At 67.0% G+C, this 112,436-nt stretch carries 111 protein-coding genes (2 of these 111 cut by a window edge); 65 read left to right on the top strand and 46 right to left on the bottom strand.

Translation table 11 applies throughout. The features are described from left to right. The 3 genes from WI26_RS28035 to WI26_RS28045 form a co-directional block, all read left to right on the top strand. Positions 1-59: the 3' portion of a hypothetical protein gene (locus WI26_RS28035; RefSeq protein ID WP_069228343.1), read on the top strand. It extends 397 nt beyond the left edge of the window; 59 of the gene's 456 nt are visible here — the last part of the coding sequence; its start codon lies off the left edge, out of view; it ends in the stop codon at positions 57-59. A gap of 79 nt (positions 60-138) precedes the next feature. Then, positions 139-1,515, top strand: coding sequence for a nicotinate phosphoribosyltransferase (locus WI26_RS28040; protein WP_069228344.1), 1,377 nt, complete (start codon positions 139-141; stop codon positions 1,513-1,515). Continuing rightward, the gene (locus WI26_RS28045) at positions 1,512-2,588 is read left to right on the top strand and encodes a hypothetical protein (RefSeq protein ID WP_069228018.1); all 1,077 of its coding nucleotides are present in this window, start codon (positions 1,512-1,514) and stop codon (positions 2,586-2,588) included. Before WI26_RS28040 ends, WI26_RS28045 begins: the two co-directional genes overlap by 4 nt. On the opposite strand, the gene WI26_RS28050 is transcribed toward WI26_RS28045, so the two are convergent. After that, complete coding sequence (locus tag WI26_RS28050; protein WP_196480954.1) at positions 2,566-3,552, bottom strand: ribose-phosphate diphosphokinase; 987 nt, start codon at positions 3,550-3,552, stop codon at positions 2,566-2,568. The genes WI26_RS28045 and WI26_RS28050 overlap by 23 nt on opposite strands. Positions 3,553-3,596: 44 nt before the next feature. On the opposite strand from WI26_RS28050, the gene WI26_RS28055 reads away from it, so the two are divergent. The 4 genes from WI26_RS28055 to WI26_RS28070 all read left to right on the top strand — a co-directional run bounded on the left by WI26_RS28055 (position 3,597) and on the right by WI26_RS28070 (position 8,486). Next, positions 3,597-4,556, top strand: a complete 960-nt coding sequence (locus tag WI26_RS28055; RefSeq protein WP_069228019.1) for an acetyltransferase — start codon at positions 3,597-3,599, stop codon at positions 4,554-4,556. 199 nt (positions 4,557-4,755) lie between these two features. Beyond that, positions 4,756-6,489, top strand: coding sequence for an ABC transporter permease (locus tag WI26_RS28060; protein ID WP_069228020.1), 1,734 nt, complete (start codon positions 4,756-4,758; stop codon positions 6,487-6,489). Between the two features lie 119 nt (positions 6,490-6,608). Next, entirely contained in the window at positions 6,609-7,868 is a 1,260-nt protein-coding gene (locus tag WI26_RS28065; protein WP_069228345.1) for a nitrate/sulfonate/bicarbonate ABC transporter ATP-binding protein, read from the top strand. A gap of 153 nt (positions 7,869-8,021) precedes the next feature. Then, entirely contained in the window at positions 8,022-8,486 is a 465-nt protein-coding gene (locus tag WI26_RS28070; protein ID WP_059504998.1) for a hypothetical protein, read from the top strand. 34 nt (positions 8,487-8,520) lie between these two features. Here WI26_RS28070 and WI26_RS28075 read toward each other — a convergent pair whose 3' ends face one another. After that, positions 8,521-9,114, bottom strand: coding sequence for a rhomboid family intramembrane serine protease (locus WI26_RS28075; RefSeq protein WP_069228346.1), 594 nt, complete (start codon positions 9,112-9,114; stop codon positions 8,521-8,523). 309 nt (positions 9,115-9,423) lie between these two features. Between WI26_RS28075 and WI26_RS28080 the strand changes: the two genes are divergently transcribed. Then, positions 9,424-9,873 carry a CBS domain-containing protein gene (locus WI26_RS28080; RefSeq protein WP_009690614.1) on the top strand — a complete coding sequence of 150 codons (450 nt, stop codon included), beginning with the start codon at positions 9,424-9,426 and terminating at the stop codon, positions 9,871-9,873. Positions 9,874-9,943: 70 nt separating this feature from the next. Here the strand turns inward: WI26_RS28080 and WI26_RS28085 are convergent, their stop codons facing one another. Further along, positions 9,944-11,548, bottom strand: a complete 1,605-nt coding sequence (locus WI26_RS28085; protein ID WP_069228021.1) for an AAA family ATPase — start codon at positions 11,546-11,548, stop codon at positions 9,944-9,946. A gap of 315 nt (positions 11,549-11,863) precedes the next feature. On the opposite strand from WI26_RS28085, the gene WI26_RS28090 reads away from it, so the two are divergent. The 4 genes from WI26_RS28090 (at position 11,864) to WI26_RS28105 (ending at position 13,861) form a co-directional block, all read left to right on the top strand. Beyond that, positions 11,864-12,304 carry a hypothetical protein gene (locus WI26_RS28090; protein ID WP_059504994.1) on the top strand — a complete coding sequence of 147 codons (441 nt, stop codon included), beginning with the start codon at positions 11,864-11,866 and terminating at the stop codon, positions 12,302-12,304. 154 nt (positions 12,305-12,458) lie between these two features. Further along, complete coding sequence (locus WI26_RS28095) at positions 12,459-12,932, top strand: universal stress protein (protein ID WP_069228022.1); 474 nt, start codon at positions 12,459-12,461, stop codon at positions 12,930-12,932. Between the two features lie 41 nt (positions 12,933-12,973). Beyond that, entirely contained in the window at positions 12,974-13,249 is a 276-nt protein-coding gene (locus WI26_RS28100; protein ID WP_059511410.1) for a DUF1488 domain-containing protein, read from the top strand. 177 nt (positions 13,250-13,426) lie between these two features. After that, on the top strand, positions 13,427-13,861 hold the full coding sequence (locus WI26_RS28105) for an Hsp20/alpha crystallin family protein (protein ID WP_059504988.1): 435 nt from the start codon (positions 13,427-13,429) through the stop codon (positions 13,859-13,861). 104 nt (positions 13,862-13,965) lie between these two features. Here WI26_RS28105 and WI26_RS28110 read toward each other — a convergent pair whose 3' ends face one another. Further along, a complete protein-coding gene (locus tag WI26_RS28110; RefSeq protein ID WP_059504986.1) occupies positions 13,966-14,631 on the bottom strand; it encodes a nitroreductase family protein in 666 nt (221 codons plus the stop codon). 230 nt (positions 14,632-14,861) lie between these two features. Between WI26_RS28110 and WI26_RS28115 the strand changes: the two genes are divergently transcribed. Further along, a complete protein-coding gene (locus tag WI26_RS28115; RefSeq protein ID WP_059504984.1) occupies positions 14,862-15,512 on the top strand; it encodes a BON domain-containing protein in 651 nt (216 codons plus the stop codon). Positions 15,513-15,560: 48 nt separating this feature from the next. Further along, positions 15,561-15,800: a hypothetical protein gene (locus WI26_RS28120; RefSeq protein ID WP_059504981.1), complete on the top strand. Its 240-nt coding sequence runs from the start codon at positions 15,561-15,563 to the stop codon at positions 15,798-15,800. 96 nt (positions 15,801-15,896) lie between these two features. Here WI26_RS28120 and WI26_RS28125 read toward each other — a convergent pair whose 3' ends face one another. The 5 genes from WI26_RS28125 to WI26_RS28145 all read right to left on the bottom strand — a co-directional run bounded on the left by WI26_RS28125 (position 15,897) and on the right by WI26_RS28145 (position 20,613). After that, positions 15,897-17,654 (bottom strand): SulP family inorganic anion transporter, encoded by a 1,758-nt coding sequence (locus WI26_RS28125; protein WP_069228023.1) that lies wholly within the window; start codon positions 17,652-17,654, stop codon positions 15,897-15,899. 162 nt (positions 17,655-17,816) lie between these two features. Next, entirely contained in the window at positions 17,817-18,059 is a 243-nt protein-coding gene (locus WI26_RS28130) for a hypothetical protein (protein WP_069228024.1), read from the bottom strand. Positions 18,060-18,199: 140 nt separating this feature from the next. Then, positions 18,200-19,228 carry an LOG family protein gene (locus tag WI26_RS28135; RefSeq protein ID WP_060245347.1) on the bottom strand — a complete coding sequence of 343 codons (1,029 nt, stop codon included), beginning with the start codon at positions 19,226-19,228 and terminating at the stop codon, positions 18,200-18,202. A 22-nt stretch (positions 19,229-19,250) separates the two neighbouring features. Then, positions 19,251-19,586, bottom strand: coding sequence for a c-type cytochrome (locus WI26_RS28140; RefSeq protein ID WP_059504972.1), 336 nt, complete (start codon positions 19,584-19,586; stop codon positions 19,251-19,253). A 19-nt stretch (positions 19,587-19,605) separates the two neighbouring features. Further along, entirely contained in the window at positions 19,606-20,613 is a 1,008-nt protein-coding gene (locus WI26_RS28145; protein ID WP_069228025.1) for an Acg family FMN-binding oxidoreductase, read from the bottom strand. A 173-nt stretch (positions 20,614-20,786) separates the two neighbouring features. Here WI26_RS28145 and WI26_RS28150 point away from each other — a divergent pair, with 173 nt between their 5' ends. Next, positions 20,787-21,776, top strand: a complete 990-nt coding sequence (locus tag WI26_RS28150; protein WP_069228026.1) for a zinc-dependent alcohol dehydrogenase family protein — start codon at positions 20,787-20,789, stop codon at positions 21,774-21,776. Positions 21,777-21,801: 25 nt separating this feature from the next. Here the strand turns inward: WI26_RS28150 and fnr are convergent, their stop codons facing one another. The 3 genes from fnr to WI26_RS28165 all read right to left on the bottom strand — a co-directional run bounded on the left by fnr (position 21,802) and on the right by WI26_RS28165 (position 25,638). Next, positions 21,802-22,575 (bottom strand): fumarate/nitrate reduction transcriptional regulator Fnr, encoded by a 774-nt coding sequence (gene fnr / locus WI26_RS28155; protein ID WP_059504965.1) that lies wholly within the window; start codon positions 22,573-22,575, stop codon positions 21,802-21,804. Positions 22,576-22,999: 424 nt separating this feature from the next. After that, a complete protein-coding gene (locus WI26_RS28160; protein WP_059504963.1) occupies positions 23,000-23,647 on the bottom strand; it encodes a response regulator transcription factor in 648 nt (215 codons plus the stop codon). Beyond that, positions 23,644-25,638: a PAS domain S-box protein gene (locus WI26_RS28165; protein ID WP_069228027.1), complete on the bottom strand. Its 1,995-nt coding sequence runs from the start codon at positions 25,636-25,638 to the stop codon at positions 23,644-23,646. The genes WI26_RS28160 and WI26_RS28165 overlap by 4 nt, the downstream gene beginning before the upstream one ends. A 248-nt stretch (positions 25,639-25,886) precedes the next feature. Here WI26_RS28165 and WI26_RS28170 point away from each other — a divergent pair, with 248 nt between their 5' ends. After that, a complete protein-coding gene (locus WI26_RS28170) occupies positions 25,887-26,357 on the top strand; it encodes a universal stress protein (protein WP_059540648.1) in 471 nt (156 codons plus the stop codon). Between the two features lie 48 nt (positions 26,358-26,405). Here the strand turns inward: WI26_RS28170 and WI26_RS28175 are convergent, their stop codons facing one another. From WI26_RS28175 to WI26_RS28190, 4 genes are all read right to left on the bottom strand, one after another. Beyond that, positions 26,406-27,239 (bottom strand): universal stress protein, encoded by an 834-nt coding sequence (locus tag WI26_RS28175; RefSeq protein ID WP_069228028.1) that lies wholly within the window; start codon positions 27,237-27,239, stop codon positions 26,406-26,408. After that, positions 27,236-27,739: a universal stress protein gene (locus WI26_RS28180; RefSeq protein WP_069228029.1), complete on the bottom strand. Its 504-nt coding sequence runs from the start codon at positions 27,737-27,739 to the stop codon at positions 27,236-27,238. The genes WI26_RS28175 and WI26_RS28180 overlap by 4 nt, the downstream gene beginning before the upstream one ends. 69 nt (positions 27,740-27,808) lie before the next feature. Further along, positions 27,809-29,008 carry an acetate/propionate family kinase gene (locus WI26_RS28185; protein ID WP_069228030.1) on the bottom strand — a complete coding sequence of 400 codons (1,200 nt, stop codon included), beginning with the start codon at positions 29,006-29,008 and terminating at the stop codon, positions 27,809-27,811. A gap of 8 nt (positions 29,009-29,016) precedes the next feature. After that, positions 29,017-29,856 (bottom strand): universal stress protein, encoded by an 840-nt coding sequence (locus tag WI26_RS28190; protein ID WP_059540642.1) that lies wholly within the window; start codon positions 29,854-29,856, stop codon positions 29,017-29,019. A gap of 190 nt (positions 29,857-30,046) precedes the next feature. On the opposite strand from WI26_RS28190, the gene WI26_RS28195 reads away from it, so the two are divergent. The 5 genes from WI26_RS28195 to WI26_RS28215 are packed head-to-tail and all read left to right on the top strand — an operon-like array spanning position 30,047 to position 35,195. Further along, a complete protein-coding gene (locus WI26_RS28195) occupies positions 30,047-30,577 on the top strand; it encodes a hypothetical protein (protein ID WP_059593831.1) in 531 nt (176 codons plus the stop codon). Then, positions 30,567-31,313 carry a beta-ketoacyl-ACP reductase gene (locus WI26_RS28200; RefSeq protein WP_059505354.1) on the top strand — a complete coding sequence of 249 codons (747 nt, stop codon included), beginning with the start codon at positions 30,567-30,569 and terminating at the stop codon, positions 31,311-31,313. The genes WI26_RS28195 and WI26_RS28200 overlap by 11 nt, the downstream gene beginning before the upstream one ends. Further along, positions 31,310-33,130, top strand: a complete 1,821-nt coding sequence (locus WI26_RS28205) for a PHA/PHB synthase family protein (protein WP_069228031.1) — start codon at positions 31,310-31,312, stop codon at positions 33,128-33,130. Before WI26_RS28200 ends, WI26_RS28205 begins: the two co-directional genes overlap by 4 nt. Next, entirely contained in the window at positions 33,127-34,158 is a 1,032-nt protein-coding gene (locus tag WI26_RS28210; RefSeq protein ID WP_069228032.1) for a bifunctional enoyl-CoA hydratase/phosphate acetyltransferase, read from the top strand. Before WI26_RS28205 ends, WI26_RS28210 begins: the two co-directional genes overlap by 4 nt. Further along, positions 34,155-35,195, top strand: coding sequence for a zinc-dependent alcohol dehydrogenase family protein (locus WI26_RS28215; RefSeq protein WP_069228033.1), 1,041 nt, complete (start codon positions 34,155-34,157; stop codon positions 35,193-35,195). Before WI26_RS28210 ends, WI26_RS28215 begins: the two co-directional genes overlap by 4 nt. 95 nt (positions 35,196-35,290) lie before the next feature. On the opposite strand, the gene WI26_RS28220 is transcribed toward WI26_RS28215, so the two are convergent. Beyond that, on the bottom strand, positions 35,291-36,694 hold the full coding sequence (locus WI26_RS28220; protein WP_069228034.1) for an MBL fold metallo-hydrolase RNA specificity domain-containing protein: 1,404 nt from the start codon (positions 36,692-36,694) through the stop codon (positions 35,291-35,293). 230 nt (positions 36,695-36,924) lie between these two features. Here WI26_RS28220 and WI26_RS28225 point away from each other — a divergent pair, with 230 nt between their 5' ends. Then, entirely contained in the window at positions 36,925-37,374 is a 450-nt protein-coding gene (locus WI26_RS28225; protein WP_069228035.1) for a hypothetical protein, read from the top strand. 50 nt (positions 37,375-37,424) lie between these two features. Here the strand turns inward: WI26_RS28225 and WI26_RS28230 are convergent, their stop codons facing one another. From WI26_RS28230 to WI26_RS28275, 10 genes are all read right to left on the bottom strand, one after another. After that, positions 37,425-38,915 (bottom strand): efflux transporter outer membrane subunit, encoded by a 1,491-nt coding sequence (locus WI26_RS28230; protein ID WP_069228036.1) that lies wholly within the window; start codon positions 38,913-38,915, stop codon positions 37,425-37,427. Then, a complete protein-coding gene (locus WI26_RS28235; protein ID WP_059511390.1) occupies positions 38,893-39,978 on the bottom strand; it encodes an HlyD family secretion protein in 1,086 nt (361 codons plus the stop codon). Before WI26_RS28235 ends, WI26_RS28230 begins: the two co-directional genes overlap by 23 nt. Next, on the bottom strand, positions 39,975-40,679 hold the full coding sequence (locus WI26_RS28240; protein WP_069228037.1) for an ABC transporter ATP-binding protein: 705 nt from the start codon (positions 40,677-40,679) through the stop codon (positions 39,975-39,977). The genes WI26_RS28235 and WI26_RS28240 overlap by 4 nt, the downstream gene beginning before the upstream one ends. Then, a complete protein-coding gene (locus WI26_RS28245; protein WP_054315773.1) occupies positions 40,676-41,812 on the bottom strand; it encodes an ABC transporter permease in 1,137 nt (378 codons plus the stop codon). Before WI26_RS28245 ends, WI26_RS28240 begins: the two co-directional genes overlap by 4 nt. Positions 41,813-41,844: 32 nt before the next feature. Beyond that, positions 41,845-42,030: a DUF2964 family protein gene (locus WI26_RS28250; protein ID WP_034202928.1), complete on the bottom strand. Its 186-nt coding sequence runs from the start codon at positions 42,028-42,030 to the stop codon at positions 41,845-41,847. A 156-nt stretch (positions 42,031-42,186) separates the two neighbouring features. Then, a complete protein-coding gene (locus WI26_RS28255; protein WP_059511389.1) occupies positions 42,187-43,311 on the bottom strand; it encodes an ABC transporter permease in 1,125 nt (374 codons plus the stop codon). Between the two features lie 2 nt (positions 43,312-43,313). After that, positions 43,314-46,142 (bottom strand): ribosome-associated ATPase/putative transporter RbbA, encoded by a 2,829-nt coding sequence (gene rbbA, locus WI26_RS28260; RefSeq protein ID WP_069228038.1) that lies wholly within the window; start codon positions 46,140-46,142, stop codon positions 43,314-43,316. Then, complete coding sequence (locus WI26_RS28265) at positions 46,139-47,212, bottom strand: HlyD family secretion protein (RefSeq protein ID WP_059799274.1); 1,074 nt, start codon at positions 47,210-47,212, stop codon at positions 46,139-46,141. The genes rbbA and WI26_RS28265 overlap by 4 nt, the downstream gene beginning before the upstream one ends. Continuing rightward, on the bottom strand, positions 47,209-48,711 hold the full coding sequence (locus WI26_RS28270; protein ID WP_069228039.1) for an efflux transporter outer membrane subunit: 1,503 nt from the start codon (positions 48,709-48,711) through the stop codon (positions 47,209-47,211). The genes WI26_RS28265 and WI26_RS28270 overlap by 4 nt, the downstream gene beginning before the upstream one ends. A gap of 222 nt (positions 48,712-48,933) precedes the next feature. After that, entirely contained in the window at positions 48,934-49,122 is a 189-nt protein-coding gene (locus tag WI26_RS28275) for a DUF2964 family protein (protein ID WP_059505352.1), read from the bottom strand. A gap of 290 nt (positions 49,123-49,412) precedes the next feature. On the opposite strand from WI26_RS28275, the gene WI26_RS28280 reads away from it, so the two are divergent. The 3 genes from WI26_RS28280 to ftsH are packed head-to-tail and all read left to right on the top strand — an operon-like array spanning position 49,413 to position 52,550. Further along, positions 49,413-50,060 carry a BON domain-containing protein gene (locus WI26_RS28280; protein ID WP_059504923.1) on the top strand — a complete coding sequence of 216 codons (648 nt, stop codon included), beginning with the start codon at positions 49,413-49,415 and terminating at the stop codon, positions 50,058-50,060. A 39-nt stretch (positions 50,061-50,099) separates the two neighbouring features. Then, positions 50,100-50,609, top strand: coding sequence for a BCAM0308 family protein (locus tag WI26_RS28285; RefSeq protein ID WP_059540617.1), 510 nt, complete (start codon positions 50,100-50,102; stop codon positions 50,607-50,609). A 33-nt stretch (positions 50,610-50,642) separates the two neighbouring features. Further along, a complete protein-coding gene (ftsH, locus tag WI26_RS28290; protein ID WP_069228040.1) occupies positions 50,643-52,550 on the top strand; it encodes an ATP-dependent zinc metalloprotease FtsH in 1,908 nt (635 codons plus the stop codon). A 52-nt stretch (positions 52,551-52,602) separates the two neighbouring features. Here the strand turns inward: ftsH and WI26_RS28295 are convergent, their stop codons facing one another. Beyond that, entirely contained in the window at positions 52,603-54,399 is a 1,797-nt protein-coding gene (locus tag WI26_RS28295) for an adenosylcobalamin-dependent ribonucleoside-diphosphate reductase (protein ID WP_069228041.1), read from the bottom strand. Between the two features lie 201 nt (positions 54,400-54,600). On the opposite strand from WI26_RS28295, the gene WI26_RS28300 reads away from it, so the two are divergent. The 4 genes from WI26_RS28300 (at position 54,601) to WI26_RS28315 (ending at position 57,950) form a co-directional block, all read left to right on the top strand. Then, a complete protein-coding gene (locus WI26_RS28300; protein WP_059541553.1) occupies positions 54,601-55,536 on the top strand; it encodes a 1-phosphofructokinase family hexose kinase in 936 nt (311 codons plus the stop codon). A 118-nt stretch (positions 55,537-55,654) separates the two neighbouring features. Next, positions 55,655-56,446: a polysaccharide deacetylase family protein gene (locus tag WI26_RS28305; RefSeq protein WP_069228042.1), complete on the top strand. Its 792-nt coding sequence runs from the start codon at positions 55,655-55,657 to the stop codon at positions 56,444-56,446. After that, positions 56,443-57,699 (top strand): putative glycoside hydrolase, encoded by a 1,257-nt coding sequence (locus WI26_RS28310; RefSeq protein WP_069228043.1) that lies wholly within the window; start codon positions 56,443-56,445, stop codon positions 57,697-57,699. Before WI26_RS28305 ends, WI26_RS28310 begins: the two co-directional genes overlap by 4 nt. A gap of 35 nt (positions 57,700-57,734) precedes the next feature. Continuing rightward, positions 57,735-57,950: a hypothetical protein gene (locus WI26_RS28315; RefSeq protein WP_069228044.1), complete on the top strand. Its 216-nt coding sequence runs from the start codon at positions 57,735-57,737 to the stop codon at positions 57,948-57,950. 49 nt (positions 57,951-57,999) lie between these two features. Here the strand turns inward: WI26_RS28315 and WI26_RS33475 are convergent, their stop codons facing one another. Continuing rightward, complete coding sequence (locus tag WI26_RS33475; RefSeq protein WP_236849382.1) at positions 58,000-58,803, bottom strand: lecithin retinol acyltransferase family protein; 804 nt, start codon at positions 58,801-58,803, stop codon at positions 58,000-58,002. A gap of 80 nt (positions 58,804-58,883) precedes the next feature. On the opposite strand from WI26_RS33475, the gene WI26_RS28325 reads away from it, so the two are divergent. The 8 genes from WI26_RS28325 to WI26_RS28355 all read left to right on the top strand — a co-directional run bounded on the left by WI26_RS28325 (position 58,884) and on the right by WI26_RS28355 (position 68,141). Then, positions 58,884-59,357, top strand: coding sequence for a hypothetical protein (locus tag WI26_RS28325; protein WP_059504904.1), 474 nt, complete (start codon positions 58,884-58,886; stop codon positions 59,355-59,357). Between the two features lie 130 nt (positions 59,358-59,487). Further along, positions 59,488-61,866, top strand: a complete 2,379-nt coding sequence (locus WI26_RS28330; RefSeq protein ID WP_208604157.1) for an exo-beta-N-acetylmuramidase NamZ domain-containing protein — start codon at positions 59,488-59,490, stop codon at positions 61,864-61,866. A 440-nt stretch (positions 61,867-62,306) separates the two neighbouring features. Next, positions 62,307-62,447 carry a hypothetical protein gene (locus WI26_RS32480; protein ID WP_155768840.1) on the top strand — a complete coding sequence of 47 codons (141 nt, stop codon included), beginning with the start codon at positions 62,307-62,309 and terminating at the stop codon, positions 62,445-62,447. Between the two features lie 346 nt (positions 62,448-62,793). Then, complete coding sequence (locus tag WI26_RS28335) at positions 62,794-63,168, top strand: archease (protein WP_236849383.1); 375 nt, start codon at positions 62,794-62,796, stop codon at positions 63,166-63,168. 13 nt (positions 63,169-63,181) lie between these two features. Continuing rightward, positions 63,182-64,615 carry an RtcB family protein gene (locus tag WI26_RS28340; protein WP_069228048.1) on the top strand — a complete coding sequence of 478 codons (1,434 nt, stop codon included), beginning with the start codon at positions 63,182-63,184 and terminating at the stop codon, positions 64,613-64,615. A gap of 631 nt (positions 64,616-65,246) precedes the next feature. Next, positions 65,247-65,900: a dienelactone hydrolase family protein gene (locus tag WI26_RS28345; RefSeq protein ID WP_069228049.1), complete on the top strand. Its 654-nt coding sequence runs from the start codon at positions 65,247-65,249 to the stop codon at positions 65,898-65,900. 114 nt (positions 65,901-66,014) lie between these two features. After that, positions 66,015-66,728 (top strand): phosphoribosyltransferase, encoded by a 714-nt coding sequence (locus tag WI26_RS28350; RefSeq protein WP_069228347.1) that lies wholly within the window; start codon positions 66,015-66,017, stop codon positions 66,726-66,728. A gap of 96 nt (positions 66,729-66,824) precedes the next feature. Next, the gene (locus WI26_RS28355; RefSeq protein ID WP_069228050.1) at positions 66,825-68,141 is read left to right on the top strand and encodes an erythromycin esterase family protein; all 1,317 of its coding nucleotides are present in this window, start codon (positions 66,825-66,827) and stop codon (positions 68,139-68,141) included. A 179-nt stretch (positions 68,142-68,320) separates the two neighbouring features. Here the strand turns inward: WI26_RS28355 and WI26_RS28360 are convergent, their stop codons facing one another. The 3 genes from WI26_RS28360 to groL form a co-directional block, all read right to left on the bottom strand. Beyond that, positions 68,321-68,692, bottom strand: coding sequence for an HPF/RaiA family ribosome-associated protein (locus tag WI26_RS28360; RefSeq protein WP_069228051.1), 372 nt, complete (start codon positions 68,690-68,692; stop codon positions 68,321-68,323). Positions 68,693-68,761: 69 nt separating this feature from the next. After that, complete coding sequence (locus WI26_RS28365; RefSeq protein ID WP_420480797.1) at positions 68,762-69,067, bottom strand: hypothetical protein; 306 nt, start codon at positions 69,065-69,067, stop codon at positions 68,762-68,764. Between the two features lie 383 nt (positions 69,068-69,450). Further along, a complete protein-coding gene (groL, locus tag WI26_RS28370) occupies positions 69,451-71,085 on the bottom strand; it encodes a chaperonin GroEL (protein ID WP_069228052.1) in 1,635 nt (544 codons plus the stop codon). Positions 71,086-71,327: 242 nt separating this feature from the next. Between groL and WI26_RS28375 the strand changes: the two genes are divergently transcribed. Both WI26_RS28375 and WI26_RS28380 read left to right on the top strand, forming a co-directional pair. After that, the gene (locus WI26_RS28375; RefSeq protein WP_059504884.1) at positions 71,328-71,873 is read left to right on the top strand and encodes an Hsp20/alpha crystallin family protein; all 546 of its coding nucleotides are present in this window, start codon (positions 71,328-71,330) and stop codon (positions 71,871-71,873) included. Between the two features lie 302 nt (positions 71,874-72,175). Then, the gene (locus tag WI26_RS28380) at positions 72,176-72,706 is read left to right on the top strand and encodes a flavodoxin family protein (RefSeq protein ID WP_236849384.1); all 531 of its coding nucleotides are present in this window, start codon (positions 72,176-72,178) and stop codon (positions 72,704-72,706) included. Between the two features lie 128 nt (positions 72,707-72,834). Here the strand turns inward: WI26_RS28380 and WI26_RS28385 are convergent, their stop codons facing one another. From WI26_RS28385 to acsA, 5 genes are read right to left on the bottom strand one after another with little or no spacing between them, the layout of a single operon-like run. Further along, complete coding sequence (locus WI26_RS28385) at positions 72,835-73,095, bottom strand: acyl carrier protein (RefSeq protein ID WP_059504882.1); 261 nt, start codon at positions 73,093-73,095, stop codon at positions 72,835-72,837. Further along, positions 73,092-74,228 (bottom strand): dihydrolipoamide acetyltransferase family protein, encoded by a 1,137-nt coding sequence (locus WI26_RS28390; protein ID WP_059799266.1) that lies wholly within the window; start codon positions 74,226-74,228, stop codon positions 73,092-73,094. The genes WI26_RS28385 and WI26_RS28390 overlap by 4 nt, the downstream gene beginning before the upstream one ends. 27 nt (positions 74,229-74,255) lie before the next feature. After that, positions 74,256-75,230, bottom strand: coding sequence for an alpha-ketoacid dehydrogenase subunit beta (locus WI26_RS28395; RefSeq protein WP_069228053.1), 975 nt, complete (start codon positions 75,228-75,230; stop codon positions 74,256-74,258). After that, positions 75,227-76,249, bottom strand: coding sequence for a pyruvate dehydrogenase (acetyl-transferring) E1 component subunit alpha (gene pdhA / locus WI26_RS28400; protein WP_069228054.1), 1,023 nt, complete (start codon positions 76,247-76,249; stop codon positions 75,227-75,229). The genes WI26_RS28395 and pdhA overlap by 4 nt, the downstream gene beginning before the upstream one ends. Continuing rightward, positions 76,246-78,015, bottom strand: coding sequence for an acetate--CoA ligase (gene acsA / locus WI26_RS28405; protein WP_059593785.1), 1,770 nt, complete (start codon positions 78,013-78,015; stop codon positions 76,246-76,248). Before acsA ends, pdhA begins: the two co-directional genes overlap by 4 nt. 350 nt (positions 78,016-78,365) lie before the next feature. On the opposite strand from acsA, the gene WI26_RS28410 reads away from it, so the two are divergent. The 6 genes from WI26_RS28410 (at position 78,366) to WI26_RS28435 (ending at position 83,020) form a co-directional block, all read left to right on the top strand. Continuing rightward, a complete protein-coding gene (locus WI26_RS28410; RefSeq protein WP_059540580.1) occupies positions 78,366-79,058 on the top strand; it encodes a CBS domain-containing protein in 693 nt (230 codons plus the stop codon). Between the two features lie 287 nt (positions 79,059-79,345). Next, the gene (locus tag WI26_RS28415; RefSeq protein ID WP_059511376.1) at positions 79,346-79,708 is read left to right on the top strand and encodes a DUF1924 domain-containing protein; all 363 of its coding nucleotides are present in this window, start codon (positions 79,346-79,348) and stop codon (positions 79,706-79,708) included. A 12-nt stretch (positions 79,709-79,720) separates the two neighbouring features. Then, positions 79,721-80,242 carry a diheme cytochrome c gene (locus WI26_RS28420; protein ID WP_069228055.1) on the top strand — a complete coding sequence of 174 codons (522 nt, stop codon included), beginning with the start codon at positions 79,721-79,723 and terminating at the stop codon, positions 80,240-80,242. After that, a complete protein-coding gene (locus tag WI26_RS28425) occupies positions 80,208-80,945 on the top strand; it encodes a cytochrome b/b6 domain-containing protein (RefSeq protein WP_069228056.1) in 738 nt (245 codons plus the stop codon). The genes WI26_RS28420 and WI26_RS28425 overlap by 35 nt, the downstream gene beginning before the upstream one ends. 24 nt (positions 80,946-80,969) lie before the next feature. Continuing rightward, positions 80,970-81,635: a response regulator gene (locus WI26_RS28430; RefSeq protein ID WP_059540575.1), complete on the top strand. Its 666-nt coding sequence runs from the start codon at positions 80,970-80,972 to the stop codon at positions 81,633-81,635. After that, positions 81,632-83,020, top strand: coding sequence for an ATP-binding protein (locus tag WI26_RS28435; RefSeq protein WP_069228057.1), 1,389 nt, complete (start codon positions 81,632-81,634; stop codon positions 83,018-83,020). The genes WI26_RS28430 and WI26_RS28435 overlap by 4 nt, the downstream gene beginning before the upstream one ends. A 99-nt stretch (positions 83,021-83,119) precedes the next feature. Here WI26_RS28435 and WI26_RS28440 read toward each other — a convergent pair whose 3' ends face one another. Then, on the bottom strand, positions 83,120-83,512 hold the full coding sequence (locus WI26_RS28440; RefSeq protein ID WP_059541607.1) for a hypothetical protein: 393 nt from the start codon (positions 83,510-83,512) through the stop codon (positions 83,120-83,122). Positions 83,513-83,773: 261 nt separating this feature from the next. On the opposite strand from WI26_RS28440, the gene WI26_RS28445 reads away from it, so the two are divergent. After that, positions 83,774-84,727 carry a cation diffusion facilitator family transporter gene (locus WI26_RS28445; RefSeq protein WP_069228058.1) on the top strand — a complete coding sequence of 318 codons (954 nt, stop codon included), beginning with the start codon at positions 83,774-83,776 and terminating at the stop codon, positions 84,725-84,727. 50 nt (positions 84,728-84,777) lie between these two features. On the opposite strand, the gene WI26_RS28450 is transcribed toward WI26_RS28445, so the two are convergent. Beyond that, on the bottom strand, positions 84,778-85,395 hold the full coding sequence (locus WI26_RS28450; RefSeq protein ID WP_059593773.1) for a VTT domain-containing protein: 618 nt from the start codon (positions 85,393-85,395) through the stop codon (positions 84,778-84,780). Positions 85,396-85,634: 239 nt separating this feature from the next. On the opposite strand from WI26_RS28450, the gene WI26_RS28455 reads away from it, so the two are divergent. Beyond that, positions 85,635-87,926 carry a heavy metal translocating P-type ATPase gene (locus tag WI26_RS28455; protein ID WP_069228059.1) on the top strand — a complete coding sequence of 764 codons (2,292 nt, stop codon included), beginning with the start codon at positions 85,635-85,637 and terminating at the stop codon, positions 87,924-87,926. Between the two features lie 12 nt (positions 87,927-87,938). Here the strand turns inward: WI26_RS28455 and WI26_RS28460 are convergent, their stop codons facing one another. Beyond that, positions 87,939-88,892, bottom strand: a complete 954-nt coding sequence (locus tag WI26_RS28460; RefSeq protein ID WP_069228060.1) for a universal stress protein — start codon at positions 88,890-88,892, stop codon at positions 87,939-87,941. A gap of 276 nt (positions 88,893-89,168) precedes the next feature. Here WI26_RS28460 and WI26_RS28465 point away from each other — a divergent pair, with 276 nt between their 5' ends. Continuing rightward, on the top strand, positions 89,169-89,645 hold the full coding sequence (locus tag WI26_RS28465) for a hypothetical protein (RefSeq protein WP_155768841.1): 477 nt from the start codon (positions 89,169-89,171) through the stop codon (positions 89,643-89,645). Between the two features lie 137 nt (positions 89,646-89,782). Here WI26_RS28465 and WI26_RS28470 read toward each other — a convergent pair whose 3' ends face one another. Together WI26_RS28470 and WI26_RS28475 are read right to left on the bottom strand one after the other, a co-directional pair. After that, on the bottom strand, positions 89,783-90,349 hold the full coding sequence (locus tag WI26_RS28470; RefSeq protein ID WP_081334389.1) for a cytochrome b: 567 nt from the start codon (positions 90,347-90,349) through the stop codon (positions 89,783-89,785). Between the two features lie 43 nt (positions 90,350-90,392). Further along, the gene (locus WI26_RS28475) at positions 90,393-90,767 is read right to left on the bottom strand and encodes a cytochrome b562 (protein ID WP_059504851.1); all 375 of its coding nucleotides are present in this window, start codon (positions 90,765-90,767) and stop codon (positions 90,393-90,395) included. Between the two features lie 162 nt (positions 90,768-90,929). Between WI26_RS28475 and WI26_RS28480 the strand changes: the two genes are divergently transcribed. From WI26_RS28480 to WI26_RS28515, 8 genes are all read left to right on the top strand, one after another. Further along, positions 90,930-91,592 carry a response regulator transcription factor gene (locus WI26_RS28480; RefSeq protein ID WP_069228063.1) on the top strand — a complete coding sequence of 221 codons (663 nt, stop codon included), beginning with the start codon at positions 90,930-90,932 and terminating at the stop codon, positions 91,590-91,592. Continuing rightward, positions 91,592-92,941, top strand: a complete 1,350-nt coding sequence (locus WI26_RS28485) for an ATP-binding protein (protein ID WP_069228064.1) — start codon at positions 91,592-91,594, stop codon at positions 92,939-92,941. Before WI26_RS28480 ends, WI26_RS28485 begins: the two co-directional genes overlap by 1 nt. 154 nt (positions 92,942-93,095) lie before the next feature. Continuing rightward, a complete protein-coding gene (locus WI26_RS28490; RefSeq protein WP_059539225.1) occupies positions 93,096-93,416 on the top strand; it encodes a DUF4148 domain-containing protein in 321 nt (106 codons plus the stop codon). Between the two features lie 378 nt (positions 93,417-93,794). Continuing rightward, complete coding sequence (locus WI26_RS28495) at positions 93,795-94,601, top strand: transporter substrate-binding domain-containing protein (RefSeq protein WP_069228065.1); 807 nt, start codon at positions 93,795-93,797, stop codon at positions 94,599-94,601. A gap of 89 nt (positions 94,602-94,690) precedes the next feature. Next, positions 94,691-95,377 carry an amino acid ABC transporter permease gene (locus WI26_RS28500; protein ID WP_069228066.1) on the top strand — a complete coding sequence of 229 codons (687 nt, stop codon included), beginning with the start codon at positions 94,691-94,693 and terminating at the stop codon, positions 95,375-95,377. Continuing rightward, positions 95,374-96,024 (top strand): amino acid ABC transporter permease, encoded by a 651-nt coding sequence (locus tag WI26_RS28505; RefSeq protein WP_059504842.1) that lies wholly within the window; start codon positions 95,374-95,376, stop codon positions 96,022-96,024. Before WI26_RS28500 ends, WI26_RS28505 begins: the two co-directional genes overlap by 4 nt. Beyond that, positions 96,011-96,760 carry an amino acid ABC transporter ATP-binding protein gene (locus WI26_RS28510; RefSeq protein WP_059511362.1) on the top strand — a complete coding sequence of 250 codons (750 nt, stop codon included), beginning with the start codon at positions 96,011-96,013 and terminating at the stop codon, positions 96,758-96,760. The genes WI26_RS28505 and WI26_RS28510 overlap by 14 nt, the downstream gene beginning before the upstream one ends. A gap of 96 nt (positions 96,761-96,856) precedes the next feature. Continuing rightward, complete coding sequence (locus WI26_RS28515; protein ID WP_059542001.1) at positions 96,857-97,387, top strand: GNAT family N-acetyltransferase; 531 nt, start codon at positions 96,857-96,859, stop codon at positions 97,385-97,387. A gap of 31 nt (positions 97,388-97,418) precedes the next feature. Here the strand turns inward: WI26_RS28515 and gcvA are convergent, their stop codons facing one another. Then, complete coding sequence (gene gcvA / locus WI26_RS28520; protein WP_069228067.1) at positions 97,419-98,297, bottom strand: transcriptional regulator GcvA; 879 nt, start codon at positions 98,295-98,297, stop codon at positions 97,419-97,421. Between the two features lie 126 nt (positions 98,298-98,423). On the opposite strand from gcvA, the gene argH reads away from it, so the two are divergent. The 9 genes from argH to WI26_RS28565 all read left to right on the top strand — a co-directional run bounded on the left by argH (position 98,424) and on the right by WI26_RS28565 (position 108,561). After that, a complete protein-coding gene (argH, locus tag WI26_RS28525; RefSeq protein ID WP_059504833.1) occupies positions 98,424-99,857 on the top strand; it encodes an argininosuccinate lyase in 1,434 nt (477 codons plus the stop codon). Next, positions 99,851-100,738 (top strand): amino acid ABC transporter permease, encoded by an 888-nt coding sequence (locus tag WI26_RS28530; protein WP_059504831.1) that lies wholly within the window; start codon positions 99,851-99,853, stop codon positions 100,736-100,738. Before argH ends, WI26_RS28530 begins: the two co-directional genes overlap by 7 nt. After that, positions 100,735-101,538 (top strand): amino acid ABC transporter ATP-binding protein, encoded by an 804-nt coding sequence (locus WI26_RS28535; RefSeq protein ID WP_069228068.1) that lies wholly within the window; start codon positions 100,735-100,737, stop codon positions 101,536-101,538. Before WI26_RS28530 ends, WI26_RS28535 begins: the two co-directional genes overlap by 4 nt. Positions 101,539-101,613: 75 nt before the next feature. Continuing rightward, the gene (locus WI26_RS28540; protein WP_059541998.1) at positions 101,614-102,447 is read left to right on the top strand and encodes an ABC transporter substrate-binding protein; all 834 of its coding nucleotides are present in this window, start codon (positions 101,614-101,616) and stop codon (positions 102,445-102,447) included. Positions 102,448-102,454: 7 nt separating this feature from the next. Beyond that, on the top strand, positions 102,455-103,327 hold the full coding sequence (locus WI26_RS28545) for a polysaccharide deacetylase family protein (protein ID WP_069228069.1): 873 nt from the start codon (positions 102,455-102,457) through the stop codon (positions 103,325-103,327). Beyond that, positions 103,324-104,232 carry a polysaccharide deacetylase family protein gene (locus tag WI26_RS28550; protein WP_069228070.1) on the top strand — a complete coding sequence of 303 codons (909 nt, stop codon included), beginning with the start codon at positions 103,324-103,326 and terminating at the stop codon, positions 104,230-104,232. Before WI26_RS28545 ends, WI26_RS28550 begins: the two co-directional genes overlap by 4 nt. Before the next feature lie 8 nt (positions 104,233-104,240). Continuing rightward, positions 104,241-105,635, top strand: a complete 1,395-nt coding sequence (locus tag WI26_RS28555) for an MmgE/PrpD family protein (RefSeq protein ID WP_069228349.1) — start codon at positions 104,241-104,243, stop codon at positions 105,633-105,635. A gap of 154 nt (positions 105,636-105,789) precedes the next feature. Continuing rightward, the gene (locus tag WI26_RS28560) at positions 105,790-107,355 is read left to right on the top strand and encodes a methyl-accepting chemotaxis protein (RefSeq protein ID WP_059504817.1); all 1,566 of its coding nucleotides are present in this window, start codon (positions 105,790-105,792) and stop codon (positions 107,353-107,355) included. Positions 107,356-107,547: 192 nt separating this feature from the next. After that, positions 107,548-108,561, top strand: coding sequence for a hypothetical protein (locus WI26_RS28565; protein WP_069228071.1), 1,014 nt, complete (start codon positions 107,548-107,550; stop codon positions 108,559-108,561). 133 nt (positions 108,562-108,694) lie between these two features. On the opposite strand, the gene WI26_RS28570 is transcribed toward WI26_RS28565, so the two are convergent. The 3 genes from WI26_RS28570 to WI26_RS28580 all read right to left on the bottom strand — a co-directional run. Then, positions 108,695-110,152: an aldehyde dehydrogenase family protein gene (locus tag WI26_RS28570; protein WP_069228072.1), complete on the bottom strand. Its 1,458-nt coding sequence runs from the start codon at positions 110,150-110,152 to the stop codon at positions 108,695-108,697. Positions 110,153-110,170: 18 nt separating this feature from the next. Beyond that, positions 110,171-111,847: a GMC family oxidoreductase gene (locus WI26_RS28575; RefSeq protein WP_060324378.1), complete on the bottom strand. Its 1,677-nt coding sequence runs from the start codon at positions 111,845-111,847 to the stop codon at positions 110,171-110,173. A gap of 171 nt (positions 111,848-112,018) precedes the next feature. Further along, positions 112,019-112,436, bottom strand: the final stretch of a protein-coding gene (locus WI26_RS28580) for a LysR family transcriptional regulator (RefSeq protein WP_230939485.1). The gene runs 506 nt beyond the window's last position; the window shows 418 of its 924 coding nt (coding positions 507-924); the start codon falls outside the window, past its right edge — the gene reads right to left on this strand; the stop codon is at positions 112,019-112,021.

Genomic DNA, 112,436 nt, shown 5'->3' on the forward strand with positions numbered 1-112,436 from the left:
CGTCATGCAATGGCGTGTGGACCGCGGTTCCGTCGAGTCCGGACGCGGCGTCGCAATGACGGAAGCGACGCTCGTTCGAAACGAGGCGGCCGCGTACCGGCTGCTCGATTGCGTGCGAGCGACGCGGGAGGGCACATGATGAACGGATCCTGGCCGGACGCTGACGTCGACGACGTGTTGCTGACGGATTGGTATGAACTGACGATGATGCAGGCCGCGTTCGATGCCGGAATGAACGACATGGCCAGCTTCGAGTTCTTCGTCAGGGCGTTGCCCGAGCATCGGGCATTCCTGATGGCGGCGGGGCTGGCGCCCGTCCTCGACTATCTGTCGGGTCTGCGCTTTACGGCCGCCACCCTCGAGCGACTGGCCGCGACCGGGCGCTTGCGAGCGGATTTCCTTGCGTCGCTCGCCGGCTTCCGCTTTACGGGCGCGGTCGACGCGATGCCGGAAGGCACGGTGTTCTTCGCCGACGAACCGATCCTGCGGATCACGGCGCCGCTTCGCGAGGCGCAGTTCGTCGAGAGCCGCGTGATGAACCTGCTCCATTACGCAACGCTGGTTGCGAGCAAGGCCGCACGCGCTGCGCTCGTCGCGCATGGCAGGTTGCTGGTCGACTTCGGCATGCGGCGCGCGCATGGCGCGGAGGCGGCGATGCTGTCCGCGCGGGCCAGCTACCTGGCGGGTTTCGCCGGCACGGCGACCCTGCTCGCGGGGTTGCGCTACGACATTCCCGTGTACGGCACGATGGCGCATTCATACGTCCAGGCGCACGACGACGAAGCGCTCGCGTTCGAGCACTTTGCGAGATCGCAGCCGGATAACGCGTTACTGCTGATCGATACGTACGATACGGAGCGCGCGGCGCACAAGGTCGTTGAACTCGCGCGGCGCCTTGCGTCCGATAACGTGCGCATCAAGGGCGTCCGGATCGACAGCGGCGATCTGGCGGCGCACGCGCGCAACGTGCGCGCGATTCTCGATCATGGCGGCCTGACGGAAGCGACGATCTTCGCGAGCGGCAATCTCGATGAAATCCGGCTGCGAGAGCTTGTCCATCAGCATGCGCCAATCGACGGTTTCGGAATCGGCACACAGATGAGTACGTCGGCGGATGCACCGTGCCTCGACTGCGCGTACAAGCTCGTCGAGTATGCGGGCCGGGCGCGCTGCAAGCGATCCGAGGGCAAGGCCACGCTACCCGGCCGCAAGCAGGTGTTCCGGCAATACGACCGGGACGGCCGAATCGCCGCCGACAGCCTCGGACTCGACGGCGAGCGCAGCGACGGAATGCCGCTGTTGCGGCCCGTCATGATCGGCGGATCGCGACTCGCGGCCCCCACGCTCGGCGAGAGCCGCATTCATGCAATGCGCGAACTGTCCGCGCTGCCCGATTCGATGCAGGCGCTGGCGCCCGTCATGCCGATGCAGGCGGCGATTTCTCCGGCGCTGGCGACACTCGTCGCGCAGGAGAATGCCAGGCTGGACGCGTACGCGAGGCAGCAAGCGGCATGAACGATGCACGTATCCCGGCCGGCCGCGCGATCACGCTGAGCGACAAGGTGGTCGCATTGCGCGCGCCCTCGGCCTGGCCGGACGGCACGAGATCGGTCGAGGCGGTGGAGACGCACATGTCATGGGTATTCCTGACGGACCGGTACGCGTGGAAACTCAAGAAGCCCGTACGCGCGCCGCAACTCGATTTTCGAACGCTGGCCGCTCGCTATCGCTTCTGTTGCGAGGAGGTGCGTTTGAACCGTCGTCTTGCCGCCGATGTCTATCTCGATGTGGTGCCGCTCGTCGTCGACGCCCACGGTTGCCTGCGCGCGGACGGGCCCGGAGAAATCGTCGACTGGCTGGTCAGGATGCGGCGCCTGCCGGCCGCACGCATGCTCGACCGCGCGTTGTCGCGCGGCATGGCTACGGCAGACGATGCATATCGCATCGCGGTTCGCCTGAGCGCGTTCTACCATGCCCTGGCACCCGCGCGAATCGACGGTGCGGCGTATCGGGAAGCGCTGCGTCGCACGATCGACACCAATGAACGCGCGTTGTGCAAGCCGCTCGCGGGCCAGTCCGCCGATACCGTGCGGGCACTCTGCGCGCGGCAGCGATCGTTGCTCGTGTGCGAAGCCGCGCGCTTCGACCTGCGTGTGAGACAGGGGCATGTCGTCGAAGGGCACGGCGATCTGCGTCCCGAACACGTCTGCATCGACGATCCGGTCGCGATCATCGATTGCCTCGAATTCTGCAGACGACTGAGAATCCAGGATGCGGCGGACGAGGTCGGCTTTCTCGCGCTCGAATGCGAGCGTCTCGGCGCAGCGGGTTTCGCGGACACCCTGATCAACGCCTACCACTCGGCGAGCGGCGACGATGTCGATGACGGATGCGTGCATTTCTACCAGAGCTGCCGGGCCATGACGCGCGCGCGGCTTGCCGTGTGGCACCTGCGCGAGCCCGAATTCAGAGCGACGCCGGTCTGGCGCGATCGCGCGAGCACGTATATCGCACTCGCCCGGCGGCACGCCGACGGCTGCGAGCGCACGTGGGTGGCAAGCCACGTCAGCGCCGCAACAGGTCGGTGAGCGAGCCGCCGCGATGGATACGCGCAATCGCCTCGGCAAACAGCGGAGCGCTGTCGAGCACCGCGAGCTTGTCCTTGAGCGGCCCGGCCGGCACGCGCCAGGGCGGCACCGTGTCGGTCACGGCGACGCCGGCGAGCGCATCGCCGCCGAGCAGTACGGGCGCGTCATCAAAGAACATCCCATGCGTCGCGACCGCGTAGACGGATTGTGCGCCGAGCGTGCGGCAATCCTCGGCCGTGCGGGCCAATGTCGTCCCGGTACCGATCAGGTCGTCGACGATGACGGCGCAACGGCCGGCGACCTCGCCGACGATCGGCTTGGGCGTCACGATGCCGCCGCTGCGCAGCTTGCCGGCGAATGCCGCGTCGACCGGGCGCCCGATGCGCGTTTCCAGCCTCGCACGGAAATCCTCGGCCCGTCGCACGCCGCCTGCGTCGGGCGATACGACCACGACCGGCCGTTCGCCGGCTTGCGAGGCGAACCATTCGACCAGCATGCCGTTCGCCTCGAGATGCTCCGTCGGGCAGCGAAACGCGTTCTGGAACGCTGCGATGTTGTGGATGTCGATCGCGACGACACGATCGACACCCACTGCTTCGAGCAACATGGCGACATAGCGCGTGGATACCGGATCGCGCGGCTGAGACCGGCGGTCCTTGCGCGAGTAGCACAGGTAGGGCGTGACCGCGCAGACGCGTGCGGCCGACGCGTCCTTCAACGCACCGATGAAAAGCAGCAATCGGCACAGCTTGTCGTTGACGGAAATGCCTGGCTCTCCGTGCAGCGACTGAACGACGTAGACGTCGTGTCCGCGCACGCTGGCAAGCGCGCGCGTTTTGTGTTCACCGTCCTCGAACGGACGTTCCTCGTGCGCGGCGAGCGTGACGCCGAGACGGGCTGCGATTCGTTCGCCGAACGCGCGACACGAGGCGAACGCAAACAGGCTGAAAGGGAGTCGTTCCATGGCATGGCTACCTCGATTCATGCAGTCATCGATCGTCGCGCATCATGACGCACTTTGACGTGTTCAACGGTGATGCGGACGGCATCTGTTCGCTTCATCAGCTCCGGCTCGAGATGCCGGCCGAGTCGGTGCTCGTGACGGGGCCCAAGCGCGACATCGCGCTGCTCGCGCGCGTGTCGGCCGCCCGAGGCGACATCGTCACCGTGCTGGACGTTTCGCTCGACGTGAACCGCGCGGCGCTCGATGCGCTGCTGGCGCGCGGGGTCGATGTCGACTATTTCGATCACCACATGCCCGGCGCCGTGCCCGACCATCCGCGCCTTCACGCGCATGTCGACACGGCGCCGGACACCTGTACGAGTGTCATCGTCGACCGGTACCTGGCGGGCCGGCAGCGAATCTGGGCGGTGGTCGGCGCGTACGGCGACAATCTCGTCGGCGTGGCCGGCAGGCTCGCCGCCGCTTGCGGCCTGACCGACGCCGATGCCTACCGTCTGCAGGTGCTCGGCGAATCCGTCAATTACAACGGTTACGGCGATTGCCCGGACGACCTCTTCATGGCACCGCTGGCCGTATACACGGCGGTGCGGCCATATGCGGACCCGCTCGAGTTCGCGAAGTCGCCGCTTGCGCGGCGGCTCGACGCCAACCGGCGACGCGATATCGCGCGTGCGGCGCGACAGCGCGCGAACATCGCGCTGCCGGGAGCGGACGTCTATATCCTTCCCGACACGCGCTGGGCGCGTCGCGTGCGCGGCGTTTTCGCCAATCGGCTCGCGCGTGGCGACGCGACACGCGCTCACGCGGTGCTGACGGTGTCGGCCTCGGGCGGGTACATCGTCAGCGTTCGCGCGCCCGTCTCCGCACCGTACGGCGCCGATCGTCTGTGTCGCGCATTTCCGGGGGGCGGCGGCCGGGAAGGGGCGGCCGGCATCAACGGGCTCGCGCCCGAGCGCCTCGACGCGTTCGTCGCGGCGCTGGCGAACGCGTACCCCGCCGCGTGAGCCGACGCAGGCACGCTCGTCGGTGCGGCACGGCATGGCCGGAACGAGTGTCATCGGGATGCTCCTGAACGGTGGCCGTTGCGCGGAAAGACTCGCTGCAATCGTGGCGCCGCGCAATGCGGGGCGGTTGATGCATGTCAAGCGTGCCGGCCGCTCCGCCCGGGAAGATGAACCGCCATCACCGGCGGGGAGAGGGGTCGTGGAGCACCATGCGGAGGTATTGCGGGGCGGGCGCTGGACGCTGCCCGTGCCGGGCTGGCGGGATCTCGCCGCGATGCTGATCGTGGTCGGTTTCCTGTTGCTGGCCGGCATCTCGGCGCGCCAGATGGCCGGCCCGCTGGCGGTGGCGCATCCGCCGGCCATTTCGCTGTCGCCCGCGGCGCTGCCCGGCTACACGCTGCGCACCGTCGCGCGCATGTTCGCGGCATTGCTCGCGTCGATCGTGTTCACGTTCGTCTACGCGACCGCGGCGGCGCGCAGCCGTCGCGCCGAGCGCGTGCTGATCCCGCTGCTCGACGTGTTGCAGTCGGTGCCGATCCTCGGCTACCTATCGTTTACGGTGCTGTTTTTCCTGTCGCTGTTTCCGGGGCGGATCCTCGGCGCCGAGTGCGCGGCGATCTTCGCGATCTTCACCAGCCAGGCGTGGAACATGACGTTCAGCTTCTATCAGGCGCTGCGCACGGTGCCGCTCGATCTCGACGAGGCCAGTCGCAGCTTCCGGTTGTCCGCATGGCAGCGCTTCTGGCGCCTCGACGTGCCGTTCGCGATGCCGGGACTCGTCTGGAACGCAATGATGTCGATGTCGGGCGGCTGGTTTTTCGTGGTCGCATCCGAGGCGATCGCGGTCGGCAACCTGCACGTCGACCTGCCGGGCGTCGGCGCCTACGTCGCGCAGGCGATCGCGAACCGCGACCTCGCTGCCGTGGGCTGGGCGATCGTCGCGATGAGCGTCGCGATCGTCCTGTACGACCAGTTGCTGTTCAGGCCGCTGGTCGCATGGTCGGAACGGTTCCGCTATGGCGATGCCGCGCCCACGGTCGCGTCGCGCAGCTGGATGCTCGACCTGTTCCACCGATCGAGATGGATGGGCCGTGCGAGCGGCCCGGTCCGGGCGCTGCTGCGCCGTGCGGCGCGCGCGCGGCTGCGCGGGTTCATGTCGGCATGGCGCGACCGGATCGTGCTGCCGCGACGCACGGGCGACGTGCTCTGGTTCGCGCTGTGCGGCGCGGGATGCGCGTATGCGGCGTATGAACTGTTCCGGCTCGGCCGCGCGACGCTCACCTGGACGGACCTGCGCGTCGTCGCAAGCGAAGGAGGGCTCACGTTCGTCCGCGTGACGGTGCTGGTCACCCTCGCGTCGATGATCTGGGTGCCGATCGGCATCGCGATCGGCCTCCGGCCGGGCGTGGCCGCCCGCATGCAGCCGGTCACGCAGTTCCTCGCCGCGTTTCCGGCCAACCTGCTGTTTCCGGTCGCGGTGTTCGCGATCGTGCGCCTGCGGCTCCAACCCGACATCTGGCTGTGCCCGCTGATGATATTGGGCGCGCAATGGTATGTGCTGTTCAACGTGATTGCGGGGGCGAGCGCATTCCCGGCCGACCTGCGCGAAGCGGCCGCATGCTTCCGCGTGCGGCCGGCGACCTGGTGGCGACACGTCATGCTGCCGGGCGTCCTGCCGTACTTCGTGACGGGCGCGATTACCGCGTCGGGCGGCGCATGGAACGCGAGCATCGTCGCCGAGGCCGTGAGCTGGGGCAGCACACGCCTGGATGCCGGCGGACTCGGCGCCTATATCGCGCGGATGACCGACGCCGGCGACTATCCGCGCATCGCGCTCGGCGTCGCCGTGATGTCGCTGCTCGTGATCGCGACCAACCGGCTCGTGTGGCGCCCGATGTACGCGTTCGCGGAGCGCCGCACACGGCTCGATTGAGCCCTCGATCGATCATTTACTCACGGGAGACCCGCGTGCCGAACCTCAGCGAATGCACGGAAGGGAACGTCGCGAGCGCGGCTGCGCCGACTTTGGAGGAGACGGCCGTCGTGCTCGAGATGCGCGCCGTATGCAAGTCGTTCACGAAGCCGTCCGGCGAACCGCTGCACGTGCTGGCCGATATCGACCTCGCGTTGCATGAAGGCGAGATCCTGGGGCTGCTGGGCCGCTCGGGCTCGGGCAAATCCACCCTGCTGAGGATCGCCGGCGGGCTCGTCAAGCCCTCGTCCGGCGCGGTGACCTATCGCGGTGCACCGCTCGCCGGTCCGACCGACGGCATCGCAGTGGTATTCCAGACCTTCGCGCTGTACCCGTGGCTGACCGTCATCGAAAACGTCGAGCTTGGTCTCGACGCGCAGGGCCTGGCGTCAGAGGACGCACGCGCACGCGCGGCCGCCGCGATCGAGCTGATCGGTCTCGACGGGTTCGAATCGGCGTTTCCCCGCGAGCTGTCGGGCGGCATGCGTCAGCGGGTGGGGTTCGCCCGCGCGCTCGTCAGCGAACCCGTGCTGATGTTGATGGACGAGCCGTTCTCGGCGCTCGACGTGCTGACCGCGGAAACGCTGCGCACCGATTTTCTCGACCTGTGGGACGCGCACCAGCTGTCGATCCGGTCGGTGCTGATGGTGACGCATAACATCGAGGAAGCCGTGCTCATGTGCGATCGCATTCTGGTGCTCGGCGCTGGTCCGGCGCACATCGAGGCGACGCTGAACGTGCCGCTGCCGCGTCCGCGCAGTCGGCACGATCCGGCCGTTCAGGCGATCGTCGGCAGGATCTATGCGACGCTGACCGCACGCATCACCGACGCGACGGCGGGCCGGGCGGCGACGGGCAGTGCGCTGGCCATGAAGCTGCCCGACGTGTCGAGCCACCATCTCGCCGGATTCGTCGACGCGCTCGCGGCCGCGCCGTACGACGGCCATGCGGAGCTCGGCACGATTGCATCGGCGCTCGCGCTGCGGACCGACGCGCTGTATTCGACGGCGGCCGCGCTTCATCTGCTCGCGTTTGCCGAATGGCACGACCAGACCATCCGGCTGAGTGCCGCGGGCCATGTGTTCGCGCAAAGCGACGACGATGCGCGGCGGCGTCTGTTCAGCGAACATCTCGTCCGGTTCGTGCCGCTCGCCGCGCATATCGACGAAGTGCTGGGCGAACGCGAAGGGCATCGCGCGCCGCGCGAGCGTTTCGAGCTCGAACTCGAGGATCATCTCGATCCGCGCAGCGCGGACCAGGCGCTGCGGGTCGTGACCGACTGGGGCCGCTACGCGGGACTGTTCGACTACGACGACCATACCCGGACGTTCGGCCGCTGACCGTTCGGGCCGCACGTCGGCTACGTGCTTGATCGGCATCAAGCGTCGCGCGGCGGCGCGTGCGACGCTGGAAGAACCGTCGACGCGACCGCGTCGATCCGGCAGACAAGCTCCGCAACTCGCCATCAATGACCGTTCACGGGAGGACTGACCATGAACTGGCTTTCCGAATACTTCGCCCAGCGCACGAGCCCGCTGTCGCTTTCGCTCTGGGCTCATCCGCCGCTCGCGCTCGGGCCCGACGGCCCGATCTGTCGCGAGCCTTACCGCCTGCCGTATCCGGGTGTTGAACTCGTTTTCACGCCGGCGGAGGCGGTCGAGCGCGGCGGGAAGACCTACACGCTGCCGGCGCGTTACGACTCACGGGGGCTGCTTGCCGCGCGCAGCACGGCGCACGACGAGGCCGCGTCGTTCTTCCGCGAGGTGACGATTTTCGCGCCATCGCAGTTCAATCGCGACTTCGTCGTGACGGTCAATGGCGAATTTTCCTTCGTGCCGACGTTCTGGCAGGACGGGTCGCCCGGTTTTTCGGGCGTCTGCGTGCCTGCGGGGAGCGGTCGCACGACAGGCGAGAGAGCCGGCCCGCCGTGGCTGTTTCAGGGATATCTCAGCATCTAGTTCGCGCCATCGGCGGGATCGACGGGAACACGCGTCACGCGCGCTCGTCCGCGCGTTTTCGCCAGAAGGCGAGGCACACGAGCGCGCCGAGCATGCCGCCGAGATGTGCGAAATGCGCGACGCCGCTCGTGTCGCCGCTGAGCCCGGACAGCAATTCGGTCAACGCATAACCGGTCGCGAAGAGCCATGCGGGCATCGGTACCGGCGGAAACAGCAGCACGACGCGCCGTTTCGGAAACAGCACGGCGTAGGCGATCAGCGCGCCGAACACGCCGGCCGACGCACCGACGGTCGGCGCGTCGCTGGGCGGCAGCGCGCGGATCACCGCGAGCTGCGTGATCGCGCCGGCCAGCACACTCGCCAGATAGAGCGCGAGAAAGCGCGCACGCCCGAGCACGCGTTCGACGTCGCGACCGAACATGTAGAGCCCGAACATGTTGAACGCGATGTGGGCGAGACTGGCATGCAGCACGCTGTAGGTCAGCAACTGCCAGACGTGGAAGTCCGGTGTTGCCGGCGCGCCCGGTCGTGCGGGCGGCCATAGCGCGAACTGGTCGATGAGCACCGGCCAGCCGCTCGCCTCGGCGATGAACACGGCGACGTTCACCAGAATCAACGCGAAGGTCATGGCGACGGAATCCGAGGAGAGATGTGGCGTTGCCGGCCAGCGGTGCGGCCGGATCCAGTTTTCACGATATACCGTCACGTTAGCGATGCCGCGTGCATGGCCGTTGCGGCAGATCATGGACGTCGCCAGTTGCAGCTTTCCGGCCGAACCGGATTGCCTCAAAGCCGTCAGCCGTCGACGGCGAGCCGCAGGTTGACGTGCGTCAAGGCCGCCCGGGGCGCCGCGCTTACCCTGAACTCGGGAAACATGCGTCGCCGCGCGGCGGTGCGCATGCGTATCGTCCACGCAAAGGGCAACGGGAGCCTCATCATGCACATCGGAAGAATCAGTACCCAACCGGTCGAATCGTGCACGGCCGAATGCAGTGCGTTTGAACTGGCCGATCGCATGCGGCACGCGCATGTCGGCGACATCGTCGTGATCGAGTACCGCAATGGCGAAGCCATTCCGATCGGCCTGGTCACCGATCGCGACCTGGTGATCGAAGTGATGGCCCGAGGCGACGATCCGGGCGACGTGACGGCAGGCCAGATCATGTCGCGCGGTCTCGTCGTCGTGTCAGACACGGACGAGATTGGCGTGGCGCTCGAGGAGATGCGCCGCTCGGGCATCCGGAGGCTGCCGGTCGTCGACGATGCCGGCCGCCTCGCGGGCATCGTGACGCTCGACGATATCGTCGAGCATCTCGCGGGGCTGCTCGGCGGTGTCGCCGAAGTCGGCAAGCTGCAGCAGATCGAGGAGCAGCGTTTCCGCGCGTGACGCTGCGGCGCCGGGAGGGGCGGCGCCCGGCGAGGCCGGGCTGCTTGCCCGAGGCATTCGCACCGCACGCTTACGTGTGCAGCGTGGCGAACAACGGCGCCCAGAACGCGCGGCTTTCGTACGCCGTGGCATCGCAATCGGTGTCGAAACGAATCGCGATCGCGGCTTCGGCTTCGGTCAGCGGGTCGGCATGCTCGATCTGCCGGGCCAGCACCACGGTGTCGGCGTCGGACGCATCGCGTCCGCGTGCCGCCCGGGCCGCGACGCGCGCGGCGAGCGTCGCCCGACTCGCGGTGAAGTCGAGCATCGCGACGCGCACGCCAAGCCGTGCGGCGAGGGCAATGAATGCCGTCCGGTTGTGTCGGCGCAGGAACGTCGCGTCGACGATCGCCGTGTAGCCGCTGTCGAGAACCACGCGAGCCTCCGAAAGCAGTCTTTCGTAGATCTCGTCGATCGCCGTGTCCGAGTAGGCACCGGGGGACAGGCGCGTATTGTCCGCTGTACCAGCCAGGCGCTTGCGCTCGACGTCGCTGGACAACCGGATGGCGCCGAGTTGCGCGGCCAGTGCACGGCTGGCCAGCGATTTGCCCGAGCCGGAAACCCCGTGACACAACAGCAACGCCGGCTGCGCATCGCGTCGTGCAGCGGCCATCGCCGACGCAGTGCGCAGATAGCCGGCGCGCGCCGCTTCGTCGCCGCGCAGCCGGGCGGTCAGTGCGCGTACCAGCGCACGGTAGACGACGTAGCACGGCAGCACGCCCAGTGCCGCATGGTCGCCCGTGCGCGCCAGCCAGCCTGACAGCAGGCGGTGGGCGCAATCCTCGCGTCCGTGGGCCGAGAAATCCATCAGCGCGAATGCGAGATCGCTCGCCACGTCGATCCAGCGCAGCGCGTCGTCGAATTCGATGCAGTCGAACATCAGGATCCGGTTCCGCCAGCGCACGATGTTCTCGAGGTGCAGGTCGCCGTGACACGCACGCACGAAACCGAGCGCGTGCCGATCGGCGAGCATCGGCGCGATGCGGGTCAGTTCGGCTTCGTACCAGGCGCGCAGCGCGGCTTCGTCCGGTGCCGCGACGTCGAGCGTATCGAGCAACGGCCGGCACTGGGCCGCGACGCTCGCCGCGCTGCCGTGATGGCCGCGCGGCGCACGGCGCGGCGCACGCAGATGATGGTGGGCGAGCGTATCGGCGAGGGCATCCGCGTCCGCCAGACCGTCATCACGCGATGCGCTGCGAACCGACAACATCGCCTGCGCGTCGAACCGGCGCATGCGCACCACGTACTCGCCCGGCACCGTCCTTTGCCTGCGCCGGCGGCCGCCGATCGGCACCGGTGCAGCGAACGCGCATCGCCGGCCGTGCGCGACGAGCGGCCAGACACCCAGGTACAGCGGGCCGGCGAACGGTCGATTGAGCGCGCACTCCGCGAGCGCGCAGCGGCGCCGCTGCGCAGGCCGCATGAGATCGACGAAGGCGAAGCGCACCGGCTTGATGCGCTTGTACGCATAGCGTCCGGCCAGATAAACGACGGACAGGTGAGTTTCGATCCGCTCGATCCGGCCTGCGGGGTGGGGATAGGTGGTGGGTCTGCACATCGCGCGATCGAATTGCGTCGACGTTCGTCGTGCATTTGCGCGATTCAGCGCGAATCGGACATGCGGCGCTCGGGACATGATGAACGGTTGGGTCATATGGGGCGCGCGTATGTCTTGGCACACCGCCGGGTTGGATTCGAAACGAGCACGCACGTTCTCGTCTGCCCGATGCTGCAGTATCCGGCTGGCAGGCCAGGCGTGACCGGCTCGACGAATCCTATTGCAACCGACCAGGGCGCTTTCCGGCTTGATGCCAGTCAAGCGAGCCGCGCGACAGGGGCGCTTGACGCAGGTCAACGGCATTCACCGGAGCGGCAATACAGTCGGTTCCAGAGACAGCGTAAAGCGGCGCGCGACCATGCGCGGAATTAACGGCCTGGCGAGGCATTGACGATGAAACAACGGGCATTGGCGATGGGTGTGCTGCTCGCGCTGGGTGCATGTGCGGGGGCGGAGCGAACCGAGACATTCAGGACGATGGAAACACGGCTGCTTGCGATGCGCCAGGCCGCATCGCTGCAATGTTCGACCCCGTCCGAATGCGACCGGGCGTGGAGCCGCACCCGGCGCTACGTCCAGGATCATTCGTCGACCCGCATCACGCGATTCGGCACGGACCGGATCGAAACGGCGCAGCCGTATCTGGCTGGAGAAGTCTATCTTTGGGCATCGCGCGCGGAATCGGGCGGCGGCGGCTCGGTGATCCGGCTCAAGGCGATGTGCAAGGGCATGTATGACAGCAACGGCGGCCCGGGATGGCAATACGATGCGTGTGCCCGGAAGATCCTCGAAATAGAGCAAGGCTTCCGGGCGGACGAGAACCCGCCGAGCTAGCGGCGGATGCCGGCCAACGGCCGCCCGTTTCTTCTCGCGCCGGTTCGCAGCGGCTCCAAACCGTTGACCTCGGTCAACGCCCGCTTGCGGCGAGCACCGATGATGGAAGCGAATCCGAACGCCGCCGGCGCATCGGTTCATCAGCGAGGCTCGCATGTACACGAATATCATGGTTGCCACGGACGGCAGTCCTTCGGCGAATCAGGCGCTCGACGAAGGTCTCCGGATGGCCAGGTTATGCGGCGCCCGCCTGTTTGCCGTATTCGTCGTCGACAAATCCACGCTGTTCGCCTATGGCGGGCGCATGGAGCCCGAAGCGTTGCTCGACGAGATTCGGCGCCATGGCGCCGAGATCTTGCGAGACGCCGACCGGGCGATCTCGCGCGCGGCGGTCAACGGCGAAACGGAGATCATCGAGACCGATCTCGGCCAGGACGTCGCGGAGCGCCTGCAGCGCTACGTCGTCGATCATTCGATCGATCTGGCCGTGGTCGGCACGCACGGTCGACGTGGTGTCCGGCGGCTGGTGCTCGGCAGCGTCGCCGAACGCTTTCTTCGCGCATCGACTTGCCCGGTCCTGCTCGTGCGCGGCGAGGATACCTCTCCCGCCGCGGTCGCAGTGGCCTAGCGTCGCTGCCTCCCGGCACGCCACCCGCCCAGGTGATCATCATGCAGATATCGTTTCCCGCCGAACATCCGACGTATTGCGACCTCGATTCCGCGCTGTGCTTTCCGGCGCTCGTCGAAGGGCGCCGCGTGCGCTGCGCGATCACCTCGGCCGCGCTGGAAGATCACTTCCGCGCGGCGTCGCCTCGCGAGCAGGATCTCGTCGACGCCTTTGCGCGCCATCGTCCCGCCATCGAGCGCGCGGCTCGCCGTCTGCTCGAGGAAATTGGCGGGCGGCCGATCCTGCTCCACAGCGGCCATTTCCGGTTCTGTACGTAATCGACCGCCGCCCTTGACGCGCATCAAGCGCACGCCGGCGCGCGCAGGTACGCTGGATTCCGAAAGACCATTCGTCCCACGCGCGGCATGTGATGCCGCGCCATCCGATCTTCATTGCGGCCGATGCTGTCGGGACGAAAGCGCCGGTCGCATGTCACCGTATGAGGAGTGCGAACCATGAGCAATCTGACCCGTTACGATCCGTTTTCGATCGAACCCGTTTCCGACCTGTTCCAGGGGCTGTTCAGGCCGCTGCGCGGCATGACGCTTGCCGACGAACCCGATCTTGCATCGATGAAGATCGACGTCACCGAAAACGACAAGGCGTATACGGTCAACGCTGAACTACCCGGCGTCGCAAAGGACGACATCGACGTCCAGGTGACGGGCAATACCGTATCGATCAATGCGAAGATCGAACGCAACAACGAGCAGAAGGATGGCGAGCGCGTGATCCGGCGCGAGCGCTACAGCGGTGCGATCAGCCGCTCGTTCTCGCTGTCCGGCGAAATCGACGATGCGAACGCGACGGCGGCGTATCAGGATGGCGTGCTGTCGCTGACGCTGCCGAAGAAGGCGCCGGTCGGGCAGAAGAAACTCACGATCAGCTGATCGGACGACGGGCAACGGGCGATGCAGGCACGCATCGCCCATGGGGAGGATCCGGCGCGCGGAGCGATCCGCGCGCCGTTTCGTTGGCGCGACCGAATCTGCCCTCATGCATGCGACGGCATACTGCCGGGCCGATAGCCGACCGTCTGCGCGAGGATCGGCAGCTCGTCCTCGTTCAGCCGCAGCGCGTCGGCGAGCGTGCGGTGATTGATCCAGCCGCGCACGACCGTTCCGAGGCCGGCCGCCGCGCAGTAAAGCGAGACGTTCTGGGCGATGGCGCCGGCCGCGATCGCCGAGAACACGTCGCGTTGCTGCGGCGGCATGTCGAGTATCGCGGCCGTCCGGACGACGTAGACGAGATCCAGCGGCGCGCGGCCGACGAAGTCCTGATAACCGGTCAGGTTGCGTGCATCGACCGCGTGCTTCAGCACGAGCCGATGTGCGGGCGCATCGTAACGATAGACGCCATACGGCAGCGCGACGTAGATGTCGATTTCATTGAACGCATGCGCGGATGGGGCGGTCCGGCCGCCGCTCGCCGGGCGGTTGATGCCGTCCGCCGCCCACAGCATCGTGCCGAGCGTCGCCGGCGGGAGCGGTGTGGCGGCGAATTCGCGGGAGCTCATTCGGGTCGCGAGCGCCGCCATCAGCGGCACGTCGTTGTCGAGCATCGGGCGCGGCAGGTCGACGATCGCCGGCGACTCGCCCTCGGGCGACGCCGGCTGCATCACGGGCGCCGGCGAATAGGCCAACAGCTGCTGTTCGGTCATTCGAATCTCCTTGAAGCGTGATTGCGCGTGCCTGGAACGTCGCGCATCGGCGATTTCACGATAAGCGGGCCCGGCCGTATCGGCTTGATTTCCGTCAAGCCACGCACCGGCCAGCCATGAAGTGCGGCGAAGGGCATCCGTTGACCTGCATCAGCGAGCGGGTTCCGCGCGTGTGCAAATCTGGCTACGTGCGGCTCACAGGCACGCCGCGGCTCACAGGAGAGCAGACGATGAAAACCGACAAGCAGTTGAAGCAGGATGTCCAGGACGAACTGGAGTCCGACCCGTCGATCGATTCGACGCGCATCGGCGTCGAGGTGGCCGACCGGATCGTGACGCTTTCGGGGCACCCGCCGAGCTACGCGGAAAAGCTGGCGATCGAGCGCGCGGCGAACCGCGTGGCCGGTGTCAAGGCGCTCGTCGTGGACATGACCGTGCATCTGCCGGACGACGACGTGCGCACCGACGAGGACATCGCGAAAGCGGTGCGCTCGGTGCTGCACTGGACGGTCGGCCTGCATGACGATGCGGTCAAGGTGCAGGTCGAACGCGGCTGGATCACGTTGTCCGGCAAGGTCGACTGGGCGTATCAGAGCCACTTGGCCGTGCGCGCGATCTCGCAGATGCGCAGCGTGACGGGCGTGACCGATCACATCGCGGTGCAGGGGACGGTCGGTTCGGACGATATCGGCGGCAATATCAAGCGCGCGATCATGCGCCACGCGGAGCGCGAGGCGAAGCACATCGCGATCGACGTGCACGACGGTACCGTGCGGCTGTCCGGCAAGGTCGGTTCGTTCTCCGAACGCAAGGCCGTGCGCGGGGCCGCGTGGTCGGCGCGCGGCGTGCGTGCCGTCGTCGATGACCTGGTGGTCGAGTAAGGCCGGCAGCCGGATGGGCAGTCCACGGAGATCCAGGAGGGCAGTCGGATGACACTTTCGGGTGAACTTCACGAAGCGGACTGGTCGGTCGCGATCGAGACGGTCGCGGCCGAAGCCGGCGGCTTCCGCTGCCGGATCCACGTCGCGCTCAGATCGCCGGACGGCATGTGCGAGCGGACGTTCGCACACTCCAGGACGCATGCAACCGAGCGCGAAGCCGCGATCGACGCGCTGCGCGCGGGGATGACGTGGATCGAGATGAAGAAGTCGAACACCTTCACGATCTGAACCGTGCATCGCAGGGCGGGGCGCAGCGGCGAACGCGCCGGTCCCGTCGCGCGATGCGCGATGCGGCTGCCCCGCGTCGATTCGCGCGGCGATCGTCTACCGCGTCTTGCGGGAGACGCGCCGGCGCTGCGCGCGCTTTCTCTTGCAGCTGCGTGCATGTCGGTCCGGTGGCCGAACATGACGGGCAACCGCATCGGTGACGGTCGGAAAGAAGCTGGCCGCGCCGAACACGTCGAACAGGCCGTAGGCGCGCAGGCGATCCTTCACCGGCCCCTTCATCTCCGCGAAATTCATTTCGATGCCGCGCTCCTCGAGTTCCTTGTGCAGCGCCACGAGCCGATCCGCGGCGCTGACGTCGATGTCGGTGACGGGCTCGGCGGCGACCACGATGCGCGTGACCGGGCCCGCCGCTTGTGCGATCGCGGCGTCCAGATGCTCGCAGAAGATCTCGACGTTCGCATAGAAGAGTGGCGCATCCCAGCGAAACAGCACGAGCCCGTGCGTTTGCACGGCGTCGGGATGGCGCGCGATGTCGTGATAGCCGCGCACGCCCGTCAGCCGGCCCAGCACCGCGTCGTACGGATGCCAGGCCCGCCAGACGAACGACAGCAGCGACAGCGCGCTGGCGAGCAGGATGCCGGGTACGACGCCCAGGGCAATCACGCCCGCGAAGCACAGCATCGAGATCAGGCATTCGCCCCGGCGCATCCGGTACAGCCGCACGACGCTGCGCACGTCGGCGATGCCGAACGCCGCATAGATGACGACAGCGGCCAATGCGGTGCGCGGGACGAACGTGAGCAGCATCGGCGCGGCAATGAGCAGAATCGCGATGCACGCGGCCGCGACGACATTCGTGATCTGGCTCTGCGCGCCCGCGGCGATCGCGACCGGTGTGCGGGACGCGCTGCTGCTGACCGCGCAGCCCTGCGTCACGCCGGCGAGCAGATTGGCGGCGCCCAGTGCGATCAGCTCCTGGTTGCGGTCCGGCGCATCGCCCGCCCGCGCGGAAAGTGCGCGCGACAGCATGCTGATGTCGGCGAACGACACCAGCGCCACCGCGACCGCGCCGGACGCGAGCGCGCCCACATCGGCAAGCGAGACGGCCGGCAGGTGCGGCGCAGGCAGGCCGCCGGGCAACGCGCCGACCGTCGCGACGCCGTGCAACGGCGACAGGCGAGCGACGAGCGTTGCCGCCAGCACGGCGATCAATATGGCGGGCCAGCGTGGCGTCACGCGTTTGATCAGGAAGATGGCCGCCAGCACCGCGACGCCGAGCAGACCGGCAGCGATGGAAAAACGGCCGTCGACGAAGGCATGCACGACGCGCGTCAGGCTGGAAAAGACGTCGCTGCCCGACACGGGCATGCCGAAGAGTTCGGGCAGCCGCCCGACCACGAGCGCGATGGCGATGCCGTTCAGGTAACCGTACTGGATCGGGCGTGACAACAGATCGGTGACGAAGCCGAGACCGAGTGCACCGAGCAGGATGCAGATTGCGCCGGCCGACAGCGCCAGCGCGCCGGACAGCGCGATCGCGCGCTGGGGGTCATGAGCGGCGAGCGGAGCAATGGCGCCCGCGATCAGCGCCGCCAGCGCGGAATCCGGGCCGAGCACGAGGATCCGGCTCGGGCCGAGCAGCGCATACGCGAGCAATGCCGTGATCGACGCATAAAGGCCCGTGATGGCGGGCAGCCCGGCTGCCTGCGCATAGCTCATGCCGACCGGCACCAGGACGGCCGAAAGCGCGATCCCCGCATACAGGTCGCGCGAAAACCACGCGCGCCGATAGTTCGAGAGCAGCGCGACGCCCGGGAGCATGCGCACGATCCGTCCGGATAACGGGCGGTTCATCGCGGCTTTCGCGGGAAGGTCGGGACGACAGGATTGCCTTGCCCCGACACGCAGGCGTTCATCGGAATATGGCCGCCCCCGAATGGACGCGCGAAACCGCGCGGCGACAAGGGCCGTCGCACCGGCGACGGATACCGAGGCTCGACGCCGGGACGCCGCGCATCACGCCACCTTGAGCGCGGAAAGCTGCAGCGCCTGTGCGAAGCGGGCCAGCGTGGCGACCGATCCCGTCACGCTTTCATACCGCTCGCGGCCGATCTGCCCGTCCAGTATCACCAGCATGCCGGCGTCTCGGGCGAGTGCGACAAGCGCCAGCGTGTCGAGCGCGGCTGTGCCGGACGTGCCGGACGTGGCGGACGTGGCGGCCCGCATCTCCGAATCGGAACGATAGTCGGCGTGTGACATGACGTCTCTCCTGGTTGTTGTGCGATCGGTATGCCGGCGGGCCGGTATCCATGGCTTCAGTATCGTTGTCGCGCGCCCGCGATTCAATCAGCCGGTCCCGAAGTCGCGGTAGGAATCACGCACGCGTCGTGGGCGGATTCCTACATGGCGCGTGACTTCGACGACGCCTTGCAGCTTGCCGGCGCGCGTTCCCGACGCCGCGCATACCAGCTGCCGATCGCGTGCCAGATCGCCGTGGCGGATTCGCAATACGTGAACAGTTCCAGATCGCGCCGGTCGATCATCCCTTCGTCCGCGAGAAACGCGAGGTCGACCGCGCGGCGCCAGTACGCCTCGCCGACCAGGATGACCGGCAGCGGCGCGATCTTGCGCGTCTGCAGCAGGGTCAGCACCTCGAACAGCTCGTCGAATGTGCCGTAGCCGCCGGGGAAGAAGACGGCCGCCTTCGCGCGCTCGAGCAGGTGCAGCTTGCGGATCGCGAAATAGTGAAACCGGAAGCAGAGATCCGGCGTGATGTACGGATTCGGCGCCTGTTCGCGCGGCAGTTCGATATTGAAGCCGATGCTCGGCGCGCCACGCTCGTAGGCGCCGCGATTGGCGGCCTCCATGATCCCGGGCCCGCCCCCGGTGACGATGGCGAGCCGCGCGGTGCGCGTGCACCGGTCGGCATGGGCGACGATGCGCCCGAACTCGCGCGCGACGCGGTAATACACACTCTGTTCGACGAGCCGGCTGGCGATCGCGACGGCGCGCCGCCGGCTCGCGTCGTGCGGACGCTGGGCGAGCAGGCGATTCGCCTCGTCCAGCCGCGCGTTCGCGACCGACGGCGCGACGATGCGCGTGCTGCCGTAGATCACGACCGCATGGCCGATCCGTTCGTTCTGCAGGCGCTCCTCGGCTTTCCAGTAGTCGAGTTGCAGCCGGATGCCGCGCATGCCCGAGCCCTGCAGAAGGGTTGCGTCTTCGTCGGCCGGTGTGCGGCTCGGGCTTGGGGTGACGCGCCGCGCGCGGCGCGAGACGGGCTGGATGGCGTTCTTGCGGACGGCGGCATCGTGCTTCGCGCGTAGCCGTTTGCCGCGCCCCTTCGCGATCGTCGCAACGCGAACGGGACGACGGCGTGCGTCGCCTTTTGCCGTGCCGGCGGGAGCGCGTTTGGCGGGAGTCGACATCGATGGAAGCGCCGCGCGACGGTCACTGGCTCAGCACCCATTGCACGAGCCGATGCGCGTCGTCGGCAGACAGCGGCCCGCCGCGATCGATGGCCGACGGCATCGGCGTGTCGCCCCAGTGCACCCGGCCGCCGACGCGCAGCTTGCGTTCCAGCTCCGCGGCGGCACGCGGATCGCCGCGATAGCGTTCGGCGATCTCGTGAAACGATGGTCCGAGGAACGTCATGTCGGGCGTATGACAGAACATGCAGTGCTGCGCATTGACGAGTTCGGTCGGCTCGGGCACGGTCGTCTGCGCGGCGGCCATGCCGGCCGTCAAGGCGATCACGCAGAGGGCGGCGGCACGGATGATGCTCATGTTCGTTTCCTCGTCGGGATCAGGAGAAGGAGACCACTTCATCGAGCGGACGGCGCGGCGAATGCGGCGTATGCGGACCGCGTCCGACGCGCAGCAGCAACTGCGGCTCGCCGCGCAGCCCGAGCATGTGGCGCAGGTGGGCACGCAACCCGGCCGTCTCGATCGGCTGGTTCAGGTACGACGCGGTATAACCGGCGCGCGTCGCGACGAGCAGGATGCGCTCGAGCGCCTGGCCGGCGGCGAGCCACGCTTCGCGATCGTCTCGCACGGTCGCGATGCACACGATCAACGGCGATGCGCCGACGAGCTGGTGATGCAGCGCGGCCAGCCCGTTGCCGAGATCGAAGGTTCGTACCGCCATCGTCGCGACCGGTGCGGCGAAATCCAGCAACGTCGGCACGCCGGCAGCGAACGCCGGCATGCCGTCGACGTGCCGGCGCGGATCGATCCAGCTCGCCAACTCGCGCCGGAAGCGCGGGTCCGCGAACTGCTGACGGTCGGCCTCCGCCACCAGCTCGGCGACGCGTGCGCGATGCGCGATCGAGTCGACGCACGCGACGTCGGCGCCTTCCGCGACGCCGGCCGCGATCAACTCATGCTGGACTTCGTCCGGCACGGCGGTCGATTCGAATGGCGCACGCGTCGTGACGCGTTCCGGAATCGCATCGAACAGCGTGCCGAGGGATACATCGGAATAGCCGTCGTCGCAGACCCGGACGAGCGCCAGCAGATCGGGGTCGACCTCGGAAGGAAACGTCCTGATCGTGTGGGCGAGCCCGGCATGATCGAGCGCGACACGCAGGTTGAGCAACGCGGCGCCGCAGCTGATGATCAGTTCGCGATCGAACGGATCGACCACGGGCAATGCGCGAACGCGGTCCGCGCATACGGAAATCGTCGCGCCGTTGACCAGGAAGCGCCACGGCTGGGAGTTGTGGCTGGACGGAGCCAGCACCGCGTAGCCCAGCAACTCCCGCAACTGATGGTCGGGATGGGCGCTTGCGGCAAGCGGGGGAACGGATATCATCGATCATCTCCAGGTTGCCGCGCGGGCGGCATCACGCCACCTCATCGTGTCAGCAACCGTCCGGCGGGCGTTGACCCACGTCAAGCGCCCGTCATCGGACGAGACACGCGCGGCGGCCGACGGCTAGCCTTGGAACGTGTAGCGCGCGACACCGGTCGCGCAGGGAGGCGAGCATGCTTGCGATGATGTTTGACGGCACGACACCGCAGTTGCGCGAATCGCACGTGCCGGATCCGTCGCCCGCGGCGGGCCAGTTGCTGATCGACGTACACGCATGCGGCGTGTGCCGGACGGATCTTCACGTGGTCGACGGCGAGCTTGCACGCCCGAAGCTGCCGCTGATTCCGGGGCACGAAATCGTCGGCACGGTGCGCCGGCTGGGCGAAGGCGTGACGGGCTTCGCCGTGAGCGATCGGGTAGGCGTTCCGTGGCTGGGGTCGACCTGCGGGCATTGCGCGTATTGCACGTCCGGTCGCGAGAACTTGTGCGACAGCCCCGGTTTCACCGGCTATACGATCGACGGCGGCTATGCCGAACGCGTGGTTGCAGATCACCGCTATTGCGTGCATCTGCCGCAACGCTATGCCGATCTGGAGGCGGCGCCGCTTCTGTGCGCCGGCCTGATCGGTTATCGAACCTTGCGCATGGCGGGCGACGCGCGCCGCATCGGCATCTACGGTTTCGGTGCGGCGGCCCATCTCGTCGCGCAGGTCGCGCATGCCGAAGGCCGCAAGGTGTTCGCGCTGACGAAGCCCGGCGACACGGCGGCGCAGCGGCTCGCGCTGTCGCTGGGAGCCGCGTGGGCCGGCGGCAGCGACGAAGCGCCGCCGGAGCCGCTCGATGCCGCGCTGATTTTCGCGCCGGTGGGCGCCCTGGTGCCGGCCGCGCTGCGCGCGGTCGACAAAGGCGGGATCGTCGTGTGCGGCGGCATTCACATGAGCGACATCCCGGGCTTTCCGTACGCGTGGCTGTGGGGCGAGCGCCGCATCGCGTCGGTGGCCAACCTCACGCGCGCGGACGCGGTCGAATTCATGCGGATCGCCGCCGCGATGCCGCTGCGGGTCGACGCAGTGCGCTACGCGCTGACCGATGCGAACCGCGCGCTCGACGACTTGCGCGGCGGGCGCGTATCGGGCGCCGCCGTGCTTGCCATGCGCGGTTGATCCGCCTGGCGGATCCGCGGCGCGCTCAGATCTGCCGCAGGCCGTCCGAATCGACGATCCGGATCTGCTTGCCCTGCGCCGCGACGAGCCCCTTGTGCTGGAACTTCGACAACATGCGGCTGACCGTTTCGAGCTTCATCCCGAGATATTCGCCGATCTCGTCGCGCGTCATCCGCAGCACGAATTCCGCAGCCGAGTAACCGCGCGCCTTGAAGCGTGCGGAGAGATTCAGCAGGAACGCGGCCACCCGCTGCTCGGCGCTCATCGTACCAAGCAGGAGCATCTGGGAGGATTCGCGCACGATCTCGCCGCTCATCATCTGATACACGTGATGCTGCATCGGCCGCACTTCGCGGCACATCTGCTCGAGCTGGCCGAACGGGATGATGCAGACCGTGCTGTCCTCGAGCGCGATCGCGTCGCCGTTGTGGTGCCCGGTGTGCACGCCGTCGAGCCCGAGCGATTCGCCGACGATCTGGAAGCCGGTGATCTGCTCGTTGCCGTCGCGATGCATCACGATGGTCTTGAATGATCCGGTTCTCACCGCATAGATGCTGTTGAATCCGTCGCCCGCGCGAAACAGCGTTTCGCCGCGCCTGACGTGTCGCGTCGTGCAGATCATCGCGTCGACGCGCGCGAAATCGTCGGGCGAAAGATCGGGCGGCAGGCAGACGGTACGCAATGAGCACGTCGAACAGCGGGACGCGGCGCGCTTGGGCTGATCCGCCGGTTCGACGGGATGCAGCGGGATGAACGGGCGTAACGGCATGGTCGTCGAGACTTCGGCACTGCTCTGCATGATCGGCTCCAGTTCGGGGGCAGCGGCGGTCCGCCGTCGGGCGGTGGCGCGCTGGCCGTTGTACCGGCGGCCTTGGTCTCTGCCGCCTTCCTGTCGGGAAAGCCCCACCGGGCGCGCCGGAAGACCGATGCGCCGGTCTCGACGATGATGTTGCCCTTGCTCCGGAAGGCTCGCTGGTTCGTTTTTCTTGATGTGCAGTATGGATGTTGCGCGACGTCAAGAAAATCAGCCGGAATTGAAGTTGCAGTAGGTGATAGGGAAGTCTTGTAGGTGGTTTCCTACAGGGGCGCGGCAACTTGTCGCGAGCATCGCGGGCGTGCGCCCGACGCTCATGGCGGGCGTGGCGTCGCCGCGCCGGTCGGGCCTTCGCCACGGATGCCACCTCGACATCCGGGCGGCGACGCCACTGCGCCCGATGCCGCCGTCAGAGCTCGTCCGGGTCCTCGAACAGCTTGTGGCGCATCGCGTAGCGCACGAGTGCCGTGTCGTTCGGCAGCTGCATCTTTTCGAGGATCCGCGTCTTGTACGTGCTGACGGTCTTCACGCTGACGCAGAGCGCCTGCGCGATTTCGGAAATCGACTCGCCGGTGGTGACGCGCCGGAAGACGTCGAACTCGCGGTCGGACAGGCGCTGATGCGGCAGGAGATCGGTCGGCTCGTTCAGGCTCTGCGCGAACTGCTCGGCCATGGTCAGGCTGACGTAGACGCCGCCGGCCGCGATCTTGGTCAATGCGGCGACCAGTTCGGCGCTGGCACTTTCCTTGGTCATGTAGCCCGAGGCGCCCGCGCGGAATGCGCGCACCGCATATTGCTGTTCGGCATGCATCGTCAGCACGAGGATATGCAGTCCCGGCTTCTCGTCCTTGATCTGCTTGATGAGTTCGACGCCGTTGCGGCCGGGCATCGACAGGTCGAGCACCAGCACGCTGGCCTCCGTGTCGCGCATGAGCGCGATGGTCGACGCACTGTCCTGCGCTTCGCCGACGACCTCGAAACCGCTCGCGTTCTGGAGAATGTGCCGAAGACCGTCCCTGACGAGTGCGTGGTCGTCGGCGATGAGTACCCTGATCATGACAGCACATCTCCTTGCTGGATGGCGTGAAGCGGCAGCGCCACGGTGATCGTGAATCCCTCTCCCGGCCGGTTGTCGATCGTCACCGTACCCTCGAGCATGTGCGCGCGCTCACGGATGCCGATCAGGCCGAACGACGGGCGGTCCTGCACGGTGCCGGCGTGCTCGGGCGCGCCGTGACCGTTGTCCGCGATGCGCAGCATGCAATATCCGTCTTCCACTTTCAATGCCAGCGTCACGTTCGTTGCATCCGAGTGTCGCGCGACGTTGGTCAGCGCCTCCTGCACGATGCGGAACAGCGTGGTCGCGCCGGTGCCGGTGAACGCGGTATCGACGGGCGGCAGCTCACGTTCGACCGTGATCCGGTAGCGGCGCGTGAAATCGTTTGCAAGCCATTCGATCGCCGGGACGAGGCCCAGGTCGTCGAGCATCACCGGCCGCAGATCGGCCGCGATGCGCCGCACCGACGCAACGATCGAATCGATCAGGCGATGCATGCCGCCCAACTGCTCGCGCGTGCCGGTGTTGGGGGCGACATCACCCGCAAGCCCCAGCTCGACGGCCGAGAGGTCCATCTTGAGCGCGGTGAGTTGCTGGCCGAGGTCGTCATGCAATTCGCGCGCGATGCGGGTTTTCTCTTCTTCCCGCACGTTCTGCAGGTTGGCGGACAGGTCGCGCAGTTCCTCGCGCGACTGCTTGAGGGCATTTTCCGCGCGCACCCGCTCGGTCACGTCGCGCAGCATGACCGTGTACAGCTTGCCGGCGCCGTCGCGAATCTGCGAGATCGACGCCTCGATCGGAAATTCGGTGCCGTCGCCGCGCAGGCCGAACAGCACGCGTTGCCGCCCCATCTGACGCTCCGACACGCCCGTCACACCGAACTGCTCGACGTGTCGCGCGTGTGCGGCACGGAAGCGCTCGGGGATGAAACGGGACAGGGGCGCGCCGACCGCCTCCATCGCGGAGACGCCGAACACCTGTTCGGCGGCCGGGTTGAAGATCACGATCGTCTGGTTTTCGTCGACGGTGATGATGGCCTCCATCGACGACCGGATGATGCCCATCATCCGCGCCTCGGTGGGTTGGCTGCCGCCGGCGGGTGTACCGGCGAGCCCGCGCTTCGCGACGACCTGCTGCACGAGCGCGGCCAGCGTCAGCGAGAGCACGGTGCCGGCCAGCAGGACCGCCATCATGACGCCGGCCGTATCGGCGCGCGGCGCGCTGTAGCGCAGCGAGAGCGGCGTGCCGCCGAACGTCAGGGAATCGGTTCGCCGGAGCATGTCGCTGGCGGCGGTCGAGTCCCCGACGCCGAAGCCTCCGGAATACACCGGCGCGGCCGGGTCGTCGGCCGTGATTTCCAGGTGCAACCGATCGAGAACGGACGAATCGACGAGGCGATCCGCATTCAGCGCGGCAAAAACGTACCCGATGGCCGTCGCGTGCCGCGGCACGGACGAAGCAATATCTTCAGCGTTCGCATAAATCGGCAGGTACAGCGTCAGCTCCGTCCGGGCGATCGTCGCATCGGTGCTGTCCTGGATCGCATTCGCGGCGAGCGCGACCCTGCCGGTTTCCGCCGCGCGCTGCAGCGCTTGCCGGGTCGCCTGATTGTCCTCCGCCGCGCTCGGCTCGATTCTCCCGAGATTGCGGACTGGCGACTGCAATCCGTCCAGATTCAGACTGGCGAGATAGCGGCGCCACGCAGCTCCCGATTGCGGCGCGGGCAAGTTCGACGCGAAGCCGCGCGCGCTGCGCAATACGGCTGCCGCGCCGAGGAGCGTGCGCTGAAGGTCGGCCTTCGCGAGTGTCGCGGTTTGCTCGAACCTCGCCTGGGCGGCGTGCCGTGCCTCGTTCTGCAGTATCCGGGATGCCGCAAACGTTGCAGTCAGGCCAAGCGCCAGCGTCAGCAGCGCGGCCATCGCTGCATATCGCGCGGGCCGGATCCGGTGCGACGCCGGCCCGGCCCTGAAAGGGGGCGAATTCGATGTCATTGCCGTTCATCCTGACGGACTTCGTCGGTGGCTGGCTGGCGGCGGGCCGAACGCGAGGCACGAACAGCGGGGCGGGCCGCAACTGCGATATTGCACTAAATTGTGCGCGGTTTCCCGACGTTCGCCAATCGGGACCGACGCGTACGGACGGCGCCGTGCGCGCTTGATGCGCGTCAACGGAAAGACGCATGCCGGGATCAGACTGGTTTCAGGAACCGATCGAACCGGGACGACGGCAGGGAGGCACCATGTACCAAAGGATCTTTGCGGCACTCGACGGCAGCCGCAGTGCGCGGCTCGCGCTCGACGAGGCGATTGCGCTCGCCCGCGAGTCGGGCAGCCTGGTCATCGCCATGTGCGTGGTATCGGATGCGCCTCGGCTGGCCGACGTCGACAGCGGCTATATCGACCAGCGCGACCCGGCCGGACTGGACGCCGACAAGGCCGCGATCGCGGTCTCGGACGCGGAAGCCGCGTTCCAGCTGTCCGGCGTACGCGGCATCGCGCAAACGATCGACGCGTGCGGAGAGGACATATCGGACGTGCTGGCGCGAGCCGCGGCCGAATGCGATGCGGATCTGATCGTGATGGGCACGCATGGCCGGCGCGGCGTGCGCCGTGCATTGCTCGGCAGTGTTGCCGAATCGCTGGTGCGCATCGCGGACCGGCCGGTGCTGGTCGTACGGGAAGGGCCGGGCGCGTGTGCCGGCGTGCTGTGAGGGCGGCAAGACGCGGGCAGCCGCAAGCGGCTGCCCGTTTTTGCTTGCTCAGTGAGACAGCAGGACCGGCACCGTCATTGTCTCGAGGATCGTGCGAGTGACACCGCCGAGCACGCGTTCGTGCATGCGCGCATGGCTGTACAGGCCCATCACCAGCAGATCCGCATGCAGATCGGTCACCCGGTTCAGCAGCGTCGCGCCCACGCTCACCGACCGTTCGCGCGGCGTGGTCGAGAACGACGCGCGAACGCCGTGCCGTTCGAGATACGCGGCGACGTCGACGCCCGCCGGCGTCTTGTCCGGATCCGGTTGCCCGCGGGCGACCGTCTCGACGTTGACGAAGCGTGCGCGGGCGAGCAGCGGCAGTGCGTCGGCCATCACACGGGCGGCTTCGCGCCCGCCATCCCAGCCGATCAGCACGTTCTCGCCGAGCGTTCGCACGTCGCCCGCGTAGGGCACGACGAGCGCCGGGCGTCCGCTGCCCATCACGACATCCTCGATGAAATGGGGGGCCACGTAGGTCATGCGGTCGTCGGGGTTCTCCTGGCCGAGCACCAGCAGATCGGCGTGGCGCGCATGCAGGATCGCGGCCTCGGTCGAGTTGCCCGTCGGCGCTTGCCATTCGACGCTGCGTCCGGCGCGTTCGGCGGCGATCAGAAATTTCTCTTCTGCTTCCTTGCGTCGCTGGTCGCACAGGCGTTCGTAGACGGCCAGTTTCAGCGGTTCGTTCGGTCGCCGCAACGGCTCGAACAGGTCCTGGCAGACCACGTAGAGGCCGATCAGATGGGCGTTCCAGCGTCCCGCGAGTTCGAGCGCGAGGTCGACGCGCGTCGCACAGCGCTCGCTGTCGTCGAGATGGACGAGCAGGGTCTTGTAGCTCATGACGGCTCCTTTTCGGTTGATGCCGCGGTGGCCTCGGCAGACGCCTTCGCGGCGCAACTCGCCGGAATCATCAGGATCGGGCACTTGGCCTGACGCAGCACGCGCTCGGCCACGCTGCCGAGGAAGAGGCGCTGGAAACCGCGCCGGCCGTGCGTGCCCATCACGATCAGATCGGCGTTGATCTCGCCGGCGAGACCGACGATGCGTTGCGCGACGTCTTCACCCGCCGGCGCGACATTGGAGATCTGCGGCGTGCCGGCCACGTCGCGCGCCTTCATGCGCTTCGCCGCATCTTCCGTGACGCGCAGCCCTTCCTCGCGGAATGCGTCGATCAGGATCGACGGATCGTATCCGTACATGTCGTAGGCAGGCACGAGGAAATCGACGACGTAGACCGGGGTCAGCCGCGCACCCGTCTCCGACGCGAGGTTCAGCGCGGCGTCGAGTGCGCGGGACGACGTATCGCTGCCGTCGAGCGCAACCAGAATGTTCGAGTACATGACGTTTCCCTTGAACGGATGTTGATGCAATCATCATCGGCGCGCGTGCGCCGATCGCGCTGATCTGGATCAACCGTCGCGGTTGCCGCGCAGTACGCGCACCGCGGCGCGCGCCGCGACCCATGCTTCGTTGGTCGGCTCGACGACCACCGTGACCGCGCTCGACGCGGACGACACGACATGCGCATGGGCGGCATTCGCACGCGCGTCGAGCGCGATGCCGAGCCAGCCGAGCGACGCGCAGATCCGCTCGCGCAATTGAGCCGAGTGTTCGCCGATGCCGGCCGTGAAGACGAGCATGTCGAGGCCGCCGAGCAGCGCGGTCAGCGCGCCCGTCTCGCGCACGATGCGATGGACGTACAGCGCCAGCGCGTCGCGTGCCGGCACGTCGCCGGCCGCCTCGCACGCGAGCAGCACGCGCGGATCGCCGGACGCTCCCGACACGCCCTTGAGCCCCGACTCGTGATACAGCATGTGTCCCAGTGCGTTGCCGGACAGCTTGCCGACGTCGAGCAGGTGCAGGACGACGCCAGGGTCGAGCGTCCCGCAGCGGGTGCTCATCATCAATCCGTCGAGCGCGGAGAAACCCATGGTCGTCGCGACGCTGCGGCAGTCGCGCAGCGCGCACAGGCTCGCGCCGCTGCCGAGATGGGCGGCGATCACGCGGCCATGCGCACGCTCGCCGAACGATTCGGCGAGCGCGACGGACAGGTATTCGTATGACAGGCCATGAAACCCGTAGCGGCGCACACCCTGGTCGAACCATGCGTGCGGCAACGGCAGCAGCTGCTCGACGCGCGGCAGCGTGCGATGAAACGCCGTGTCGAACACGGCGATCTGCGGGACGTCCGGAAACGCGTCGCGCAGCGCGTCGATCGCATCCAGGCTGTGCGGCTGATGCAGCGGCGCCAGCGGCGTCAGCGTGCGCAGCGCGCGCAGCACGTCGTCGTCGACGACCACCGGCTCCACGTATCGTGCGCCGCCGTGCACGACGCGGTGCGCGATCGCGCCCAGCGCGATGTGCGGCAACTGCACGCGAATCCACATCGCGACCTGCGCGAGCACGGCGCGATACGGATCGCCCGCGACGAGCGGCAGCGAACCGTCCGGATCGGCATCGAAGCGGATCGACACGCCGTTGCCGGCCGCGACCGCCTCGCCGTCGTGCAACGGCCGGCGCACGGGATCGCCGTGCGGCGGATACGCGAAGATCGAGAACTTGACGCTCGACGAACCGGCGTTGACGACGAGCAGTGCGAGCGTGCGCATCGGCTAGCTCAGTGCGACATCAGCACCGGCAGCGTCATCGACGCCAGCACCGTGCGCGTCGCGCCGCCCATCACCAGCTCGCGCCAGCGCGGATGACCGTAGGCGCCCATCACGAGCAGGTCGGAACCCGTTTCATACGCGCGCGACAGCAACGTGTCGCCCACCGCCGAGCCGGTGCCGGCATCGATATCGAGCACGTTCACGTCGCGAGCGTGACGCGCGAGCATCAGCGCGGCATCGGCGGCCGGAATGCGCGTGGTCGCCGCTTCCGAGTCGCCGTCGACCACGGCGGCGACGGTCGTGCGCTTCGCGTGTTCGAGAAAGGGAATCGCATCGTGCGCGGCGCGGGCCGCTTCGCGGCTGCCGTCCCACGCGACGAACACCCGTTCGCCGATCGACGGGAACTCGCCGGTGTACGGCACGAACAGCACCGGGCGACCGGCGGACAACACGAGGTTTTCCGGAAACTGGTCGTCGATGAAGGTTTCGGGATCGTTCGGGTCGCTCTGGCCCGCGATCACGAGGTCGGCAAGCCGTGCGGCGCGCGGCATGGCCAGATTCGCGCGATCGTCGGCATGCACCCATGCGGCCGGCACTTTCGCGCGGGCCGTCTCCGCATGGAACAGGCGCTCCAGCGCGGCGCGCCGTTCGTCGCGCTGTTCGCGGTGCTCGCGGAAGTAATCGGCGGACCCGGCCATCACGTAGAACGAATGCGGTTCCGGTGTGTAGACCGCATACAGGCCGGTCAGATGCGCACCGAAGCGCCGGGCGAGACGCAACGCGAATTCGAGCCGCGAATGCGCGCGGGCGCTCGAATCGAGGTGCACGACTATGCTCTTGTAGCTCATCGGAATCGCTCCATCGACGGGGGAACCGCCAGTGCAATCCAGTCTACGGAGCAGGGTTTTCGCGCACTTGACTCAGATCAACGGCTCCCTTGCGCGATGCCCGCACAGTGAAGCGGTCGCGATGCCGATCCCGGGCAGGCGGCGCGAGGCGGGATGCCAACCCATTGACCGGATCGAAAGAGGAAAGCCGATGAGTACGTACGCTTTGACGACACCGAATGACGTTTGCCGCGCGGGCTGCGATCTCGCGTTGCGCATGGTCGCGCTGAACCGCGACTGGCAGCATGAATGGCACGCGCTGGCAGGGCGGCGCATCGAGCGCGATCGCGACGCGGTTCGCCACCTGCAGCAGGCGCTTGCGGACACGAAGGAGTGGACGGCCTTCGGCGAGGCGGCCCGGCAGGTGATGCGCGACTACGCGATCGCGAGCGTTGCGCTCTGGCAGGACGCCACCGAGCTGTGCATGCGCGCGCAATTCGAAAGCGCCGGCGCATGGCGCACCTGGGCGCGCGAATACGGCGCGGGCGCGCTGTCGCGATATCAGACCGACTGGTTGCCCGATCTGGAACGACTGGCCGTGGTCAACGAAGCCAGCATGCCGTGGGCGGACTGGATGACGGCGCTCGAGCGCGGGATCGAGGGCGCGAACGACGGGGCGCCGGTTGCCGTGCGCCGCCCGAATGGCGCGACCGGCGCACCGGAGAACGACCATGTGCGCTGACCGCGTCGCGTTCGTCACGGGCGGAATGGGCGGCCTGGGCGCCGCGATCAGCCGGCGCCTGCACGATGCCGGCATGACGGTGGCGGTGTCCCATACGGAAGGCAACGATCACGTCGCGACGTGGCTCACGCACGAACGCGAGGCGGGCCGGACGTTCCACGCGTTCGAGGTCGACGTCGCCGACTACGATTCGTGCCGGCAATGCGCGTCACGCGTGCTGGCCGAGTTCGGACGTGTCGACGTGCTCGTGAACAACGCCGGGATCACGCACGACGCCACCTTCGTGAAGATGACCAAGAGCATGTGGGATGCGGTGCTGCGCACCAACCTCGACGGCATGTTCAACATGACGAAGCCGTTCGTGCCGGGGATGATCGAAGCCGGCTTCGGGCGGATCGTGAACATCGGCTCGGTGAACGGTTCGCGCGGCGCATACGGGCAGGCGAACTACGCGGCCGCGAAGGCCGGCATCCATGGTTTCACGAAAGCGCTGGCGCTCGAACTCGCGCGCCACGGCGTCACGGTCAACACGGTGGCGCCCGGCTATCTGGCGACCGCGATGCTCGAGACGGTGCCGAAGGAAGTGCTCGACACGAAGATCCTGCCGCAGATTCCGGTCGGCCGCCTTGGCAATCCTGGCGAAATCGCCGAGCTCGTCGCGTTCCTGTGTTCCGACGCGGGGGCTTTCGCGACCGGCGCGGAATTCGACGTCAACGGCGGCATGCACATGCGATGAAAGCATCCATCACGCACTTGCCGATCGAGCACGAATCGATGCGGCCAACGGGTAAGAACGAACCGGCGTCGCGCTCGGCAGAATGCGCGCCGGTCCGCACGTCGCCCGCCGAACAATGGAACCGCGCCGCGCATGCGGACGTGGCCGCGATGACCTTCGGGCTGTCGCCCGTGTCGATGGCGCTCGCCATGCTCGACTGGGGCGCGCATCTGGCCGTGTCGCCGGGAAAATGCTTCGAGCTCGCGACGCAGGCGTGGCTGGCCGCTCTCGCGCCGGCCGCAAGCCCGGGCGACGGCGGGGCCGACGATGCCGACACGAGCGGTCTGACCGTGCACGCCGGGCAGTCCGATCCGCGCTTCGCCGCGCCCGCGTGGTCCGGCTGGCCGTTTCGCGCGTATCGCGACGGCTTCCTGTCGGTCCAGCGCTGGTGGCGCGACGCGACGCGCGGCGTGCCGGGCGTCGAACGGCATCACGAGGAACTGGTCGGATTCGTTGCACGGCAGTGGCTCGACGCGTGCTCGCCGGGCAATTTCCTGGCGACCAACCCGGTCGTGCTCGACGCGACGATGCGCAGCGGCGGCGCGAATCTCGCAGCCGGCTTGCGCCACTGGCTGGACGACGCGAACGCGTTGCTCGATCGCACGAGCGGCACGCGCGCCCGCGACACACGCGGCTATCTGCCGGGGCGCGACGTGGCGATCACGCCGGGCCGCGTCGTATGGCGCAACGCGCTGTGCGAGCTGCTGCAATACGACCCGACGACGCCCGCCGTCGCACGCGAGCCGATCCTGATCGTGCCGTCGTGGATCATGAAGTACTACATTCTCGACCTGCAGCCGCACGATTCGCTGATCCGCTTCCTGGCCGATGCCGGCTACACGGTGTTTGCCGTGTCGTGGCGCAATCCGGGCGCGGAGGCGCGCGAGCTCGGGCTCGACGATTACCTGCGCGACGGGTGCATGGCGGCGCTCGACGCCGCGCGGTCGATCTGCGGCGAAGCCGTCCACGCGGTCGGCTACTGCCTCGGCGGCACGCTGCTGGCGATCGGCGCGGCGGCGCTCGCGCGCGACGGGCGGCAGCACGAGGCATTGCGGTCCGTCACGTTGCTGGCGGCCCAGACCGATTTCAGCGAACCCGGCGAACTCGGCCTCTTCATCGACGCGAGCGAACTGTCCGCGCTCGATGCGCTGATGTGGCGGCAGGGCTATCTGGACGGCGCGCAGATGTCCGCCGCGTTCCAGCTGCTGAATGCGCGCGACCTGATCTGGTCGCGCATGATGAGCGAATACCTGCTCGGCACGCGCACCAAGCCGAACGACCTGATGTCGTGGAACGAGGACACCACGCGCATGCCGTACCGGATGCATACGGAATACCTGACGCAGCTCTTTCTCGACAACGATCTCGCGGCCGGCCGCTACTGCGTCGACGGGCGGCCGGTCGCGCTGTCGGACATCGACGTGCCGACGTTCGTGGTCGGGACCGAACGCGATCACGTGTCGCCCTGGCGCTCCGTCTACAAGCTGCATCTGCTCACGCACCACGCGCTGACGTTCGTGCTGACATCGGGCGGCCACAATGCCGGCATCGTGTCCGAGCCCGGGCATCCGGGGCGCCACTATCGCTGCGCGACGCGCGAGCCCGGCGCGCCTTATCGCAGCCGGCACGACTTCGTGCGCGAAACGCCCGTGATCGACGGATCGTGGTGGACGTGCTGGCGCGACTGGCTGCGCGCGCATTCGTCGGGCGACGTGCCGGCCCGCGTGCCGGCCGCCGGCTTCGGCGCGGCGCCGGGCGCGTACGTGCTCGAGACATGAACATGAGCCTGCATCCGGAGGTGTCCGTCGGCGCGCGCCTGCCCGGCCTGTTGTCGCGCGCGGACGACGAACTGCCCGAGTTGATCGCGCGTGCGCGCCATGCGCCGCCGCTGACGGTGGCCGTCGTGCATCCGTGCGACACGGCCAGTCTCGTCGCGCTTGCCGCGATCAATGCGTCGCCGCTGGGTGCGGCGATCGAGCCGCTGATCGTCGCGCCGCGGGCGAAGGTGTCGCGCGTGGCGGACGAAGCGGGCGTCGATCTGGCGAAATGGACGATCGAGGACGTGCCGCACAGCCACGCGGCGGCAGCCCGTGCAGTGGCGCTCGCGGCGTCGGGCCACGCCGGCGCGCTGATGAAGGGCAGCCTGCATACCGACGAGCTGATGGGCGCGGTGGTCGCTGCGGAATCGGGCCTGCGCACCGACAAGCGCATGTCCCACTGTTTCCTGATCGAGGCGCCCGCCTATCCGCGCCCGTTCCTGCTCACCGACGCGGCCGTCAATATCGCGCCAGATCTCGCACAGAAGGCGGCCATCACGCAGAACGCGATCGACGTCGCGCATGCGCTGGGCGTTGCGTGCCCGCGCGTGGCCGTGCTGTGCGCGGTCGAGACCGTCAATCCGGCGATGCGTTCGACGCTCGACGCGGCGGCCCTGGCGAAGATGGCCGAGCGCGGGCAGATCGCGGGGGCCATCGTCGACGGCCCGCTCGCGTTCGACAACGCGATATCGCAGCGGGCCGCGCGCGAGAAGGGGATCGACTCGCCGGTTGCCGGCCGTGCCGACATCCTCGTCGTGCCCGATATCGAAGCGGGCAACATGCTCGCGAAACAGCTCGAATACCTGGGCGGTGCGGCGAACGCGGGCGTCGTCGTGGGCGCGCGCGTGCCGATCGTGCTCACGAGCCGCGCCGACGGCGTCGCCGTGCGCGTTGCCTCCTGTGCGCTCGCGGTATTGCTGGCACAGGTCCGGCATGACGCCGCCCCGATACCTGAACAGGCTCCCCTTTCGATGGAGGAATCGCGATGAAAGCACTCGTTTATCACGGCCCCGGGCGCAAGGCGCTCGAACGGCGACCCAAACCGGAAGTGCAGTCGCCGACCGACGCGATCGTCCGCGTGACGCGCACGACGATCTGCGGCACCGATCTGCACATCCTCAAGGGCGACGTGCCGACGTGCGAACCGGGCCGCATTCTCGGCCATGAAGGCGTGGGCATCGTCGAGCAGGTCGGCGCCGCGGTCGATTCGCTGAAGCCGGGCGATCACGTGCTGATTTCGTGCATCTCGTCGTGCGGCCGCTGCGAGTACTGCCGCCGCGGACTGTATTCGCATTGCACGACCGGCGGCTGGATACTCGGCAACCGGATCGATGGCACGCAGGCCGAGTTCGTGCGCATCCCGCATGCACCGACCAGCCTGTACCGGATTCCGGCCGGCGCCGACGAGGACGCGCTCGTGATGCTGTCCGACATTCTGCCAACCGGATTCGAATGCGGCGTGCTGAACGGCAAGGTGCAGCCGGGCTGCTCGGTCGCGATCGTCGGGGCGGGGCCGATCGGGCTGGCGGCGTTGCTGACCGCGCAGTTCTATTCGCCCGCGCGGATCATCATGATCGACCCGGACGGCAACCGGCTCGAGGTCGCGAAGCGCTTCGGCGCGACCGACTGCTTCGACGGCAGCAGCGGCGACCCCGTGGCGGACGTGCTGAAGCTGACCGACGGCGTCGGCGTGGATTGCGCGATCGAAGCGGTCGGCATTCCGGCGACGTTCGAGATGTGCACGTCGCTCGTGGCGCCCGGCGGGGTGGTCGCGAACGTCGGCGTACACGGCGTCAAGGCCGACCTGCACCTCGAGAAGCTGTGGGATCGCAACATCTCGATCACGACGCGGCTCGTCGACACGGTCAGCACGCCGATGCTGCTCAAGACCGTGGGCGCGGGGCGCCTCGATCCGACGCGCCTGATCACGCACCGCTTCTCGCTCGACGACGTGGAGCGCGCGTACGACACGTTCGGGCGCGCCGCGCAAACCCATGCGTTGAAGGTCATCATCGAAGTCGGCTGATCGACGGGCCGCGCGCGGCAGTAGCTGGGGAGCGGAGTCCCCGCTTCCCGGGCCGCGCAGCAGGCGTTTCGCCGGCGATTCGCCGGCAGTCGCGGTCAGGAAGGCAGCGCGGCGGGTTCCTGCGTGTTGCCGGATTCAACTTCGTCCAGATCGACGCACTGCTCGTAGGTCGGCACCTCGCACTGCCAGTGCAGGCTCTCCGAGATGCGCCGGCGCATCGCATCCGCTGCGGCGGGCTCGCCATGCGTGACGAACGTTCGCACGGGCGCGCACTGCATCGTGCCGAGCCACTTGAGAATCTCTTCGTAGTCGCCATGTGCCGACAGCGTCGTGATCGACTCGACCTGCGCGCGCACGCGAACGTATTCGCCGTGAATCTTCAGCGTCGGTTCATGCGCGGCCAGTGCCGCGCCGCGCGTGCCGGCGGCCTGGTAGCCGACCAGCGCGATCGTGTTGCGCGCGTCGGGCGCGTAGCGGGTCAGGTGATGCAGCACGCGCCCGCCGGTCGCCATGCCGCTGCCGGCGATGATGACCATCGGGCCGTGGTGTTCGGCAATCGCCTTCGACTGGTCGACCGACCGGATCATCGTTGCCGCGTGGCCGAGCGCGTTCGCTTCGGACACGGTCAGGCGGTGCTCGAGGATATGGTGGCGGTAGATATCGGTCACGTCGGTCGCCATCGGGCTGTCGAGGAACACCGGGACGCGCGCCATGCGGCCGGACGCCTTCAGCCGCGCGATGTAGTGCAGGATTTCCTGCGCGCGGCCGACGGTGAAGCAGGGCATCACGACGACTCCGCCGCGCGCGAAGGTCTTGTCGAACATCGCGGCCAGTTCGTTCTCGGGATCCGACGCCGGATGCAGCCGGTCGCCGTATGTCGATTCCACGACCAGATAGTCCGCATGCGCGGGCGGGCGTGGCGGCTGCATGATCGGGTCGTGATACCGGCCGAGGTCGCCCGAGAACGCGAGCACCTTGTGATCCCAGTGCATCACCACGCTCGCCGCGCCGAGGATGTGCCCGGCCGGCAGCAGGCGGAACGACACGCCGCCGCCCAGCGCCGTGCATTCGTCGAACGCGACGGGCTTCAGCAGGCGCAGCGCGCGCTGCGCGTCGTCCAGCGTGTAGAGCGGTTGCGCCGGATGATGCTTCGAGTAACCGTGCCGGTTCGCGAAGTCGGCTTCCTCCTCCTGCAGCCGCGCGCTGTCGCGCAGCATGATGTCGCAGAGTTCGGCCGTGGCCGCCGTGCAGTACACCGGCCCGCGATAGCCTTCGCGCACCAGCACCGGCAGGTAGCCGCTGTGATCGATGTGCGCGTGGGTGAGCACGACCGCGTCCAGCGTGTCGGGCGCGAGCGGCAGCGCGCGCCAGTTGCGCAGCCGCAGGTTCTTCGTTCCCTGGAACAGGCCGCAATCGACCAGGACGCGCCGGCTGCCGTGCTCGACCAGGTATTTCGAGCCGGTCACCGTTTCGGTCGCACCGAGAAAAGTCAGTTTCATGGATTGTCTCACCGGGAGTCGACGGAACAGTAAGTCGATTACATCCCGAACGCGCGAGCGGCGATTGACCGAAATCAGGAATTGCGGAATCCCCGTGCCGCCGGCCGGGCAAGATGCCCGGACGGCGTGCGGGTTGACGAGGATCAATCTCCGGCCCCAGACGCGGCAGGATAGTGATCCTGCATGCGCGATGCGTATCGGCATCACGAGTCCATCGGGATGAACCCATCATGACGTTGATCGCCAATCTGGATGGTGCCGGGCACCTTTACCGGCTGTGCTTCGTCCGCTCGCCGTGGGCGTGGTTCACCTGCTTGCCGCTCGACGAGCAATGCGGCGAGCGCTGGGCAGACGTGCCGTATCAGAATGCCGCGAAACCGCCGTACAGCGATTCGCGCGCGCAATTGCTCCGGGTCGCGTTCGACGCGCCGAGTCTGTTGCCGCCCGAGGCCGGGCGGCACGGGCATGCGTGGAGCGTCCAGCAGATCAACCACGGCGCGGCGCCGTGGCTGCGCAGCGAGGATTTCGTCGATGCGCTGACGCTGACGGTGCCGGCCGGCGCCACGCTCGCGACGTTCGTCGAACGGATCGCGGCCGCCGGCGGCACCGTCTACGGGCCGCTCGGCTGGGCGGAATTGCCGCCGTGGCAGCGGCCCGATATCGTGCCGCAGACGGGCTGAATGGGACAAAGCCGGGCGGAACGGGGTTGAATGCCCGTGCGACCCGTGCGTCAGCCCGCGTTTCCCCAGCCGCCGCCGAGCGCGACGTAGAACGCAACCGTGTCCTGCAGGCGCTGCGCGACCGTCTGCAGCCATGCAATGCGGGCCTGATGGTATTGCATGTCGGCGACCAGCAACTGGACGTAGCCGGCGATCCCCGCGTCGTAGCCGGCCTGCGTGAGCCGCAGCGCGTCACGCGCCGCGACCATCGCGCGCGCCTGCGCATCGAGCGCCGCCGCGTCGTTGGCAAGCGCGCGCAACGTGTCGGCCACCTGCGAGAACGCTGACAGGACAACCTGCCGATAGGCCGCATCGGCTTCGTCGTACGCGTCCTGCGCGGCGCGGCGCTGGTTCAGCAGCGTGCCGCCATGAAAGATCGGCGCGGTGAGCCCGGCGCCGACACTCCATGCACGGCCGGCCGGCGCGAACAGCTTGCCGGCGACGGCGCTGTCGAAGCCGCCCGATGCGGACAGCGTGAGGTTCGGATAGAGCGCGGCCGTCGCGACGCCGACCTGCGCGCTGGCCACGTGCAGCTGGGCCTCAGCCTGCAGGATGTCGGGGCGGCGGCGCACCAGCGACGACGGCGCCGTGTCGGGCAGGCTCGCCGGCAGTTCGATCCCGTCGAGCGACAGGTCCGGCGTCCGCCAGTCGACCGGGTAGCGGCCGGCCAGCAGCGCGAGCAGATCGTCGGCCTGCGCGCGTTTCTGGTCGAGCGCGGGCAGCGCCGCCTCGAGCGACGCCCGCTGCGATTCCAGCGTCAGCACCGCGACGTAGGCCGCTGCGCCGGCGGTCACCTGCGCACGCGTCAGACGAATCTGCTCGTCGAGCAGGCCGATCATTTCGCGCGTCGCCGCGGCTTCGTCGTGATAGGCCGCGCGCGCGACCATCGTATTGACGACGTTCGCGGTCAGCATCAGGTAGGCGCCCGCCAGCGCCTGCCGTTGCGCGTCGACGTCGGCCGCGAGCGCTTCGACCTGGCGCCGTTCGCCGCCCCACAGGTCGAGCGTGTAGCTGACCGTCGCCGACAGCGTGAACAGGTTGAAGATCGACGCCGGCACCGCCTGGCCGGTGCGCAGCGGCGTGGCGCGCTGGCGCGACGCGCCGGCCTGCGCATCCACCTGCGGAAAGAAGATCCCCTGGCCGGCCCGCAGCGCGTGCTCGCTGCGCCGCAGCGTCGCTTCGGCGAGATCGAGCGTGGGGCTGCCGGTCAGCGCCTCGGCGACGGTCGAGTCGATCGCGCGGCTGCCGAAGCGCGTCCACCAGTCGCGCGTGAGCGCCACGTCCGCCGACAATGCCTGCGTCCGGCCACCGCCGCGCCAGGAGCCCGACGCCGCGCCCGGATCGTCCGGCGGCACGAAGCGCGCGACGCGCGGCGCGGGCGGCGGCACGAAGTTCGGCCCGACCGTGCATCCGGCGAGCAGCACGGCGACGGCCAGCGCGCCGGTTACCCGGCGCAGCGCGGGCGGGCAACGGGCCCCGTTATTTGCCTGCGACGTAGACATCGACGATCTGCCCGGGAAACAGCCGCACATTCCTGTTCGGCACGATACGGAAAATGACCGGCAGCACGCGCACGTCGACGCGCTCGGTGCGCTGGTCGGACAGCTCGATCTTCGGCGTGACGTACGGCTGCACGCGCACGAACTGGAGATCGGCCTCGACCGACGTGCCGCGCACGAACATGTGCGCCTTCAACGCATGCAGGTCGGGTAGCTGGTGGATCAGGATTTCGTCGATGTAGCAGCGCACCTGCAGGCGGTCGACCGGCGTGCCGAGCACCACCGCTGGCGTGCTGCCCCGCGTATATGTGTCGTAGAGCCCCTGCGAGGTCAGGTAGGCTCCCACGGCCGCGTTCATCGCGAGGACGGTGCCGTCCGCCGGCGCACGCAACGTGTAGCGCGCGAGCAGGGCGGCCGCCGCGTCGGCCGCGCGCCGCAGCGCGATGGCCTGCGCTTCCTGGTTGCGCACGTCGTAGCGCCACGCGCCGGCCTTGGTCAGACGATACTGCCGCGTCACGACGTCCAGGTTGGCCGCCGCGACGCGAACCGTGTTCGCGGCCGTGTCGAGTGCATCGCGGCTGACGGCTTTCGGATCGATGTCGTACGCGTGCCGCTGCTTGTCGTACTGATCCTGCGCGAGCTTCAGGCTCGCCTGCGCGGCCGTGGTCTGCGCACTGGCCACGTCGAGCACCTCGCGGCGCGGCTGGGCCTTCAACTCGTCGAGCAGCGCGGCGGCCGCGTCGGCCTGTGCGGCCAGCTGGGCGGCGGTCGCGCGCTGCACCGAGTCGTCGATCGTCAGCAGCGCGTCGCCGGCCTTCACCGGATCGCCGTCGTGCACGAGGATGCGCGTCACCGCGCCCGAGACGTCCGGATAGACGTTCACGTTCGCACCGGCCGGCTGCTCGCTCTCGACGATGCCGTTCGCATAGACGCCGCGCGCATACGGATTGGCCGCCGGCTTGAATACCGGCGGTTGCGGCGGCTCCTGGCGGCTGTATAGCCATGCGGCGGCGACGCTTGCCAGGAAGCCCAGCACGGCCGCCACGAACACGAGCCGGTGTTTCATCGCGCACCTCCGCGCTCGATGCCGTTCAGCTTGCCGTCTTCCATCCGCAGGATGCGATCCGCGTACTCGAAGATCCGCGCGTCATGCGTGACGATCACGATGCAGCGCGTGTCGTTGAGCACCTCGTGCTTGACGAAGTCGATGATCATGCGGCCCGTGTCGCCGTCGAGCGACGCGGTCGGTTCGTCAAGGATCAGCAGGTCGGGCTGGCTGACGATCGCGCGCGCGATCGCGACGCGCTGCTGTTCGCCGCCGGACAGCTTCACGGGCGGCAATTGCGCGCGGTTCGCGAGCCCGACGGCGTCCAGGTACGCGCGCGCTTCCTTGATCGCGTCGTCCCACGGCCGGCGCTTCAGGATCAGCGGAATCGCGACGTTCTCCGCGGTCGTGAGCCGCGGGAACAGGTGGTAGTCCTGGAACACGAAGCCGATCCGGTTCAGCCGGAAATCGGCGATCGCGTCGTTCGGCTGCGCCCACAGATCGACGCCGTCGATCGACACCGAACCGTCGTCCGGCCGCAGGATGCCGGAGATCACGCTGAGCAGCGTCGTCTTGCCGCTGCCGGACGGCCCGACGATCAGCAGCATCTCGCCGAAGTTCGCCTGCATCGACACGTCGCGCAGCGCCTGCGTGCGCGCGTCGCCGTCGCCGAACCATTTGCTGACGCCGCGCGCGTCGATCGCGATGCCGGCCATCGTCATCCCCGGAAGATGTCGAACGGCTCGATGCGCAGCACGCGCCGCACACCGAGATAGCTCGAGATCGTCGCGATCACGACGACCATCCCGAACGCGAGCGACAGGTTGCCGTACGTGACGAGCGCCGCATAGTCCGGAATCCGCAGTTTCGCGAGACTGATCATCAGCACGCACAGCCCGACGCCGATGCCGTAGCCGGTCAGCGCGGTGAACGTCGCCTGGAACAGGATCATCGCGACCAGCTCGCGGCTCTTCGCGCCGATCGCCTTCAGCGCGCCGAACTTGTCCAGGTTCTCGAGGATGAATGCATAGAACGTCTGCCCCGAAATCGACAGGCCGATGATGAAGCTGATGATCGTCATCAGCATGATGTTGGTGCCGAGCCCCGTCTCGTACTTGTAGAAGCGCGCGATCTGCGCGATGAATTCGTCGCGCGTGTACGCGCGATAGCCGAGCGATTGCACGACGGCCTTGATGTGGGCGACGTCGGCATCCGACTTCGGCTCGACGAGGATGTACGAGGTCGTGAAGCGCGGCGACGGAATGTAGCGGATCGCGCGCGCATAGGTGGTGTAAAGCGTCGGCGTGCCGAACAGTCCGCTCGCGGCGACCTTCGCGATGCCGACGATCACGCCGCGATGATCGTTCAACTCGAAATCGGTGCCCACGGACGGATTCTCGAGCTTCGTAAATTCGGGATCCTGAATCGCGATGAAGCCGTTTTCCGCGTAGATGTCCTCGATGCGGCCTTGCAGCATCGTCGGGCGGCCGAGCAGGCTGGCGTCGTCGAGGCCGACGACCGTCACGGCCTGGTAGGTGCCGGAACGCAGCTTGACGAGCGCGCCGCCGGAATAGAGCGGCACCGCATACTTGACGCCGTCGATGCTGCGCACGGCGTCGAGCACGTAGTCGGGCATGCCGATGCTGTTCGCGATCGTCTTCACGGCCGGGTCCATCACCCAGACCTTCGCGCCGATATTGATGACCGACGCCGACGACTTGTTCAGGATGCCGGCGAACAGCGATGTCATCTCGATCATCAGCAGCACCGAGAACGTGATGCCGACGGTCAGCGCGGTGAATTTCGCGCTGTCGTTGACGAGCAGCTTGAACGCGAGACGGAGAATGCCGTTCATGATGGCGAATCCAGCGCGTCCGGCCCGTGCCGCTATCGTCCGGACGATGCCGGATCCAGTTGCGCGACGAACGCGACGATGCCCGACACCAGTGCGATGATCGCGTACGGGACGACCCGCTCGTCGATCAGCATCGCGTGCACGACGCCCAGCAGCGAGGCGAGCGCGATGAACACGCAGAACGTTGCAAGCGCGCTTCGATATGGCAGACCCATCATGACGTTCTCCCGGGAAGCGGGCGTCGCGGACGGCGTTGCCGCCCGCGCAGCCGCCGCTGGTTGCGCAAGACATGGCGTCATGATCGCGTGCCGCGCCCCGGCACGATTGATCTGTATCAACGGACGAATTCCGGCGTCGCTGTCGCGACGCGCCGATCAAGTCATCTGACCAATCGTCTTGCGGAATCGCGTCAGCGACAGCAGGAACAGCACGCATCCGATCGCGAACAGCGCGGCAAACTGGGCCCACACCGCATCGAGCCCGGCACCTCGATACAGGATGCGCTGCGCGAGCTCGACGAAATGGGTGGTCGGCGCGGCCAGCATGATGTCCTGCACGACGGGCGGCATGCTTTCGCGCGGCGTCAGCCCGCCCGACAGAAGTTGCAGCGGCAGCAGCACGAGGACGAGCAGCATGCCGAACTGCGGCATGCTGCGCACGAGCGTCGCGAGAAAGATCCCCATCGACGTGGTCGCGAACAGGTGCAACGCCATGCCGGCCACGAACAGCGGCACGGAACCGGGAATCGGCACGTGCAGCGCGCCGCCCACGACGAACGTGAGCGACGCGACGGCCGCCGCCGCGACGACGAGCCCCATCGACCAGACCTTCGCGAGCATGATTTCCGCCGCCGTCACCGGCATCACGAGCAGATGCTCGATCGTCCCGTGCTCGCGCTCGCGGATCAGCGCGGCTCCGGTGAGGATCATCGACAGCATCGTCACGTTGTTGATCAGTTCCATCAGCGCGCCGAACCAGACTTCGTCGAGATTCGGGTTGAAGCGCATGCGCATCGCGAGATCGACGGGCGGCAACGCCGCGCCGCGATGGCGCCGCACGAATGCGTCGATCTCGCCCGACACGATCTGCTGGATGTAACCGCCGCCGGTGAACGCCTGCGTCATGCGGGTCGCATCGACGTTGAGCTGGACCGTCGCGTGGCGGCCGGCGAGCACGTCGCGCTGGAAATCCGGCGGAATGTCGAGCGAGAACGTGTAGTCGCCGTCGTCCAGCCCGCGATCGGCGGCGCGGGCGTCGACGATCGGCGGCGGCGCGAACTGCGGCGGGAAGAACGCCGCCGCGATGCGCGCCGACAGCGGCGACGCATCCTCGTCGACGATCGCGATCGGCACCTTGTGCAGCGTTTCCGGGCGCGCGGTGGCGGCGACGTAGATCGACGCGCTGAACGTATAGACGATGAGTGCGAGCAGGATCGGGTCGCGCGCGAGGCTCCACAATTCCTTGACCCCGAGCCGGAAAATGACGAGCAGGCGCGACATGGTCAGCGCTCCTGCTTGCGCAGCAGCACGCCCGTCATGACCAGGATGACCGGCACGGACGCGAGCATCGGCCAGAACTGGGACGACAGGTCGGCCAGCCCGAGCGCCTTGTTGTAGACGCCGCGGCTGATCGCGAGCATGTAGGTGGCCGGGTAGACGGTGCCGATCCACTTGCCGCTGCCCTCGAGCGACGACAGCGGCGTGAGCAGGCCCGAGAACTGCACGACCGGAATCAGCGTGCCGACGATCGTCATGAAGATCGCCGCGATCTGGCTGCGGGTAAACGTCGACGCGAACAGCCCGATGCCGGTGGCCACGACGTTGAATATCAGCACGGCGGCCGCCAGCGTCGTGAAACTGCCCTTGATCCGCACGCCGAACACGACATCGGCCAGCACGACCATCAGCAGGAAGTTCAGCATGGCCAGCATGACGTAAGGCGCCTGCTTGCCGAGCAGGAATTCGGCGCGCGTGACGGGCGTCACGTACAGGTTGACGATCGACCCGAGTTCGCGTTCCCGCACGACGGCGAGCGCCGTCAGCATCGCGGGCAGCATCAGCAGGAGCATCGGCATGCTCGCCGGAATCATCGCCGGCAGGCTCTTGACGTCGGGGTTGTAGCGATAGCGGATCGCGATGTCCACGGCCGGGACGAGCGATACGCCGAGCCGGCGCCTGGCCTGGTCGCGCAGCCAGTTTTCGTGCATGCCGGCCACATAGCCGCGGATCGTCTCCGCGCGCATCGGCATCGCGCCGTCGACCCATGCGCCGATCTCCACGCGGTGCCCGCGCGCGACGTCGCGCGCGAAACCGGGCGGGATCTCGAGCGCGAGCGACAGCTGGCCGTTGCGCATGCGGCGCTCGATGTCGCGGTCGTTTGCGAGCGGCGCGCGCGGCACGAAGTAGCGGGACCCGGCCAGATTCTGCGCATAGTCCTGGCTCAGGATCGACTGATCGCGGTCGAGCACCGCGAACGTCAGGTTGTCGACGTCGAGACTGATCCCGATGCTGATCACGCACATCAGCACGAGCGAGCCGAACAGCGCCAGCGTCGCGCGCAACGGATCGCGTCGCAGTTCCAGCACCTCGCGCCACAGATAGCTGCCGGCGCGCGCCGGGCTGAACCACGCGTCCGCGTGGCCGGCACCGGCCGCCGCGGGCGGCGCCGCGAGCCAGCCGGCGTCGGACGGTGCATCGGCCGCCGCGCCGCCCGCGCCCTCCGCACCGTCAGCATCAGCATGCTGCGCATCGCTCAGGTAGCCGATGAACGCGTCCTCGAGCGTGGCCGCACCGCGCAGGCGCACCAGTTCGGCCGGCGCTGCGCTCGCGAGCACGCGGCCCGAATGCATCAGCGAGATGCGGTCGCACCGTGCGGCCTCGTTCATGAAGTGCGTCGAAATGAAGATGGTGACGCGATCGTTGCGCGCGAGCTCGATCATCAGCCGCCAGAAGTCGTCGCGGGCGACCGGGTCCACGCCCGAGGTCGGCTCGTCCAGGATCAGCAGCTCGGGCTTGTGCACCATCGCGACCGCCAGGGACAGCCTCTGCCGCATCCCCAGCGGCAGGCGCTCGGGCAGCGCATCGAGTGCGTCGGCCAGCCCGAAGCGCTCGACCATTTCGGTCACACGCGCGGGCACGTCCGGTTCCGGCACGCCGAACAGGCGCGCGTGCAGCACGAGGTTCTGCCGCACGGTCAGTTCTCCGTAGAGCGAAAACCCTTGCGACATATAGCCGACGCGCCGGCGCGTGTCGATGTCGTTCGCGGCGACCGGCCGGCCGAACAGCGTCGCCGTGCCTTCGGACGCGGGAAGCAGGCCGGTGAGCATCTTCATCGTCGTCGACTTGCCGCAGCCGTTGGAGCCGAGAAAGCCGAAGATTTCACCTTGGCGGATCTGCAGGCTCACGTGGTCGACCGCGACGAAATCGCCGAACCGCATCGTCAGCGCGTCGGCCTCGATCGCGTAGCCGGCGGCCTGGTCGGGCTGGAACGGCTCGATCACGACCGGCTGGTGTCCGCGTCGGCGCGCCTCCGGCAGCAACGCGATGAACGCGGCTTCCAGCGTGTCGCAACCGGTGCGCTCGAGCAGCTCGTCAGGGCTGCCGATTGCCAGCACGCGGCCCGCGTCCATCGCGATCAGCCGGTCGAAGCGGCGGGCCTCGTCCATGTACGCGGTGGCGACCAGCACGCTCATCGCCGGGCGGGCGGCGCGAATGCGGCCGATCAGTTCCCAGAACTGCGCGCGCGACAGCGGATCGACGCCGGTCGTCGGCTCGTCCAGGATCAGCAGGTCGGGATCGTGGATCAACGCGCAGCACAGGCCGAGCTTCTGCTTCATGCCGCCGGACAGCTTGCCGGCCGGGCGATCGAGGAACCGCTGCAGGCCGGTGCTGTGCGTCAGCGCGTCGATCCGGCGACGGCGCTCCGCGGCATCGTGGCCGAACAGTCGCGCGAAGAACTGCAGGTTTTCCTCGACCGACAGCGTCGCGTACAGGTTGCGGCCGAGGCCTTGCGGCATGTAGGCGATGCGCCGGCATACGCGCGCGCGATGGCGGCGCGACGCCAGGTCGCCGTCAAGCGTCCATACGCGACCCTGCTGGATCGCGCGCGCGCCGGACACGAGCGCGAGCAGGCTCGACTTGCCGACGCCGTCCGGCCCGATCAGCCCGATCATGCGGCCGGCCGGGATGTCGAGGGTCACGTCGTCGAGCGCGTACTTGTCGCCGTAGCGCAGCGAGACGGCGGACAGCCGGGCGACCATGCGCGGATCGGCCGACGCCGGCGAACGATCGGTCGCTGCGGCATCGGTGTCGGCGGGCGTCGTCGCGTTCATTGCGGCACCCTGATCGCGAGGCGATCAGGCCAGCCCGCGCGCGGGTCGGTCTTCAGCCACGCGACGCCCGGCAGTCCGGTCTTCACGAGTTTCAGGTGGCGCTGCAACAGATCGCGATCGATGCGTGCCTTGACGCGGAACATCAGCTTCTGCCGCTCGGTGGCCGTCTCGACCGTCTTCGGCGTGAACTGCGCAGTGCTCGACACATAGGACACGCGTGCGGGAATCACGTATTCCGGCGCCGCATCGAGCACGATCCGCACGTCGGCGCCGAGCGGGACCCGGCCGACGATCGCTTCGGGCAGGAAGAACGTCATGTAGACGTCGGACAGGTCGACCACGTTGAGCACCTTGCCGCCTGCCGGCAGGACTTCGCCCGATTCCGCGATCCGGTACTGGACACGCCCGTCGCGCGGCGACGTCAGTTCGCTGTCCGCGATGTCGGCCCGTACGCGCGCCACGGTCGCCTGCGCGGCCGTCACGGCCGAGCGGGCCGCGACGAGCTGGGCGCGCGTTGCGTCGACGGCGGCCTGGGCCGCTTCCACCTGCGCGCGGGCGGCGTTCACGGTCGCGCGCAGGCTGCCGGCGCGCGCGCGATCGTCGTCCAGTTCCTGCAGCGACGACGCACCGTCGCGCGACAGCGTTTCGGACCGCGCGAGCCGCCGCGTGGCCGCGTCCAGCTCGCTTTCCCGTTGCACGACGACGGCCGCGGCCGCAGCCTTGTCGCTGCGGCGCTGCGCGACCTGCGCGTCGATGCTCGCCGCGGTGTTCACCGCCTGTTGCTCGCGCGCCTGTGCCTCGTCGAGCTGCGCCTGCAGGACGACGACGTCCATGCGCGCGAGCGGCTGGCCGGCCGTCACGAAGTCGCCTTCGTCGACGAGCATGGCGGTGACGCGCCCCGGCAGCTTGGTCGCGACGTCGATTTCGGTCGCCTCGATGCGGCCGTTGCCGCTGACGAGCCCCGCATCCGTCTGGCCGTCGCGCCAGCGCGTCCACCCGTAGTACGCGAGGCCGATCGCGAGCACGGCCGCACCGACACCGATCAGAAGAGGGCGCGGGATGGTTTTCATGGTGTGTTGTCCGAGTCTGTCGAAAGGGGAGCCGTTGCCGCGGCGGTCTTGCCGGTGTCGATCTCGCCGCCGCCGAGCGCGCCGTACAGCGCGACGCGGCTCGACAGTAGCGCACGGCGCGTCATCACCAGCTGCTGTTCGGCGTTCATCAGGTCGCGTTGGGCATCGAGCACTTCGAGGAAGCGGGTTGCCCCGCTGTCGTAGCGCAGCTTCGCGAGGCGTGCGCGCTCGGCCTGCGACGCCAGCGTGGCGCGCTCGATGGCGACCTGGTCGGCGAGCCAGTGGCGCGCCGCGAGCGCATCGGACACGTCGCGGAACGCGCGCTGCAGCGTCTTCTCGTACTGCGCGAGCGCCTCGTCGCGTTGCGCGTGCGAGAGCGCGAGATTCGACCGGTTGCGGCCGCCGTCGACGAGCGGCAGCGTGACGTTCGGAATCACCGACCACACGCCCGCGCCGGACGACAGCAGGTCATGCAGCGCGCTGCTTCCCGAGCCGATCGCGCTCGTCAGTGCGATGCGCGGAAAGAATGCCGCCCGCGCCGCGCCGATGTTCGCGCGGGTCGCCCGCAGTTCGTGCTCGGCCGCGATCACGTCCGGGCGCCGGGTCAGCAGCGACGACGGCAGGCCGGGGGCGAGCGACGGCAGCACCGCGCCGTCGTCGAGCGCGAGCGGCGTGTCGGCCAGCGCCGGCGGCGCACCGACGAGCAACGCCAGCGCATCGGCCGCCGTCGCGCGCGCTTGCTGCAACTGGACGCCGAGCGATTCCGCCTGTTGCAGCAGGATTTCCGATTGCGTCAGGTCGAGGCGGGAGATCGCGCCGGCCGCGTGGCGAAGCCGGAAAATCCGCAGCGATTCGCGGCGTGTGTCGATCGTCGCGCGGGTCAGCGCGATGCGTTCGTCGATTTCGCACAGGGTCAGATATGCGTTAGCGACACCGGTGACGACGCTCAGCGTCACCGCCCGTTTCGCCGCGTCGCTCGCGAGATAGCGCTGGAGCGCCGCGTCCTTCAGGTTGCGCACGCGTCCCCAGAAGTCGAGCTCCCATTGCGTCTCGGCCAGCTGGACTTCGTAGAGCTGGCCGATGACGGGCGCCGGCGTGAGGAAGCCGCCCGGCGTGCGAAACCGTGCATAGGCCGCCCCCGCGCCGATCGTCGGCCATTGATCGGCGCTGCGGATGCCGTAGACCGCCCGCGCCTGCTCGACCCGTGCAACGGCCGCGCGCAGATCGCGGTTGTCGGCGAGCGCCTGCCCGATCAACGCGCGCAGGCGTGCGTCGACGAAGTAGGCCTGCCACTCGGGTACGGGCGCCGCGGATGTCGCGGGCGTCGCGTCGGCGGAAGGATCCGGAAAGGAGGCGGGAATCGGTGCGGCGGGGCGCTCGTCCGGTGGCGCAAGCGACAGGCAGCCCGACAGCAGCCCCATGCCTGCCGCGAGCGCAATGGCACGCATGCGCCGCACGACGGCTGGATGAAAGCGAACAGCAGGCGCGGCAGCGCGCATGGGATGCCTCGTCGAATACTGAAATGCGGGAATACGGGATGGCGTCGCCCTCCAGGCGCTGCCGCTTCGGATTCACTTATATCCGACGATTGCAGGGTTTCCCCTTGATCTGTGTCACTCGGGCGGGAATGCGTTTCGAGCCGCCCCTCGCTTGACGCGCGCGTCGCGGCGTGCCTCCGGCGGTTTCGTGATCGCGTGCCGGACGCAACCGCGTGGTGCCTGTCACGGGCGATCGCCCGGCCCCGGATTGAGCAGCACAACGAACGCGAGGATGCTGGAGATCAGCGTGACGATCGAGTACCTGAACACCTCCTCGTCGAACAGCATCCCGTGAACGATGCCGACCAGCGACGCAATCGCGATGAACACGCAGAGCGTCGCAAGCACGATGCGGTACTGCTTGTGGATCATGACGGTCTCCCGGAAAGCGGTGGACGTCGACGGTCGTACGAATGCGAAACGCGCCGGTTGCGGCGGTTTTCGCGACGTCCGCCGATTCATGATCGCGTCGCGCCCCGTTGCGCGGTTGATCTGCGTCAATGGACAAAATCGGCCATCGCCTGCCCGACGGCCTCTGCCGTCAGCCCGCCTTTGATTGATCCTCGTCAACCCGCCGGCGCGGCCGTGCGCGATGCTGTACACGGTGCAGCACGCGCTCGCTCGCATGCTTTGCGGCCGGCACGGGCCGACGGGAGACCGACATGAAATCCGATGCAGTACTCAAGCAGGATGTCGAGCAGGCGTTGTTCTGGAATCCGGCGATCGATGCACGCAGGATCGACGTCGAGGTGCGCGACCGGATCGTGACGTTGCGTGGCACGGTCGACAGCTGGGCCCAGAAGCTCGAGGCGCAGAAAACGGCACTGCATGTCGCCGATGCGCGCGCGCTGGTGCTCGAACTGAACGTCGCCCCGCCGGAGAACGCGTGCGCGGACCAGGAACTGGCGATCGCGATCACGTTCGCGCTCGGATGGCAGGAGGCGTTGCGCGATCACAAGATCAGCGTCGAGGTCGATCACGGCTGCGTGACGCTCGATGGCGAAGTCGATCACGCGTATCAGAGCCGGGCGGCGGAAGCGATGGTGAGCCGGATGATCGGCGTCGTCGGCGTGGCGAACCGCATCCGGGTGCGCACGGACCATACGGTGCCGGACGTTGGCGCGCGGATCGCCGAGGCGCTTGCACGCCGCGCGCAGCGTGAATCCGCGGGAATCTCGATCGACGCGGCCGACGGCATCGTCACGTTGACGGGCACGGTCGCGTCGCTCGCCGAAAGGCGCGCCGCATGCGGTGCGGCCGGGTCGGTGAGGGGTGTCCGGCAGGTCGTCGACCGGCTGACCGTTGCCTGACCGGCTTGCTTGTGCTGTCTACTACCAGGAGAAGCAGCGATGAACCGTTCGCATACCGGCCCCGGCCGAAACTATCTGCGCCGCGACAAGCGCATGCAGCCGCACACGAAGGACAGTTACCGTGATCCGAAGCGACCGACCGGCGACCGCATCTGCGAAGGCTGCGGCGCGGTCTGCGAAGCCGGCCGATGGACCTGGTCCGCGACCGCGCTCGACCGGCGCCAGCTCGAATGCCCGGCCTGCAAGCGCATGCGGGAAAACGTGCCGGCGGGCGAACTGGTGTTGCACGGCGAGTATCTGCGCGCGCACCGGTCGACGATCATCGAATTGCTCGAGCACCAGGCCGATCTGGAGACGAGCGAGCACGCGCTCGAACGCATCATGGACATCGAGAAATCCGCCGATTCGCTCATCGTGCGAACGACAGGCGTGCATATGGTCCGCCGTCTCGGCGAAGCGCTGCTGCATGCGCACCACGGCGATCTCGCGATCAACTACCGCGACGGCGAGGACGTGCTGCGTGCGCACTGGACACGCGACGACGTGTGAGCGGGTGGTCGTCCGCCGGGCAGGTTCGATCCCATGAACAGATCATTCGACTACTCCGGGTTGCTGATTCCGATCGCGTTCGCCGTGCTGGTTGCGGTTCAACTGCTGGCGCGTCAGCCGGCGGCGACGTCGATTTCCTACAGCGATTTTCACCACCTGGTGGACGCACGGCTCGTCGACGATCTCGAGATCGGCCAATCGTCGATCTCGGGCACGTTGCGCATGCCGGAGGCCGGCGCCGCGCTGCCCGCGTCCGACGCGGCCGAGGTAAAGGACGCCGGGCCGCCGTGGCGCTTCACGACGAACCGGGTGAGCGACGAAGGCCTGGTCGCCGCGCTGACCCATGCCGGGATTCGCTATCGCGGCGCGACGGATACGGGCTGGATGGGGACGCTCGCGGCCTGGATCTTCCCGCTGATCGGCTTCGTCGTGATCTGGAATTTCTTGCTGCGACGGCCGGGCGGGATGCGCGACCTGAGCGGCATGGGCAAAAGCCGCGCCCGCGTGTACATGCAGAAGGAAACCGGCATCACGTTCGACGACATCGCGGGCATCGACGAAGCGAAGGCCGAGTTGCAGCAGATCGTCGCGTTCCTGCGCAACCCCGAACGCTACCAGCGGCTCGGCGGCAAGATCCCGAAGGGCGTGCTGATCGTCGGCGCGCCCGGCACCGGCAAAACGCTGCTCGCGCGCGCGGTCGCCGGCGAAGCCGCGGTGCCGTTCTTCACGATCAGCGGTTCGGCGTTCGTCGAGATGTTCGTCGGCGTCGGCGCGGCGCGCGTGCGCGATCTCTTCGAACAGGCCCAGCAGAGCGCGCCGTGCATCGTGTTCATCGACGAGCTCGATGCGCTCGGCAAGGCGCGCGGCGTCGGCCTGATGTCGGGCAACGACGAGCGCGAGCAGACGCTCAACCAGCTGCTCGTCGAGATGGACGGCTTCCAGGCCAATTCGGGCGTCATCATCATGGCCGCGACCAACCGGCCCGAGATTCTCGATCCCGCGCTGCTGCGCCCCGGGCGCTTCGACCGGCACATCGCGATCGACCGGCCGGACCTGACCGGACGCAAGCAGATTCTCGCCGTCCATACGAAGCGGGTGAAGCTCGCGCCGGAAGTTGACCTGGCCGAACTGGCGCAGCGCACGCCCGGTTTCGTCGGCGCCGATCTCGCGAACGTCGTCAACGAAGCCGCGTTGCATGCGGCCGAACTGGGCAAGCCCGCGATCGGGATGGCCGATTTCGACGAAGCCATCGATCGCGCGATGACCGGCATGGAGCGCAAGAGCCGCGTGATGAACGAACAGGAAAAGCGGACCATCGCGTACCACGAATCGGGGCATGCGCTCGTCGCGCAAAGTCGCGCGCACTGTGATCCGGTGAAGAAGGTGTCGATCATTCCTCGTGGGATCGCGGCGCTCGGCTACACGCAGCAGGTGCCGACAGAGGATCGCTACGTGCTGCGCAGAAGCGAACTGCTCGACCGGCTCGACGTGTTGCTCGGCGGGCGCGTGGCCGAGGAAATCGCATTCGGCGACGTGTCGACCGGCGCGCAGAACGATCTCGAGCGGGCGACCGCGCTGGCGCGTCACATGGTGATGCAGTACGGGATGAGCGAGAAGGTCGGCCTCGCGACGCTCGACGACGGCGCCCCGCAAGGCGGCGCGCCGGGCGTATGGACGCCGGGCGACGGCCATTGCAGCGAGCACACGGCGCAGCTGATCGACGAAGAGGTGCGCGCGCTGCTCGAGGACGCGCATGCGCGGGTCACGGCGACGCTCGGCGAGCACCGCGACGCGCTCGAACGGATCGCGCTCAGCTTGCTCCAGCACGAATCGATCGATCACGACATGCTGGTCGCGCTCATCGCGCCGCCGGACGATGCCGACGTGACGCCCCGGCCGGCGCAAGCCGACGCGGAAACGACCACGGGCGTCTCTGCCTGAAGAAACGACCGCCGCGATCGAGCCGGACGCCTGCCGCCCGCCATCGCGGCGTTCAACAGCCGATGCAGACGGGGCCGTCGCGCCGCGCGCGCGCCGTGTCATCGGCCACGACCGACGCGAGCCGCGGATCGGGCCGGAAGACGGTGATGCCCTTGAGCCCGTCGCGCCATGCCTGGAAGAACAACGCGTCGACCTCCGCGAGCGAACACTGCCCGGGCATCGTCACGGTCTTCGAAATGCCCGCGTCGACACACGGCTGCAGCGCCGCAAGCATCGCGACATGATCCGCCGGCGCGATGTCCGCGGCCGTGACGAAATAGCCCGGCAGCTCGACGTTGTCGCCATGCAGCTCGCGGAACAGCCGGTAAGCGTGGTTCTCCGCACGAAACGGCCGGATCTGCCCGCCGGCGGTGCGGACCATGCGGCGCTGCGTCCAGCCGACGGCCGGCTCGATTCCGTTCGAACAGTTGTCGCAAAACGCGAGGCTTACGCTGCCGGCCGGCGCGAACGACAGCAGATGGCTGTTGCGCAGCCCGTGGCGCGCAATCGCGTGATGCACCTTCAGCGGCAACAGCGTGCGATACGCGGGGCCGGTCAGATAGGCGGCCGGGTCGTAGGCGGGAAACGCACCGCGCTCGGCGGCAAGCGCGGCCGATGCGGCGAACGCATGCTCGCGCATCGTCAGCACGATCGTGCGTGCGAGCGTGCGCGCTTCCACGCTGTCGTAGCGCAGCCGCAGCATCGTCAGCGCGTCGGCCAGCCCGGTCACGCCGACCCCGACGCGCCGTGTCCGCCGCGCCTCGTGCTCGTGCGCGGCGAGCGGCCACGCGGTCAGGTCGAGCACGTTGTCGAGCATGCGGACCTGAATGCGCACCGCGTCAGCGAGCGTCGCGAAGTCGAAGCGCGGATTCTCGTCGATACCGAACGGGTGGAGCACGAAACGCGACAGGTCGATCGGCCCGAGCACGCAGCTGCCGTACGGCGGCAGCGGCTGTTCGCCGCACGGGTTCGTCGCGTCGATCCGCTCGTGCTCGCGCAGCGGATTCGCGTCGCGGATCGTGTCGAGGAACAGCAGCCCGGGTTCCGCGCTGTCGCGCGCGGCCTTGACGATCTCGTGCCAGAGCGTGCGGGCCGGAACCGTCGCGTAAAGGTAACGTCCGTCCGGCCGCCTGGGGGGCGCGCCGGATGCGCGGCGGGGCGGCGCGTGATGGACGAGCGCCCACGGCAGGTCGTGCCGGACTGCTTCCATGAATGCGTCCGTGACGCCGACCGACAGGTTGAACGTCGGCCAGCGCGAGCGTCCGCGCTTGGCCGCGACGAATGCGACGAGATCCGGATGATCGCAGCGCAGCACCCCCATTTGCGCACCCCGGCGCGGGCCGGTGAACGGCAGTGCCCGGCACATCGCATCGAAACGGTCGATCGCCTCGCATGCGCCGCGCACGGATGACTGGCGCCGTTCGTACGCGTCGGCGGGCGGCACCGGAGAAAAGTCGTAGCCGATTCCGCCCCCCATCAGCAGCGTGACCCGTGCGTCGTCGAGCGCCTGCGCGAGCGCCGTGTCGACCATCTGCACGGGGGTGTCGGGAGGAATCGCTAGCGGATGGACGAAGCAGTTGACCATCGTCCTGCCGTTGTCCGCGCCGGCATTGGCGAGGATGCGTCCCGCGCCGATCGCGCCGCGCTGCAGGTTCAGGAAAAACGCGCGCTCCGCCTGCGCACGGCGCTCGGCCGGCTCGGCAAGCGACAGCGCATGGGCAACGCGATGGAAGACGTCCGCGCGAGACGTTTCGCCGGGTTGCGCATAGCGCTCGGCGAACACGGTGGTGCAAAGCGGTTGCTCGTCCATGGCGGGGCTCGGCAACGACGAATGATTCACTGTAGAAGCCTGCCCGGACGTGTCGTTGATCGAGCGCAACCGGGCGCCTTCGCGGCATCGCTTGACGGTGGTCAACCCCGCGACCGGCATCGAACGTAAGGTGGAGCCACGGCCGGCACGCAGCGATTGCCGCGAATCGCCGCGCCAGCCATCGACTGCGAACCGCGCACCATGACCGATATCGTTACCGTTACCCTGAATCCGGCCGTCGATGTCGCGACGTCCGTCGAGCACATCGTCGATACGCACAAGCTGCGCTGTGCACGGCCGCGGCGCGACCCCGGCGGCGGCGGGATCAACGTTGCCCGAACCATTCACCGCCTCGGGGGCGACTGCGTCGCGCTGTACCTGGCCGGCGGGCCGACCGGCGACGTCCTGACGCTGCTGCTCGAAGCCGAGCGTCTGCCGGCGGTGCGCATCCGGATCGCCGGCGAGACGCGCGAGAACGTCTGCGTGACCGAGACCGCGACCGGGCGCGAGTACCGCTTCCTGATGCCCGGGCCGTTGGTCACCGAGGCCGAGTGGCGCGACTGCGCAGCCCGCATCGACACCCTGCACCCGGCGCCGCGATATCTCGTGTTGAGCGGCAGCCTGCCGCCCGGCGCGCCCGACGATCTGTATGCGACGCTGGCGCGGACGGCCAGGGCGAGGGGCAGCCGGGTGGTTGTCGACGCGGCGGGGCGGGCACTGCAAGCTGCCCTCGAGGCCGGCGTTCATCTCGTGAAGCCCAGTCTCGGCGAACTGAGCGCGTTGGCCGGCGAGCCGCTCGACGACACGTCGGCATGCCGGAAGGCCAGCGAACTCGTGGCGCGAGGACAAGCCGACATCGTGGCGTTGACGCTCGGTGCGCGCGGCGCATGGGTCGTCACGCGCGACGGCGCGCTGCGCCTGCCCGGCAGGCCGGCAACGGTATGCAGCACGGTCGGGGCCGGCGACAGTTTCGTCGGCGGCATGGTCTGGGCGCTGGCGCGCGGCGTGCCGTTCGACGAAGCGTGCCGCTATGCGCTGGCGGCTTCGGCCGCTTCGGTCGAGCATCCGGGGACGGCGCTGTGCACGCGCGACGACGTCGAGCGGATTCACGCTGAACTGGTTGCGCAAGCAAGCTGACGACCAAGCGGGCCGATTCGTGCGCGATCGCGTCGATGCACGATCGATCGTTGATCTGGCTCAGCGGTTTTCGTGCCTCGATCGCGAAAAATGGGGCAGCCATTCCACGAGATCCGCCATGGCCTTTCGCCTGATCGCCTTCCTGCTCCTGTTGTCGTGTATGCCGCCGGTTTCGTCCGCCGACGTCGCGACCGTCGATTCGCCATCGCCGCGTGTGCTGATCCTGGTCTACCACCGGTTCGCCACCGCGCGCCTGGATTCGATAACGGTGCGTACCGAGACGTTGCGCAACCAGTTGCGGGCGATCGAGGCGAACGGCTACCGCATCGTGCCGCTCGCCGATGTCGTGCGCTGGCACGGCGGCCAGGCCGACGCCGTGCCGGCGCGAGCGGTCGCGATTACCGTCGACGACGGTCATCGTTCCGTCTACGAGGTGCTGCGTCCATTGCTGGCCGCCCACCCGATGCCGGTCACGCTGTTCATCTATCCGTCGGCCATCTCCAACGCCAGCTATGCGATGACATGGGACCAGTTGCGCATGCTCGGGCAATCCGGCGGGTTCGACATCGAGTCGCATACGTACTGGCATCCGAATTTCCGCACCGAGCGCGCCCGGCTCACGCCGGACGACTACCTGCGCTTCGTGTCGTTCCAGTTGAGCCGCTCGCGCGAACGACTCGAGTCCGAAACCGGCCAGCCGGTCCGGATGCTGGCCTGGCCGTTCGGCGTCCACGATGCGCAGACCGACCAGCTGGCCGCTCGCGAAGGCTACGTCGCGGCATTCACGCTCGACGCGCGCCCCGTTCGTATCACCGACCCGGCAATGGCGCTGCCGCGCTATCTGATGACCGACGCCTGCGACACACGATGCATGAACGGATTGCTCAGAACCGCCGGGGGGAAGCCGTGATCGAACGTCTGATCGTCTGTCTGCTCGTGTCGCTTGCCGGTTTCGCCGCCCGGGCGGCGCCCGTCACGATCACCGTCGTCGATGCGACGAACGGGCGCCCGCTGGCCGGCGCGATCGGCCACGCGCCGGGCGCGAACCGGACCGCGGATCGCGACGGCGCGTTTTCACTGGAGATCGACGCGGCGGGTACGCGCCTGAGCGTGCGCGCGCCGGGCTACGCGCGCACCGAAATCACGCTGGCCCCCGCCGAGGGCGCACAGACGATCCGCATGACGCCGGTGCGTCCGAAAGCCGTCTATCTGTCCGCTTACGGCGTCGCGGACCGCACGCTGCGCGAGGCGGCACTGTCCCTTCAGGACAAGACGGCGATCAACGCGCTCGTCATCGACGTGAAGGGCGACAGCGGCGTGACGCCGTATCGCAGCCTGGCGCGCGAGATCTCCGGTGCGTCGAACAATGTGGCCGGTGCCATCGTTCGTCCGCCCGATCTGCCGGATCTGCTGCGGACTTTCCATGCGCGCGGTCTTTACCTGATTGCCCGCATCGTCGTATTCAAGGACGACCCGTTGGCTCGCGCTCATCCCGAATGGGCCGTGCGCGATGCCGCCGGCGATATCTGGCAGGACCGCGAGCATCAGCGCTGGATCGACCCGACGTCGCACGCGGCCTGGCAACACAACTACGACGTCGCCGAAGAGGCTGCCCGAATGGGTTTCGACGAAATCCAGTTCGACTACCTGCGGTTTCCCGACGCCAACGGTCTCCGGTTCGCCGAGCCCAATACCGAGGCCAACCGGGTTGCGGCGATCACCGGATTCCTGACCGGCGCGCGCGAACGGTTGCGGCCGTACAACCTCTACGTGTCGGCCGACATTTTCGGGTACGTGTGCTGGAACGCCGACGACACCGCGATCGGGCAGCGGCTCGACGCGCTCGGACCCGTCGTCGACTATGTGTCGCCGATGCTCTATCCGTCGGGCTTCACATGGGGCCTGCCCGGCTGCCGGAAGCCGACCGAGCACCCTGGCGAGATCGTGTCGCGGTCGCTGGCCGAGGCGAAGCGCCGGACGGGGCTGGATGGTGTCCGGTTCAGACCGTGGCTCCAGGCGTTTCGCGACTATGCGTTCGATCACCGGCCGTTCGATGCCGACGAGATTCGCGCGCAGGTCGACGCGGCCGATGCGGCCGGCACGGACGGCTGGATGCTGTGGAATCCGCGTAATCGCTACGATCCTGCCGATCTGCCGCGCTGATCGACGGGCAAAAAACGCGCAGGAGTCGAATCGTCATGCCGTGGAATGACGAGCGTTATCCGCCTTCAATGCGGAGCCTGCCGCCGCCGGTTCGCGGCAAGGCGATCGATATCGCCAATGCGTTACTGCGGCAGGGGCGCAACGAGGGCAGCGCGATCCGCATCGCGATCGCGCAGGCGAAACGGTGGGGGCGTGCGCATGGCGTCGTTGGGCGGCGGGTGACGATCAAGTCAGCGGCGATCGAACGGTGACCCTGCCGCCGGCGCTAGACCATCTACCTCGCCGGGCATTCTCGCCCGGTCATCGCCGGATGCAACGAGCGGCCAGAACGCACGCCATCAGCATGACGGCGACCGCAATGCCGTGCACCGGGTTGCGCAGACACGACGCGACCTGCTCGCTCCTTCCCACTCCGAACAGACACCACAGACAGAAGTGCTCACAGTTGTTCGTGAGCAGCCGGTATTGGCATTCGCCGAGGCGCGATGCCGCGCGGCGCGCCGCTTCGATTCCGTCGTACGGCGTGCGCGCGTGGCGAATGACTGCGAGCCCGCAACCCGCGCGGAAGCCGTCCAGGGTAACGACTTCGACCGGACCGCCGCTCGCATGGCGCGACCATCCCGCGTAATGAATCACGTTGCCGTCGCCGATATAGATCCCGTGATGCAGATAGCCAGGGCGGCGGGTCACGAGGTGGGCGCCGACCGGCGGCTCGCCATCCAGCATGGCGTCGTCGGCGTGCGCTGCGGTCGGATCAATCATCGCCAGCTCCTCGGTCCTGCGGCGGCGGTGCGGAAGGGCCGCGCGCCGGCTGCGAAACACGTTGCGTCCTGTCACGTCTCCAGTATTGACAGCGGCGCCGCGCGAAACAATCAGCGTGGCCTGAGCTTGCTGTCCGACGTAGGGGCGCCGTGTCGGAAATTTCCGACGAACCATGCAATATCGGCTGACGGCTGTCACGGGCGATTGAGCAGGCCGTATGCCGTTCCCCCCCGGTTTCAGGCTCACCGCGCGGTTTTGTCCGGCTTCCGCGGAAACGCGCTTGATTTGAGTCAATGCGAAATCGACGTTCCGCGCGACGCTGACGATATTGCCGATACGCATGGGCGGCGTCGCGGCACGCGTGGACTTTCGCGATCGGACGCGGGCGTCGCAACCATGCGTACTCAATCAGGAGAGTGAAGATGTGGACCGGAACCATGAAGATGCTGCTTGCAGCCTGCTTGCTGGCGGTCGGCGCGAACGCGCTGGCGGAAACGTCGACCGAGCCGATCCAGCGCAACGGTGTTGCGTATATCACGGGCGGAATCGGCGAGGACGAGGTCACTGCATTTCGCGATGTCGCCCCTCGCTACAACCTGCGGATCATGTTCGCATCGAAGGCCGGCCACTATCTTTCCGATGTCGACGTCACACTGTCGTCCGGCAAGTCGACGCTGCTCGACGTACACACGAGCGGCCCGTTCCTGTTCGCTCGCGTGCCGCCCGGGCGATATACCGTGTCCGCGCACGACAGGGCCGTTCAGGAAGTCCGGCATGTCGTCGTCCCGGCGCGTGGCGGCGTCGAGGTGCGCTTTTACTGGCGCGACCCTGAACGGCAGGGCGCGATGCACCTGTGCACGGGGTGTCCTGTGTCGCAGCGGCAACCAGCCCGCTAACCGCACGTTCGATCATGACCGGTGAACGGCGGCGACCCTACGATGCCGCGGCCGTCGCGGATCTTGATGCCATCGACGCGGCGGACATCCGTTCGCAGGTCGACACCGCGGATGCTGCCGGCACGAAGGAATGGCTACGGTGGAACACGCTCGATCGCTACGATGTCGCTGCGCTGCCGCGCTGACCGGCGCGCTGGTGTTCGCGCTTGCATCGGCGGGTGCGCGAGCGGATGCCGAGGCGGCCGTGGCGCCGCAGCAGGCCGCCGCGATCGATGAGGCGATCGCCGCCGAGATCGCCGACGGCCATCTTGCCGGCGCGGTGGTCGTGACGGGCGACGCCGACGGCGTGCGGGTGCGCGTCGCGCGCGGCCAGCGCGTGACGGGCGAGCACGTCGAGGCGATGACGGTCGATACCGTCTTCGATCTTGCGTCGCTGACGAAGCCGGTGGCGACGGCGGTCGCGATCATGCAACTCGCGGAGCGGGGCATGCTGAGCCTCGACGCGCCGGCCGCGCGCTACTGGCCCGCGTTCGGCGCGCACGGCAAGGCCGGCATCACGATCCGCCAGTTGCTTGCACATGTATCGGGATTGCCGGCCGGGGTGTCGTCGTCCCGCGCGCTGCGCAGCCGTGCCGCCGTGCTGGCCGACATCGTCGCGATGACACCCGGCGCGCTGGCCGGCACACAGGTGCGCTACAGCGACGTCAATTACGTGGTGCTTGGCAAGATCGTCGAGCGCGTGTCGCACCGGCCGCTCGACGCATGGTGCGCCGCACATGTGTTCGCGCCGCTCGGGATGGCGAGCACCGCGTTCCGGCCACCGGCGTCGCTGTTCGCACGCGTGGCGCCCACCACCGTTCGCGATGGCCATCTGCTCCGGGGGAGCGTCCACGATCCGGTCGCGGCCGCGATGGGCGGCGTCGCCGGCAATGCGGGCCTGTTCGCGAGTGCGGACGATCTGGCGCGCTTCGCGCGCATGCTGCTGAACGGCGGCGCGCTGGGCCCGGTGCGTGTGCTGGCGCGCCGCAGCGTCGCCGCGCTCGAGACGCCGGCCACGCTCGACGCGGAAGGCGACCTGCACACGCCAGGCTGGGCGGTCGGGCCGCCGCTTGTCGCGAACCGCTACCGGCTGCCGCCGGTCGGCGCACTGCAACACCTCGGCTACACGGGCACGGCGCTATGGATCGATCCCGTGACGCGCCGCTTTGCGATCGTGCTCACGAGCCGGCTGTATCCCGACGAAACCGGCACGGCGATGCCATTGCGCTCGCTCGTGCTCGGCATCGTATCGAGCGAGGCCGCGCCCGCGACGTCGTCGCGGATTGCGACGCGCGTACCCGAGATGGCGACGGCCGTTGCGCAGGTCGCCCGGTTGCCGGTATCGCGCGGGCCGGTGCTGGCCGGCATCGACGTGCTTGCTGCGCGCGGCTTCGCGGCCGTCGCTGGCAAGCGCATTGCGCTCGTCACGAACCGCAGCGGCTTCGACCGGTTCGGCAGGCGCACGATCGACCTGCTCGCACAGGCGCCGGGCGCGCGGCTCGTCGCGCTGTTCGCACCCGAGCATGGGCTCGGCACCGACGTCGACGAGACGTTCGGCGACACGGTCGACGCCGCGACCGGAGTGGTCATTCACAGCCTGTACGGCGACCGCCGCCGCATCGCACCCGCGCTGCTCGCCGATGTCGACGTGCTGGTGCTCGACCTGCAGGACGCAGGCGTACGCTTCTTCACGTACCTGGCCACCCTCGGTTACGCGCTCGAAGCCGGCGCCGCCGCGCATCGCCCGGTGCTCGTGCTCGATCGCCCGGATCCGCTGGGCGGCGATGTGTTCGGCGGCCCCGTGGCCGATGCCGGACCGGCCACGTTCACCGGTTATTACCCGTTGCCGCTCCAGCCCGGCATGACGCTCGGCGAACTGGCGCAACTGTTCAACGACCGCCTTCATATCGGCGCGGCGCTGACCGTGGTGCCGATGGCGAACTACGTGCGCACGATGCGCTTCGGCGATACGGGGCTCGGCTGGGTGCCGCCATCGCCGAACCTGCGCGATGCCGCTGCGTTGTCGCTGTACCCGGAAACGGGGCTCATCGAGGGTGCGGCGGTCAGTGTCGGGCGCGGCACCGAGACGCCATTCGGCGTGGTCGGCGCGCCTTGGATCGACGGGCGCATCCTCGCGGACGATCTTCGCGCGATGCGGCTGGCCGCGACGTTCTCACCGGTTCGCTTCGTCCCGGCGGAAGGGCCTTATCACGGCATGGTGTGCGAAGGCGTGCGCATCGAACTGCCCGCCGGCACGGCGCGGCCGGGCGAGATCGGCCTGGCGCTCGCCCTGGCGCTGCACCGGCGTTATCCGGAGCAGTTTCGGATCGATGCGATCCGTGCATCGGTCGGCTCGCGCGAGGTGGCGGACATGCTGGAGGCGGGGCGGTCGATTGACGAGATCGAACGTGTCGTCGATGCACAAAATGCCGCATTCGCGCGCGAGCGGGCGGCGTTTTTGTTGTACTGAAATCGCTCCGGCACGCGCTCGTCAGGCCGCAGTCCGGTGCGCGTGTCTGCGGGCGTGGCCCAGCGTTTGACATATGCCAACGGTATGCGGCCCGCGCAACCCGATGATTGCGACAATGGACGCTCGGACTGGCCACGGCGCCCAGGTTCATTTCGTGTCAGTCATTTCCCGACAGAGGGCTGGCGTGATCGCTTCCACAGACATAGCGAGATTCCGGGGACCCGAGACACCGACACGGCCGCCGCGCCACGCGTGAGCGTCGTGCCGCCCTCGTGCGGCAAATTCTCGCCCGGTGCCCTTTGGGGCCTCTCCACATTGCTGCTGGCTGGCGCCGCCTACGCGCGGCATGAGGGGACGCGCCTTGGAGAGACCGTCCGCTATCCGACCGTGCCCATCAATAGACGCGACAGTGCGCTGCCCTTGACTCAGAACACGTTTGCATGAAGCTCGTTCAGACCGGACGCGTCAACCGCGTCGGGATGCGGGATCCGCGTGTCGCTGGCGGCGACAAGCAGGTTCACGACCACATTCGCGTCGCCGGCGTGCCCGCTGACCACGCAGCCGTCCCGTCGGAATCGTGACGACGACGCTGGGCGACGATGATGAGAATCGACGCCGAGAAGCGTTTGTACGGCCTGCCGATCGAAGTGGTGGAACGAAGGGCCGAGCCCTGACAGACGGGGAACATCGATTTCAAGTTCACGGATCGCGCAGGATCTTCCCGTTGCAGTCAGAATCTCGGTAACCTCGGCTCGATTCCGGTCTTCTCCGGTCCGCAAGACCGTTGATGCAGGTCAAGCACTTGAGGTGCAGCAATCCTAGGCTTGGCATTGCGAGCAGACCCGCCTCGCAATTGCCTGGATCTCGCGTGGAGGATCACTGTTGAGCACTGGCTGGGAACATTTCCCTCATGGTGCCGATATCGGCGTGCGTGGCACGGGCGAGTCGCTTGCCGAAGCGTTCGAACAAGCGGCGCTTGCGCTAACCGCATGTGTGAGCGCACCGGCCGGCATACGCACGACGTGCACGGTTGACATATGCTGCAATGCCCCCGATCTTGACTTGCTGCTCGTCGATTGGCTCAATGCGGTGATCTACGAAATGGCGACGCGTCGGATGCTGTTTGGCCGGTACGTGGTGTCGATTGACGGCACACGGCTTGTCGCACGCATTGCCGGCGAGGAAGTGGACGTTGAGCGACATCGGCCGGCGGTCGAACCGAAGGGCGCAACCTATACGGCGTTGCATGTCGGCCGCGACATGCGCGACCGGTGGATCGCACAATGCGTGGTCGACGTCTGAACAGGGGAACAGGATGGACCTCATGTCGCTCGAGCGTCACGGCGAATTCGAATGGCATATTCCCGTGCAGGACAGGATGCGGGTGCCCGGCATCATCTACGCCGATCGCCGACTGATCCAGGACATGGACGATAAAGTGCTCGTTCAGATCCGCAACGTTGCATGTTTGCCGGGCATCGTTGGCGCCTCGTATGCCATGCCCGACGCGCATTGGGGTTATGGCTTTCCGATCGGCGGTGTCGCTGCGTTCGATCCAGGATCGGGCGGAGTCATCTCCGCAGGAGGAGTCGGTTTCGATATTTCATGTGGCGTGAGAACACTCTTGACCGGGTTGACGCGTGAGTGCGTCGAGCCGTTGAAGGCCCGTCTCGCCGACGCACTTTTCGCGCATATTCCGGCAGGCGTTGGAAGCACCGGGGCGATGCATCTCTCTGCATCGAAAATGGACGAGATGCTGACAGGCGGCGCGGCGTGGGCCGTAGACCAGGGCTATGGCAACCGCGACGATCTTGTGCGGATCGAGGAAAACGGCAGAATCCTGCATGCGAAGCCCGGCGCCGTGTCGGATCTTGCCAAGAAACGTCAGCGCGACGAGATGGGCACGCTGGGTTCCGGCAATCACTATCTCGAAGTGCAGGCGATCACTGAGATCTTCGAGCCTCGGATTGCCGGCACATTCGGCCTTCACCCCGGACAGGTGGTCGTGACGATCCACTGCGGTTCACGCGGACTCGGGCATCAGATCGGCACCGAGTATCTCCGAGAGATGGTCATTACCGCAAAAAGCTACGGGATCGATCTGCCGGATCGCGAGCTCGCGTGCGCTCCGATTGCGTCGGATCTGGGCGAGCGCTATCTCGGTGCGATGCGTGCGGCGACCAATTGTGCGCTGGCGAACCGGCAGATCCTCACGCATCTCACGCGCGAAGTGTTCGCGACCATGTTCCCCGACGCTGTGTTGACGCTGCTCTACGATGTGTCGCACAACACATGCAAGAAAGAATCGCATCGTGTCGATGGTCGCGAACGGATGTTGTTCGTGCATCGGAAGGGCGCGACACGCGCGTTCGGCCCCGGACATCCGGAGTTGCCGGAAGGTCTGCGCGAGTCGGGGCAACCCGTGTTGATCGGCGGCAGCATGGGAACGGCATCATACGTACTGGCGGGCGCTCAGACGGGTGATACCGAGCGCGCATTCGGTTCGGCCTGCCACGGCGCGGGGCGCGCGATGAGCCGGACGGAAGCGACTCGGCACTGGCGCGGCCGTGCACTCATCGATGCACTGGCCGAGCGCGGCATCGAGGTGCGCAGCCGATCCGATCGAGGTGTCGCCGAAGAGGCGCCGGGCGCATATAAAGACGTCGATGCGGTCGTCGCTGCTGCCGCGTCTGCAGGTCTCGCCCGCAAGGTTGCACGGCTCGTGCCGATCGCCTGCATCAAGGGTTAGGCGCGGTAAGCGTGCTGTGGCGTGAATACCTGACGTCCGTAGCGCGGCGGCGTCGGCACTGACACGCTTGCGATCGATATACGACCGTGCACAGAGGCGGTCGATCCGCCTGGACCTGAACCAACGTCACCTGCAACGCCGGGAAGGTCTCGTCTTGCCGGTGTTCGCCCGGTAAAGAGCCGCAGTGGCGACATCTGTGGAATTTGAAGCGCCGCCGCTCATGTGGCGCACGATCGCTGTACATCTCCGATGCCGCCGGTGCCAAATACGATGGTCCGTCCATTTGAGCCGGAACCTGAATCTTGCCGAGATAGGCTACTGATGCAATCAGCAAAGCGGTAAACACAAGAAAACAGCTGTGCATTCACGATGGCGCCGATGGTGTGCCACCGGGGCCGGATGGCCATCCCGCAGTCATGCGATATTGGCTGCGGTATTTATTAGCGACAGACAGTTGATCGACGTCAATCGCGAGCGCGACGCAGACACGATGATTTAAACAACAGGCGTCGCCGTCGTGCTCGATCGAGCGCAATGGCGTGGCATATGTCGCGGCTATCGTGGTTTGCACCGCGCCGCACCGCGCCGCGCCGCGCTGCGTCGCGCGGCGCGACGATGCGAGGAGAGACGGATGGAGACGCTGCAGGTGGAGATTCCCGTTGATCATGTAACGCTGGGCGGGATTCTGGGGATCCCCGGTGGCGCCCGCGCGGTCGTCGTATTCGTGCACGGCAGCGGCAGCAGCCGCTTCAGTCCACGCAACCGGCAAGTGGCGGCATGTCTGCATCATGCGGGTTTCGCAACGCTGCTGTTCGACCTGCTGACGCCCGAGGAGCAGCGACAAGACGATGTCGACGCGACGTACCGTTTCGATATCGCGCTGCTGGCTCGCCGCCTGGAGGCGACCCTTGCGTGGCTGGCGCAAAGGAGCGATGTCGGGTTGCTCAGGGTCGGCCTGTTCGGCGCGAGCACTGGCGCTGCAGCAGCGCTCGTCGCGGCTGCGCGGACGCGTTCGGTCGGCGCCGTCGTGTCGAGGGGCGGGCGGCCTGACCTCGCGCGGACGGCGCTCCCGTCGGTCTGCGCGCCAACACTGTTGATCGTTGGCGAACTCGACACCGAGGTGATTCGGCTGAATCGTAAGGCCGCCGAGCAACTGACCTGTGAGCACCGCATGGCAATCGTGGCGGGCGCGACGCACCTGTTCGAAGAGCCCGGCGCGCTTGACGAAGTGTCGCGCCTTGCCTCCGGCTGGTTCGTACGTTGGCTGGGTGCCCGGTCGTTCTGAACACGCAACCCAGCCGTACCGCGTGTGCGGGCGGGCATGTACATCGAGCATCCCCGCATCCCCGCATCCCCGCATCGCCTGGACGCTCGGCATATCGCTTACTGGATATCGACCATGAGTAACATTTTTCAGAATCGCACCGACGCGGGCAAGCAACTCGCCGCAGTGCTGGAGCGTTACGCCGGACGCAGCGATGTCGTGGTACTGGCGTTGCCACGCGGAGGCGTGCCGGTCGGCTATCAGGTAGCGAGGCAATTGCGCTGCCCCTTCGACGTCCTTGTCGTGCGCAAACTGGGTACGCCCCGGAATCCGGAGCTTGCGCTCGGGGCAATCGCGACCGGCGATGCACTCTATCTCAACCAGTCGGTACTGCGCGCCATCCCCGTCACAGAGCAGCAGGTCCTCGACGTCATCGCGCGCGAACGTGTCGTCCTGCATCAACGCGAAGTGGCGTACCGGGAAGGGCGGCCGCCCCTGGCGATAGACGGTAAAACCGTCATTGTCGTCGATGACGGCATGGCGACTGGATCAACGATGCAAGCGGCCCTTAACGCGCTGCGTACACGGCGCCCGACGCGAATTGTCGTCGCGGTGCCGGTGTGCCCAACCGGGGCTGAAGCCCGGTTTGCTTCGATGGCGGATGACTTCGTCTATGTGGTGCAGTCGGACTGGTTCATGGGCATTAGCCAGTTCTATGCCGACTTTGCGCAAACGACCGACGATGAGGTACGCGCCTGCCTTGCCGCCGCGCAGGACTGGCAACAGGACGTTTCGAGCAATGATGACGGGCACGTGCGCACCTCGGCACCGGAGAATGACACGCCTTGATCGACGTTACTACTGGAGCGTCGTGCAAACCGTAGCCCGTGAGGCTGACGGCCATTCGAGGCATCACGCCCGTCTTCCGCATGGAGGGAACTCGTCATGCAGCCACCCAAAACCCCATTCCTGGCCGTTCGCGCGCTCGGGCAGCGCATGAACGGCGATTGCACCGACTACGACGCGCTGGTAGAAATGGCGCGAGGCCGTGATCTGATTTTGCTTGGCGAGGCAACTCACGGCACCGCGGAGTTCTACCGCATGCGGGGTGAAATCACGCTGAGGCTCATCGCCGAGCAGGGCTTCGATACCATCGCCATTGAAGGCGATTGGCCCGACGTATGGCGAATCGACCGTTTCGTGCAGGGCGACGCGACCGACGACGCTTCGTCCGCGCTTGACGACTTCGAGCGCTTCCCCGTATGGATGTGGCGCAATCGAGAGGTGTGTGACTTCATTTCGGCGCTGCGCGGGATCAATGCGACGCGGCCACAGCGAGACCGGGTCGGCGTCTATGGACTCGACCTTTATAGCCTCTATCGTTCTGCCGACGCCGTGATTCGCTACCTTGAGGGCGTGGACCCGGCAGAAGCCGCGCTGGCACGCGAGCGCTACGCGGCGCTCGATCATGTTCGGGAGCCGCAGGCCTATGGTTATGCTGCGGCGTTTGGCACTCGGCCCGCCGCTCAGGCTGGAGCAGTGCAGCAACTTCTCCAATTGCGAGCCGACCAATTCGACTATCTCGCCCGCGATGGCACCGATGCACTCGACGCGCAGTTCTTCGCCGAGCAGAATGCGCGGGTCGTGGTCAATGCAGAAGCCTACTACCGTGGAATGTTCGGTAGCCGATTGAACACGTGGAATCTTCGCGACGCTCACATGGCCAGCACGCTGTTCGCGCTGACGCGCTACCGCGTGCGCCGCGGCGGTAGCGGGAAGGTGATCGTCTGGGCGCACAACTCGCATCTCGGCGACGCCCGCGCAACGGAGTCACGGCGGCGCGGGGAGTGGAACCTTGGTCAGATCGTGCGCGAAAAGGCTCGACATCGGGCGTTGCTGGTCGGATTCACGACGTACACCGGGCATGTATCGGCTGCTTCGAACTGGGACGGCGAGGTCGAGCAGAAGTGGGTGCGTCCGGCTCAACCCGATAGTTGGGAGCATCTTTTCCACACCACTGGCTATGATCGTTTCTTTTTGCCGATGCAGGATGACAACTCGAGCGTGCTCGACGAAGCTCGGCTCGAGCGCGCAATCGGCGTGCTGTATCTGCCACAAACGGAGCGGCAAAGTCACTATTTCGAAGCAGCCCTCGCCTCGCAATTCGACGCGCTCTTTCATCTCGACGAAACGGCTGCGGTTGAGCCGCTCGAACCGACGGCAGTCTGGCACGACCGTGAGAACAGCGTCCAGGCACTTTAGGGGAGAAGCGTGCGACGGGAGCGTTCGAAGCATGGCGGACTGCGGTCTCGTCTACTCGCGACGGGCGCTACGTTTCGCGGCCGCACTCCTGGTGGCCCGTCTCCGCGACATCGTGGCAGGCATCGATCGGTGCGCGCGTTGCACGGTTATTCAGCGACGCACGCTCGCGCAAATGCGCGCTATGCGTGCCCCTGGGATTGCGTGACGGGACTGGCCGGGCGTTCATCGTCACGTTTGCCGCGGCCTCGCTGCTTCCGTGTCGTATATTCGAGCATTCTCGTGACGTTGCCGAAGGCATTGCGCAGCGCGACGTAGACGTCTTCTTCGCATTCCTTGCTGGATACCAGTTGATGTCCGGGAATCGTGACTTCGATCCGGATATTGAACGGTTTCCCCTGGTGATCGTGCTTCTCGTCCAGCACGACATTGACCCTGCAATGCGAGATGTCCTGCCGGAATCGACCGAGTCTGGATGCATGCCGGGCGGCTGCCGCCTCGAGCGCTTCCGAGCGCGGCATGCCTTGAAATACCAGTTCGAAAGGTGGCTTCATTGCTTGATCCGTCGATGGTCGATGAATACCGGTCGCGCGTCGCCGTGCCGGCTTCCGTGAGATTCCGATTCAGAACGTGGCGATCTGAAGGACGACATCGAACGCGATGACCAGCGCCGAGCACAGAACACCGAGCGCCATGTTCGCGAGCCGATGCTCGACATCCGGATGCTTGCCTGCCCATGCCGTAATGAAGAACAACCCGTCGAGAATCACCTGCAGTGCGAATACGAACAGCATCAGCGTGAACTCGTAGCCCGCCTGCGGCAGCTGCGCGAAATTCCAGCCATGCCGGCTCACCCAATAGCCGATCCGGTAGACCTCGTAACCCGCCAGCAGCAGCGGAAACACGTAGGAAACAAAATAGGTAGGCAAGGTCGCATGCCGAAACTCGGGTAGGAAATGATGTCCGGTTTGCATGGTTGCCTCCCAGCCTGAACGCGTGCGTCGGGACGATGTCGTCCACATTTCCAGCCTAGGCTTTCGTGGAGACCGCCACTTGACACGTATCAACATGCGACTTTTGTAAACCGCATCGGCCAGTTGAAACGCCGCAATTTCTTCGAGAGGGTGTTCAGGTCCGGGTGTGACGCGAACGACAAGGTCTGACCAACATCGATGGCGTCCGTACGGCACGCCTCAGTCACGGGCATCCAGGGGCGGATTCGACTGCCCTGCGGCAACGGTGGCGTCCGAGATGATTTCCGCGTATCCCAATGCCGAATCGGGACGAGAGCCACGAGCGGCACGCGGATGGCTCAGCCGGGTTCGGCACCCCAGTTTCCCGGTTCCGCAGCGCCCGGTGACGAGGCCGTGCGTGTGCGATGCGCGATCATGCAATCCGTCGTGAGCAGCAGCGACGCGACCGAGATCGCGTTCTGCAGCGCCGAACGCGCGACCTTGACCGGGTCGACGATGCCGGCAGCAATCATGTCGCCATATGTCGCCGTCGCCGCGTCATAGCCGAACGGTCCGGTCGCGGCATCGACCGCGTGTACGACGGCCTGTGCGTCCGCCCCGGCATTTTCAGCGATTTGACGCAGCGGAGATGCCAGTGCGTCATGCACGATCCGCGCGCCGGTGCGCTGCGCATCCGTCAGGTATGCGCCATTGCCTTCGAGCGCGCGCCGCGCACGCAGCAGTGCGACGCCACCGCCCGGCACAATGCCTTCCTCCATCGCGGCGCGCGTTGCATGCAACGCGTCCTCGAAGCGATTCTTGCGCTCGCGCAGCGCAGTCTCCGTCGCGGCGCCGACGCGAATCACCGCGACGCCGCCCGCGAGTTTCGTCAACCGGCGCGTCAGCGCGTCGTGCTCGTATCCGGCCGGTGTCGCCGCGATACGCGTGCGCAACGCCTGGACTCGGTCGTCGATGTGCTTGCGTTCGCCTCGCCCGGCAATGACGGTCGTCGTCTCGCGCGTGATCTCGACGCGCCGCGCGGCACCGAGATCGTCCAGCGTCGTGCGCTCGAGCGTCCGTCCGGCCTGAACCGAAATGACCGTCGCGCCCGTCAGCGCGGCGAGATCGGCGAGCTGCTCGGTGCGTGCCTCACCGAATCCGGGCGAGCGGATCGCGCACGATTTCAGCGTGCCGCGCAGGTGGTTGACGACGAGGGTCGCCAGCGCTTCGCCTTCCACTTCGTTCGCGACGACGAGAAGCGGCTTGCCGGTGCTGCTGAGCGCCTCGAGTACCGGCAGCAGTTGTGCGATCGCGCTGATGTTCATGTCGCAGAGCAGGATGCGCGGCTCGTCGAGGACGATGCGATGATTGTCCGAATCGACGAACAGCGGCGACAAATATCCGCGATCGATCAGCGAGCCGTCCACCGTCTCGAGCTCGTCGTCGAGCTTGGTGCCGTCCTCGATGCTGATCGCGCCGTCCCTGCCCACACGCTCGACGGCCTGAGCGACGAGCGCGCCGATCGTGCTGTCGCCGCTGGCGGAAATCGTCGCGATCTGGCGCATCTCGTCCGCGCTCGCGCACGGTTTTGACACGCGGTGCAGTTCGGCGACGACGTCGCGGCCAGCCGCTTCGATCGCGCGCTTGAGCGCCATCGGATCGTGTCCGGCAGTGACGCACTTGATGCCTTCGGCAACGATTGCCTGCGCCAGGGTGGTGGCGGTAGTCGTGCCGTCGCCGGCGACTTCGCTCGTACGGGTTGCCACTTCGCGCAACAATCGGGCGCCCATTTCCTCGAACGGGTCGGGCAGGTCGACGGCGCCGGCGACGACGACGCCCGAGTTCGCGACCAGCGGCGCGGTGCCGATCCGCTCGACGATCACGTTGCGCCCGCCGGGGCCGAGCGTGATCTTCACTGCCTCGGCGATCGCATTGACGCCTTTGAGCAGCCGCTGGCGAGCATCCTGATGAAAGACAAGCGATTTTGCGGGCACGATGCACCTCCTGTGCGACGAAGCCGGGCACGGCACGTGTTGGAACCGGCGAGCGATACGGATATTCCACCTGCCGGCGCATCGAGTCGATTGACCTGGGTCAACGAGCGCAACGCGTTTCGCACCGCCATGTGCTCGCCCAAAAGCATTCGGTCTGTCCATCGTGAGCGTTGATCTCCGTCAATTGCCCCGGTCATCGCCAATCGAGAATAAGTGCGTCACTGACGAGAAGGAGGCAAGACATGAAAGAATCGTCCACAAAACTGCCGGTCAACAAGCCGCAGGAGAGTGCGGAGCATGCGCCGATGGGGGCGCCGTACTGGCATCCGATCGAAACACTGCGCCATGAGATGGACCGTCTCTTCGACGATTTCAATCGGAGCGCGGGCGTGCCGTCGGTGCGGCGACCCGGTTTCAACCTCCAGCCGTTCTGGCGCCACGATCACGAATGGCGCGCCGAGCCCGCGGTCGACTTCGCGGAAACCGACAAGTCATACGAAATCACCGCGGAATTACCCGGGCTGGACGAGAAGGACATCGAGGTCAAGCTCGCGAACGGCGGCTTGTCGATCCGCGGAGAAAAGCAGGAAGAGAAGGAAGAGCAGCACAAGGACTACTACGTCCACGAGCGACGCTTCGGCTCGTTCGAGCGTTACTTTCGCATGCCCGACGGAGTCGACAGAAACAAGATCGAGGCGTCGTTCCAGAAAGGCATTCTGACGGTCACGCTACCGAAGACGCCGGAAGCTCGCAAGGCCGAGAAGACGATCGAGGTCAAGGCTGGCTGAAGCAGGTTGCGGGCATCCGCCGACGCATGCCGGCGGATGCCGATGCACATTCGTTCGCTTTTCTTCTCGATCGCTCGATCATGCCGTGAAACTCCGACATTCGGACGGTCGGTGAAAGGCGGTCCTGCATCCGCGACGCATGCAGAACCGAATAACCGGGATATCGGCCACGGCGCCGTTGCGCCAGTGATTGCATCTTCGAATGCAATGCAATCCGCCCACACGGGACCGATTTTCCTCAGATCGCCAGCGTGCCGTGGCGAATGAATTCAACGGATGCACGCACCGCCCGACGAGCGTGCATGTGGGAGGTCGTCATGTATGCCGGCAAGGTTCTCGTCGTGTTCTATTCGCGCACCGGCACGACCCGCCGGGCCGCGTCAGCACTGGCCGAAATGCTCGACGCCGACGTCGAGGAAATCGTCGTGACGCGCGATCGCGCCGGCCCGTTCGGCTATCTGCGTTCGCTCGTCGAGGCCATCAACCAGAAGCCGGCGGAGATCGTCGCGACGCAGCGCGATCCGGCCGCGTACGATCTCGTGGTGATCGGCTCCCCGGTCTGGGCGGGCTGCGTATCGTCGCCGGTGCGCGCGTATCTCGTCGCGAATCAGCGACGCCTGCCGCGGGTCGCGTTCTTCTGCAGCTTCGCGCAACGTGGTGCTGACTCCGCACTCACGCAAATGCGGACGCTGGCACGCAAGTCGCCACTCGCCGAATGTCGCGTGACGCCGCGCGAAACCTTGCATGGCGATGCCAGCCCGATTCTCGCTGCATTTGCCGAACAGGCAGCGCGCAGACTGGCGGAAGCGGTCGGGACGACTGCCGCTCGCTGAAGCGTGCGGGGCGGGTCAGGGGCGTTAGTGCTTTCAGGCACCGTCGCACGGCATCGGGCGCCTTCATGCAACGGTGTAGCCGACGTTCGGAACCCGGTGCAAACGCACGCTTGCGCGATGGGCAGGCCTCAAGAGACCGGTCTGCGTGCGTGCGCGGTCGCGAGGTAGCTGACGATATCGTCGAGCGTAACCAGACGGCCATAGTCGCGTTCCGGGATATCGACCTTCAGCCGCGCATGAAGGCCCGTCAGAAAATTGAGCCAGTCCATCGAATCGAGATCGACCTGACTGCGCAGCGGACGATCCGTACGCAGCGTCGACGGGTCGATTTCCGGCGCGATCGATGCCAGCGTTTCGAGCACGACCGAAAGGGTGTCTGCATTGTTCATCGGTTCAACTCCTCGGGGTGCTGCAGCAATTCACCCAGTTCAACCAGGAACAGCGAGCCGCGATGACCGTCGGATACTCGGTGGTCGGCCGAGAGGCTGGCGGTCGTCACCGGCATGATTTTCAGCCCGCCGTCTTCGGCCCACGGCCGCTCAGTGATTCGCCCGAAACCGACGAGCGCGACCTGGGGAGGATAGATGATGCCGAACACCTCGGCGGCACCTCGATCGCCGAGATTCGTCACGGTAATCGTCGATTCCGACAACTCCGAACTCCGCAGCGAACCTGCGCGACACCGCTGCGTCAGGTCGAGCAGTTCGCGCATCAGCTGGGTCAGGGGCTTGGCATCCGCGTCGAGCAGCGCCGGCGCCACCAGCCCGCCCTGGCGCAGCGAGATCGCCACGCCGAGATGCACGGCGTCGGCCGGCCGGAAGACGCCCTCCCGATGGAACCCGTTCAGCTCCGGAAATCGACGCAGTGCGAGCGCGACCGCCTTGAGCAGAAGCGCTGCCGGAAGCAGCCTGTCGGTCACGGAACGCGCTGCATTCTCGGCTGCGAGCCATGCCAGCGCCTTGCCCAGCGGAATTGTCTCGGACACGTAATAGTGCGGAATTTCGCGCTTCGAGCGCTCCATCGCGGCCGCGATCACCCGTCTCATTTCCGGAAAGCGCTCGCCAGGCGCGCCGGCCGTGGGCGAACCCACCGCCGCGATCGCCCGTTCGACGTCCGCAAGCGTCACCGAACCTGCCGGGCCCGTGCCCGTGACACTGTCGGGATCGACCCGGTGCTGCTTCGCGAGCTTGCGTGCGGCCGGCGAGATCTTGCGGCGAGGGGCGGGGCCGGCAACCGCGACCGGCTCGGCCGGTTGGCGTGTGTGTCTCACCGCCGGCGGTGCTTCTCCGGGTTCGAGCAGCGTGGCCATCGGCGTGCCGACCGGGATCCGTTCGCCCGGGTTCACGAACAGTTCGTCAACCGTTCCCTCGTGCCAGCTCTCGACATCCACGGCAGCCTTGCTGGTGTCGACGATCGCCACCACCTGGCCCTTCTTGACAACGTCGCCAGGCTTGACCTTCCATTCGAGGAGCGTTCCCTCGTCCATGTCGGCTCCCATGGAAGGCAACGTGAATTCGATCATGCGTCCTCCTTCGGAGTCGGTCAGCAATCACGAAAGCAATTGTTTCACCGCGGTGACGATCTTGTCGACTTGGGGTAATGCCGCGTCTTCCATGTGCCGGGCGTAAGGAATCGGCACATCCTCGGCGCACACGCGCGCCGGCGGCGCATCGAGCTCGTAGAATGCCTGCTCGACGATGCGCGCGATGATCTCCGCGGCGACGCTGGCGCTGCGCCAGCACTCGTCGACGACCACCGCGCGCCTGCACTTCGTTACCGACGCGATGATCGTCGCGTCGTCGAGCGGCCGCAGCACGCGCAGGTCGACCACTTCGGCGGAGATGCCGCCGTCGGCAAGCGTCTCGGCCGCATCGAGCGCCTTCGGCAGCGAGCCGCCGTACGCGAGGATGGTGACGTCCTTGCCCGCGCGGCGGACTTTCGCGGTACGAATGTCGACACCGTCGAGGTCCGGCAGGTCTCCTTCGATGTTGTAGAGCCCCGCGTGTTCGAAGATCAGCACCGGGTCCGGATCGGCCAGTGCCGGCGCCAGCATGTGGCGCGCATCCTCGACGGTCGCCGGCGCGAGCACCTTGATGCCCGGAATGCCCGCGTACCAGCCTTCGAAACTGTGCGAGTGCTGCGCGGCGACCTGACGGCCAGCGCCCGTCGCCATGCGGACGACCAGCGGCACCGAGAATTGCCCGCCGGACATGTGGTGGTACAGCGCGGCCGTATTGACGATTTGATCGAGCGCGAGCAGGCTGAAGTTCACAGTCATGATTTCGACGATCGGCCGCATGCCACCCAGCGCCGCGCCGATGCCTGCCCCCGTAAACGCGAGTTCCGACAGCGGCGTGTCGCGTACGCGTTCGGGCCCGAACATGTCGAGCAGCCCGGCCGACACCGCGTAGCTGCCGCCATAGCGCCCGACGTCCTCGCCCATCAGGAACACACGGGAGTCCCTGGACAGCGCGTCGCGCAGTGCCTCGCGCAGCGCCTCGCGATAAGTCAGACGGCGGCTCATCGCGGGTCTCCCGTCGCCGTGTAGACGTCGTTGGCGAGCGCTTCGACCGGCTCCCATCCCGCGTCATCGGCAAACGCGACCGCACGGGCGACTTCAGCTTCGACGTCGGCATCGAGCGCAACGAACGCATCCTCCGTCAGCTTGCCTTCGGCCTTGAGCCTTGCGGTGAACGTGTGGATCGGGCCGCAGGTCTTCCATGCGTCGACCTCCGCCTTTTCCCGGTAGAGCTCGGCGTCATACATCGAATGCGCGCGGAAACGATACGTCCGAAGCTCGAGGAACATCGGGCCGGCGCCGCCTCTCACATAGGCAACAGCCTCCTTTGCGGCGTCGTGCACGGCCACGACGTCCATGCCGTCGGTCGAGCTCACCCGCATGTCGTAGGCGGCGGCTTTGGCGCACAGATCCGTTCGGGATTCGTATCGTTCGAGAGCCGTGCCCATCGCGTACAGGTTGTTTTCGCAGCAGAACAGCACGGGCAGTCGCCAGAGCGCCGCGAGATTCATCGACTCGTGAAATGCCCCTTCGGCAACCGCGCCGTCACCGAAGAAACATGCGGTGACGCGCGTGCTCGACTGCATCCTTTCGGCGAGCGCGAGACCGACCGCCAGCGGCAGGCCACCGCCTACGATCGCATTCCCGCCGAACAACCGGGTGTTTCGGTCGAACAGGTGCATCGAGCCGCCCCGCCCGCGGGCGCAGCCCTCGCGCTTGCCATACATTTCGGCCATCAGGACGCCCATGTCCATGCCGCGCACCAGCGCATGTGCATGCTCGCGGTAGGTCGCGACGACGTTGTCCTCGGGTGTCAGCGCATGCAGGGCGCCGATGCCGGTGGCTTCCTCGCCGATATACAGGTGAAGAAAGCCGCGAATCTTTCCCGCGCCGTAGAGTTCGGCGCATTTTTCTTCGAGGCGACGGACGCGCAACATGTCGCGCAGCAGCGCGAACGCCAGATCCGCCGGATAGGGCACGGGGCCTGACGGCGGAAGCGGAGGAGGGTGGTCGACGGGGCTCATGCGCCGCTCTCGAGTGTCGACGTGTCGCCTTCCGCCATCCCCAATTCGCGAGCCTTCAGCAGGCGCCGCATGATCTTGCCGCTGCGAGTGTGCGGGAGTTGGTCGACGAACGCGATTTCCTTGGGCGCGACCGCCGCGCCCAGGCGCTTTCTCGCGTGGGCGAGCAGCGCCTTCCCGAGTGCCTCGTCGGCGCGCTGGCCCTGGTTCAGCACGACGAATGCCTTGATCGATTCGCCGACGACCGGGTCAGGCTTGCCGATGACCGCCGCCTCCGCGACCGCAGGATGCGCCATCAACACGCTTTCCACCTCGCACGGCCCGATCAGGTGGCCGGCCGACTTGATGACGTCGTCGGCCCGCCCGACGAACCAGTAGTAGCCGTCGGCATCCCGCCTGGCGAGATCACCGGTCAGATACCAGTCGCCGACGAAGCATTTGCGATAGCGTGCGTCTTCGTTCAGGTAGCCGCGAAACATGGACGGCCAGCCGCGCCGGAGTGCGAGTTCGCCCTCGATGCCAGGCTCGTCGACGCGTTGCACGCCGCCACCGGCGTCGCGCTTCACGATCACCGCATCCACGCCGGGCAGTGGCCTTCCCATCGACCCGGGCTTGATGTCGAACGCGGGTGTATTCGCGATCATGATCCCGCCGGTTTCCGTTTGCCACCAGTTGTCGTGAATCGGCAGTCCCAGCACTGCCTTTCCCCACCAGACGGCTTCCGGGTTCAACGGCTCGCCGACGCTGGCGATGAAACGCAGGTCCGGGAACGCGTGCTGCGAAGCGATCCCGGGGCCGGCTCGCATCAGCATGCGCACGGCGGTCGGCGCGGTGTACCACACGGATACGTGCTCGTCCTCGAGGATGCCGTACCAGCGCTCGACATCGAATTCCTCGCGGTCGACGATGGAGGTCACTCCATGCAGCAGCGGCGCGATGATCCCGTACGAGGTACCTGTGACCCAGCCGGGGTCGGCCGTGCACCAGAAGTTGTCGTCCGCATGAAGGTCGAGCGCATACCGCCCGGTGACCCAGTGCGTGAGCGCCGCCGCATGCACGTGGACGGCGCCTTTCGGCGTGCCCGTGGTGCCGCTCGTGAAGTGCAGCAGCGCCATGTCTTCCGGGAACGTCGGTTCGTAGCGGCATGTGTCTGCCGCACTGGCCATCAGCGATGCGAGATCGTGGGTGCCGGGTACGGCCGTCGCCGTTCCGGGTACGTCCGCGACGAGCAGGACGTGCTTCAGCCCCGGCATGCGTTCGCGCCACGGGGCAATCTTGCGTTCGAAGATCGAATCGGTCGTGAGCAGCACCGTTCCCGCGCCGAGATTCACGCGGGTGGCGATCGGCTCCGGCCCGAACGCGGAATAGAGGGGAGAGACAACCGTGCCATTCTTGAGCGCGCCGAGCACGCCGACATACATTTCGGGGATGCGTCCGGCGACGATGAACAGGCGGTCGCCCTTGCCGATGCCCAGGCCACGCAGCACGTTGCAGAAGCGGTCGGTCAGCGTCGCGAGTTCGGCGTAGCTGATCGCGCGGGATGGGGTGTTCCGCGCGAGGAAACGCAGCGCGATCCTGTCGCGTCCGGGGCCAGCACAATGGCGGTCGACCGCCTGCCACCCGATGTTGATTCCGCCGCCCGGTTCGATGGCGAGTTCCCGCGCCGCAGCCGCCCACGAGAAACGGCGCCGTTCGCCGTCGTAGTCGACGAGATTCGGCACGACGCGCAGGTCGGCAGGTGTTTTGGCGATGATCGCTGGGACATTCATTCGGACACCATCCGGTCGGGTCGGACGTGCTTCATTCTGGTCGCTGCCGGCGGTTTTCCGTTGATGTGCGTCAACGCACCGCAGGTGCCGAATCGGGCTCGGCCGCGTCGCACTCGTGGTGGACAACAGGATTCGGACGCAAGTTGCCACGAAGGATGCCAACCTATCGCGACATTGTTTGAACGGCCATTTGGCTAAATCTGAGTACGATCCCCTGCCTTTTGATTTCGGTCAAATTCGTTCTGTGTTTCTGAGTGAAGCATTTGTCTTGTAGGTTGGTCGATCTGGGCGCGCGCGGCGTCCGCCGCAGACAAGCCGATGTCGCGCCAGCGCGTCGAAGGAGAATCCTCATGTGGGCACGTGACGTGATGACGACCTCGGTCATTTTCGCGACGCCGGAGATGAGCGTACATGAGGTCGCCAAGCTGCTCGCCGACCACGCGATCAGCGCGGTTCCGGTAGCAGATGCAGACGGCAGGCTGATTGGTATCGTCAGCGAGGGCGACCTTGTGCGCCGCGTCGAGATCGGCACCGGTGCCAGGCGTCGCTCCTGGTGGCTGGAGCTTCTTGCATCCAACACCGAACTGGCCAGCGAGTACGTAAAAGCGCACGCGCAGAAGGTAAAGGACCTGATGAGTGTCGATGTCGTCACTGTCTGCGAGGACACTCCGTTGTCCGAAATTGCAGATCTGCTGGAGCGGTACCGTATCAAGCGCGTGCCGGTCATCAAGGACGACAAGGTGACGGGGCTGGTGAGCCGCGCCGATCTCGTGCGTGCGCTGGCCAGCGATACACACAACGAACAGACGCCCGTCCCACGTGCCGACGAAGAGATACGCGACGCGATACTGGATGCGATGTCAGGCCAACGCTGGACACTATCGCGGGGCCAGGTGATCGTCAGGAACGGCGTGGTGCATCTCTGGGGCGTGATCTTTAGCGAGGAGGAGCGCAAAGCAGTGTGCATTGCCGCCCAGACCGTCCCCGGGGTGAAACAGGTAATCAGTCACCTTGTCTATCCGGTTACGCTTCCCTCGATGTGAAAGTACCCAATAGTCCGCGTTGCCGGCAGCGAGTCAACGAAATTCAGGGAGATGTGTCGGTGCCGGCACGGTGTTGCGCGAAGGCTTCGCCGCCGCAGGCCTGCCAGGATATTTCGCTCGTTCGCAACGATTGCGCGCGTTCTGCGGCACCGTGGAGATCACCGGACGCCAGAACCTTAAGAATGCGGTAAGGAACCGGCACGAACATGAACGCATCGCCCAGGAGAAACACAATGCGGATATCCCGTTCCAGTCACGCGATTCTTTGTCCGTGCCTTTCTGTCTCGATGCTGTTTGCCGGCGTCGCATGTGCCCGTGCCGAAACGCCTGCCCGGCTGCTCGAAGGCTACACGACGCAGGCAGGCACGAGCGCCGCGCCCGCGCGGGGACAGCAGTTCTTTACGTCCCGGCATGGCCGCGAGTGGAGTTGCGCAAGCTGTCATGGAAGCACGCCGACCGGCCCGGGCCGGCACGTCGTCACCGGCAAGACCATCGAACCGCTCGCGCCCGCGTTCAATCCCGCGCGGTTTACGGACGCGGCGCGGACCGAAAAATGGTTCCGCAGAAACTGCAAGGACGTCGTCGGGCGTGAATGCTCGGCAGCCGAGAAGGCGGATGTCCTGAGCTGGCTCATGAGCCTGAAACCCTGACGCCGAACGATCATGAACAACGTCGACTCGACATCCTTTCTGCGCCGGATCGCGCTGCCGCGACATGCAGGCGCGAGCGTGCTCTCGATGCTGCTGCTGTCGCTGCTGCCGCGCGCGGCAATGGCCGAAGACGAAATGCGGGGCATCGCGATTCCGTTGCTCCCGAAGTACAAGCAGGAGTGCGCAACCTGCCATGTCCCCTATCCGCCCGGGGCACTGCCTGCCGAGTCGTGGCGCCGCATCCTGAATGGTCTCGATCGCCACTTCGGCACCGATGCGACGCTGGACCCGACGACCATCGGCCAACTGGAAACGTGGCTGACGGCACACGCGGCGACGGGCGCGGCGGCCCGCCGTCCGCCGGAAGACCGAATTACCCGATCGGCATGGTTTGCCGCCACGCACGACGAGGTTCCCGCGTCCGTGTGGCGCAGCCCGGCGGTAAAGCGGCCGTCGAATTGCGCCGCATGTCATACGCAAGCAGACAAAGGAAATTTCGATGAACGATTCGTCCGCATCCCGAGCTCACGGTGAACCGGCGTGCTCGCGTCCCGCACGGATACTGGTCTGGGACGCTCCGATTCGCGCATTCCACTGGCTGACGGTCGTTGCCTTTGCCGGCGCGTGGCTGACCGCCGAGAGCGAGCGGTGGAGGCTGATGCATACCGCGTTCGGGTACACGATGCTGGCGCTCGTCGCGTTTCGCGTCGTATGGGGTGTGGTCGGCACGCGTCATGCGCGGTTCTCGTCGTTCGTGCGTTCGCCGGCGGCCGTTTTCCGCTACGTGCTGAGCCTCGCGAAAGGCCGGCCGGAGCACCATGTCGGCCACAATCCGGCCGGCGCGGTCGCGATCGTAGCCATGCTGGCGATGACCGTCGTCACCGGGATAACCGGCTGGGCGGCGTACAACGGAAACGGCGAATCGTTCGGCGATCTCCATGAAGGCGCGGCCAACGTGATGCTCGCGCTCGTTGCGGTACATGTCGCCGCCGTACTCGTCAGCAGTGTCGTGCATCGGGAGAACCTGGCCCGGGCGATGGTGACCGGCTACAAGCGCGGGGCGCCGATCGACGGCATCCGGCGTGCCTGGTGGGGAATTGCAGTCGTCATGACGGCGGCGGCGATCGGCTGGTGGTGGACGCAGTGGCATGCGGCGCCGCAGCCGGCTCTGACAGACCGGCCCGTTGCGACGGACACCAGCCGCCCCGGGAACGGGGCGGGCCGGGATAACGATTGACGGCCCAGGACGGAGTGCTCGAACGTGCGCATCCTGCTCGTTGAAGACGACATCCTGCTCGGCGACGGGATCCGCGCCGGATTGCGCCAGCAAGGATTCCAGGTCGACTGGGTGCGCGACGGCGACGCTGCCCAGCGCGAACTGCGCGCGCATGCCCATGCCGCGGCGATCCTCGATCTCGGGTTGCCGCTCGTGGATGGCATGGATGTCCTGCAGCGCATTCGTCGCGACGGCATGGCGTTGCCGATCCTGATCCTGACCGCTCGCGATGCCGTGCCCGACCGCATCAGGGCGCTCGACGTGGGCGCCGACGACTACGTGATCAAGCCCGTCGACCTGTACGAGCTCGGCGCGCGCCTGCGCGCGCTGGTCCGGCGCGCCCACGGCCGGCCGACCGAGCGGCTTCAGGCCCAGGACGTCGAGCTGGAACCCGCATCGCGCACCGCGCGCCGCGCCGGCGTGGCCGTCGCGCTGTCCACGCGCGAGTTCGACCTGCTGCACATCCTGATGCTGAATGCCGGCCGGGTCCTGTCGCGCGAGCAGATCGAGCAGTATCTGTACAGCTGGGGGCAGGAGGTGGAGAGCAATGCCGTCGAGGTGCACGTCCATCGCTTGCGTGCGAAGCTCGGCAGCGAGCTGATCCGGACGGTGCGCGGCGTGGGGTACGTGCTGATGCGGGACGCTGCATGAAAGCCGTGCTGCCCGCGCGCTCGCTGCATGGTCGGCTGCTGACGCTCGTGCCGGCCGTGGTCCTCGGTGTCTGGCTATCGACGCTGATGCTGACCTGGCTCGATGCGCGGCGCGAGATCGACCGGTTGCTCGACGGGCACCTCGCGCAGGCGGCGGCACTGCTTGTCGCGCAGCAGGCACGCGGGCCGGACGACGACGACAATGCGATCGACGCGCCGATCCTGCATCCATACGGGCCCCGCGTGGCCTTTCAGGTATTCCATGAAGGCCGGCTCGGCCTGCATTCCGAAAACGCGCCGTCCAGGCCGATGGTGGCGCCGGAGTTGACCGGGCGCGATCGGGCTTCCGGCTTCTGGACCGTCGTGATCGACGGGAATGCGTGGCGGGTATTTGTGGTGCACGGGATGCGCGACGACGTTCAGGTGTTCGTCGGTGAACGAATCGATTCTCGCAAATCGATCCTCGGCGGCGTGATGCGCAGCGCGTTCTGGCCAATGGCGGCTGCGTTGCCGTTGCTGGTGCTGGCCATCGGCTGGGCGGTTCGCCGCGGCACGGCACCGCTGCGCGACTTCGGGCGAGCGCTGGCGAAGCGGAATCCGCAGGCGCTCGATACGATTCGGCTGGAGCGGACGCCGCTCGAGATGCGGCCGATGCTGGATGCGCTGAACGGCCTGTTCGCGCGGATTCGCGCCGTGATGGACGCGGAGCGCCGATTCACGGCCGATGCCGCGCACGAGTTGCGCACGCCGATCGCGGCCGTCAAGGCACAAGCGCAGGTCGCATTGGCCGAGCGCGATGACGAGCGACGCCGGCACGCGTTGCGGGGCGTTCTCGAAGGATGCGATCGCGCGGCGCGTCTGGTGGACCAGCTCCTGCTGCTTTCCCGTCTCGATGCGGGGGCACTGGCGGACCGCGCGCCGGTCGATGTATCGGCCGTGGCGAAAGGGGTGGTCGCGGAGGCCGCGCCACGGTCGATCGGGAGACAGCAGAAGCTGGAACTCGATGCGCCATCGCCATGTATCGTCGGCGGCAACGAAGCGTTGCTCGCGGCAATGGCGCGCAATCTGGTCGATAACGCGATTCGCTACAGCCCGCCGCTGGCGCGCATAGCCGTTTCGGTTGCCCAACGGGACGGCCGCACCGTGCTGCGTGTCGAAGACAGCGGCCCGGGCATCGGCGACGACGATCTGCACCGACTGGGCGAACGCTTCTTTCGGCCGGCCGGCACCCGACCGAGCGGAAGCGGCCTCGGCTGGTCGATCGTACGGCGGATCGCAGCGGCGCACGAGGCCGACATCCAGGTGGATCGATCGCCCGCGTTTGGCGGATTGCGCGTGACCGTTTCGTGGCCGGCTGCCAATGAAGCCGCTGCGGCCACGCGCTAGTCGATCATGTACGTCACCGATCAGGCTGTACGAGGTCGCGGAAACGGTCGATCGCGGCCGCCATGGCGGGTTCGTCACCGAACACGCCGTATCGTGCGACTACTGGCCGGCAGCGCCGCTTGCCGGGCCGCCAGGCTGGCCGTGCATGTAGCCCGGCCCCATGCCCATACCCATGCCTTGTCCGCGATGCATGCGTCTCATGGGGGGAACGTCAGGCAGCTTGATGCCGCGCGCCTTCGCGCGCTTCTGCATCTCGGCGTGGTGCTCCGCGCGAATTTTCTCGCGCTCGGCATCGGATTTCGCGGCGAGCATGCGTGCGTGGTACTCGTTCCGCTCGGCTGGCGTCATCAGCTGGCTGCCGTACATCATGCCGCCCCACTCGACGGCGGGACCGCTCGCGGGCTGGCGCGGCTGCGCATCGGCCAGGCCGGACGTGATCGCAATCGCGACGCCGATCAGACACGAAGCGGTGAACCTGTTTGCTCTGGACATGACGGTCTCCAGGTCGTTTGCATGGATTCAACCGTACGCAAAACGGGCGGTCGATCCTTTGCCGCAGATCAAGTACCCTGGAGTGACCGTCAATACCATCGAATACATGCCGTGGACATGCAACTGTCAGACGCGAAACGCATCATTCCACGTCGCAGTGCCAACGCGTCCGGTGCAGGCGTGCCATGCGGGCCGCTCCGGTCGCCGGCGACTTCCCGGTCTTCACCGATCCTTCCTTCCTGAAACGTGACCTGAATCGTGATGCCAACCAACCCCGACATCGTTTCGGAAACCGTCGCCGAAGCGACACCCGCGATGGCCGCCGCAGCCACCCGAAGCACTTGGGTGAGCGTCGCCGTCAACCTCGCGCTGAGCATCGGCCAGGTCGTGATCGGCATCCTGTCCCGATCGCAGGGGCTCGTGGCGGACGGTATTCATTCGTTATCCGACCTGATCGCGGATTTCGTCGTGCTGCTGGCCGGCCACCACAGCCGAAAGCCTGTCGACGAAAAGCATCCTTACGGCCATCAGCGCTTCGAAACCGGCGCATCGCTGGCGCTCGCGGCAATTCTGCTGCTGGTCGGCGGCGGCATGCTCTGGTCCGCCATCCAGAAACTCGAGCATCCGGAAACGATCGCGCGCGTCCACGTCGCGGCTCTGTGGGTAGCGCTCGTGGCGCTCGCCGCGAAGGAATGCCTGTTCCGGTACATGCTTGCCGTGGCGACACGCGTGAAATCGAGCATGCTGGTGGCCAACGCATGGCATGCACGTTCGGATGCCGCATCGTCTCTCGTGGTGGCCTGCGGCATCGTCGGCAACCTGTTCGGTTACCCGCTGCTCGATCCTGTCGCCGCACTGATCGTCGGCGGGATGATCGTGAAAATGGGCGCGACGTTCGGCTGGAACGCATTGCATGATCTGATGGATCGAGCGGCCGATGCCGAAGACGTGCAGGCGATTCGCGCGACGCTGATTGCGACGCGGGGTGTGCTGGACGTGCACGACCTGCGCACGCGCAAGACTGGCGACCTGATCCTCGTGGACGTACATCTCGACATCGACGCCGATCTCACGGTTGCGCAAGGACACGACATCGCCGTGGATGCGCGTGCTCGCGTGATGAAGCATCACCGCGTCCTGAACGTGATGACGCACGTCGACCCGCGCGAGCGGGAGCGTGTCGTTGAGGTCACGTCCGGGATTCGCGGCCGATAGGAAGCAACGGTCAAACGACGCGGCCGTTCGACACGTCGCGCATGCCGGTGTCATTCGGAACCCCGAGGACGATGGCCGCGCCGGAACGTCAACCGACGTTCATTGAAGAGTGCGCGCCAGTCGAGCTTCATCAACATGAACACGAGCCCGAGCAGCACCAGTTGGGTGACGATGAAGTATCCGCCGAGGTAGCTGCCTTCGAGTCCGGATTCCAGGTCGAGCCGGGTCGATGCAAAGCGGCCGAGGTGCGCCCAGATCGCATAAGTGGTTGCTCGGCCGACGAAGAACGCCGCCGCGATGATCCTGAGCGGCAACCCGGAAAGTCCGTACGCGATGAACAGATAGTTCGACGGAAGCGGGCTCAACGCATAAAAGAAGAACGCGCCGGCGGTGAGCGTCCGGTGCTTTCGCAGCCAGCGTGAGGCGACGTCGATATTCTCGCGATCCGATTCCCGCATCCAGCGGGAGCGGACGAGCGATCGCGCGAAGATCGCCAGAATGACGCGGCCGGTCGTTGCCGCGCCTGCCGCCACGATGGCAAAGATCAACGGATTGCCGTCCGGCAGGTTGAACCCGACCCACGACATCGCCATCCAGGTAGGCGGAGCGAACGCCGGCATGAGATTCAGCAGAAGGATCAGCAGAAAGAGTACAGCCAGCGTCAGCACGATATCGACTCCAGGGCATCCGGTGTCACCTGTCAATTTTGCTGATGAAAGGGGGCGGCTGCTTGACTCACGTCAAGCAGCGCGCCGTGCCGGCGCGGCGCGGCGCGGCGCGGCAGGCCGATCGTGCTGACCCAGGTCAACGGTCGAACCGCGACGTTCCCTAGACTGAATGCCACGCCATCTTCAGTCGGAACCGGATGCAGTGAGCGCCTCCCTGCCCGGCGCTCGGAAAAATCGTCATGTCGAGAATTCCCTGGTCGATCGATCTCGCGTTGCTGGTTCTCGCGGCCGTCACGCTCGCCGGAGGGGGCATGTGCGTGGCGTTCGATCTGCCTTCACTCGCGCGGGTCATCTGGTTGCTCGGCACGCTGCCGGTCTTGCTGGTGTTGACGGTGTCGCTCGCCACGGCCATCGCGAGAGGGCAGGCGGGCATCGATGTGCTCGCGTGGCTGGCGATCGCGTTGGCGATCGCGCTCGACGAGACGCTCGCCGCAACTGTCATTGCATTGATGCTGGCGAGCGGGCGGACGCTGGAACGGTATGCGCAAGACCGCGCGCAACGCGAGATGACAGCGCTGCTCGGCCGTGCTCCTCGACAGGCAACCCGGTTCGAAAACGGCGAATGGCGTTCCGTTGCCGTGGAAACCATCGTCCCCGGTGACAGGCTGCTCGTGCGAAGCGGCGACTTCGTGCCGGTCGACGGCACACTGACCGATGACGCGGAACTCGACGAATCCATGCTGACGGGCGAGTCGTCCACCCAGCGGCGATGCGCGGGAGAAAGCGCATGCAGCGGCGTGGTCAACGCCGGTGCGCCGTTCGAAATGGTTGCTCGCACGACGGCGGGCGACAGCACGTTTGCCGGCATCGTTCGCATGGTCGAACGCGCGCAGCGCGAGCGAAGTCCGTCCGTGCGTCTCGCGGATCGCTACGCGGCATTCTTCGTGCTCGCTTCGTTGCTCGTCGCGGGCATCGCCTGGCTGCTGGCCGGCGACGTCGCGCGCGCACTCGCCGTGCTCGTCGTGGCCACGCCTTGCCCGTTGATCCTCGCCGTGCCGGTAGCCATCGTGTCCGGCATGTCGCGTTGTTCGAAACGCGGCATCCTCGTCAAAGGTGGGGGCGCGCTGGAGCGTCTCGCGCAAGCGACGATCCTGTTCTTCGACAAGACCGGGACGCTGACGTGTGGGCGGGCGCGCATCGTTGCGATCGAATGCGGCGCGGGCGCCGAAACGGACGATGTGCTGCGTTTCGCGGCGTCATTGGCTCAGGCTTCGGGACACGTCATTTCGGATGCACTGACAGTCGCCGCGCGGGAACGCCGGATCGATCTGTCGCCGCCGTCGGCAATCGTGGAAACGGCGGGCGAGGGCGTGACAGGCCGGGTCGACAACCGGACCGTCGCGATCGGCAAGTTCGGGTACGTCGGCGCCTGCTCAACGGTCGCCTCCTGGAGCGACGCGTTCCTCAAGCGGGTCGGCAACGAGGGCGGGGCTGCCGTATTCGTCGGCGTCGATGGCGTCATGATCGGCGCGATTCGGATGGCCGACCAGGTGCGGCTGGAAACACCGAGGGCATTGCGGTTGTTGAAACGGGAAGGCATCGAGCGCCTCGTCATGCTCACGGGCGACCGGCGAGACATTGCCTGCGCCGTCGGCGAGTTGCTGGGTGTCACCGACGTGCGTGCCGAGCAGACGCCGACCGACAAGCTCGCCGCGATTCAGGCCGCACGCAAGGAAGGCGTGACGATCATGGTCGGCGACGGCGTGAACGACGCACCGGCGCTGGCGGCCGCCGACGTCGGTATCGCGATGGGTGCGCGGGGGGCGGCCGCGTCATCCGAAGCTGCCGACGTCGTACTGCTCGTCGATCGGCTGGATCGACTCGTGGATGCGATACGGATCGCACGACGATCGCGCCGCATCGCGATCGAGAGCGTGGTGGCCGGCATGTCGCTGTCGGTCGTCGCGATGACGATTGCGGCAGCCGGATTCCTGCAGCCGATTGCAGGTGCGGTCATTCAGGAAGTCATCGACGTCGTCGTCATCGTCAACGCATTGCGCGTGCTGCTGGTTCGCCCGCGGCCGACGGACGCCCGGCTGGCAGACGTCGACGTGGAGCAACTCAAGCGCGAGCACGCGGCATTGTCACCGTTGCTGGACCAGATCCGGGATCTCGCGGATCGCATGCCGCAACTATCCAGGGCTGCCATCGCGACCGAACTTGCCCACATGATCGGCGCGCTGGACGAACGGCTGCTGCCGCACGAACGCGCCGACGATCAGGACGTCTACGCGCGTCTTGCCCCGCTTCTCGGTGGCGAGGACCCGCTGGCGGCGATGAGCGGCGCGCACCGCGAGATCTTCAGGATGGTCAGATCGCTCAGGCAGATGGTCGCGGACCTGCCGCGTGACGGAACCAACGCCGTGCAGGTGCAGGCGATACAACGCCTGCTGTACGGGCTGGAAGCGATCGTACGCCTGCATTGCGCTCAGGAGGAGGAACTGTTCCACGCCGTCGGCGCGGATGCGTGACGGGGAAACGCATCACGCATGCGGCGCACTTACGAGAAGGACCGGCGTTTTCGTGATGCGCGCAACGCGTCCGGCCACGCTGCCGACGAGCCAGCCGGTGACGCCGCGCCGCCCATGAGTGCCCATGACGACCATGTCCGCGTTCCATTCGATGGCGTCGTGCACGATCAGGTGAGGCACGTCCGTGCCAGTGCGATCCGTTTGAATCAGCTGCGACTGCGCGTGTCCGGCCGGTGTGCCGTCGAGCAGGGCCATGGCCTTTTGCAGGATGTGATTGCCTTCGCTGACCAACGCCGTTTCCAGCGTCTCGACCGGGACGAAATCACCCAGCGATGTGGGGCGATCGAGCACGTATATCGCACGGAATTCGGTCTCGGGCCGCGAGAATTTCAATCCCGTTCGCAATGCGTGAAGCGCAATCGGGCTGCCGTCGACAGCGAACAGCATCCGCCGCGGCAGGTGCTCGGCCACCGACGCAAAACCCTCCGGAACGATGAGCAGCGGGCAGCCGACGAGCTTGCCGAGCGGGCCGGAAACCGTTCCTTCGATCCATCCGAGCAGGCCATGATGCTGCCGTGCGCCGACGATCAGGAGTTCGGCCTGCCAGGCTTGCGCACAGTCGGCCAGCGCATGTGCGATATCCCCGCCGTGCGTCGACAGATCGACGACTTCCGTGTCGATCGAGAGGTCGTCGCGCGGGATTGCGCTTCGGGCGCGCGACAGCGCGTCGGATGCGTCTCGCAGCAATTCGTCGCGAGCCGATTCGAGAAATGCCGTGGATCTCGATCCGCGCGGGACGAGTGTCCGTGGATTATCTGCAACGCTGACGATATGCACTGCTGCGTTCGATGGAAGGAACGCTTTGGCATACGCGAGTGCATGTGCGGATGCGGCGGAGCCGTCGATGGCGATCAGCACCCGCAGGGGAGCGGAGACTGCCTGGACGGGTGAAGCGCTGGTGTTCATGAATGTCTCCCGATGGCAAGCGACAGTCTTGTACACGGCCATTTTTCGCACGGTCGGTGCCTGCCGGGTTGACCTTCGTCAAGTGCGTTCGTCTTCGCGGTGCCGGGCGAGACGGCGGCCCGATCGCGGCGAGCGCATGGCCGCTATCGCGTTGACATGAGTCAAGCGGGAGGCCGACTTCAGGCAGCAGCATTGAAACGAGGCCGCGTTGATCGCGACAGGCACCGAGCCTGCGCAAACCGCGCCGCGTGCCGCTACCCGACTGGAGAAATGATCATGCGAAAGCTGGCAATGTTGATCGTGCTTGCGCAGATGCTGTTCGCCGCAACAACGTGCGGGGCTGCCACCGATCAGTCGGTCCGGAGCGTCACGAAGCACGGCCTGACCGTCCATTTCGGCATCGTGCCCGCTGACAAGGCCTCACGCCCGCAGCAAGAGGCGGGCGTGCCAGGCGATGCGAAGAACGGGCAGGGGCTGGCCAGCTATCATCTCGTGGTTGCACTGCTCGACGCCAGGACCGGATCGCGCATCGATGACGCGATGATCGTCGCCACGATGACCTCACCGGCGTCCAAGGCCCGGCCGAAGGTTCAAATCAAGCGTTTGCCGGCGTTCACGGTCAACGGCATGGTGACGTACGGCAACTACTTCGACATGCCGTGGGCCGGCCGGTATTACATCGATCTTTCAGTCAGACGGCGCGACAGCGCCGACACGGTTCACGTTCGACTGAATTACGAACACACTCTCTGAGGACTCCCTTTGCAGACGTGGTGCATTGAAAACCGGGATTCGTTTCCAGTCTGATTCCGCGGGCAGCTTCCGCGCGTCATTTGTCAGACTTTGACGGCATGACCGGACAGCGCTGCGCGTGACGCCGTGCTCGACGGTCAATTCCGGTCAGCGGACGGAACCCTCTGCCGAGCGCCACGCGCGGGCAAAGGCAGAATGCGCGGAAGCACATTCTCGGATTTGAACAACTTGTGCGCCACCGCGCCCAGCACGTGCAAACCCACCAGCGCGGCCAGCCCGTAAGCCGTGAGCGCGTGCAATTCCCCCAGCCAGTGCGACAGTTCGCGGCTCCTGGGCACCAGGGTCGGCAGCGAGAAGAGCCCGAAGCAGCTGGCCGTGTGCCCGGCCGCATTCGTCTTCATCCATCCAAGCACGGGAATGGCGACCATCAGCACATAGAGCAGCCCGTGGACGCCGCGTTCCGCAAAATGGTTCATCGTCCCGGTCGGATTGACCGACGGCGGGAGCCTGCGTCGCACGCGCAGCCGATTCACGATGCGAATCGCCACGAGTACGAGAATGGCGACGCCGATCGACTTGTGCAGGCTGACGAGGTCTTCATTGTCGTCCAGCAGCAAGCCGACGATCAGGTTGCCGATCAGCGCGGCGGCCAGCAGCCAGTGCAGCAAACTGATCGATAGCGGATAGCGGGTAACGGTCTTCATGACGGAAATGCCTGTTCAGTGGCGAAAGCGCAGCCCGCCCGGATCATCCGAGCAGGTCGTGATAGTGTTTTTTCGATCCGTTGATTCGCCGCAACGCCTGTTTCGCCGCGGACAGGTCATTGGCCTGGATGGCACGATCGACGTCGGCCAATTCATCGCGCAATGTGCGCATGCCTTCGTCATAGGTCGGCTGATCATTGCGATACCGCTGGCGGCTCGCCTGCTGCGCATCGCTTTCGAGCCGTGTCACGTAGCCTTTCATTTCAGGAATCGTCCGGCTGTCCATCGCACCCTGCATCGCGTGCTTCATGTCTCGCATCAGCGTCTTGATCTCGCTGGCGCAGGCCGGCGCGGCAGCCACGGCAAGCAGCAGGCCCAGCGTTGCGCAAAAACGGAGTCGGAACGGTAGCCGGTTCATGGTCGTGACTGATTGCGAGTGTCGTTGACCGCGACCATAGAGTGCCGACGTTAACGGATTCTTAAGGACCGGATTTTCGCGCGCCCCGCTTGATGGCTGCCCACGCGTGCGGTTATCGTGCGCCAATGGACGCCATGTCCGGATCAAAAGGAACACGACACCATGCGGGTGTTACTCGTGGAAGACGACAAGCTGATCGGCAGCGGCGTGGAGGATGGCCTCATCGAGGCCGGCATGACGGTCGACTGGACGCACGACGGCAGGCATGCGCAGCTCGCGCTCGAAACGACGCCGTATGACCTCGTCGTGCTTGATCTCGGCCTGCCTCGCATGTCGGGAGTTGAATTGCTCGACTGGCTTCGCAAGCGCCGCGACCATACGCCGGTGCTGGTCATGACCGCGCGCGACACCGTGGCCGATCGCGTGAGCGGCCTGAGCGCGGGCGCCGACGACTACATCGGCAAGCCGTTCGACCTGACCGAGCTGATTGCCCGATGCCGTGCGCTCGTGCGACGCTCGCAGGGCCGCGGCACCGATACGATCGACTATGGCGACCTGTCGATCGATCCCGCGCTGATGACGGTGACGCGCGGCGCCGAACGAATCGCGTTGACGTCGCGCGAATGCGCATTGCTGGTCGAACTGCTGGCGAATCAGGGCCGCCCGCTCTCGCGTGCGCAACTCCAGGACAGTCTCTATGGCTGGAACGAGGAAATCGAAAGCAATGCGATCGAAGTGCATGTGTCGAATCTGCGCAAGAAACTGGGCGCCGACTTGATTCGCACGATTCGAGGTGTCGGCTACGTGGTGGAGAAGGCATCGTGATGCGCTCGATCCGACAACGGCTGACCTTGCTGGTGCTGTCGGGTGTCGTGGTGGTCTGGGCGTACTCGCTGATGTCGAGCTATCGCCAGGCGATTCACGAAGCGGAGGAATGGGACGAAACCCGCCTCGAGCAGATCGCAAGAGCGTTCGTCGCGCTCGACGCGTCCGATCTGCCGGTGTTCGCGGACATCGTTCTCGGCTCGCGGGAAGACGACGATGGCGACAACGATGCATCGCCGCGAATGCTGTATCAGATCAGTGACGCAGGCGGACGAATCCTGTCCGCCAGTCCGGGGCTTGATTCGCTCGATCTGCCGGTGTTTCCCGCCGTCGCATCGAGTCCGATCCGGTTCGGCAATCCGAAGTGGCACGCGTATGTGCTGACCGATGCCGTGCGCGGCCGTACCGTGCGCATCTTCGAACAACGCACGCATCGGTCGGACCTGTCCGCGGAAGTGGCGCGCCGTGTCGCACGGCCGCTCGCATTCGCGTTGCCCGTGCTGGCCGTGTTGATCTGGCTGGCGATCGGGCGCAGCCTGACGCCGCTACGGACGCTGTCGGAGGCGATCGACGCACGTTCGCCCGACAGCCTCGATGCAATCGATTCGAAGGGCATTCCCGAAGAAGTGCGGCCGCTGGTTGCCGCACTGAACACGTTGCTGCAACGTCTGCGCGGCTCGCTCGATCGCGAGCGCGCATTCACCAGCGACGCCGCACACGAGCTCAAGACACCGCTCGCGGCGCTCAAGGTTCAGGCACAGGTCGCGCTCACCGCACGCGATCCGGACCGTCAACGGCGCGCGATGCAACGCGTCGTCGAGGGCGTAGACCGAAGCACCCATCTGGCGGACCAGTTGCTTGCACTGGCTCGACTGGACGAAACCATTCCGATGCCCGGCGAGGAGGTCGATCTCGCGCGCGTGGTGCAGACCTGCATCGACGACCACCAGGCGAGAGCGGACCGCAAGCAGATGTCGCTGATTTCAGGCGTCAGCGGTCCGGTTATCGCACATGCACCGTCGACGCTGGTGCGCGTGCTGCTCGACAATCTCGTCGATAACGCAATCAAGTACGGTCGCGAACAAGGGCGCATCGAAATCACATCTTGGCAGGATGCCGGCGCGATCAACCTGCAGATACGGGACGATGGCCCCGGCGTCCCGGATGAAGATCTGTCCCGACTGCAGGATCGTTTCTTTCGCGGCGCGGATCACGACGAAAGCGGCAGCGGGCTGGGGCTGTCCATTGTCGCGCGCATCGTGGCCAAACTCGGCGGGAGCCTGACATACATCGATGGCTTGAACGGCAACGGATTCGGCGTGCGCGTCACGTTCCCTTCGTCGGTGTGACCGAAGCGGCGATGTCGGTTCCGCCCCTGTCTTTCACATGCGATGCGTGCCGGAACGCGAAGTTAACATTGCCTTCAGTTTGAGCGGGGCATGCTGTCTCTACGGCAGACGAGACGTTCTCGGATGCCGACCCTGTTCACTGGAGATCGAGATCATGAAATTCGCTATCCGTACCATCATGCTGGCGGCGGCCATCATCCCCGCATTCGCATCGGCTGCCCAATCGGGCAGCGGCCTGACGCGGGCGGAAGTCCGCGCCCAGATCACGCAGGTCGAGCAGGCCGGTTACAACCCTGCCCGAAAAGACATTCACTATCCGCAATCGATCCAGCAGGCCGAGGCGCGCATCCGGTCTTCGGAATCGGCGCCGCAGGCCGACGCGTCGGGCTATGGGCCTGCATACGGGGCGGGGGGCGACTCGGGGGCCGCGGTCCAGAGTCATGCCGTGGCACCTCGGTTGTATACGCATCATTGACGGCACTCACGCACGTATGCACGCTTGCGTCGGCGGCCGCCGTTGTCGACGACCGAACTTCGATTTCATTTTCCGGGTTCACGTCCCGCACTTTCCGGATCGACGAGCGGGAACCGGCGTGCGTCCCATACGCCTGCGTCCGAATCCCGCGGGGGTGAACCAGTCAGGTAATTTGGTGCGCCGGCGCGCACTGCGAGGGCAACTGTGGCCTTCGGCGCCGGCTCATGCACCGAAATGAGGAACGCGGCTCGCCGGAATTTCCGTCTCGCGCCGGTGCAGCAAGCGTTTCACGACGATGGCCCGGTTTTTGCTGGAGTCTTGCCGGCCGCGCAACGATTGCGCGCTGCCCGACGACATACCAGACAAGGAAGATTCACCGTGAGCCCGACGACTCGACTGTTCCCCCGACGCAAGTGGCTGGCTGCGCTGATCGCAGCACCCGTGATGGCGCTGTTCGCTGCCGCGCCGGCCCATGCCGATGCACTCGACACCATTGCGAAGAGCGGTGCGCTGCGCGTCGCGGTGCCTGAAGATTATCCGCCGTTCGGCTCGGTCGGCACGGACATGCAACCGCAGGGCTACGACATCGACATGGCCGAGCTGCTCGCCAAATCGCTCGGCGTGAAGCTGAAGCTGGTGCCCGTGAACAGCGCGAACCGGATTCCGTATCTGACGACCAACAAGGTCGACATGGTGATCTCGTCGCTCGGCAAGACGCCGGAGCGCGAGAAGGTCATCGATTTCTCGACCGCGTATGCGCCGTATTTCCAGGGCGTGTTCGGGCCCGCGGACGTGAAGGTGGGCGCGCCCGCCGACCTGACCGGCAAGACGGTCGGCGCCACGCGCGGCGCGCTCGAGGAGATCGCGCTGTCGCAGCTCGCACCGAATGCGACGATCAAGCGTTTCGAGGACAACAACGCGACGATCCAGGCGTTCCTGTCGGGGCAAGTGCAACTGATCGCCGCCGGCAACATCGTCGCGGCGGCGATTCTCGCGAAGAATCCGCCGCGTCGGCCCGAGGTCAAGTTCGTGATCAAGAATTCGCCGTGCTTCGTCGGCGTCAACAAGAACGAACCGCGACTGCTCGCGAAGATCGACGATGCGATCGCGCATGCGAAGCAGGACGGCACCCTGGGCGCGATGTCGAGGAAATGGCTCGGCCAGCCGTTGCCGGCCGGCCTGTGACGGATCGCTGCGTCGCCTGATAGATCGCCGCAGCCGGCGTCGCCGGCGCGGCGAATGTCATTGTCCGAACCCGAATTCATTCAATCGTCATGAGCTATCAGCTTCAATTCGGCGAGCTCGCCGAATACGCCGGCGTGTTCGCCAGCGGCGCGGCGGTCACGCTTACGCTGACCGCGGTCGCAACCGTGCTCGGCGTGGCGATCGGCGTGCTCGGCGCGGCCGCGTACAGTGCCGACGCGCCCGCGGCCGTGCGGCTGCGGCCGATGATCGGCGCGTACGTCGAGGCGATCCGCAATACGCCGTTCGTCGTCCAGCTGTTCTTCATCTTCTTCGGATTGCCCGCGCTCGGCGTGCACATCGGCGAATACACGGCCGCTATTCTCGCGATGACGCTCAATCTCGGCGCGTACTCGGTCGAGATCGTGCGCGCGGGCGTCGCCGCCGTCCCGAACGGGCATCTGGAGGCGGCATCCGCGCTTGCGATGTCGCGCGCCCAGATGCTGCGCCACGTCGTGCTGCCGCAGGCGCTCGCCAAGGTGTTTCCCGCGCTTTCGAGCCAGATCGTGATCACGATGCTCGGTTCGGCGGTCGTGTCGCAGATCTCGGTGGCCGACCTGACCTATGCGGCGGGCTACATCCAGTCGCGCAACTTCCGCGCATTCGAGACGTATTTCGTCATCACGCTCGCGTATCTGGCGATGGCGCTGCTGCTGCGTGGCGCGCTCGGCACGATGGGGTGCCGCCTGTTCTCGCGTCGCGTGCGGGGGGCACGATGATCGACTTCACGTTCGGGCAGATTCTCGCGAACCTGCTGCTGGCCGCGCGCTGGACGATCGTGCTGTCGATCGTGTCGTTCGTGTCCGGCGGCCTCGTCGGACTCGGGCTGCTCGTGATGCGCGTATCGAGTTCGACGGTGCTGCGCGGCACCGCGAAGCTCTACATCCAGGTATTCCAGGGCACCCCGTTGCTGATGCAACTGTTCATCGTGTTCTTCGGCCTGCCGCTCGTCGGGCTCGACGTTCCTCCGTGGGTCGCGGCCACGGCAGGGCTCACGTTCTTCACCAGCGCGTATCTCGCGGAGATCTGGCGCGGCTGCGTCGAAGCGGTGCCGAAAGGGCAATGGGAGGCGTCGGCGAGCCTGGCCATGAGCTACGTCGAGCAGTTGCGTCACGTGATCCTCCCGCAGGCTGCCCGCATCGCGATCGCGCCGACGGTCGGCTTCGGCGTGCAGGCCGTGAAGGATACGGCACTGGTATCGATCATCGGCTTCACCGAGCTGACGAAGGTCGGCATCGCGATCTCGAACGCGACGTTCCGGCCGTTCGTCGTGTATGGCCTCGTCGCGCTGATCTATTTCGCGCTCTGTTATCCGCTTACCCGTTATGCGCGCACGTTGCAAAGGAGATGGCATGCCGCTCGTTGAAACCCGTGGTCTCGAAAAGAGCTTCGGCGCCCATCATGTGCTCAAGGGCATCGATTTTTCCGTCGAGCGCGGGCAGGTCGTATCGATCATCGGCCGCAGCGGCTCGGGCAAGAGCACGCTGCTGCGCACGCTCAACGGGCTCGAGAGCATCGACGCCGGCACGATTTCGATCGACGGCGAACGCGTCGACGCCCGGCACGCGGACCTGCGTGCGCTGCGGCTCAAGGTCGGGATGGTGTTCCAGCAGTACAACCTGTTTCCGCACCTGAGCGCAGGACAGAACGTGATGCTCGCGCAGTCGGTCGTGAAGAACACGCATCGCCAGCAGGCGCGCGCGATCGCGGAACTGATGCTCGAGCGCGTCGGGCTCGGCGACAAGTTCGACGCGTTCCCCGAGCAGTTGTCCGGCGGCCAGCAGCAGCGCGTCGCGATTGCGCGTGCACTCGCGATGAAGCCGAGCGTGCTGCTGTGCGACGAAATCACGTCCGCGCTCGATCCCGAGCTCGTCGGCGAGGTGCTGGGCGTCGTCGAGCAACTCGCGCGCGACGACATGACGCTGATCATGGTCACGCACGAGATGAACTTCGCGCGCGCGGTGAGCGACAGGATCGTCTTCATGCATCAGGGCAGGGTATGGGAGAGCGGGACGGCCGAAGAGATCTTCGAGCGGCCGCAGACGGTGGAATTGACGCGGTTTCTGGGCAGCGTCCGGAACACGGAAGCCGTTGCGCGCTGATCGGCCATGCGGAGGGCTGACATCGTCGCCCGGATCACCGACAATCCGGCGTGTGCGCCGCGCCCGCGCGTGCCGAGCCGCCCGAGAGAGTCCTCCATGTCCGGAATATCCATCAGGTCCGCCAGCCTCGACGATGCGCAGGCGATCGCCGATTTTCACGTCAAGGTCTGGCGGCATACCTATCGCGATCTCGCGCCGGCGCAAGCGCATGCCGTGCTCGACGAGCGCTATCGCGGCAGGAAATGGCGGGAGAAGCTGGCGTCGAACGAGCGCGACCAGCTGGTGCTCGTGGCGGAAACAGATGGCGCGATCGTCGGCATCGGCGCAGCCGGCGCGCCGTCGGAGCCGATTTTCGGCGGCCGTGGCGAAATCAGGTTCCTGTACGTCGATCCCGACTTCAAGCGCCGCGGCATCGGCCGCATGCTGCTCGCGCAACTCGCAACGCATCTGAAAGCGTCGCGGTATCCGGGCGCCGCGTTGAGTGTCGTCAAGGGAAACGCGGCAGCGATCGCGTTTTATGAGGCATTGAACGGCCGGTTCGCAGGCGAGTACGTCGACGCGGGGCCGATCTGGCGATCGCAGAACATCGTCATGGTGTGGGACGACTTCGCGAGTCTCGTTTCCTGATGTCCGGCCTGATCGCAAGCGAGCGCGCGCATCACGCGAGGCGCGCGCGCAACCACGCCGTGAACGCGGTCACGAGCGGCGTCTCGGTCAGCTCGTGACGCGTGACGAAATAGTACGCATGACGTGACGGCACCGTTTCGCTGAACGGCCGCACGAGCGTGCCGTCGGTCAGGTCGTCACGCACCGACAGGCTGTCGCCGAGCGCGACGCCCTGGCCGTGCACCGCGGCTTCGACGCCGATGTGCGCGTTGCCGATCTCGAGGATGCGGATGCCCGGCAGCCGGTCGGCCTTCGCTTCGGCCAGCCAGCGCATCCACGAGCCCGCGTGCTCGCAGAACAGCGTGCGCCCCGCGAGATCCTGCACCTTGCGGATTGCATCGCGCCCGTTCATCAGCGCGGGGCTCACGACCGGGAACAGCGCCGGATGCTCGAGCAGTTCGACGTGCCGGTTGCGCCAGTTGCCTTCCCCGTAGCGGATGCAGACATCGACATCCTGCGAATAGATTTCGCGCTCGTCGTTCGACGGAATCACCTTCAGATGGATGCCCGGATAGCGCTCGAGAAAATCGCCGATGTGCCGGGCGAGCCAGCGCGACGTCAGCGACAGCGGCGTCGACACGACGAGATCGCCGACGGCGGCCGGCGAATCGAGCCTGACGGTGGCGTTCGCGATGATGTCGAACGCGGTGCCGACCGGCTCCAGCAACGCTTCGCCCTCGGGCGTAAGCTTCACGCGCGCCTTTGATCTGACGAATAGGGCGACGCCGAGCGTGCTCTCGAGAATCCGGATCTGGTGGCTCACCGCGCTCGCGGTCACATGCAGTTCGTCGGCGGCGGCCGATACGCTGCCACGCCGGGCGGCGGCCTCGAACGCGCGAAGCGGGTTCAACGGGGGCAGGCGGTTGCGCATCGGCGGGGGTGTCGGCGACGACGGTGCTGAGAAAAATTTCATTTAAGCGGATTCAATTTCTCGCTACAACAAAAAAAATTGAATGCCTACAGTGAGGGCAATCCAACCGAGTCGAGGTCGACCGCAATGAGCCTTACCGAACCGATCGAGCGCCTGTGGGGCGGCCGCTTCCAGTCGAAACCGTCCGACGCGTTGCAGAACCTGTCGCGCTCCGATCCGAGTTTCTACCGGCTCGTCCCGTACGACCTGGCAGGCTCCCGCGCGCATGCACGCGAGTTGAACCGCGCCGGCATCGTGAACGACGACGAACTCGCGCAACTGCTGGCCGCGATGGACGGCATCGCGCGCGACCATGCGGCCGGCGCGATCGCGCCGTCGCTCGCCGACGAGGACGTGCATACGTTCCTCGAGCGCGTGCTCACGCAGCGGCTGCCGGCGCTTGGCGGCAAGCTGCGCGCCGGGCGCTCGCGCAACGACCAGGCGGCGAACGATCTGCGGCTGTACCTGCGCGACAAGGCGCGCCAGCTCGTGCGCGGCGTGCTCGACCTGCAGGATGCGCTGGTCGGCCAGGCAAGCCGGCACGTCGACACGATCACCGCGGGCTTCACCCATCTGCAGCCCGCGCAGCCGATCGTGTTCGGTCATCAGCTGCTCGCGCATGCGCAGTCGCTGTATCGCGATGCCGACCGCCTGGTCGACTGGGACCGCCGCACCGCACGCTCGCCGCTCGGCGCCGCCGCGCTGGCCGGCTCGGCGATCTGCGTGCGGCCCGATCTTTCCGCGCAGGAGCTCGGTTACGACGCACCGTGCGAAAACTCGATCGACGCGGTGGCCGCACGCGATCACGTCGCCGAATTCGCGTTCGTCACCAGCATGCTGGCAGTGGATCTGTCTCGCCTGTCGGAAGAAGTGATCCTGTGGACGTCGCGACAATTCCGCTGGGTGGAACTCGACGACGGCTACGCGACCGGCAGTTCGATCATGCCGCAGAAGAAGAACCCGGACATCGCGGAACTCACGCGCGGCAAGGCGGGGCGCCTGATCGGCAACCTGACCGGCCTGCTCGCGACGCTCAAGTCGTTGCCGCTCGCGTACAACCGCGATCTCGCGGAAGACAAGATCGCCGCGTTCGATTCGATCGACACGCTCGAGCTCGTGCTGCCCGCGATGGCGGGGATGATCCGCTCGATGCGCGTGAACGTCGACGAGATGCGCCGTCAGGCGCCGCTCGGCTTCACGCTCGCGACCGAGGTTGCCGACTGGCTGGCACTGTCCGGCGTGCCGTTCAGCGAGGCGCACGAGATCACCGGCGCGCTCGTGCGCGCGTGCGAACGCGACGGCATCGAGCTCGCGGATGCCAGCGTGGAGCAACTGCAGGCCGTCGACCCGCGCCTCGTGCCGGCGGTGCGCGCGCATCTGACGCTCGACGCGGCCGTCGCCGCTCGCGGCGGCGCCGGCGGCACATCGCCCGCGCGCGTGCGCGAGCAGATCGGCCGCCTGAGCAACGCGATCGAACGCCAGGCCGCGTGGGCGGCCGACTACCGGGGGCCGTCATGCTGAGCGCATCCGATTCACAACGTCTCGATGGCGCACCGGCCGCAGCCGCGGCGGACGACACCGGCGCACTCGTGCGCGTGCGCCGGCGCTACTGGGGCCGCTATGTCGCGTCGATCGCGATCATCGCCGCGCTCGCCTACGTGGCGCTCGCGTTCGCGCGCGGGCAGATCGAATGGCGCGTCGTCGGCCAGTTCCTGACCGCGCGTTCGATCCTCACCGGCCTCGGCAACACGATCGTGATGACCGTCCTCGCGATGACGCTCGGCATCGTGCTCGGCGTCGTCACCGCGGTAATGCGGCTGTCGTCGAACCCGGTGCTCGGCGCAATCGCACAGGGCTATATCTGGCTGTTTCGCGGCACACCGGTGATTCTGCAGCTGCTACTGTGGTTCAACCTCGCGCTGGTGTTTCCGACGCTCGGCATTCCGGGGATCGCCGAGTTCCGGACCGTCGACGTGATGACGCCGTTCCTCGCGGCGGTGCTCGGCCTCGGCATCAATCAGGGCGCGTATACGTCGGAAGTCGTGCGCGCTGGGCTGCTGTCGGTCGACACCGGCCAATACGAGGCCGCGAAATCGATCGGCATGGCGCGCCTGCAGGCACTGCGCCGGATCATCCTGCCGCAGGCGATGCGCGTGATCGTCCCGCCGATCGGCAACGAGCTGATCGGCATGGTCAAGCTGACGTCGCTCGCGAGCGTCGTGCAGTACGCGGAGATGCTGCACAACGCGCAGAACATCTACTACGCGAACGCACGTGTGATCGAGCTGCTGATCGTCGCGGGCGTCTGGTATCTGGCGGTCGTCACCGTGCTGTCGTTCGCACAGGCTCGCGTCGAACGGCGCTTCGCACGCGGCGCGGGCCGCGCGGCTGGCCGCAAATGAGCGGCACGACCCACAACCGTAAGGAGAACGTCATGACGAACGCGATCGTTCGAGCGGTCGACGTGCGCAAGTCGTACGGCGATTTCCAGGCGCTGCACGGCATCACGCTCGACGTCGACCAGGGCGAAGTGGTGTGCATCATCGGGCCTTCCGGCTCGGGCAAGAGCACCTTCCTGCGCTGCATCAACCAGCTCGAGACGATCAGCGCGGGCGCGCTGTGGGTCAACGGCGAGCTGGCCGGCTACCGGCGCACGGGAAACCGGCTCCACGAGCTGTCGGAGCGTCAGGTCGCGCGCCAGCGGCTCGCGACAAGCATGGTGTTCCAGCGCTTCAACCTTTTCCCGCACAAGACCGCACTCGAAAACGTGATCGAGGGGCCCGTGCAGGTGCTCAAGCTCCGCCGCGCGCAAGCGGAAGAGGAGGCCCGCGCGCTGCTCGCGCGCGTCGACCTTGGGCACAAGTGCGACGCGTTTCCGGTCGAGCTGTCGGGCGGTCAGCAGCAGCGCGTCGCGATCGCACGCGCGCTCGCGATGCATCCGCAGCTGATCCTGTTCGACGAACCGACGTCGGCGCTGGACCCCGAGCTCGTCGGCGACGTGCTGGCCGTGATGCGCGATCTCGCGAAGAGCGGGATGACGATGATCGTCGTCACGCACGAGCTCGGCTTCGCGCGCGAAGTCGCCGATCGCGTCGTGTTCATGGACGGCGGCCGGATCGTCGAGAGCGGGCCGCCCGACCAGGTGCTTTCCGCACCGACGCATGCGCGCACCCGCGACTTCATCTCGGCCGTGATCGCCTGAGCGGATCGCGCCGCCGACGACGTGCAACGCAGCACCGCGGTACCCCCTCACACCACCACGACAAGGCGACACCCCATGAAAGCATCCGTCCTGACCCGCACGCTGGCCGCTGTCGCATTCGGCGCGCTCGCGCTTCATGCCTCCTTCGCGGCCGCCCAGGCCGCGAACGTCAAGCGCACGCTGAACGTCGCGATCGTCCCGAACTATCCGCCGTTCGAATACAAGGACCCGGCGACCGACAAGCTCGCGGGCTTCGACGTCGATCTCGGCGAGGCGCTCGCCGCGAAGATGGGCGCGAAGCTGAACTGGGTCGAGACGAGCTTCGACCAGATGATGAGCGCTGTCGCGACGCAACGCGTCGACATGATCCTGTCCGGCATGACCGACCTGCCGACGCGCCGCGACGCCGTGACGTTCGTCGACTACATCGAGACGGGGCCGCAGTTCTACGTGCTGAAGACGCGCGCGGGCGAGTTCGCGCAGATGGGCGCCCTGTGCGGCAAGCGCGTCGGGTCGAGCCGGCGCACTTCGTTCCCGGACAACACGACCGCGTGGAGCGCGGAGAACTGCGTGAAGGCCGGCAAGCCGGCGATCGTGGTGGTCGGCACCGACGGCTCGTCGGACGCGCGCATGCAACTGCGCCAGAACCGCATCGACGCGGCCGTTCAGGGCGGCGAGACGCTGCCTTACCAGAACAGCCTCGAGCAGAACGCCTACGCGCCGGTCGGCAAGCCGTTCCTGTCGCAATACACGGGCATCGGCGTCGCGAAGAGCAATACCGCGCTGAGCGGCGCGCTGACGACGGCGCTCGACCAGATGATCGCCGACGGGTCGTATCACAAGCTGCTCGCGAAATGGGGGCTGCAGGAGCACGCGGTAACGAAGGCGATGATCAACGGCACGCACTGAGCGCGCGATGACGGACCTGGCTCCCCGCTGGCCGAACGCGAAGCGCGCGTGCGTCGCGCTCGCGTTCGATCTCGACGGCCCGACCGGCGACGCGATGCTGAACGGGTCGATCTGGCGCAACCCCGCGTATTTCACGCTCGGCAGCTACGGGCCGTGGCGGGCGCTCGGCCGGCTGCTCGACGTGCTGGCGTCGTTCGACCTGCCGGCGACGTTCTTCGTGCCCGCGTGGGTCGCTCGGACCTGGCCCGCGCAATGCGCGGCGATCGTCGAGCGCGGGCACGAGATCGCCTATCACGGCTACCGGCATGAAGCGTTCTGGACGCTCGACCCCGAACGCCAGCGCGAGATCATGGCGCGGTCGGCCGACGTTTTCGCGCGTACGTTCGGGGTGCGGCCGGTCGGCTTCCGCACGCCGTCCGGAGACTGGAGCGCGGCGACGGCGAGTGTGCTGCGCGAAGCCGGCGTGCGCTATTCGAGCTCGATGCGCGGCGACGATCGTCCATACCTGCTGCCCGGCGCTGACGGCGAGCCACCGCTCGTCGAGATTCCCGGCCGCTGGGAGACCGACGATTACGCGTCGCTTGCGTATCACCGCAACCCCGACTATCCGGCCGGACTCGACAGGATCGCCGGCTACGATGCGACGCTCGACAACTGGACGCGCGAATTCGACGGCATATACGACGAAGGGCTGTGTCTGACGACGCTGCTGCATCCGAAAGTCTGCGGCAAGCCCGGCCGCCTCGCGTTGCTCGAAGCGTGGTTCGAACACATGCGCGCACGGGACGGCGTCTGGTTCGCGCGCTGTCGCGAAGTGGCCGACTGGTGGCTCGCGCTGTCCGCGCCCGACGCGCAATCGACGCAACGGAGCAGCCTGTGACGACACTTCCTGCCTGGCCGGACGGCGCGCGCTGTGCGGTCGCAATCACGGTCGACTTCAACGACATACACGGTATCCAGACACGCGAGCCGCGCATCGTCGGCCGCGAGAAATCGCTGTCGGCATGGCGTTACGGCGCGACGCGCGGCGTCGACCGGTTGCTCGATGCGTTCGATGCATTCGGTGTGCCCGCGAGCTGGTTCGTGCCGGGCATCGTCGCCGAAACACATGCGAACGCAGTGCGCGAGATCGCCGCTGCCGGCCATGAACTCGGCGTGAGCGGCTATCGCTGCGAAGACTTCGACGTGCTGCCGCTCGCCGCGCAGATCGATGCGTGCCGCACCGGGCGCGCGGCGCTGGCGGACACGATCGGCCGCGACGTCGAAGGTTTTCGCTCGTTCACCGGCAACTGGGCCGACGGCTTCGCTGACTGGCTCGTCGCGGAAGGCTTCACGTGGTCGTCGTCGTGGCGCGGAGACGATCTGCCGTACGTGCATCCGCGCGGCGACGCTCGCGCGGACGGTGCGCGGCTCGTCGAGCTGCCGCTGCACTACGAGCTCGACGACGAGCCGTACTTCGAGTTCAACCTGTCGCCGCCGGTGCCGGCCGGCCAGCCGCGCATCGCGGCGTACCGTGACGTGCTCGACAACTGGCGGCGAGACGTCGACGGGTTTCGCCGCTTCGGCCTGTGCTGCGTGCTGCGCCTGCATCCCGAGATCATCGGCACCGCCGGGCGCGTCGACTTGCTGCGCGCGTTGCTCGCGCATCTGCGCGACGCGGGCGACGTATGGTTCGCGACCGGACGCGACATCGCGCGCTGGTGGCTTGCTCGGGCGCCCGTCAATCCGCCGGGCCACCCGGTCGACGTATTCGCGCATTGCGTGGCGCACGAGTCGGCGCGATGAGGACGGTGATGCAAACGCGTGCCACGCGGCTCGCGGCGTTCGTCGCGCAGACGGGCGCCGATGCATTGCCGGACGACGTCGTCGCGAAGGCGAAGCGTCATGTGCTCGACACGCTTGGCGCGGCGCTGGCGGGTACGTTCGCCGTCGAGGCGTGTAGTGCGCGGGCGCTGACCGGCACGGTCGAACGCGGCGGCGCGGCGCTGTGGGGTACACGACGGGCCGCGGGCGCGCGCGATGCGGCGTTCGTGAACGGGATCGCCGCGCACGCGCTCGAGCTCGACGATTCCGGCGGTTGCGATCATTCGGGTGCGGTCGTGATGCCGGCCGTGCTCGCCGCGTTGTCGTGCGTCGACCGCCCCGTGACCGGCCGGGAATGTGTGGCGGCGATCGTGCTGGGTTACGACGTCGGCCGGCGCGTGCTCGAGGCGGCTGGCGGCTACGCGATCCACAACGGTGCCGGCTGGCACTCGACGCTCAGTTGCGGCGTGTTCGGCGCGGCCGCAGCAAGCGCGCGCGTGCTCGGGCTCGACGCCGCGCGCACGCGCGACGCGCTCGGCCATGCGGCGAGTTTCTCCGGTGGCTTGTGGGGCTTCATACATGACGGATCGCAGACGAAGCGGCTGCATGCCGGCCGCGCCGCGGAAGGCGGCGTGCTCGCGGCGCTGCTGGCACGCGAAGGCGTGAGCGGCCCGGCCAATGTGTTCGACGACGTCTGGGGCGGTTTCTTCAACACGTTCGCCGCGCAATCGCATGCGCCCGACGCATTGACCGACGGCGTCGGCGCGCACTGGAAACTGATGCGCTGCTCGATCAAGCCGCACGCATCGTGCCGCAGTGCGCATGCGGCAGTCGACGCGGCGCTGCAGCTTGCCGAAGGTCGCACGTTCGAGGCACGCGAAATCGAACGGGTGGTCGTGCGGACGAGCGCATTCGTAGCCCGGATGTGCGGTGGCCGCGACCTGTCGACATTGTCGTCGTCGCAGATGAGTCTGCCGTACGCGGTTGCGGCGGCGCTCGCGTTCGGCGACACCGGGATCGGTGTGTATCGCGATGACAGGCGCACGGATTCGCGCGTCACGGCATTGCTCGCGCGCATCGCGATCGAGGTCGATCCTGCGCTCGGCGATCTCGACGAGCCGACCGTGATTCTCCATCGCGCGGACGGGCGTCGGCAATCGTGTCACGTGCCGATCGCGCTCGGCGATCCGCGCAATCCGCTGTCCGATGCGGCGCTGCTGGCGAAGTTTCGGGCACTGGCGGGCATCGCGCTCGCCCCCGCGCAGGTCGATGCGTTGATCGACACGTGCCTGTCGCTGGAGCGGCTGGCGGACGCGCGGATATTGAACGCATTGCTGGCGACCGATGAAGGCGATTCACTTACCACGCCGAAATTCCGCCCATAACTCACCGTTTCCGTAAACGTTCCTTGCTGGTTCCGCACTAATTCACGCGCCGCTCCGGTCGTTATCGAGGCGTCGGTCTCGCACGTGCCGCCTTCGATCGGCTGGACACGCATGCGTCGCATGCAACGGTTTCGTGCTCAACGCTTCCCTCATCATGATCAGGAATTTCAGCATTCGCGTCCGGCTGGCGCTGGCGATGGGTTTTCTCGGCGTACTGCTCGTCATCGGCGGCATCATCGGTGTGATTGGCGTGGCGATCAGCAACGACGACGTGAAGACGCTTTATTCCGACCGGCTTGCATCGTCGGAAGCGCTGGGGCAGGCGAATGTCGCGCTGTCGAGAACGCGTCTGTGGCTGTATCGCATCGCACTCGATCCGGACAGCCCCGACGTGCCGCAGGAAACCGCGACATCCCGCGAACTCCTTGCCGCGTCGAAAAAGGCATGGGACACGTACCGCGCGCTGCGGCTCTCCGGCCCCGAAGAAGCGCGCCGCGCGGCCGATGCAAACACGAAGTTCAACGCGCTCGTCGAAAGCGGCCTTGCACCAATGTTCAGCGCCATTGCCGCGCGCGATCCCGCGAAAATCCCCGACGTCTGGCGGCACATACCGCCGTCGCTGTTCATCGACGTCTCCGACGCGATGGACGCGCTTGGCCGAATCCAGGTCACGGCGTCGCGTGTGACGTTCGAGGCCGCGCAGGCTCGTTTCCACTGGTTCGTCGGGATCGCGATCGTGGGCATTCTGGTCGCGCTCGGCGCAGCCGTTTTCACGTGGTGGTCGCTTCAGCGCGCAATCGGCGCACCGCTTGCGCACGCACTCGATCATTTCAGCGCGATTGCCGGCGGCGACCTGACCACGCGGATCGACGTCGATTCGACCGACGAGATGGGGCAACTGATGACCGGCCTGCGGGCGATGCAAGGCAAGCTGCTGCAGACGATTCGCGTGGTGCGGGAAGGCTCGCACGCCATCGAGACGGCCGCGCACGAGATTACGGCCGGCAACATGGACCTGTCGCAACGCACCGAGGAGCAGGCCGCGTCGCTGGAGGAAACGGCCGCGTCGATGGAGCAGTTGACGTCGACGGTGCGTCAGAATGCCGAGAACGCGAAACAGGCGAATCAGGTGGTGCACGACGCGGCGGTGCTGACCGAACAGGGCAATCAGGCGGCGCAGGAGGTTGTCAGCACGATGCGCGGCCTGTCGGAAGCGTCGGGCAAGATCGCCGAAATCATCTCCGTCATAGAAGGCATCGCATTCCAGACCAACATCCTGTCGCTGAATGCGGCGGTCGAAGCGGCGCGGGCCGGCGAGCAGGGACGCGGTTTCGCGGTCGTCGCAGGCGAAGTGCGATCACTCGCCCAACGCAGCGCCACGGCGTCCCGGGAGATCAAGGAGTTGATCACGGATTCGCTGAAACGCGTCGAAACCGGGGCGCGGCAGGTCGATCGCGCGACCGGGACGATGTCGGAAATCCTGACGTCGGTGCAACGCGTGCACGTGCTGATGGGCGAGATTGCCGCCGCGTCCGACGAGCAGTCCAGGGGCATCGAACAGGTGAATCAGGCGGTGACGCAAATGGATCAGGTGACGCAGCAAAACGCGGCGCTGGTTCAGCAGGCGTCGGCGGCCGCGCTGTCGCTGCGGGAGCAGGCGGGCCAGCTGGAGGCCACTGTCTCGGTCTTTCGGATCGGTGCCTCGCAGGCCGTTGCGTAAACCCGGGCTGCCGTCTCGATCTGCATGGCCGGTACATGACTTGACGGAAATAGCTGCATCAGCCGATCGCGAGAGCCGCTCGCGGATGCTCCAGCCGGCGAATAGGCCGGGCTGGTCCCGGTTCTCCGTGGCACCTATAATCGCTATCAGCTTGTCCAGGAAATCGCGGTTATCAGGGTGAGGGGTGTCCAAATGGGACAGTGCCGTCGCATCTATTCGCGCTTCGTGCTCACAAGCTCGATCGCCGGTCTGGCCATTCTGGCCGGCCCAGGCCCCGTGCACGCCGAGGACAGTCCGTCGAGCTTGCCGATCGGCGGCAAGCCATCTGAAAGAAAGATCAACGTCTATGCGGTGTACGGCGACGGACGCGCGACCGAGGGTGGCGACATGCATTGGCGCGCCTACGAAGTCGGCTTCGGCGACGTCTTGAATGACTACCTGTCGGTCTACCTCGCGTATGTGAACGAGGGGCATCCGCTGGATCACCACCGTGACGGCTTTGCCGCCCTGGGTTCGTTTCGCTGGCCGGTCGGCAATCGCCTGGCGCTCGAATTCTCGGCGGGTCCGTATTTCAGCATGGACACGACGCATGTCGACAACGCGGTGCGTAACGAAAAGCGATGGGGGGTGCGTGCGTCGGCAGCGGTGCGGTATTACGTCGTTCCCGACCGCTTCTTCCTCAAGGTCCAGTACAACCACATCCAGATGATCGGCGGATTCAATTCCGACACGGTGCTCTTCGGCATCGGCTCCGATTTCGGCGGCGATCCGCATCCGGCGCTTTCGGACGGCAAGACGCAGGTTGGCGTTTGGGCCGGGACGTCGCAGACGAACCGTCCGCAAGTGCCGATCGAAAAAGGGTATATGGTCGAAGTCAAGCGGCCGCTCGGCAATGCGTGGGCGTATTCGGCGAGCTTCGTCTACGAAGGCAATAACGGCGTCGCCGGTCGAAGAGGCGTGGCAGCGCAACTCTGGTACGTCGCGCCGATCAAGAGCAAATGGACGCTTTCGGCAGGCGTGGGTCCGTATGTCTCGCGTGATCGCGATGAAGCGTCGAACAGCGTGAGACTCAATGCGTTGCTCAGCGCGCAGCTGACCTATCAGGTCACGAACGACTGGGCTGCCAGCTTGCGCTTCAATCGTGTCGCAACGGGCAACGACAAGGATCAGGACATGTTCATGGTCGGCCTGGCGCGCAACTTCTAGGGGCGCCCGGCATCGCGAACACGACGTTCGGCGCGAAATGCGAGGCGATGCCCGGCGCGCGCGACGGGCTGGCGCAGCCCGTCGCGGCATCCGAGTGAAGTCGTAGCGCGCGCGTGGCTGACGCCCCGGCCGTTTATCGAGACACCCCCGTGCTCAGCGTGATGTGCTTGTACTCGATGAAATCGTCGAGTGCCGCGGCGCCGTTAAGGCGACCGAGGCCCGACTGGCGGTAGCCGCCTTCCTCGAATTCGTCGTAGACCTTCGCCCAGTCGTTGATCCAGACGGTGCCGGCCTGCAACGCGCGCGCCACCCGCACCGAGCGTTGAACGTCGCGTGTCCATACCGCGGCGGCGAGGCCGTATTCGCTGTCGTTGGCCAGCTCGATCGCTTCGGCTTCCGTGTCGAATACCTGCAACGTCATCACCGGGCCGAACGTTTCCTTCTGTGCGATATCGAGTTTCGGATCGTCGACCTCGAGCAGCGTCGGGCGGTAGAACGCGCCTTTCGCCAGTTCGCCGTCGGTGACGGGGCCGCCGCGCACCAGCACTTTTGCGCCAGCCGCGATCGCGTGTTCGACGGCGCGATCGACGCGCGCGACATTGGCCTGGTCGATGAGCGGCCCCATGTCGCTGCGCGGGTTGGCCGCGGGGCCGACGCGCACCGCGTCGAGGCGTGCCGCTAGCCGCGCGCGCACCGCTTGCGCAACGTTGCGCTGCACGAGCAGGCGCGAGCCCGTCATGCAGAACTGGCCGGCGAACACCGTCAGCGATTTTTCGAAGACGGGCAGTGCGGCGTCCAGATCGGCATCGTCGAACACGACATGCGGCGTCTTGCCGCCGAGTTCGAGGCCGATGCGCTTCAGGCGCTGCGCGCCGGCGGCCGCGATCGCGCGGCCGGTCGCGGTTGAGCCGGTGAAGCTGATGACGGGCACGTCGGACGACGCGACGAGGTATTTCGCCCCGTCCGCGCCGGATTCGCTGAACACGTTGACGACCCCGCGCGGCAACGAAGGCGCTTCGGACAACACCTTCGCAACGAGCGCGTTGGTTTGCGCGGTCTGCCCCGGCATCTTGACCACGGCGGTCGCGCCGGCCGCGAGTGCGGGCGCGAGCGAACGCACCATCAACACGACCGGCGAGTTCCACGGCACGATGATGCCGGCGACGCCCATCGGTTCGCGCAGCACGAGCGATACGACGTCCGGCCGCGGCGTGCCGCCGTGCGCGCGCTCGGCACGCGCGAGGGCCGCGTAATAGCGCAGTTTCGACGGCACCATCTCCACCTCGAACCGCGCTTCCGGCTTGATCTTGCCGTTTTCGAGCGAGAGTTGATCGATCAGCGCGTCGGTGTGCCGTTCGAATGCAAGCGCGAACTCGTCGAGCACTTTCGCGCGCAGGGCTGCGTCGTGCTTCCAACTGGTGCGATCGAACGCATGCAACGCGGCAGCGGCGCCCGCGCGCGCTTCGGTTTCGCCGCCGTCGGCATAACGGCCGATCACGGCGCCCGTGGCCGGGTCGAATGAATCGCGATGAACAGGCGAATCGATCCATTCGCCGCCGATCCAGTGCAATGCATGAGAAAGCGTGGTCATGAGGTCCTCTGCTCCGATTCAGGCGTAGCGGCGGGCGATATGCTCGGCCGTCGCGATGGTGGTGATGTTGGTGGCGACGGAAATCGCATCCGGGAAGATCGATGCGTCGACCACGCGCAAGCCGTGCACGCCGTGCACGCGTCCGTCGAGATCGACTACCGCATGCGGATCGCCCGACGCACCCATCGGCGCCGTCGACGTGGGATGGTGATAGGTGTCGACGGTCGACCTGACGGACGCGAGGATCTGCTCGTCGGTCGCCGCGCCCGGGCCGGGATTCAGTTCGGAATGGATGAGATCCGACAGCGGCGCGGTGCGGCCGATACGTCGCGCGAGCTTGATGCCGTCGAGCAGGCGCGTGCGATCCTGCTCCTCGCCGAGGAAGTTCAGATCGATGACCGGCGCGTCGCCCGGGTCGCGGCTCGCGAGCTTCAGGCTGCCGACCGACAGCGGCCGCGTCAGCGCGACCGCCAGCACGAAGCCGACTTTGGTCGGGCTCTGGTCGTGCGGGAACAGATGCGTTGCAGTGACGTGCAGGTCGAGGTCGCCGTTTTGCGCGGACGCGCTGTGCGTCCAGAGGAACGCGCCGATCACGGGCGATTGATCGCCGATCTTGTCGGGGCGCGCCGCGTACGCGTTGTAGTAGAACGGGTGATCCTTCAGGCGTTGTCCGACCGGCAGATTCGCGACTTCGGGAATCGACAGCGCATGCAGATCCGCACCCGGCCCGATGCCGGATCGCAGCAGAATCGCGGCGCTGCCGTACGCGCCCGCGCTCAGAATCACTTCGTTCGCGTGGATTTCGTCGCCGTTCGCGAGCTTGACGCCGATCGCGCGGCCGTTGTCGAACAGCACGCGATCGACCAGGGTGCCGCCCTGGATCCGCAGGTTCTTTCGCGCGCGAACGTCGTTGGTCAGATACGCGATGCCCGTGTTGACGCGGACGCCGTTGACGATATTCATCGAATACGGGCCGACGCCGTTCACGTCCGGACCGTCGAAATCGTCGATGACGCGATACCCGTTCGCGACCGTCGCGTCGACGAACGCGCGCTGCATCGGCGTGATGTCCTCGCGGGTCAACTGGCGCACCGGCAGCGGGCCCGCGTGGCCGTGCAGCGCGGCGTTGCCGCTGTCCCGGCTTTCGAGGCGCCGGAACGACGGCAGCATGTCGTCATACGACCAGCCGGGCAGGTTCCAGTTCTTCAGGTCCTGCGGGCGGGCGCGGATCGCCACCGCGCCGTTGATCGCGGAGCTGCCGCCCAGCACCTTGCCGCGCAATGCGCCGATCGGATGATCGATATAGCCCGGCCGCGTCCGATAGCCCCATTCGTGAGCGGCGTCGCCGCCGACGATGTCGCTGCTTGAGATCACGTGCGGATAGTCCCACGCGGCGTAGTTGTGGCCGGCTTCGAGCAGCAGCACGTTGCGGCTGGCTTTTTCGCTGAGGCGGGTCGCCATCACGGCGCCGGCGGAGCCGCCGCCGACGATCAGCACGTCGACCGTGCGCTTGCCGTCTCCGGCATGCCGGCGGCGCGATGCGTCGGGCGCCGGGCCGGGCGGCGCATCGGCGGCAGCCGGCGCAGCGAGCGCCTCGCCGCCGAGCAGCGAACCGACGGCGAGTGCCGCCGAGTGCGCGAGGGTCTGCGCGAGCATCGTGCGGCGCGCCGGATGTTGCGGGAAATCGTCGTTCATGGTTTGACCTTGTCGGAGGAAGCTGCGACGAGATTACGAACGACCGGCCGGCCCGCATAGCCGGCGGCAGGCGAAAGCCGCGTTCGGTTTTTCAGAACGCCGCGCGCGACACGCATGCGTGCGTCGCGGGCATGGCGAAGTCGGACACCTCGCGCGCGGGCGCGGCGGCCGTCATGCGCGCCGGGCGCGGGGCAGGATGCCGCGCTCGATGAGGGCGGCATCCCAGCTCGCCGGTTGGCCGATTTCGTCACCGAGAAACTGGATCAGCGCCTGGATCCTGGGCGACGTGCGGATCGTCTTTCGATACAGCGCGGAGATCTGTCCGCCCGGCGGCGTGTAGCCGGATAGCACCGGCACGAGATCGCCGGCGAGGAGCGCGTCGGCGGCAAGGAATGTCGGGAGGATGGCGAGGCCGAGGCCGGCCGTCGCGCCGGCGAGCAATTGATGCCCCGAATCGGTTCGCATCCGGATGCGAATCCGGAATGCGTGGTGAGCGCCGTCGAGCGGCAGGCTCCATACCCCGTGCGGCTCGCGGTTCAGATAGATCAGCCCGTCGTGCTGCAGCAGATCGCGCGGATGCGCAGGCACG

This window comes from Burkholderia diffusa (assembly GCF_001718315.1).
GTDB lineage: Bacteria > Pseudomonadota > Gammaproteobacteria > Burkholderiales > Burkholderiaceae > Burkholderia > Burkholderia diffusa_B.

Excerpts from the sequence above, each read along its gene's own strand:
- WI26_RS28075 (WP_069228346.1), bottom strand. The coding sequence starts at position 9,114 with ATGACCTTCGCGTTGATTCTGGTGAACGTCGCCGTGTTCATCGCCGAG.
- WI26_RS28190 (WP_059540642.1), bottom strand. The coding sequence starts at position 29,856 with ATGAGCTACAAGAGCATAGTCGTGCACCTCGATTCGAGCGCCCGCGCG.
- WI26_RS28110 (WP_059504986.1), bottom strand. The coding sequence starts at position 14,631 with ATGACCGAACAGCAGCTGTTGGCCTATTCGCCGGCGCCCGTGATGCAG.
- WI26_RS28360 (WP_069228051.1), bottom strand. The coding sequence starts at position 68,692 with ATGAAGCCACCTTTCGAACTGGTATTTCAAGGCATGCCGCGCTCGGAA.
- WI26_RS28460 (WP_069228060.1), bottom strand. The coding sequence starts at position 88,892 with ATGAACACCAGCGCTTCACCCGTCCAGGCAGTCTCCGCTCCCCTGCGG.
- WI26_RS28115 (WP_059504984.1), top strand. The coding sequence starts at position 14,862 with ATGAAAACCGACAAGCAGTTGAAGCAGGATGTCCAGGACGAACTGGAG.
- WI26_RS28300 (WP_059541553.1), top strand. The coding sequence starts at position 54,601 with ATGACCGATATCGTTACCGTTACCCTGAATCCGGCCGTCGATGTCGCG.
- WI26_RS28380 (WP_236849384.1), top strand. The coding sequence starts at position 72,176 with ATGTGGGAGGTCGTCATGTATGCCGGCAAGGTTCTCGTCGTGTTCTAT.
- fnr (WP_059504965.1), bottom strand. The coding sequence starts at position 22,575 with ATGCAGAGCAGTGCCGAAGTCTCGACGACCATGCCGTTACGCCCGTTC.
- WI26_RS28195 (WP_059593831.1), top strand. The coding sequence starts at position 30,047 with ATGAGTACGTACGCTTTGACGACACCGAATGACGTTTGCCGCGCGGGC.
- WI26_RS28240 (WP_069228037.1), bottom strand. The coding sequence starts at position 40,679 with ATGACGATGGCCGGCATCGCGATCGACGCGCGCGGCGTCAGCAAATGG.
- ftsH (WP_069228040.1), top strand. The coding sequence starts at position 50,643 with ATGAACAGATCATTCGACTACTCCGGGTTGCTGATTCCGATCGCGTTC.
- WI26_RS28150 (WP_069228026.1), top strand. The coding sequence starts at position 20,787 with ATGCTTGCGATGATGTTTGACGGCACGACACCGCAGTTGCGCGAATCG.
- argH (WP_059504833.1), top strand. The coding sequence starts at position 98,424 with ATGAGCCTTACCGAACCGATCGAGCGCCTGTGGGGCGGCCGCTTCCAG.
- WI26_RS28220 (WP_069228034.1), bottom strand. The coding sequence starts at position 36,694 with ATGAAACTGACTTTTCTCGGTGCGACCGAAACGGTGACCGGCTCGAAA.
- WI26_RS28275 (WP_059505352.1), bottom strand. The coding sequence starts at position 49,122 with ATGATCCACAAGCAGTACCGCATCGTGCTTGCGACGCTCTGCGTGTTC.
- WI26_RS28330 (WP_208604157.1), top strand. The coding sequence starts at position 59,488 with ATGGCTACGGTGGAACACGCTCGATCGCTACGATGTCGCTGCGCTGCC.
- WI26_RS28345 (WP_069228049.1), top strand. The coding sequence starts at position 65,247 with ATGGAGACGCTGCAGGTGGAGATTCCCGTTGATCATGTAACGCTGGGC.
- WI26_RS28040 (WP_069228344.1), top strand. The coding sequence starts at position 139 with ATGAACGGATCCTGGCCGGACGCTGACGTCGACGACGTGTTGCTGACG.
- WI26_RS28340 (WP_069228048.1), top strand. The coding sequence starts at position 63,182 with ATGGACCTCATGTCGCTCGAGCGTCACGGCGAATTCGAATGGCATATT.
- WI26_RS28490 (WP_059539225.1), top strand. The coding sequence starts at position 93,096 with ATGAAATTCGCTATCCGTACCATCATGCTGGCGGCGGCCATCATCCCC.
- WI26_RS28540 (WP_059541998.1), top strand. The coding sequence starts at position 101,614 with ATGAAAGCATCCGTCCTGACCCGCACGCTGGCCGCTGTCGCATTCGGC.
- WI26_RS28435 (WP_069228057.1), top strand. The coding sequence starts at position 81,632 with ATGAAAGCCGTGCTGCCCGCGCGCTCGCTGCATGGTCGGCTGCTGACG.
- WI26_RS28165 (WP_069228027.1), bottom strand. The coding sequence starts at position 25,638 with ATGACATCGAATTCGCCCCCTTTCAGGGCCGGGCCGGCGTCGCACCGG.
- WI26_RS28560 (WP_059504817.1), top strand. The coding sequence starts at position 105,790 with ATGATCAGGAATTTCAGCATTCGCGTCCGGCTGGCGCTGGCGATGGGT.
- WI26_RS28105 (WP_059504988.1), top strand. The coding sequence starts at position 13,427 with ATGAGCAATCTGACCCGTTACGATCCGTTTTCGATCGAACCCGTTTCC.
- WI26_RS28125 (WP_069228023.1), bottom strand. The coding sequence starts at position 17,654 with ATGAACCGCCCGTTATCCGGACGGATCGTGCGCATGCTCCCGGGCGTC.
- WI26_RS28280 (WP_059504923.1), top strand. The coding sequence starts at position 49,413 with ATGAAATCCGATGCAGTACTCAAGCAGGATGTCGAGCAGGCGTTGTTC.
- WI26_RS28465 (WP_155768841.1), top strand. The coding sequence starts at position 89,169 with ATGCGAAAGCTGGCAATGTTGATCGTGCTTGCGCAGATGCTGTTCGCC.
- WI26_RS28505 (WP_059504842.1), top strand. The coding sequence starts at position 95,374 with ATGATCGACTTCACGTTCGGGCAGATTCTCGCGAACCTGCTGCTGGCC.
- WI26_RS28120 (WP_059504981.1), top strand. The coding sequence starts at position 15,561 with ATGACACTTTCGGGTGAACTTCACGAAGCGGACTGGTCGGTCGCGATC.
- WI26_RS28350 (WP_069228347.1), top strand. The coding sequence starts at position 66,015 with ATGAGTAACATTTTTCAGAATCGCACCGACGCGGGCAAGCAACTCGCC.
- WI26_RS28575 (WP_060324378.1), bottom strand. The coding sequence starts at position 111,847 with ATGAACGACGATTTCCCGCAACATCCGGCGCGCCGCACGATGCTCGCG.
- WI26_RS28415 (WP_059511376.1), top strand. The coding sequence starts at position 79,346 with ATGCTGTTTGCCGGCGTCGCATGTGCCCGTGCCGAAACGCCTGCCCGG.
- WI26_RS28315 (WP_069228044.1), top strand. The coding sequence starts at position 57,735 with ATGCCGTGGAATGACGAGCGTTATCCGCCTTCAATGCGGAGCCTGCCG.
- WI26_RS33475 (WP_236849382.1), bottom strand. The coding sequence starts at position 58,803 with ATGCGTATCGGCAATATCGTCAGCGTCGCGCGGAACGTCGATTTCGCA.
- WI26_RS28130 (WP_069228024.1), bottom strand. The coding sequence starts at position 18,059 with ATGTCACACGCCGACTATCGTTCCGATTCGGAGATGCGGGCCGCCACG.
- WI26_RS28555 (WP_069228349.1), top strand. The coding sequence starts at position 104,241 with ATGCAAACGCGTGCCACGCGGCTCGCGGCGTTCGTCGCGCAGACGGGC.
- WI26_RS28305 (WP_069228042.1), top strand. The coding sequence starts at position 55,655 with ATGGCCTTTCGCCTGATCGCCTTCCTGCTCCTGTTGTCGTGTATGCCG.
- WI26_RS28475 (WP_059504851.1), bottom strand. The coding sequence starts at position 90,767 with ATGAACCGGCTACCGTTCCGACTCCGTTTTTGCGCAACGCTGGGCCTG.
- WI26_RS28055 (WP_069228019.1), top strand. The coding sequence starts at position 3,597 with ATGACGCACTTTGACGTGTTCAACGGTGATGCGGACGGCATCTGTTCG.
- WI26_RS28170 (WP_059540648.1), top strand. The coding sequence starts at position 25,887 with ATGTACCAAAGGATCTTTGCGGCACTCGACGGCAGCCGCAGTGCGCGG.
- WI26_RS28080 (WP_009690614.1), top strand. The coding sequence starts at position 9,424 with ATGCACATCGGAAGAATCAGTACCCAACCGGTCGAATCGTGCACGGCC.
- WI26_RS28270 (WP_069228039.1), bottom strand. The coding sequence starts at position 48,711 with ATGCGCGCTGCCGCGCCTGCTGTTCGCTTTCATCCAGCCGTCGTGCGG.
- WI26_RS28325 (WP_059504904.1), top strand. The coding sequence starts at position 58,884 with ATGTGGACCGGAACCATGAAGATGCTGCTTGCAGCCTGCTTGCTGGCG.
- WI26_RS28295 (WP_069228041.1), bottom strand. The coding sequence starts at position 54,399 with ATGGACGAGCAACCGCTTTGCACCACCGTGTTCGCCGAGCGCTATGCG.
- WI26_RS28230 (WP_069228036.1), bottom strand. The coding sequence starts at position 38,915 with ATGTCTACGTCGCAGGCAAATAACGGGGCCCGTTGCCCGCCCGCGCTG.
- WI26_RS28500 (WP_069228066.1), top strand. The coding sequence starts at position 94,691 with ATGAGCTATCAGCTTCAATTCGGCGAGCTCGCCGAATACGCCGGCGTG.
- WI26_RS28480 (WP_069228063.1), top strand. The coding sequence starts at position 90,930 with ATGCGGGTGTTACTCGTGGAAGACGACAAGCTGATCGGCAGCGGCGTG.
- WI26_RS28445 (WP_069228058.1), top strand. The coding sequence starts at position 83,774 with ATGCCAACCAACCCCGACATCGTTTCGGAAACCGTCGCCGAAGCGACA.
- WI26_RS28160 (WP_059504963.1), bottom strand. The coding sequence starts at position 23,647 with ATGATCAGGGTACTCATCGCCGACGACCACGCACTCGTCAGGGACGGT.
- WI26_RS28410 (WP_059540580.1), top strand. The coding sequence starts at position 78,366 with ATGTGGGCACGTGACGTGATGACGACCTCGGTCATTTTCGCGACGCCG.
- WI26_RS28390 (WP_059799266.1), bottom strand. The coding sequence starts at position 74,228 with ATGATCGAATTCACGTTGCCTTCCATGGGAGCCGACATGGACGAGGGA.
- WI26_RS28265 (WP_059799274.1), bottom strand. The coding sequence starts at position 47,212 with ATGAAAACCATCCCGCGCCCTCTTCTGATCGGTGTCGGTGCGGCCGTG.
- WI26_RS28140 (WP_059504972.1), bottom strand. The coding sequence starts at position 19,586 with ATGAGCATCATCCGTGCCGCCGCCCTCTGCGTGATCGCCTTGACGGCC.
- WI26_RS28470 (WP_081334389.1), bottom strand. The coding sequence starts at position 90,349 with ATGAAGACCGTTACCCGCTATCCGCTATCGATCAGTTTGCTGCACTGG.
- WI26_RS28285 (WP_059540617.1), top strand. The coding sequence starts at position 50,100 with ATGAACCGTTCGCATACCGGCCCCGGCCGAAACTATCTGCGCCGCGAC.
- rbbA (WP_069228038.1), bottom strand. The coding sequence starts at position 46,142 with ATGAACGCGACGACGCCCGCCGACACCGATGCCGCAGCGACCGATCGT.
- WI26_RS28235 (WP_059511390.1), bottom strand. The coding sequence starts at position 39,978 with ATGAAACACCGGCTCGTGTTCGTGGCGGCCGTGCTGGGCTTCCTGGCA.
- WI26_RS28085 (WP_069228021.1), bottom strand. The coding sequence starts at position 11,548 with ATGTCCCGAGCGCCGCATGTCCGATTCGCGCTGAATCGCGCAAATGCA.
- WI26_RS28485 (WP_069228064.1), top strand. The coding sequence starts at position 91,592 with ATGCGCTCGATCCGACAACGGCTGACCTTGCTGGTGCTGTCGGGTGTC.
- WI26_RS28385 (WP_059504882.1), bottom strand. The coding sequence starts at position 73,095 with ATGAACAATGCAGACACCCTTTCGGTCGTGCTCGAAACGCTGGCATCG.
- gcvA (WP_069228067.1), bottom strand. The coding sequence starts at position 98,297 with ATGCGCAACCGCCTGCCCCCGTTGAACCCGCTTCGCGCGTTCGAGGCC.
- WI26_RS28570 (WP_069228072.1), bottom strand. The coding sequence starts at position 110,152 with ATGACCACGCTTTCTCATGCATTGCACTGGATCGGCGGCGAATGGATC.
- WI26_RS28455 (WP_069228059.1), top strand. The coding sequence starts at position 85,635 with ATGTCGAGAATTCCCTGGTCGATCGATCTCGCGTTGCTGGTTCTCGCG.
- WI26_RS28180 (WP_069228029.1), bottom strand. The coding sequence starts at position 27,739 with ATGTACTCGAACATTCTGGTTGCGCTCGACGGCAGCGATACGTCGTCC.
- WI26_RS28255 (WP_059511389.1), bottom strand. The coding sequence starts at position 43,311 with ATGTCGCGCCTGCTCGTCATTTTCCGGCTCGGGGTCAAGGAATTGTGG.
- WI26_RS28045 (WP_069228018.1), top strand. The coding sequence starts at position 1,512 with ATGAACGATGCACGTATCCCGGCCGGCCGCGCGATCACGCTGAGCGAC.
- WI26_RS28070 (WP_059504998.1), top strand. The coding sequence starts at position 8,022 with ATGAACTGGCTTTCCGAATACTTCGCCCAGCGCACGAGCCCGCTGTCG.
- WI26_RS28565 (WP_069228071.1), top strand. The coding sequence starts at position 107,548 with ATGGGACAGTGCCGTCGCATCTATTCGCGCTTCGTGCTCACAAGCTCG.
- WI26_RS28145 (WP_069228025.1), bottom strand. The coding sequence starts at position 20,613 with ATGATATCCGTTCCCCCGCTTGCCGCAAGCGCCCATCCCGACCATCAG.
- WI26_RS28135 (WP_060245347.1), bottom strand. The coding sequence starts at position 19,228 with ATGTCGACTCCCGCCAAACGCGCTCCCGCCGGCACGGCAAAAGGCGAC.
- WI26_RS28530 (WP_059504831.1), top strand. The coding sequence starts at position 99,851 with ATGCTGAGCGCATCCGATTCACAACGTCTCGATGGCGCACCGGCCGCA.
- WI26_RS32480 (WP_155768840.1), top strand. The coding sequence starts at position 62,307 with ATGAAGCTCGTTCAGACCGGACGCGTCAACCGCGTCGGGATGCGGGAT.
- WI26_RS28395 (WP_069228053.1), bottom strand. The coding sequence starts at position 75,230 with ATGAGCCGCCGTCTGACTTATCGCGAGGCGCTGCGCGAGGCACTGCGC.
- WI26_RS28095 (WP_069228022.1), top strand. The coding sequence starts at position 12,459 with ATGTACACGAATATCATGGTTGCCACGGACGGCAGTCCTTCGGCGAAT.
- pdhA (WP_069228054.1), bottom strand. The coding sequence starts at position 76,249 with ATGAGCCCCGTCGACCACCCTCCTCCGCTTCCGCCGTCAGGCCCCGTG.
- WI26_RS28245 (WP_054315773.1), bottom strand. The coding sequence starts at position 41,812 with ATGAACGGCATTCTCCGTCTCGCGTTCAAGCTGCTCGTCAACGACAGC.
- WI26_RS28065 (WP_069228345.1), top strand. The coding sequence starts at position 6,609 with ATGCGCGCCGTATGCAAGTCGTTCACGAAGCCGTCCGGCGAACCGCTG.
- WI26_RS28250 (WP_034202928.1), bottom strand. The coding sequence starts at position 42,030 with ATGATGGGTCTGCCATATCGAAGCGCGCTTGCAACGTTCTGCGTGTTC.
- WI26_RS28375 (WP_059504884.1), top strand. The coding sequence starts at position 71,328 with ATGAAAGAATCGTCCACAAAACTGCCGGTCAACAAGCCGCAGGAGAGT.
- WI26_RS28050 (WP_196480954.1), bottom strand. The coding sequence starts at position 3,552 with ATGGAACGACTCCCTTTCAGCCTGTTTGCGTTCGCCTCGTGTCGCGCG.
- WI26_RS28425 (WP_069228056.1), top strand. The coding sequence starts at position 80,208 with ATGAACGATTCGTCCGCATCCCGAGCTCACGGTGAACCGGCGTGCTCG.
- WI26_RS28545 (WP_069228069.1), top strand. The coding sequence starts at position 102,455 with ATGACGGACCTGGCTCCCCGCTGGCCGAACGCGAAGCGCGCGTGCGTC.
- WI26_RS28215 (WP_069228033.1), top strand. The coding sequence starts at position 34,155 with ATGAAAGCACTCGTTTATCACGGCCCCGGGCGCAAGGCGCTCGAACGG.
- WI26_RS28510 (WP_059511362.1), top strand. The coding sequence starts at position 96,011 with ATGCCGCTCGTTGAAACCCGTGGTCTCGAAAAGAGCTTCGGCGCCCAT.
- WI26_RS28090 (WP_059504994.1), top strand. The coding sequence starts at position 11,864 with ATGAAACAACGGGCATTGGCGATGGGTGTGCTGCTCGCGCTGGGTGCA.
- WI26_RS28515 (WP_059542001.1), top strand. The coding sequence starts at position 96,857 with ATGTCCGGAATATCCATCAGGTCCGCCAGCCTCGACGATGCGCAGGCG.
- WI26_RS28440 (WP_059541607.1), bottom strand. The coding sequence starts at position 83,512 with ATGTCCAGAGCAAACAGGTTCACCGCTTCGTGTCTGATCGGCGTCGCG.
- WI26_RS28535 (WP_069228068.1), top strand. The coding sequence starts at position 100,735 with ATGAGCGGCACGACCCACAACCGTAAGGAGAACGTCATGACGAACGCG.
- acsA (WP_059593785.1), bottom strand. The coding sequence starts at position 78,015 with ATGAATGTCCCAGCGATCATCGCCAAAACACCTGCCGACCTGCGCGTC.
- WI26_RS28185 (WP_069228030.1), bottom strand. The coding sequence starts at position 29,008 with ATGCGCACGCTCGCACTGCTCGTCGTCAACGCCGGTTCGTCGAGCGTC.
- WI26_RS28225 (WP_069228035.1), top strand. The coding sequence starts at position 36,925 with ATGACGTTGATCGCCAATCTGGATGGTGCCGGGCACCTTTACCGGCTG.
- WI26_RS28355 (WP_069228050.1), top strand. The coding sequence starts at position 66,825 with ATGCAGCCACCCAAAACCCCATTCCTGGCCGTTCGCGCGCTCGGGCAG.
- WI26_RS28100 (WP_059511410.1), top strand. The coding sequence starts at position 12,974 with ATGCAGATATCGTTTCCCGCCGAACATCCGACGTATTGCGACCTCGAT.
- WI26_RS28175 (WP_069228028.1), bottom strand. The coding sequence starts at position 27,239 with ATGAGCTACAAGACCCTGCTCGTCCATCTCGACGACAGCGAGCGCTGT.
- WI26_RS28200 (WP_059505354.1), top strand. The coding sequence starts at position 30,567 with ATGTGCGCTGACCGCGTCGCGTTCGTCACGGGCGGAATGGGCGGCCTG.
- WI26_RS28210 (WP_069228032.1), top strand. The coding sequence starts at position 33,127 with ATGAACATGAGCCTGCATCCGGAGGTGTCCGTCGGCGCGCGCCTGCCC.
- WI26_RS28205 (WP_069228031.1), top strand. The coding sequence starts at position 31,310 with ATGAAAGCATCCATCACGCACTTGCCGATCGAGCACGAATCGATGCGG.
- WI26_RS28420 (WP_069228055.1), top strand. The coding sequence starts at position 79,721 with ATGAACAACGTCGACTCGACATCCTTTCTGCGCCGGATCGCGCTGCCG.